The organism is Methanothermobacter thermautotrophicus (genome assembly GCF_014889545.1).
Classification (GTDB): domain Archaea; phylum Methanobacteriota; class Methanobacteria; order Methanobacteriales; family Methanothermobacteraceae; genus Methanothermobacter; species Methanothermobacter thermautotrophicus_A.
This window is the reverse complement of the sequence record NZ_QKOF01000006.1, coordinates 55,551-164,630: the sequence shown is the minus strand read 5'-3', so window position 1 is coordinate 164,630 and position 109,080 is coordinate 55,551. Positions and strand designations below refer to the sequence as shown.

135 protein-coding genes, 10 tRNA genes and 1 other RNA gene (2 of these 146 running past the window's edge) are annotated in these 109,080 nt (G+C 49.3%); 58 read left to right on the top strand and 88 right to left on the bottom strand.

The window, feature by feature from the left end; genetic code table 11:
• Positions 1–1,016: the 3' portion of a GTPBP1 family GTP-binding protein gene (locus DNK57_RS05280; RefSeq protein WP_192961991.1), read on the top strand. The gene continues 574 nt to the left of window position 1, outside the view; the window shows 1,016 of its 1,590 coding nt (coding positions 575–1,590); the start codon falls outside the window, past its left edge; its stop codon occupies positions 1,014–1,016.
• Between the two features lie 142 nt (positions 1,017–1,158).
• Here DNK57_RS05280 and DNK57_RS05275 read toward each other — a convergent pair whose 3' ends face one another.
• On the bottom strand, positions 1,159–1,995 hold the full coding sequence (locus DNK57_RS05275; protein ID WP_192961990.1) for a TIGR00269 family protein: 837 nt from the start codon (positions 1,993–1,995) through the stop codon (positions 1,159–1,161).
• A 38-nt stretch (positions 1,996–2,033) separates the two neighbouring features.
• On the opposite strand from DNK57_RS05275, the gene DNK57_RS05270 reads away from it, so the two are divergent.
• Complete coding sequence (locus DNK57_RS05270; protein WP_192961989.1) at positions 2,034–2,333, top strand: MTH1187 family thiamine-binding protein; 300 nt, start codon at positions 2,034–2,036, stop codon at positions 2,331–2,333.
• A 232-nt stretch (positions 2,334–2,565) separates the two neighbouring features.
• Here the strand turns inward: DNK57_RS05270 and DNK57_RS05265 are convergent, their stop codons facing one another.
• Positions 2,566–3,648, bottom strand: a complete 1,083-nt coding sequence (locus DNK57_RS05265) for a DegT/DnrJ/EryC1/StrS family aminotransferase (RefSeq protein WP_192961988.1) — start codon at positions 3,646–3,648, stop codon at positions 2,566–2,568.
• Positions 3,649–3,807: 159 nt separating this feature from the next.
• A complete protein-coding gene (locus tag DNK57_RS05260; protein WP_226891086.1) occupies positions 3,808–4,641 on the bottom strand; it encodes a CPBP family intramembrane glutamic endopeptidase in 834 nt (277 codons plus the stop codon).
• A gap of 172 nt (positions 4,642–4,813) precedes the next feature.
• Between DNK57_RS05260 and DNK57_RS05255 the strand changes: the two genes are divergently transcribed.
• On the top strand, positions 4,814–5,953 hold the full coding sequence (locus tag DNK57_RS05255) for a tRNA (guanine(10)-N(2))-dimethyltransferase (protein WP_192962305.1): 1,140 nt from the start codon (positions 4,814–4,816) through the stop codon (positions 5,951–5,953).
• Positions 5,954–5,999: 46 nt separating this feature from the next.
• Here DNK57_RS05255 and DNK57_RS05250 read toward each other — a convergent pair whose 3' ends face one another.
• Complete coding sequence (locus tag DNK57_RS05250) at positions 6,000–6,686, bottom strand: hypothetical protein (RefSeq protein ID WP_192961986.1); 687 nt, start codon at positions 6,684–6,686, stop codon at positions 6,000–6,002.
• Positions 6,687–6,813: 127 nt separating this feature from the next.
• On the opposite strand from DNK57_RS05250, the gene DNK57_RS05245 reads away from it, so the two are divergent.
• The 7 genes from DNK57_RS05245 (at position 6,814) to cofG (ending at position 12,527) form a co-directional block, all read left to right on the top strand.
• On the top strand, positions 6,814–7,491 hold the full coding sequence (locus DNK57_RS05245) for a DUF4013 domain-containing protein (RefSeq protein WP_192961985.1): 678 nt from the start codon (positions 6,814–6,816) through the stop codon (positions 7,489–7,491).
• A 152-nt stretch (positions 7,492–7,643) separates the two neighbouring features.
• On the top strand, positions 7,644–8,117 hold the full coding sequence (locus DNK57_RS05240) for an Lrp/AsnC family transcriptional regulator (protein WP_048060987.1): 474 nt from the start codon (positions 7,644–7,646) through the stop codon (positions 8,115–8,117).
• Between the two features lie 34 nt (positions 8,118–8,151).
• Positions 8,152–9,147, top strand: a complete 996-nt coding sequence (locus DNK57_RS05235) for a histone deacetylase family protein (RefSeq protein ID WP_192961984.1) — start codon at positions 8,152–8,154, stop codon at positions 9,145–9,147.
• Positions 9,148–9,160: 13 nt separating this feature from the next.
• Positions 9,161–9,829, top strand: coding sequence for a SepCysE family protein (locus tag DNK57_RS05230; protein ID WP_192961983.1), 669 nt, complete (start codon positions 9,161–9,163; stop codon positions 9,827–9,829).
• A gap of 200 nt (positions 9,830–10,029) precedes the next feature.
• On the top strand, positions 10,030–10,986 hold the full coding sequence (mptA, locus tag DNK57_RS05225) for a GTP cyclohydrolase MptA (RefSeq protein WP_192961982.1): 957 nt from the start codon (positions 10,030–10,032) through the stop codon (positions 10,984–10,986).
• Positions 10,987–10,994: 8 nt separating this feature from the next.
• Complete coding sequence (locus DNK57_RS05220; protein WP_192961981.1) at positions 10,995–11,432, top strand: DUF2120 family protein; 438 nt, start codon at positions 10,995–10,997, stop codon at positions 11,430–11,432.
• Positions 11,433–11,453: 21 nt separating this feature from the next.
• The gene (gene cofG, locus DNK57_RS05215; protein WP_192961980.1) at positions 11,454–12,527 is read left to right on the top strand and encodes a 7,8-didemethyl-8-hydroxy-5-deazariboflavin synthase subunit CofG; all 1,074 of its coding nucleotides are present in this window, start codon (positions 11,454–11,456) and stop codon (positions 12,525–12,527) included.
• Between the two features lie 25 nt (positions 12,528–12,552).
• Here cofG and DNK57_RS05210 read toward each other — a convergent pair whose 3' ends face one another.
• Together DNK57_RS05210 and DNK57_RS05205 are read right to left on the bottom strand one after the other, a co-directional pair.
• Complete coding sequence (locus tag DNK57_RS05210; RefSeq protein ID WP_192961979.1) at positions 12,553–13,101, bottom strand: DUF429 domain-containing protein; 549 nt, start codon at positions 13,099–13,101, stop codon at positions 12,553–12,555.
• A 183-nt stretch (positions 13,102–13,284) separates the two neighbouring features.
• Positions 13,285–14,010, bottom strand: coding sequence for a class I SAM-dependent methyltransferase (locus DNK57_RS05205; RefSeq protein WP_192961978.1), 726 nt, complete (start codon positions 14,008–14,010; stop codon positions 13,285–13,287).
• Between the two features lie 145 nt (positions 14,011–14,155).
• On the opposite strand from DNK57_RS05205, the gene DNK57_RS05200 reads away from it, so the two are divergent.
• The 7 genes from DNK57_RS05200 (at position 14,156) to comE (ending at position 21,244) form a co-directional block, all read left to right on the top strand.
• On the top strand, positions 14,156–15,247 hold the full coding sequence (locus DNK57_RS05200) for a formate--phosphoribosylaminoimidazolecarboxamide ligase (RefSeq protein ID WP_192961977.1): 1,092 nt from the start codon (positions 14,156–14,158) through the stop codon (positions 15,245–15,247).
• A 232-nt stretch (positions 15,248–15,479) separates the two neighbouring features.
• On the top strand, positions 15,480–16,112 hold the full coding sequence (gene psmB / locus DNK57_RS05195; protein WP_192961976.1) for an archaeal proteasome endopeptidase complex subunit beta: 633 nt from the start codon (positions 15,480–15,482) through the stop codon (positions 16,110–16,112).
• 69 nt (positions 16,113–16,181) lie between these two features.
• Positions 16,182–18,092, top strand: coding sequence for a beta-CASP ribonuclease aCPSF1 (locus DNK57_RS05190; RefSeq protein ID WP_192961975.1), 1,911 nt, complete (start codon positions 16,182–16,184; stop codon positions 18,090–18,092).
• A gap of 46 nt (positions 18,093–18,138) precedes the next feature.
• Complete coding sequence (gene purM / locus DNK57_RS05185; RefSeq protein WP_192961974.1) at positions 18,139–19,155, top strand: phosphoribosylformylglycinamidine cyclo-ligase; 1,017 nt, start codon at positions 18,139–18,141, stop codon at positions 19,153–19,155.
• A gap of 10 nt (positions 19,156–19,165) precedes the next feature.
• Positions 19,166–20,191, top strand: coding sequence for an L-sulfolactate dehydrogenase (gene comC, locus DNK57_RS05180; RefSeq protein ID WP_192961973.1), 1,026 nt, complete (start codon positions 19,166–19,168; stop codon positions 20,189–20,191).
• Positions 20,188–20,685, top strand: a complete 498-nt coding sequence (gene comD / locus DNK57_RS05175; RefSeq protein WP_192961972.1) for a sulfopyruvate decarboxylase subunit alpha — start codon at positions 20,188–20,190, stop codon at positions 20,683–20,685. Before comC ends, comD begins: the two co-directional genes overlap by 4 nt.
• Positions 20,686–20,689: 4 nt before the next feature.
• Positions 20,690–21,244 (top strand): sulfopyruvate decarboxylase subunit beta, encoded by a 555-nt coding sequence (gene comE / locus DNK57_RS05170; RefSeq protein ID WP_192961971.1) that lies wholly within the window; start codon positions 20,690–20,692, stop codon positions 21,242–21,244.
• A gap of 23 nt (positions 21,245–21,267) precedes the next feature.
• Here the strand turns inward: comE and polB1 are convergent, their stop codons facing one another.
• From polB1 to DNK57_RS05150, 4 genes are all read right to left on the bottom strand, one after another.
• Positions 21,268–23,028: a DNA polymerase PolB subunit 1 gene (gene polB1, locus DNK57_RS05165; RefSeq protein WP_192961970.1), complete on the bottom strand. Its 1,761-nt coding sequence runs from the start codon at positions 23,026–23,028 to the stop codon at positions 21,268–21,270.
• 111 nt (positions 23,029–23,139) lie between these two features.
• Positions 23,140–24,132 (bottom strand): AI-2E family transporter, encoded by a 993-nt coding sequence (locus tag DNK57_RS05160; RefSeq protein WP_192961969.1) that lies wholly within the window; start codon positions 24,130–24,132, stop codon positions 23,140–23,142.
• Between the two features lie 12 nt (positions 24,133–24,144).
• Entirely contained in the window at positions 24,145–24,945 is an 801-nt protein-coding gene (locus DNK57_RS05155; protein ID WP_394354493.1) for a dihydroorotate dehydrogenase electron transfer subunit, read from the bottom strand.
• A gap of 4 nt (positions 24,946–24,949) precedes the next feature.
• Positions 24,950–25,852 carry a dihydroorotate dehydrogenase gene (locus tag DNK57_RS05150; protein ID WP_192961968.1) on the bottom strand — a complete coding sequence of 301 codons (903 nt, stop codon included), beginning with the start codon at positions 25,850–25,852 and terminating at the stop codon, positions 24,950–24,952.
• Positions 25,853–25,906: 54 nt separating this feature from the next.
• On the opposite strand from DNK57_RS05150, the gene DNK57_RS05145 reads away from it, so the two are divergent.
• Both DNK57_RS05145 and DNK57_RS05140 read left to right on the top strand, forming a co-directional pair.
• Entirely contained in the window at positions 25,907–27,019 is a 1,113-nt protein-coding gene (locus tag DNK57_RS05145) for an NOP5/NOP56 family protein (RefSeq protein WP_192961967.1), read from the top strand.
• 10 nt (positions 27,020–27,029) lie between these two features.
• The gene (locus DNK57_RS05140) at positions 27,030–27,704 is read left to right on the top strand and encodes a fibrillarin-like rRNA/tRNA 2'-O-methyltransferase (RefSeq protein WP_192961966.1); all 675 of its coding nucleotides are present in this window, start codon (positions 27,030–27,032) and stop codon (positions 27,702–27,704) included.
• 325 nt (positions 27,705–28,029) lie between these two features.
• On the opposite strand, the gene coaBC is transcribed toward DNK57_RS05140, so the two are convergent.
• The 15 genes from coaBC to DNK57_RS05065 form a co-directional block, all read right to left on the bottom strand.
• Positions 28,030–29,190, bottom strand: a complete 1,161-nt coding sequence (coaBC, locus tag DNK57_RS05135; RefSeq protein ID WP_192961965.1) for a bifunctional phosphopantothenoylcysteine decarboxylase/phosphopantothenate--cysteine ligase CoaBC — start codon at positions 29,188–29,190, stop codon at positions 28,030–28,032.
• Positions 29,191–29,200: 10 nt separating this feature from the next.
• A complete protein-coding gene (locus DNK57_RS05130; protein WP_192961964.1) occupies positions 29,201–29,698 on the bottom strand; it encodes a transcription elongation factor NusA in 498 nt (165 codons plus the stop codon).
• Positions 29,699–29,932: 234 nt separating this feature from the next.
• Positions 29,933–30,460: a PsbP-related protein gene (locus DNK57_RS05125; RefSeq protein ID WP_226891085.1), complete on the bottom strand. Its 528-nt coding sequence runs from the start codon at positions 30,458–30,460 to the stop codon at positions 29,933–29,935.
• A 12-nt stretch (positions 30,461–30,472) separates the two neighbouring features.
• Positions 30,473–31,069 carry a hypothetical protein gene (locus DNK57_RS05120; protein WP_226891084.1) on the bottom strand — a complete coding sequence of 199 codons (597 nt, stop codon included), beginning with the start codon at positions 31,067–31,069 and terminating at the stop codon, positions 30,473–30,475.
• A gap of 149 nt (positions 31,070–31,218) precedes the next feature.
• On the bottom strand, positions 31,219–32,022 hold the full coding sequence (gene pheA, locus DNK57_RS05115; RefSeq protein ID WP_394354492.1) for a prephenate dehydratase: 804 nt from the start codon (positions 32,020–32,022) through the stop codon (positions 31,219–31,221).
• Positions 32,023–32,033: 11 nt separating this feature from the next.
• The gene (locus DNK57_RS05110) at positions 32,034–33,170 is read right to left on the bottom strand and encodes an RNA ligase (RefSeq protein WP_192961963.1); all 1,137 of its coding nucleotides are present in this window, start codon (positions 33,168–33,170) and stop codon (positions 32,034–32,036) included.
• A gap of 34 nt (positions 33,171–33,204) precedes the next feature.
• The gene (locus DNK57_RS05105; RefSeq protein WP_192961962.1) at positions 33,205–34,023 is read right to left on the bottom strand and encodes a CBS domain-containing protein; all 819 of its coding nucleotides are present in this window, start codon (positions 34,021–34,023) and stop codon (positions 33,205–33,207) included.
• Between the two features lie 9 nt (positions 34,024–34,032).
• Complete coding sequence (locus tag DNK57_RS05100) at positions 34,033–34,869, bottom strand: CBS domain-containing protein (RefSeq protein ID WP_192961961.1); 837 nt, start codon at positions 34,867–34,869, stop codon at positions 34,033–34,035.
• A 9-nt stretch (positions 34,870–34,878) separates the two neighbouring features.
• Complete coding sequence (locus tag DNK57_RS05095; protein WP_192961960.1) at positions 34,879–35,820, bottom strand: CBS domain-containing protein; 942 nt, start codon at positions 35,818–35,820, stop codon at positions 34,879–34,881.
• Positions 35,821–35,940: 120 nt separating this feature from the next.
• Positions 35,941–36,759 (bottom strand): CBS domain-containing protein, encoded by an 819-nt coding sequence (locus tag DNK57_RS05090; RefSeq protein ID WP_192961959.1) that lies wholly within the window; start codon positions 36,757–36,759, stop codon positions 35,941–35,943.
• Complete coding sequence (locus DNK57_RS05085) at positions 36,752–37,315, bottom strand: CBS domain-containing protein (protein ID WP_192961958.1); 564 nt, start codon at positions 37,313–37,315, stop codon at positions 36,752–36,754. The genes DNK57_RS05090 and DNK57_RS05085 overlap by 8 nt, the downstream gene beginning before the upstream one ends.
• An 11-nt stretch (positions 37,316–37,326) precedes the next feature.
• A complete protein-coding gene (locus tag DNK57_RS05080) occupies positions 37,327–38,061 on the bottom strand; it encodes a 7-carboxy-7-deazaguanine synthase QueE (protein ID WP_192961957.1) in 735 nt (244 codons plus the stop codon).
• Between the two features lie 5 nt (positions 38,062–38,066).
• Entirely contained in the window at positions 38,067–38,543 is a 477-nt protein-coding gene (locus tag DNK57_RS05075) for a 6-pyruvoyl tetrahydropterin synthase/6-carboxytetrahydropterin synthase family protein (RefSeq protein WP_192961956.1), read from the bottom strand.
• An 84-nt stretch (positions 38,544–38,627) separates the two neighbouring features.
• Positions 38,628–39,194: a DUF366 family protein gene (locus tag DNK57_RS05070; protein ID WP_192961955.1), complete on the bottom strand. Its 567-nt coding sequence runs from the start codon at positions 39,192–39,194 to the stop codon at positions 38,628–38,630.
• A gap of 226 nt (positions 39,195–39,420) precedes the next feature.
• A complete protein-coding gene (locus tag DNK57_RS05065) occupies positions 39,421–39,741 on the bottom strand; it encodes a PPC domain-containing DNA-binding protein (RefSeq protein WP_226891082.1) in 321 nt (106 codons plus the stop codon).
• An 83-nt stretch (positions 39,742–39,824) separates the two neighbouring features.
• Here DNK57_RS05065 and DNK57_RS05060 point away from each other — a divergent pair, with 83 nt between their 5' ends.
• From DNK57_RS05060 to DNK57_RS05045, 4 genes are all read left to right on the top strand, one after another.
• Positions 39,825–40,847, top strand: coding sequence for a DNA polymerase subunit beta (locus DNK57_RS05060; protein WP_192961954.1), 1,023 nt, complete (start codon positions 39,825–39,827; stop codon positions 40,845–40,847).
• Between the two features lie 22 nt (positions 40,848–40,869).
• A complete protein-coding gene (locus DNK57_RS05055) occupies positions 40,870–42,141 on the top strand; it encodes a homoserine dehydrogenase (protein WP_192961953.1) in 1,272 nt (423 codons plus the stop codon).
• Positions 42,142–42,210: 69 nt separating this feature from the next.
• On the top strand, positions 42,211–42,978 hold the full coding sequence (locus DNK57_RS05050) for a CRISPR-associated protein Cas4 (protein ID WP_192961952.1): 768 nt from the start codon (positions 42,211–42,213) through the stop codon (positions 42,976–42,978).
• Between the two features lie 160 nt (positions 42,979–43,138).
• Positions 43,139–43,408, top strand: coding sequence for a hypothetical protein (locus DNK57_RS05045; RefSeq protein WP_192961951.1), 270 nt, complete (start codon positions 43,139–43,141; stop codon positions 43,406–43,408).
• 10 nt (positions 43,409–43,418) lie between these two features.
• On the opposite strand, the gene DNK57_RS05040 is transcribed toward DNK57_RS05045, so the two are convergent.
• The 19 genes from DNK57_RS05040 to DNK57_RS04950 all read right to left on the bottom strand — a co-directional run bounded on the left by DNK57_RS05040 (position 43,419) and on the right by DNK57_RS04950 (position 54,851).
• A complete protein-coding gene (locus DNK57_RS05040; protein ID WP_192961950.1) occupies positions 43,419–44,075 on the bottom strand; it encodes a DUF5612 domain-containing protein in 657 nt (218 codons plus the stop codon).
• Positions 44,076–44,086: 11 nt separating this feature from the next.
• Positions 44,087–44,338 (bottom strand): energy-converting hydrogenase B subunit P, encoded by a 252-nt coding sequence (locus DNK57_RS05035; protein WP_192961949.1) that lies wholly within the window; start codon positions 44,336–44,338, stop codon positions 44,087–44,089.
• 10 nt (positions 44,339–44,348) lie between these two features.
• Complete coding sequence (locus tag DNK57_RS05030; protein WP_192961948.1) at positions 44,349–45,338, bottom strand: respiratory chain complex I subunit 1 family protein; 990 nt, start codon at positions 45,336–45,338, stop codon at positions 44,349–44,351.
• Positions 45,339–45,342: 4 nt separating this feature from the next.
• A complete protein-coding gene (locus DNK57_RS05025; RefSeq protein WP_192961947.1) occupies positions 45,343–46,479 on the bottom strand; it encodes a hydrogenase large subunit in 1,137 nt (378 codons plus the stop codon).
• Positions 46,480–46,498: 19 nt separating this feature from the next.
• Positions 46,499–46,945, bottom strand: a complete 447-nt coding sequence (locus tag DNK57_RS05020) for an NADH-quinone oxidoreductase subunit B family protein (protein ID WP_192961946.1) — start codon at positions 46,943–46,945, stop codon at positions 46,499–46,501.
• Positions 46,946–46,951: 6 nt separating this feature from the next.
• Positions 46,952–47,461, bottom strand: a complete 510-nt coding sequence (locus tag DNK57_RS05015; RefSeq protein ID WP_192961945.1) for a 4Fe-4S dicluster domain-containing protein — start codon at positions 47,459–47,461, stop codon at positions 46,952–46,954.
• A 15-nt stretch (positions 47,462–47,476) separates the two neighbouring features.
• A complete protein-coding gene (locus DNK57_RS05010) occupies positions 47,477–48,817 on the bottom strand; it encodes a 4Fe-4S binding protein (RefSeq protein ID WP_192961944.1) in 1,341 nt (446 codons plus the stop codon).
• Between the two features lie 21 nt (positions 48,818–48,838).
• On the bottom strand, positions 48,839–49,066 hold the full coding sequence (locus DNK57_RS05005) for an energy-converting hydrogenase B subunit J (protein ID WP_192961943.1): 228 nt from the start codon (positions 49,064–49,066) through the stop codon (positions 48,839–48,841).
• 14 nt (positions 49,067–49,080) lie between these two features.
• Positions 49,081–49,542 (bottom strand): MnhB domain-containing protein, encoded by a 462-nt coding sequence (locus DNK57_RS05000; RefSeq protein WP_192961942.1) that lies wholly within the window; start codon positions 49,540–49,542, stop codon positions 49,081–49,083.
• Complete coding sequence (locus DNK57_RS04995; protein ID WP_192961941.1) at positions 49,539–49,838, bottom strand: EhbH; 300 nt, start codon at positions 49,836–49,838, stop codon at positions 49,539–49,541. The genes DNK57_RS05000 and DNK57_RS04995 overlap by 4 nt, the downstream gene beginning before the upstream one ends.
• Positions 49,831–50,163, bottom strand: a complete 333-nt coding sequence (locus DNK57_RS04990; protein ID WP_192961940.1) for an energy-converting hydrogenase B subunit G, EhbG — start codon at positions 50,161–50,163, stop codon at positions 49,831–49,833. The genes DNK57_RS04995 and DNK57_RS04990 overlap by 8 nt, the downstream gene beginning before the upstream one ends.
• Before the next feature lie 11 nt (positions 50,164–50,174).
• Positions 50,175–51,671, bottom strand: coding sequence for an energy conserving hydrogenase EhbF (gene ehbF, locus DNK57_RS04985; protein WP_192961939.1), 1,497 nt, complete (start codon positions 51,669–51,671; stop codon positions 50,175–50,177).
• 30 nt (positions 51,672–51,701) lie between these two features.
• Positions 51,702–52,061, bottom strand: coding sequence for a cation:proton antiporter subunit C (locus tag DNK57_RS04980; RefSeq protein ID WP_192962300.1), 360 nt, complete (start codon positions 52,059–52,061; stop codon positions 51,702–51,704).
• On the bottom strand, positions 52,061–52,297 hold the full coding sequence (locus DNK57_RS04975; protein WP_192961938.1) for a DUF4040 domain-containing protein: 237 nt from the start codon (positions 52,295–52,297) through the stop codon (positions 52,061–52,063). Before DNK57_RS04975 ends, DNK57_RS04980 begins: the two co-directional genes overlap by 1 nt.
• Positions 52,298–52,561: an EhaC family protein gene (locus DNK57_RS04970; protein WP_192961937.1), complete on the bottom strand. Its 264-nt coding sequence runs from the start codon at positions 52,559–52,561 to the stop codon at positions 52,298–52,300.
• A 4-nt stretch (positions 52,562–52,565) separates the two neighbouring features.
• Complete coding sequence (locus tag DNK57_RS04965) at positions 52,566–52,826, bottom strand: monovalent cation/H+ antiporter complex subunit F (RefSeq protein WP_192961936.1); 261 nt, start codon at positions 52,824–52,826, stop codon at positions 52,566–52,568.
• An 8-nt stretch (positions 52,827–52,834) separates the two neighbouring features.
• A complete protein-coding gene (locus DNK57_RS04960; RefSeq protein ID WP_192961935.1) occupies positions 52,835–53,146 on the bottom strand; it encodes a monovalent cation/H+ antiporter subunit E in 312 nt (103 codons plus the stop codon).
• Positions 53,147–53,292: 146 nt separating this feature from the next.
• On the bottom strand, positions 53,293–53,961 hold the full coding sequence (locus DNK57_RS04955; RefSeq protein WP_192961934.1) for a metal-dependent hydrolase: 669 nt from the start codon (positions 53,959–53,961) through the stop codon (positions 53,293–53,295).
• A gap of 149 nt (positions 53,962–54,110) precedes the next feature.
• Entirely contained in the window at positions 54,111–54,851 is a 741-nt protein-coding gene (locus tag DNK57_RS04950; RefSeq protein WP_192961933.1) for a succinylglutamate desuccinylase/aspartoacylase domain-containing protein, read from the bottom strand.
• Between the two features lie 217 nt (positions 54,852–55,068).
• On the opposite strand from DNK57_RS04950, the gene DNK57_RS04945 reads away from it, so the two are divergent.
• Both DNK57_RS04945 and DNK57_RS04940 read left to right on the top strand, forming a co-directional pair.
• On the top strand, positions 55,069–56,253 hold the full coding sequence (locus tag DNK57_RS04945) for an argininosuccinate synthase (protein WP_192961932.1): 1,185 nt from the start codon (positions 55,069–55,071) through the stop codon (positions 56,251–56,253).
• A complete protein-coding gene (locus tag DNK57_RS04940) occupies positions 56,253–56,522 on the top strand; it encodes a pro-sigmaK processing inhibitor BofA family protein (RefSeq protein ID WP_192961931.1) in 270 nt (89 codons plus the stop codon). Before DNK57_RS04945 ends, DNK57_RS04940 begins: the two co-directional genes overlap by 1 nt.
• A gap of 54 nt (positions 56,523–56,576) precedes the next feature.
• On the opposite strand, the gene DNK57_RS04935 is transcribed toward DNK57_RS04940, so the two are convergent.
• Positions 56,577–58,079: an NAD(P)H-hydrate dehydratase gene (locus DNK57_RS04935; protein ID WP_192961930.1), complete on the bottom strand. Its 1,503-nt coding sequence runs from the start codon at positions 58,077–58,079 to the stop codon at positions 56,577–56,579.
• Between the two features lie 213 nt (positions 58,080–58,292).
• Between DNK57_RS04935 and DNK57_RS04930 the strand changes: the two genes are divergently transcribed.
• Complete coding sequence (locus DNK57_RS04930) at positions 58,293–60,221, top strand: 3H domain-containing protein (protein ID WP_192961929.1); 1,929 nt, start codon at positions 58,293–58,295, stop codon at positions 60,219–60,221.
• 52 nt (positions 60,222–60,273) lie between these two features.
• Here the strand turns inward: DNK57_RS04930 and fhcD are convergent, their stop codons facing one another.
• A complete protein-coding gene (gene fhcD, locus DNK57_RS04925; RefSeq protein WP_192961928.1) occupies positions 60,274–61,167 on the bottom strand; it encodes a formylmethanofuran--tetrahydromethanopterin N-formyltransferase in 894 nt (297 codons plus the stop codon).
• Positions 61,168–61,383: 216 nt separating this feature from the next.
• Here fhcD and DNK57_RS04920 point away from each other — a divergent pair, with 216 nt between their 5' ends.
• Positions 61,384–61,731 carry a hypothetical protein gene (locus DNK57_RS04920; RefSeq protein ID WP_226891076.1) on the top strand — a complete coding sequence of 116 codons (348 nt, stop codon included), beginning with the start codon at positions 61,384–61,386 and terminating at the stop codon, positions 61,729–61,731.
• Here the strand turns inward: DNK57_RS04920 and DNK57_RS04915 are convergent.
• From DNK57_RS04915 to DNK57_RS04905, 3 genes are all read right to left on the bottom strand, one after another.
• Positions 61,720–62,775, bottom strand: coding sequence for a sensor histidine kinase (locus tag DNK57_RS04915; RefSeq protein ID WP_226891075.1), 1,056 nt, complete (start codon positions 62,773–62,775; stop codon positions 61,720–61,722). The genes DNK57_RS04920 and DNK57_RS04915 overlap by 12 nt on opposite strands.
• Positions 62,776–62,939: 164 nt before the next feature.
• A complete protein-coding gene (locus DNK57_RS04910; RefSeq protein WP_192961926.1) occupies positions 62,940–63,956 on the bottom strand; it encodes a UPF0104 family protein in 1,017 nt (338 codons plus the stop codon).
• A gap of 67 nt (positions 63,957–64,023) precedes the next feature.
• Positions 64,024–64,515, bottom strand: coding sequence for a metallophosphoesterase (locus tag DNK57_RS04905; protein ID WP_192961925.1), 492 nt, complete (start codon positions 64,513–64,515; stop codon positions 64,024–64,026).
• Between the two features lie 154 nt (positions 64,516–64,669).
• On the opposite strand from DNK57_RS04905, the gene DNK57_RS04900 reads away from it, so the two are divergent.
• From DNK57_RS04900 to DNK57_RS04890, 3 genes are all read left to right on the top strand, one after another.
• Positions 64,670–64,891: a TRAM domain-containing protein gene (locus DNK57_RS04900; protein ID WP_013296439.1), complete on the top strand. Its 222-nt coding sequence runs from the start codon at positions 64,670–64,672 to the stop codon at positions 64,889–64,891.
• Between the two features lie 225 nt (positions 64,892–65,116).
• Entirely contained in the window at positions 65,117–66,547 is a 1,431-nt protein-coding gene (locus DNK57_RS04895; RefSeq protein WP_192961924.1) for a TrkH family potassium uptake protein, read from the top strand.
• A 132-nt stretch (positions 66,548–66,679) separates the two neighbouring features.
• A complete protein-coding gene (locus tag DNK57_RS04890; RefSeq protein ID WP_192961923.1) occupies positions 66,680–67,330 on the top strand; it encodes a potassium channel family protein in 651 nt (216 codons plus the stop codon).
• Positions 67,331–67,491: 161 nt separating this feature from the next.
• Here the strand turns inward: DNK57_RS04890 and DNK57_RS04885 are convergent, their stop codons facing one another.
• The 11 genes from DNK57_RS04885 to DNK57_RS04835 all read right to left on the bottom strand — a co-directional run bounded on the left by DNK57_RS04885 (position 67,492) and on the right by DNK57_RS04835 (position 70,243).
• Positions 67,492–68,109 (bottom strand): MBL fold metallo-hydrolase, encoded by a 618-nt coding sequence (locus DNK57_RS04885; RefSeq protein ID WP_192961922.1) that lies wholly within the window; start codon positions 68,107–68,109, stop codon positions 67,492–67,494.
• 28 nt (positions 68,110–68,137) lie between these two features.
• Positions 68,138–68,279, bottom strand: a tRNA-Trp gene (locus DNK57_RS04880).
• A 19-nt stretch (positions 68,280–68,298) separates the two neighbouring features.
• Positions 68,299–68,370 (bottom strand) — tRNA-Cys (locus tag DNK57_RS04875).
• 45 nt (positions 68,371–68,415) lie between these two features.
• Complete coding sequence (gene hjc / locus DNK57_RS04870) at positions 68,416–68,826, bottom strand: Holliday junction resolvase Hjc (RefSeq protein ID WP_192961921.1); 411 nt, start codon at positions 68,824–68,826, stop codon at positions 68,416–68,418.
• Positions 68,827–68,835: 9 nt separating this feature from the next.
• Positions 68,836–69,078 (bottom strand): hypothetical protein, encoded by a 243-nt coding sequence (locus DNK57_RS04865; RefSeq protein ID WP_226891073.1) that lies wholly within the window; start codon positions 69,076–69,078, stop codon positions 68,836–68,838.
• Positions 69,079–69,237: 159 nt separating this feature from the next.
• A tRNA-His gene (locus tag DNK57_RS04860) sits at positions 69,238–69,313 on the bottom strand.
• Positions 69,314–69,331: 18 nt separating this feature from the next.
• Positions 69,332–69,415 (bottom strand) — tRNA-Leu (locus DNK57_RS04855).
• Positions 69,416–69,461: 46 nt separating this feature from the next.
• A tRNA-Glu gene (locus DNK57_RS04850) sits at positions 69,462–69,536 on the bottom strand.
• A gap of 18 nt (positions 69,537–69,554) precedes the next feature.
• Positions 69,555–69,628 (bottom strand) — tRNA-Ile (locus DNK57_RS04845).
• A 4-nt stretch (positions 69,629–69,632) separates the two neighbouring features.
• Positions 69,633–69,705, bottom strand: a tRNA-Asn gene (locus DNK57_RS04840).
• Between the two features lie 148 nt (positions 69,706–69,853).
• Complete coding sequence (locus DNK57_RS04835; RefSeq protein WP_192961920.1) at positions 69,854–70,243, bottom strand: zinc ribbon domain-containing protein; 390 nt, start codon at positions 70,241–70,243, stop codon at positions 69,854–69,856.
• A gap of 143 nt (positions 70,244–70,386) precedes the next feature.
• Between DNK57_RS04835 and DNK57_RS04830 the strand changes: the two genes are divergently transcribed.
• The 5 genes from DNK57_RS04830 to hisE all read left to right on the top strand — a co-directional run bounded on the left by DNK57_RS04830 (position 70,387) and on the right by hisE (position 74,141).
• Entirely contained in the window at positions 70,387–71,388 is a 1,002-nt protein-coding gene (locus DNK57_RS04830) for a radical SAM protein (RefSeq protein WP_192961919.1), read from the top strand.
• Between the two features lie 67 nt (positions 71,389–71,455).
• Positions 71,456–72,805 (top strand): Asp-tRNA(Asn)/Glu-tRNA(Gln) amidotransferase subunit GatB, encoded by a 1,350-nt coding sequence (gene gatB / locus DNK57_RS04825; RefSeq protein WP_192961918.1) that lies wholly within the window; start codon positions 71,456–71,458, stop codon positions 72,803–72,805.
• Positions 72,806–72,810: 5 nt separating this feature from the next.
• On the top strand, positions 72,811–73,050 hold the full coding sequence (locus DNK57_RS04820) for a DUF504 domain-containing protein (RefSeq protein ID WP_192961917.1): 240 nt from the start codon (positions 72,811–72,813) through the stop codon (positions 73,048–73,050).
• A gap of 1 nt (position 73,051) precedes the next feature.
• Positions 73,052–73,861, top strand: a complete 810-nt coding sequence (locus tag DNK57_RS04815) for a CBS domain-containing ParB/RepB/Spo0J family partition protein (RefSeq protein WP_192961916.1) — start codon at positions 73,052–73,054, stop codon at positions 73,859–73,861.
• Positions 73,851–74,141, top strand: a complete 291-nt coding sequence (hisE, locus tag DNK57_RS04810) for a phosphoribosyl-ATP diphosphatase (protein ID WP_192961915.1) — start codon at positions 73,851–73,853, stop codon at positions 74,139–74,141. The genes DNK57_RS04815 and hisE overlap by 11 nt, the downstream gene beginning before the upstream one ends.
• Positions 74,142–74,198: 57 nt before the next feature.
• Here hisE and DNK57_RS09095 read toward each other — a convergent pair whose 3' ends face one another.
• Together DNK57_RS09095 and DNK57_RS09090 are read right to left on the bottom strand one after the other, a co-directional pair.
• On the bottom strand, positions 74,199–74,489 hold the full coding sequence (locus tag DNK57_RS09095; protein ID WP_226891071.1) for a GNAT family N-acetyltransferase: 291 nt from the start codon (positions 74,487–74,489) through the stop codon (positions 74,199–74,201).
• 38 nt (positions 74,490–74,527) lie between these two features.
• A complete protein-coding gene (locus DNK57_RS09090) occupies positions 74,528–74,767 on the bottom strand; it encodes a hypothetical protein (RefSeq protein WP_226891070.1) in 240 nt (79 codons plus the stop codon).
• Between the two features lie 369 nt (positions 74,768–75,136).
• On the opposite strand from DNK57_RS09090, the gene DNK57_RS04800 reads away from it, so the two are divergent.
• Positions 75,137–75,475: a winged helix-turn-helix transcriptional regulator gene (locus DNK57_RS04800; protein WP_192961914.1), complete on the top strand. Its 339-nt coding sequence runs from the start codon at positions 75,137–75,139 to the stop codon at positions 75,473–75,475.
• Positions 75,476–75,489: 14 nt separating this feature from the next.
• Here DNK57_RS04800 and larB read toward each other — a convergent pair whose 3' ends face one another.
• Positions 75,490–76,239, bottom strand: a complete 750-nt coding sequence (larB, locus tag DNK57_RS04795; RefSeq protein WP_192961913.1) for a nickel pincer cofactor biosynthesis protein LarB — start codon at positions 76,237–76,239, stop codon at positions 75,490–75,492.
• 74 nt (positions 76,240–76,313) lie between these two features.
• On the opposite strand from larB, the gene hypF reads away from it, so the two are divergent.
• Entirely contained in the window at positions 76,314–78,611 is a 2,298-nt protein-coding gene (gene hypF / locus DNK57_RS04790; RefSeq protein WP_192961912.1) for a carbamoyltransferase HypF, read from the top strand.
• An 82-nt stretch (positions 78,612–78,693) separates the two neighbouring features.
• On the opposite strand, the gene DNK57_RS04785 is transcribed toward hypF, so the two are convergent.
• A complete protein-coding gene (locus DNK57_RS04785) occupies positions 78,694–79,197 on the bottom strand; it encodes an ArsR/SmtB family transcription factor (protein WP_192961911.1) in 504 nt (167 codons plus the stop codon).
• 107 nt (positions 79,198–79,304) lie between these two features.
• Here DNK57_RS04785 and DNK57_RS04780 point away from each other — a divergent pair, with 107 nt between their 5' ends.
• From DNK57_RS04780 to dnaJ, 3 genes are all read left to right on the top strand, one after another.
• Positions 79,305–79,829 (top strand): nucleotide exchange factor GrpE, encoded by a 525-nt coding sequence (locus DNK57_RS04780; protein WP_192961910.1) that lies wholly within the window; start codon positions 79,305–79,307, stop codon positions 79,827–79,829.
• 14 nt (positions 79,830–79,843) lie between these two features.
• Positions 79,844–81,688, top strand: coding sequence for a molecular chaperone DnaK (gene dnaK / locus DNK57_RS04775; protein ID WP_192961909.1), 1,845 nt, complete (start codon positions 79,844–79,846; stop codon positions 81,686–81,688).
• Between the two features lie 81 nt (positions 81,689–81,769).
• Positions 81,770–82,900 (top strand): molecular chaperone DnaJ, encoded by a 1,131-nt coding sequence (gene dnaJ / locus DNK57_RS04770; RefSeq protein WP_192961908.1) that lies wholly within the window; start codon positions 81,770–81,772, stop codon positions 82,898–82,900.
• 155 nt (positions 82,901–83,055) lie between these two features.
• On the opposite strand, the gene rnpB is transcribed toward dnaJ, so the two are convergent.
• From rnpB to DNK57_RS04750, 4 genes are all read right to left on the bottom strand, one after another.
• Positions 83,056–83,354, bottom strand: an RNA gene (gene rnpB, locus DNK57_RS04765) — RNase P RNA component.
• Positions 83,355–83,377: 23 nt separating this feature from the next.
• Positions 83,378–83,452, bottom strand: a tRNA-Met gene (locus DNK57_RS04760).
• 39 nt (positions 83,453–83,491) lie between these two features.
• Positions 83,492–83,959: a hypothetical protein gene (locus DNK57_RS04755; protein WP_192961907.1), complete on the bottom strand. Its 468-nt coding sequence runs from the start codon at positions 83,957–83,959 to the stop codon at positions 83,492–83,494.
• Between the two features lie 14 nt (positions 83,960–83,973).
• Positions 83,974–84,387, bottom strand: coding sequence for a hypothetical protein (locus tag DNK57_RS04750; RefSeq protein ID WP_192961906.1), 414 nt, complete (start codon positions 84,385–84,387; stop codon positions 83,974–83,976).
• 82 nt (positions 84,388–84,469) lie between these two features.
• Between DNK57_RS04750 and map the strand changes: the two genes are divergently transcribed.
• A complete protein-coding gene (gene map / locus DNK57_RS04745) occupies positions 84,470–85,360 on the top strand; it encodes a type II methionyl aminopeptidase (RefSeq protein WP_192961905.1) in 891 nt (296 codons plus the stop codon).
• Between the two features lie 64 nt (positions 85,361–85,424).
• Here the strand turns inward: map and frhB are convergent, their stop codons facing one another.
• Genes frhB through frhA form a run of 4 tightly spaced genes read right to left on the bottom strand, consistent with a single transcriptional unit; the run spans position 85,425 to position 88,810 of the window.
• Complete coding sequence (gene frhB / locus DNK57_RS04740) at positions 85,425–86,270, bottom strand: coenzyme F420 hydrogenase subunit beta (protein WP_192961904.1); 846 nt, start codon at positions 86,268–86,270, stop codon at positions 85,425–85,427.
• A gap of 12 nt (positions 86,271–86,282) precedes the next feature.
• Positions 86,283–87,110: a coenzyme F420 hydrogenase subunit gamma gene (frhG, locus tag DNK57_RS04735; protein WP_192961903.1), complete on the bottom strand. Its 828-nt coding sequence runs from the start codon at positions 87,108–87,110 to the stop codon at positions 86,283–86,285.
• Positions 87,107–87,583: a coenzyme F420-reducing hydrogenase, FrhD protein gene (frhD, locus tag DNK57_RS04730; RefSeq protein ID WP_192961902.1), complete on the bottom strand. Its 477-nt coding sequence runs from the start codon at positions 87,581–87,583 to the stop codon at positions 87,107–87,109. Before frhD ends, frhG begins: the two co-directional genes overlap by 4 nt.
• 9 nt (positions 87,584–87,592) lie before the next feature.
• On the bottom strand, positions 87,593–88,810 hold the full coding sequence (gene frhA / locus DNK57_RS04725) for a coenzyme F420 hydrogenase subunit alpha (protein ID WP_192961901.1): 1,218 nt from the start codon (positions 88,808–88,810) through the stop codon (positions 87,593–87,595).
• Between the two features lie 233 nt (positions 88,811–89,043).
• Between frhA and DNK57_RS04720 the strand changes: the two genes are divergently transcribed.
• The 4 genes from DNK57_RS04720 to DNK57_RS04705 all read left to right on the top strand — a co-directional run bounded on the left by DNK57_RS04720 (position 89,044) and on the right by DNK57_RS04705 (position 90,412).
• A complete protein-coding gene (locus tag DNK57_RS04720) occupies positions 89,044–89,484 on the top strand; it encodes a PepSY domain-containing protein (RefSeq protein ID WP_192961900.1) in 441 nt (146 codons plus the stop codon).
• Entirely contained in the window at positions 89,481–90,194 is a 714-nt protein-coding gene (locus DNK57_RS04715) for a proteasome assembly chaperone family protein (RefSeq protein WP_192961899.1), read from the top strand. The genes DNK57_RS04720 and DNK57_RS04715 overlap by 4 nt, the downstream gene beginning before the upstream one ends.
• 45 nt (positions 90,195–90,239) lie before the next feature.
• A tRNA-Arg gene (locus DNK57_RS04710) sits at positions 90,240–90,314 on the top strand.
• 23 nt (positions 90,315–90,337) lie between these two features.
• A tRNA-Arg gene (locus DNK57_RS04705) sits at positions 90,338–90,412 on the top strand.
• Between the two features lie 178 nt (positions 90,413–90,590).
• Here the strand turns inward: DNK57_RS04705 and DNK57_RS04700 are convergent.
• The 16 genes from DNK57_RS04700 to hpt all read right to left on the bottom strand — a co-directional run bounded on the left by DNK57_RS04700 (position 90,591) and on the right by hpt (position 100,427).
• Positions 90,591–91,751 (bottom strand): TIGR00375 family protein, encoded by a 1,161-nt coding sequence (locus DNK57_RS04700; RefSeq protein WP_192961898.1) that lies wholly within the window; start codon positions 91,749–91,751, stop codon positions 90,591–90,593.
• A 30-nt stretch (positions 91,752–91,781) separates the two neighbouring features.
• On the bottom strand, positions 91,782–92,555 hold the full coding sequence (locus tag DNK57_RS04695; RefSeq protein ID WP_192961897.1) for a proteasome assembly chaperone family protein: 774 nt from the start codon (positions 92,553–92,555) through the stop codon (positions 91,782–91,784).
• Positions 92,552–92,731 (bottom strand): RNA-protein complex protein Nop10, encoded by a 180-nt coding sequence (locus tag DNK57_RS04690; protein WP_192961896.1) that lies wholly within the window; start codon positions 92,729–92,731, stop codon positions 92,552–92,554. The genes DNK57_RS04695 and DNK57_RS04690 overlap by 4 nt, the downstream gene beginning before the upstream one ends.
• Complete coding sequence (locus tag DNK57_RS04685) at positions 92,728–93,507, bottom strand: translation initiation factor IF-2 subunit alpha (RefSeq protein WP_192961895.1); 780 nt, start codon at positions 93,505–93,507, stop codon at positions 92,728–92,730. The genes DNK57_RS04690 and DNK57_RS04685 overlap by 4 nt, the downstream gene beginning before the upstream one ends.
• A gap of 14 nt (positions 93,508–93,521) precedes the next feature.
• The gene (locus DNK57_RS04680) at positions 93,522–93,713 is read right to left on the bottom strand and encodes a 30S ribosomal protein S27e (protein WP_192961894.1); all 192 of its coding nucleotides are present in this window, start codon (positions 93,711–93,713) and stop codon (positions 93,522–93,524) included.
• A 2-nt stretch (positions 93,714–93,715) separates the two neighbouring features.
• Entirely contained in the window at positions 93,716–93,994 is a 279-nt protein-coding gene (locus tag DNK57_RS04675; protein ID WP_192961893.1) for a 50S ribosomal protein L44e, read from the bottom strand.
• Between the two features lie 232 nt (positions 93,995–94,226).
• Entirely contained in the window at positions 94,227–94,913 is a 687-nt protein-coding gene (locus tag DNK57_RS04670) for a DNA replication complex GINS family protein (protein WP_192961892.1), read from the bottom strand.
• A gap of 20 nt (positions 94,914–94,933) precedes the next feature.
• Positions 94,934–95,668, bottom strand: coding sequence for a proliferating cell nuclear antigen (pcna) (gene pcn / locus DNK57_RS04665; RefSeq protein ID WP_192961891.1), 735 nt, complete (start codon positions 95,666–95,668; stop codon positions 94,934–94,936).
• A gap of 51 nt (positions 95,669–95,719) precedes the next feature.
• Positions 95,720–96,127: a hypothetical protein gene (locus DNK57_RS04660; RefSeq protein ID WP_192961890.1), complete on the bottom strand. Its 408-nt coding sequence runs from the start codon at positions 96,125–96,127 to the stop codon at positions 95,720–95,722.
• 14 nt (positions 96,128–96,141) lie between these two features.
• A complete protein-coding gene (locus DNK57_RS04655) occupies positions 96,142–96,456 on the bottom strand; it encodes a transcription factor S (RefSeq protein WP_192961889.1) in 315 nt (104 codons plus the stop codon).
• A 124-nt stretch (positions 96,457–96,580) separates the two neighbouring features.
• Positions 96,581–97,000 (bottom strand): NUDIX domain-containing protein, encoded by a 420-nt coding sequence (locus DNK57_RS04650; protein ID WP_192962299.1) that lies wholly within the window; start codon positions 96,998–97,000, stop codon positions 96,581–96,583.
• 41 nt (positions 97,001–97,041) lie between these two features.
• Positions 97,042–97,641: an endonuclease dU gene (locus tag DNK57_RS04645; protein WP_192961888.1), complete on the bottom strand. Its 600-nt coding sequence runs from the start codon at positions 97,639–97,641 to the stop codon at positions 97,042–97,044.
• 11 nt (positions 97,642–97,652) lie between these two features.
• Entirely contained in the window at positions 97,653–97,910 is a 258-nt protein-coding gene (locus DNK57_RS04640) for a DNA-directed RNA polymerase subunit L (RefSeq protein ID WP_192961887.1), read from the bottom strand.
• 14 nt (positions 97,911–97,924) lie between these two features.
• The gene (locus DNK57_RS04635; RefSeq protein ID WP_192961886.1) at positions 97,925–98,494 is read right to left on the bottom strand and encodes an exosome complex RNA-binding protein Csl4; all 570 of its coding nucleotides are present in this window, start codon (positions 98,492–98,494) and stop codon (positions 97,925–97,927) included.
• 357 nt (positions 98,495–98,851) lie between these two features.
• Entirely contained in the window at positions 98,852–99,844 is a 993-nt protein-coding gene (gene dph2 / locus DNK57_RS04630; protein ID WP_192961885.1) for a diphthamide biosynthesis enzyme Dph2, read from the bottom strand.
• A 4-nt stretch (positions 99,845–99,848) separates the two neighbouring features.
• Positions 99,849–100,427, bottom strand: coding sequence for a hypoxanthine/guanine phosphoribosyltransferase (hpt, locus tag DNK57_RS04625; RefSeq protein ID WP_192961884.1), 579 nt, complete (start codon positions 100,425–100,427; stop codon positions 99,849–99,851).
• Between the two features lie 163 nt (positions 100,428–100,590).
• Between hpt and DNK57_RS04620 the strand changes: the two genes are divergently transcribed.
• From DNK57_RS04620 to DNK57_RS04560, 13 genes are all read left to right on the top strand, one after another.
• Positions 100,591–101,919 (top strand): signal recognition particle protein Srp54, encoded by a 1,329-nt coding sequence (locus tag DNK57_RS04620; protein ID WP_192961883.1) that lies wholly within the window; start codon positions 100,591–100,593, stop codon positions 101,917–101,919.
• A gap of 29 nt (positions 101,920–101,948) precedes the next feature.
• Complete coding sequence (locus tag DNK57_RS04615) at positions 101,949–103,208, top strand: tRNA pseudouridine(54/55) synthase Pus10 (RefSeq protein WP_192961882.1); 1,260 nt, start codon at positions 101,949–101,951, stop codon at positions 103,206–103,208.
• Between the two features lie 121 nt (positions 103,209–103,329).
• Positions 103,330–103,620 carry a 50S ribosomal protein L21e gene (locus DNK57_RS04610; protein ID WP_192961881.1) on the top strand — a complete coding sequence of 97 codons (291 nt, stop codon included), beginning with the start codon at positions 103,330–103,332 and terminating at the stop codon, positions 103,618–103,620.
• A gap of 5 nt (positions 103,621–103,625) precedes the next feature.
• Positions 103,626–103,967, top strand: a complete 342-nt coding sequence (locus DNK57_RS04605; RefSeq protein WP_192961880.1) for an RNA polymerase Rpb4 family protein — start codon at positions 103,626–103,628, stop codon at positions 103,965–103,967.
• Between the two features lie 40 nt (positions 103,968–104,007).
• Positions 104,008–104,589 carry a DUF655 domain-containing protein gene (locus DNK57_RS04600; RefSeq protein WP_192961879.1) on the top strand — a complete coding sequence of 194 codons (582 nt, stop codon included), beginning with the start codon at positions 104,008–104,010 and terminating at the stop codon, positions 104,587–104,589.
• A gap of 31 nt (positions 104,590–104,620) precedes the next feature.
• Complete coding sequence (rsmA, locus tag DNK57_RS04595; protein WP_192961878.1) at positions 104,621–105,442, top strand: 16S rRNA (adenine(1518)-N(6)/adenine(1519)-N(6))-dimethyltransferase RsmA; 822 nt, start codon at positions 104,621–104,623, stop codon at positions 105,440–105,442.
• 64 nt (positions 105,443–105,506) lie between these two features.
• Positions 105,507–105,944 (top strand): hypothetical protein, encoded by a 438-nt coding sequence (locus DNK57_RS04590; RefSeq protein WP_192962298.1) that lies wholly within the window; start codon positions 105,507–105,509, stop codon positions 105,942–105,944.
• Positions 105,941–106,150 (top strand): helix-turn-helix transcriptional regulator, encoded by a 210-nt coding sequence (locus DNK57_RS04585; protein ID WP_192961877.1) that lies wholly within the window; start codon positions 105,941–105,943, stop codon positions 106,148–106,150. Before DNK57_RS04590 ends, DNK57_RS04585 begins: the two co-directional genes overlap by 4 nt.
• A 1-nt stretch (position 106,151) precedes the next feature.
• The gene (locus tag DNK57_RS04580) at positions 106,152–106,736 is read left to right on the top strand and encodes a HemK2/MTQ2 family protein methyltransferase (protein ID WP_192961876.1); all 585 of its coding nucleotides are present in this window, start codon (positions 106,152–106,154) and stop codon (positions 106,734–106,736) included.
• Between the two features lie 197 nt (positions 106,737–106,933).
• The gene (locus DNK57_RS04575; protein WP_226891068.1) at positions 106,934–107,884 is read left to right on the top strand and encodes a C39 family peptidase; all 951 of its coding nucleotides are present in this window, start codon (positions 106,934–106,936) and stop codon (positions 107,882–107,884) included.
• A gap of 80 nt (positions 107,885–107,964) precedes the next feature.
• Positions 107,965–108,378 carry a hypothetical protein gene (locus DNK57_RS04570; RefSeq protein ID WP_226891067.1) on the top strand — a complete coding sequence of 138 codons (414 nt, stop codon included), beginning with the start codon at positions 107,965–107,967 and terminating at the stop codon, positions 108,376–108,378.
• Between the two features lie 97 nt (positions 108,379–108,475).
• Complete coding sequence (locus DNK57_RS04565; RefSeq protein WP_192961874.1) at positions 108,476–108,772, top strand: hypothetical protein; 297 nt, start codon at positions 108,476–108,478, stop codon at positions 108,770–108,772.
• Positions 108,773–108,809: 37 nt separating this feature from the next.
• Positions 108,810–109,080, top strand: the 5' portion of a protein-coding gene (locus DNK57_RS04560) for a hypothetical protein (RefSeq protein WP_192961873.1). 74 nt of this gene lie beyond the right edge of the window; 271 of the gene's 345 nt are visible here — the first part of the coding sequence; its start codon is at positions 108,810–108,812; its stop codon lies off the right edge, out of view.

The window sequence follows — 109,080 nt, the reverse complement described above, 5'->3', positions numbered from 1 at the left end:
AGAAGTCACGCCTCATGGATGAAGCAGATAGAGTCATATCCTTCGTTGACACCGTCGGCCATGAACCCTGGCTTCGAACGACCATAAGGGGGATTGTGGGTCAGAAGCTCGACTACGGACTCCTCACGGTGGCAGCCGATGAGGGGCCCACCCACATAACAAGGGAGCACCTGGGTATAATGATCGCCATGGAGCTCCCGGTAATCGTGGCCCTCACAAAGTGCGATATGGCCACCGCTGAAAACCAGAGGAATGTGAGGAAGAAGATATCTGAACTGCTTAAACTGGTCGGAAGGATCCCCTTCCATGTGAAGAGCAGGGATGCTGCAGCCGGGATAGCCGGTAAGATGAACCAGCACATAGTCCCCATAATCGAGACCTCCTCAGTTACAGGGGAGGGCCTTGAAATCCTCGATGAACTCTTCCTGAACCTCAGGGTCAGGCGGGATGTTAAGGATGATGAGAAGCCATTCCTCATGTACATAGACAAGATATACTCCATCAGGGGTGTTGGTACCGTTGTCAGCGGGACAATCCAGCAGGGACTGGTGAAAAAGGGTGACACCCTCCTCCTGGGACCCCTTAAGACAGGGAAATTCAGGGAGGTCACCGTCAAATCAATAGAAATGCACCACTACCGGATAGGTTGTGCAGAGCCCGGCCACATCGTCGGCATATCCATATCCGGGGCCTCCCCTGATGAGATAGAGAGGGGTATGATACTCTCCCATCCAGACTATGAACCTGAAGCTGTGAGGGAATTTGAGGCAGAGGTCGCCATACTGGTGCATCCGACAACCATAAAGGCGGGCTATGAGAGTGTGACCCACATTGAAACCATAGCCGAGACAACCGTTCTTGAACCCCTTGACTCTGATTTCATGTCTGCAGGTGACAGGGGCAGGGTGAGGATGAGGTTCAAGTACAGGCCCCACCATGTGAGGGAAGGTCAGAAGATAATCTTCCGTGAGGGAAGGAGCAAGGGGATAGGTTCAGTGACAAGGATCATAAGATAAACCCCCTCCCCATAAATACATGTTGGCCGTGGCTCCATCAAGTAGTGACTAGGATAAGATAAACCCTCATGCGACACAACACAATACCACACTCTGATAAGAATAAACCAAAAAACACGCGGCACAATAACATGCGCTTTAATCAGTTTTTTATGAGTTCCAGGAACTCGCATGCCTTACATTTATCCCCTGATGAAGGTTCTCCACACTGTATACATTCACTGAGACCCCCGGTTTCGGCCAGGGGGAGGAAGGTCCCCCTGAATGATTCCATCACCCTTAACTTCACATCCTGATTTTCTGATTCAAGATGGTTGAGGAAGTCCCTTATCCTTGACCTCATGGAAAGGTCAGAGTAGGGACAGGAGTCAAGGTGGACCCTGACATCATTGAGAACAGCCCAGAGCGCCACATCCCTCTCAGGCGTGCTCCAGAGGGGTTTTATGCGCGGCACCATTGCAGGGTGTATCCTCTGAAGCTCTGGCCCGAATTTTGAGAATTTCCTCACATCACCCCTTGCGAGGCTCATGATGAAGGACTGGATCTCATCATCCATGTTGTGGCCCGTTGCAATCTTTGAGGCGCTTATCTCACGTGCCGTCCTGTTAAGTATCCATCGCCTGAAGACACCGCAGGGTATGCAGGGGCTGCTGAATCTATCAGTGATCCTGTCCAGTTCAAAATCGAATTCGTCCCTGAATGATCTCTCTATGAGTTCAACTCCAAGCAGTTCTGTGTTCTCCCTTGCCGCCTTCACCCCCTCACTGCGGTAGCCCCTTATCCCCTCGTCAACACTTACAGCTGTGAGCTCAAAATCAAGGTCGCTCCTGAGATCAGAGAGGGCGTGCAGTGTCAGCACACTGTCCTTTCCACCTGATAGTGCAACTGCAATATGTTCACCTGGTTTTATGAGTTCATGACCCTCTATGAGTCCCCTGATCCTTCCCATGATTCTCTGGTTGAATTTCTGGACATCCATGGAACCCTATATATAAACGATGGGACATATAATTAATCATGATTACCGCGGAGTTAACCGTAATACCCCTGGGTACCTGCAGCACCTCACTCAGCAGCTACGTGGCAGCTGCCGTCGAAGCCCTCAAGAGGCGGAATGTGAGGTATGAGATCTCAGGAATGGGGACACTGCTTGAGGCTGAAGACATTGATGAACTCATGGATGCCGTTAAGGCCGCCCATGAGGCAGTCCTCCAGGCAGGTTCAGAGAGGGTCTACACAACCCTCAAGATCGATGATAGAAGGGATGCCGACAGGGGTTTAAGGGATAAGGTTGAATCTGTGAAGGAAAAGATTTAGGGGCCCGGACATATCAGAGGTTGAGTTTTTGATTGTGCCAGCATTGATCCATCAACATGGTGCCCATTCAGAGGTATCTGGCGCTCCAATCTGAGAACTGGAATTTCCTGGAAGTAACAAATCTTAACCATTCCATGAGCTGATGCTGACTGGAATAAAAAATTAATTTTTCTGTTTTACTCAATCTAGCCAACATCAGCATGAAGGAATTAAAGCAGCTCAGGGTCACGGTTTACTCAAAGAATTCCCTGACCGTGCCTGCGACTGTCTCAAGCTCTTCAGTGGTTAGGGCCGGGTGCACCGGTATTGAGAGGACCTCCGCTGCAGCCGCCTCACTGACCGGGCATCTGGCATTAAAACCCAGTCTCTGGTACAGTTCCTGCCTGTAGATTGGTCTGGGATAGTGGATGCCTGTACCCACACCCCTCTCATTGAGGAAGCCCATGAGTTCATCCCTTGAGTCTGGAACACGAAGGGTGTACTGGTGGAAGACATGCCTGACCCCCTCTGAAATGTGGGGTGTTGATACTCCCTCAAGGTCCTCCAGCTGGGATGTGAGGTAAGTTGCATTTTCAATTCGCCTCCTGTTGAACTCTTCGAGTTTGCCGAGCTGGGCTATCCCTATGGCGGCTGAGATGTCGGTCATGCGGAAGTTGTATCCCAGGTATGTGTGCCTGTAGCGTTCTGTCTCCCCATGGGCCCTGAGTATGCGTGCCATCTCAGCTATCTCATCGTTATCAGTTGTTATGATTCCGCCCTCGCCTGTTGTGATGTTCTTTGTGGGGTAGAAGCTGAAACAGGCGGCATCGCCCATGGAACCGACTCTCCTCCCGTGGTAATCTGCGCCATGGGCCTGTGCAGCATCCTCAATGACCAGGATGTCGTGGTCAGCTGCAAGGTCCATTATGGGGTCCATGTCTGCAGGCTGGCCATAGAGGTGGACCGGTATTATCGCCCTTGTGCTGGGCGTTATGAGTTCCTCTATCCTCTCGGGATCTATATTATATGTCAGGGGGTCTATATCTGCGAATACTGGTGTGGCTCCGACGTAGAGAGCTGCGTTTGCCGTTGCAGCGAAACTGAAGGGAGTTGTTATTACCTCATCCCCTTTTCCGACTCCGGTGGCGAGAAGGGCCAGGTGAAGGGCTGTTGTGCCTGAGCTTGTTGCAACTGCATGATCTGTTCCTACATAGGCCGCAAATTTCTCCTCGAATTCAGCCACCCTGGGTCCCTGCGCTATAAAACCCGATTTAAGTACCTTTATGACTTCCTGAATTTCCTCTTCATCGATTATTGGAGTAGCAACCGGTATCATTTGAACACCCGAATGAAAGTTAACTGATTTAACTATATCGTGCTGGCACTTAAAAATTGATGTCCGGTCCCCCGTGCAGAAAAATCGATAAACTTAAGGTTGGAGGGATACCAGCCGCTAAATATTCCCTGAAAAGATGTTGTCGGTTTTAACCGTGAATCACCGGAATATCCTGCCTAAATCCTGATAGCGACCCCTGAAGAGTAGTAGGACAAGGAGTGCTGAAGCCAGGAGGAGTGTCAGGGGAGGCGTGTAGGGGTCTGATGGGCTCACCATGAGGGATGGGAGGTCCCCCAGACCGGCATCCGGGGAGCTGTGTATGACACTCACATAGAGATTGTTTGCAATGTGGACGCCCATGGCCATCTCCACACCATCATCTGCCAGCGTCACCAGTGCAAGCACAAGACCTATGATGAAGGTACTGACCGTTATTGAAAGGCTCATGCTAAGGGTTGCACCATTCCACCAGTGGAGAATCGAGAATATTGCTGAATTGATTATTATGAGTGGCACCGGCCTCTTTATAACAGCCCATAACCCCTGCATCAGGTACCCCCTGAAGAATATCTCCTCAAAGGATGCCTGGACCGGGAAGGCCAGTATGGCCAGGATTAGCAGCCACCAGAACCCCGCCCCAAAATTGAATCTGACTCCTGATGGGTCAGCAAGGACTGATAACAGATCAAGCACGCCAACTATGAGGAACCATGCACCCGCGCCCCTCAGGATCCTCCACCAGTCAAGATATCCCCTCGAATTAACTGCAGATATGAAATCCCTCCTGTGGATGAACTTCAGTCCAACATAGAGGAAGAACATTGACGCTGAAAACCCTATGGCCACCATCAGGAGGAGTGTGGGACCGCTGAAGGTTGAAATGTCCCCCAGCGCCCCTTCACCACCCTTAAGTAGCAGGATGGCTGCAATGATGACACCCACCATGAGACCAGCACCAACATTGGATGCAACAAAGCTCATAAATACTGTCATCAGATATCTCCATGCATCATTCCTTCCCAGGTATACGTTGTTCAGAAAATCCTCCATCCATCACCAGCTCCAATCCTTACATGATGACCATGAGTTTTTTTAATAAATTGATGACCATGTATCACACTAATCTTCCGGCACTAATAAATATTTTGAGGTGGTAGTCTTGAATATGATAACGGCGAATGAGGGTTCAGTCACCATAATGGTCCCTGATTTCACCAAGGTCTCGGCCAGGGCCCCTGTATTCTACAATCCTGCCATGGAGTTCAACAGGGATGTGTCAGTGGTAGCGCTCCAGGTTTTCCAGAGGCTCCTCGGTGGGGAGATCAGCGTTGCAGATACATTCTCAGGAAGTGGTATAAGGGCCATAAGGTACCTGGTTGAGGTTGAAGGAGTCTCTGAGGCCTTTGCAAATGACATAAACCCGCTTGCAGTTGAATGTATAAAAAATAACTCCCTGATGAACTCAGTATCCCCTGAGGTGAGCAGAGAGGATGCCAGCATCTTCCTCAGGACTAATCATGGACGATTTGATGTCATAGACATCGACCCCTTCGGAACCCCTGCACCCTTCCTGGACTCCGCTGCAGCCTCGGCAAGGAACAATTCACTCCTTGCCGTTACAGCCACCGACACCTCAAGCCTCTGCGGCACCTACATAAAGCCCTGTCTGAGGAAGTACTCCTCAAGGCCCCTTAAAACAGAGTACTGTCATGAGATCGGCTTGAGGATACTGGCAGGATTCACAGCCATGAACCTGGCAAGGTACCGTAAGTCAGCATCGGTCCTGCTCTCCCACAGCAGCCAGCACTACATGAGGCTATACATCCACGTGAGGAGGGGTGCCAGGAGGGCCGATGAGTCCCTCAGGAATATTGGATTCATTCTCCACTGCTTCAAGTGCCTTCACCATGAACACATGAAGGGATTTGTGCCCCTCAAACAGGAGTGCCCCCACTGCGGTGCTGAAATGGAGGCAGCAGGTCCTCTATGGGTCGGTGATATTCAGGACAGTCGATTCATCGGTGAGATGATAGGAGAGGTTGAGAACAAGAAACTTAACACTGCAACCGATGTCCTTAAACTTCTGAAGGCATGTCTTGGGGAAGCAGGGATGCCCCCTGGATTCTATGATATCCATGAGGTCTGCAGTAAGCTTGGAAGGAGTGCACCGCCCCTGAGGGATGTGATGGATGGCCTTGAGAAGGCCGGTTTCAGGGTTTCAAGGACCCATATAAGGCCAACCGGTATAAAGACCGATGCCACCATAAGGGATATTGAGGAAGTCCTTGAAGGATTCAGTGTATAACAACACTGAGAATAATTTTTTGGGTCACGAAAGACCCCAATCCATATTATTCATAGTTGAGCATGTTGTGGGTGTAGTAGTACTGCAGTGCCCTTGCATTCTTGATCTCAAAGTTCCTGTAGGGGTTGTTGAGGTAGGGAAAGATCATTCCCTTCAGGCAGTAGAAGTACGCCCCCACGGGACCATAATACTTCCTGGCGATCTTATAGTATAATGGGAATCCGCAGCCCTGGTTTATGAAGATATCCCCCTGCCTGACCGTACCATGGTATACAAGGGGTATGGGCCCCTCCTGGCCATGTTCAGCCGCTCTTTCCTTTATGTATGCAAGGGCCTCGTCCAGTGTTCTGAATTCCTTTCCATCCGAACGGTAGGTCCATTTATCGTCAGGTATGCCATATATTCCCTCCTGCCATACCTCTGTCCAGTTTATACCCGGCGTGTACTGCTTCTTTTCAACGTAGGCGAGCTCAAGGATGTAGACGTCGCCCTCCATGTAGCAGCGGTAATTGGAGCTTCCACCGTAATGGACCACCAGGATGCACTTTGATCCCCTTTCACGGGCATAGTCTGCCAGTAGTTTTGAGTGTATATGCCCGGGGTACATATCTGGATTTGCAATCTTAACGAATGCGAGCCTTCCCAGGGGTTCAAAGTCCCCCTGAGTTCCTGTAAAGTAAAGGTAACCCCCTGTGATTACCAGTAAAGCTATGATGAGTATCCCCTTCTTCATCAGTTCACCTGCTCGATGGATTATTAACTTTGCAGTGATTTATATCTTCCTCTAAACAGATTAGGCAGTTTTATATATAATCATTTATATAGTTTTACGTGCGGGAATCCGCGGAGGTGTGAAAGATATGGATATAGGTGAAATTGTAAACGATGCCATAAGGTATCCCTCCAGTGACTGGAAGAAGGTCATAATACTGGGTGTCCTTATGATAGCCAGTGCTCTAATTTTACCCGCCTTCCTGGTCATGGGGTATGGTTTCAGGGCGCTGAAGGCCTCAATAGCTGGCTTCGATGAACTCCCTGAATTCGATGAGTGGGGAGAGATGTTCGTAGATGGGCTTAAGGTATTCGTTGTTCAGATAGCATACATGATAGTTCCACTGATAATTATATTCGCAGGTGTTCTTGGTTCCTTTACAATGGTTTCACCGGAAACAGGTGTTATCACAAACCCCACAGCCTTCACAGGCCTGTTAAGTGGTACAGTTATAATAGGTATAATACTCGCAATTATCCTTGGACTCATAGAGACGATAGCCATCGCACACATGGCCTACAATGACAGCGAACTCGGTGCAGCCTTCAGGTTCAGTGAGATACTTGATGTGATATCCCAGATCGGATGGCTGGACTACATAATATGGTACATCGTTGTGGGTCTGATCGCAGTGGTAATCGCATTTGTCGCCAGTTTCCTGAATGTGATACCCATAATTGGTACCCTGATTGCGTTCCTTATAATATACCCCTACATCCAGCTCTTCTGGAACAGGGCCCTTGCACTGAGATACGCCTACGAATAAATCAACCTTTTATTTTTTTAATTTTCAGATAAACATTTATAAGGGAACATCCCCTATTTTATAAAGGTCGATGACTTCTTCTAAATTTATATGGACTTAAAAAACTTTATAATATAACTTCCATAGGTATACATTGTTTAGTGGTGATTTGTATGGATGATGATCTGGTCAAAATCGACGATATTGACAGAAAGATAATAGACCTCCTGAATGAGGACGGACGCATGTCCTACAGGAACATATCAAGGATACTCGACGTTTCAGTTGGTACCGTGCACAACCGTGTTGAGAAACTCGTTAAAAAGGGAGTTATAAAGAAATTTGTGCCCATAATCGACCACTCCAAGCTTGGATACAAGCTGACGGCCATCATAGGGGTTAAGGTCAAGGGTGGTGTGCTGAGGAACTGGGAGACAAGGACTGCATACCATAAGAATGTCCTGGCAGTATACGACGTTACAGGAGAATTCGACGCCATACTCATAGGTAAGTTCCGGGACACCGGTGAACTTGACAGCTTCATAAAGGGTCTTCTCAGTGAAGGTGATGTGCAGAGGACATACACACAGACTGTCCTCAACATCGTCAAGGAGGATATGACCTCCACCAAGATGATCGGAGATTAAATTATTTATTTCCTGGACCAGAAATAATAAACATATGGTTATCATTCACTCCCCATCCTATGACCTGCACAACAAGGAGGGGCACGTCGAGAATAGGAGCAGGACCAGGGCCATAATTGATGCCATAGAATCCTCAGACCTCTCCCTGAGGTTCGTGGAGCCTGAGATGGCTGGAATAGATGATATCCTAATGGTCCACAGCAGCGTGCATGTGGAGTACCTTGAGGTCTTCGCAGGTAGGGGTGGGGGATGGCTTGACTATGACACCTACATGACCCCGGAGAGCTTCAGTGTCGCGAGGCTCTCAGCAGGGGGAGCAATGCTGGCGGCTGAGGAGGCCCTCAGGGAGGGGTGGTCCTACTCAATTGGAAGACCCCCTGGCCACCATGCCACCTATGACCGCTCAATGGGTTTCTGTATATTCAACAACATCGCCATCGCCATTGAACATGCCCGCAGGAACCTGGGGGTATCAAGGCCCCTTGTGCTTGATTTCGATGTCCACCATGGGAACGGTACCTCCAGCATATTCTACAGGGAAGGGGATGTGATGTACATATCCATCCATCAGGACCCACGGACCCTCTTCCCTGGAACAGGATTCATTGATGAGGCCGGCTCAGGTGCAGGGGAGGGCTTCAACCTCAACATACCCATGCCCAGGGGTTCAGGTAACCCTGAATACATATGGATACTCCAGAGGATACTGCCAGGGGTCCTTGAGGGGTTCCAGCCAGACATGATCTTTGTATCAGCAGGCTTTGATGCCCACAGAAGGGACCCCCTTGCAGAGATCATGGTGGAGGAGGAGTTCTTCTCATGGATTGGCTGGTTCATACATCAGACAGGACTCCCCTGTGCAGCGGTTCTGGAGGGTGGCTATGACCCTGTGGCCCTTGGAAGATCAAACATCGCATTCCTGAGGGGCCTTGATGGTAAAGAATACGAACCTGAAACAGCTGCACCAGGGGCTGTCTCTGGTTTATTCAGCCAGCTGAGTGACAGGTTTTCACCATACTTCAACTTCTGAGAGGGTATTGAAAATGGAAAGGATCAGATTTGAACAGGCAGAGAAGCTTATAAGGAAGTCATGCATTAACCTCAAGAGGGAACAGGGATTCAGGGATGCCAGTGATGGTGTCATTGACACCGGGAAGCTTCAGGAGGCCATGATGGAACTCATCGAGGCCGAGGAGTACATTTACACAAGCCTCCCAACCCATGAACTTAGAGGTGAGGATGCTTCAGAGTTCTGCAGGAGGCTGATAGTCGCCAGGGAGGCCATTGACCATGTACTCGCAGACTTCGGTGTCCTTGAAAGGCAGGACCCTGCCGAGAGAATAAAGGAGGCTGTAAGGGGTAAACTCATAATTGTGAACAACTCCTCGGTCAAAAAACTCCTTGTGAAGGCAGGGGTGGAATCCCAGAACATCCTGGTTGCAGGAGCTCCCCTCTCAGTCGATGATATGAAGGAGATAAATCCAAAAATCCCTGAGGGTGCCCTGAGGGGTATAGAGAAAAAGATAGAGCACCTCCGCAACGACATTGAAAGGAAGCTTGACACCCTCGAGGATGTTCTGGTTGTGGGTGAATCCGATAAAAGTACTGAACTCCTTGCAGCGAGGGCAGAGGAACTCTATGGTGCCGATTCAAGGTTAAGGGAGAACATAAAGGATCTGACCGCCGAGGAGATCCTGGAGTTACTCTCCTGATTCCTGATTTTTCATGGACCTCATGTCTTTTCCTCAAATGCTGACGAAGAACAGAGAATCTGTCCCTCCACTGATTTTGCAGGTATTGCATGAAAAGACACATCTAATCAAATAGGTAATACTCCACCGGACAAGTATATAAGCAAAGTTTTCATAGTATACTTAAAACCGAGGTAACCATTACTCATGGGGTGTAAAATTTGGGTTTAGTTTGTTTTCCAGATACACAGGACAAGATTCCTAGCATCCCCGTCCACCTCACAAGGGTGGGTGTTACAGGTGTTAAGAAGCTTCTGAAGATAGATAGGGATGGTAGAAGGCCCATAATACTGCTTCCAACATTTGATGCCTTCGTGGATCTCCCGAGTAAACAGCGGGGGATCCACATGTCAAGGAACCCCGAGGCCATAGGTGACGTCCTCGAGGAGGTTGTTGAGAACAACGCACTTGAACTGGAATCCCTCTGCGCAGAGATAGTTAATGAACTCCTCAAGAAGCACAGGTATGCCCGTAGGGCTGAAGTCAGCATGAAGAGCGACTTCATGTTCATGAAAAGGTCCCCGGTGACCCGGAGGAGAAGCCAGGAGATGACAAAGATAATGGCAGACGCCATCGGATACCGGGACGATGAGGGTATAGTCATAAGGAAGATGATAGGGGCGGAGGTTGTGGGGATGACCGTGTGTCCCTGCGCACAGGAATCCGTCAGGGAAACCTCACGTCAGAAGCTCCTTGAATTCCTTGACGATGAAACCGTCGAGAGAGTCCTTGACTGTGTATCCTTCGCCTCCCACAACCAGAGGGGCCGTGGCATGATAATGATAGAGGTCCCGGAGGACCAGACCATAAGGGCTGAGAGACTAATAGACATCATAGAGAGCTCCATGAGTTCACCTGTCTATGAGCTGCTCAAGAGACCCGACGAGAACGCCGTGGTGATGCGTGCCCATGATAATCCCATGTTCGTGGAGGACTGTGTCCGTAACATGGTCCACAGGATAGTCAGTGAGTACCCCCACCTGCCGGATGACACCATCGTTACCGTAAGGCAGATAAACGAGGAGAGCATACACAGACACAACGCCTTCGCAGAGAAGGTTGCCACCATGGGAGAGCTCAGATACGAAATAGAAGAACTTAACGACACCGGGAGCTGATATGATTGATGAAACTGCACAGGATAGCCGGAGAAATCATGGGTTTCTTTGAAGCATTTGAGGGTTCAAGGCCCGCACTCGACTCCCGGGAAATTCTCATAGTGAGGGGGATGTCAAGGAAGAGGATGAATACAGATGACATGTCCCGGGAACTTGATAGTCTGATTGAACACCTTGGAGCCGAGGAACTGGATTTACTCTCAGAGGAGGGCGCCGCCCTCATAGGTGTGATGGATGAACAGATAAGGTCATGTGTGGAGGTTGGAACAGAAACCGATATAGGTGGAATACACCGTCTAAAGGAGTCCCTTGAGGATATGAACTTCAGTGTTGACTATCGCCTCTGCATGGCAGACGAGACAGGTCTCTTCGTGGTCCTCTACAGGGACCGGAGCGGAGTTGGACCCTGTTTTGTTGAGGTTGTTGTCTCTGATCTGTCTGAATAATCTAATTTTAACGGTGCCCCCATGCTCCACTCAAAGGATGAGATCCTCGAACTCCTCCTCCTGGAAGGCCCTGATATACTGGACCTCATGAGGAGGGCCTGTGAACCAGGAAGCGTGACCTACTCGAGGAACGTATTCATACCCCTCACAAGGGCCTGCCGGAACCGCTGCGGCTACTGCACCTTCAGGTCAGACACCCCTGAGCCCCCCCTGCTTGAACCCGAAGACGTGATGGGGGAGGTGAGCAGGGCCATATCCCTTGGATGTACCGAGGCCCTCTTCACCTTTGGTGAGGATGCCCATGAGTTCCCAGGGGTCCAGGAGAAACTGGAGTCCCTTGGCTTCAGGGATATGGTGGATTACACCTATCACCTATGTGAACTGACCCTCGATGCCGGGCTCCTTCCACACACCAATATGGGTGTGATAGGCTACAGGGACCTGAGGAGGCTGAGGGAGGTCAATGCATCCATGGGCCTCATGCTCGAATCGGCGAGTCCGAGGCTCATGGAGACAGATGCCCACCGTGAAAGCCCTGGTAAGGACCCTGAATTGAGGATAAGGATGATAGAGGACGCTGGAAGGCTCAGGATACCCTTCACCACAGGGATACTCATAGGTATAGGTGAGACCCTCCAGGAGAGGGCTGAGTCACTCCTTGAATTGAGGCGCATACAGGACAGGTACGGCCACATACAGGAGATAATAATCCAGAACTTCCGCTCAAAACCTGGAATCCCCATGGAGAATCACCAGGAACCCTCCCTCCTTGAAATGGTGAAGATGGTTGCGGCGGCGAAGATAATGTTCCCTGATGTGAGCATACAGGTCCCGCCGAACCTGAACAGGGAAACAGGTGAGGTCTTCCTCCTGGCGGGTGCAGATGACTGGGGTGGTGTATCACCAATCAGCAGGGACCATGTGAACCCCGAGGCGCCATGGCCTGAGATAGATGAACTCAGGAGGATCACAGAATCTGCTGGATTCGTTCTTGAGGAGAGGCTCCCGGTATACAGAAAGTTCATATCCAGGGAGTTTCTGAGCCCCCGTGTTATTGAAAGGATAGAGGAACTTTACCCCCAGTTCATCCGCTGAAAGTCTTAACGGTGCCCCTGCATGACTAAAGCTCTGCTCCAGGGGCTGGTAGAATTATCTTACCCTCCTGTGGATCCCCCAGTTCAATGAATTCTCCCCTGCAGTAGAGGATGGCGACAGCTCCTGCTATAAGGGCGTCCCTCTGGTGCACAGTCATCTTCACATTTTCAATGCCAAGTTTTCTGATAAGACGGCCAGATAGACCAGCCATGGAATCTGCGGTCCTTGGATGTGTTTCAATGACCTCCACTCCCATGGAGCCAAGTTTCCCTGCCATGCTGATACCCCTCATGGTGAGCTCCCTCATCCCCCTCCAGGTGAGGGGAAGAACACTGCCATACCTCCTAAGCTCCAGGTCAGCCCTTCTGAAGTGTCCATGTCTGCTGCAGCTGCAATCAGCTTCGAGGCAGCATCGTCCGGCAGGCAGGGATATTGGTGCGTCAACTGCCACCACCTCCACAGACTTAACTTCATCGATTATTTCCTGAAGGGAGAATGCGCTTAATATTTCATGCCTGTCGCCCTCCAGGATGAAAACTCCACTCTCCCTTCCATCAGCTGCGGCAGGATCCACACCCGCAACCTTAATGGTCAGAATACCACCTGCGGCTCTTTTAATATCCCTTCAACAGGAAGTTCTATCATCATCTGGAATGTATACTGTGAATGCCAGAAACGTGAAGTTTTATCCTGTATCAGGGGATGCATTCTTATGCTCCACCTTTATCCATGCATCAAGCATTCTCTATCCAGGCAACTAATGTACCCTGACATCAAGGACAACATGCCAGACCCCCGGGGAGTACTTCTTTATAACGCGCCTATCGAGGAGTGAGACCCTCCTTGGATGTGCTGCCCTTTCAATCCGTCTGAGGGGCCTTGAGAATCTTATGGCCTCAGGTGCTGTTTCATGGTAATGTATAACCCCTCCATCCCTGACACACTCCATTGCGGCGTCAAGGAAGTGGTGTGTCCTTCCAACGTAACCCATTATAACCCTGTCAGCATCGAGTTCAGGGGCTACCTCACGGCAGTCCCCCAGGATGGGTTCTATTATCCCTTCAACCCTGTTGAGGGCTATGTTGGATTTGAGGAGTTCAAAGGAGTCCGGGTTTAACTCCACAGAGTAAACCCTGCCGGGATCTGAATGGACTGCCACCGGGATGGAGAAGTACCCTATACCTGCGAACATGTCGACAACGGTCTCACCCTCCCTCACAAGTGATGGTATGCGGATCCTCTCGTTTATGTTACCCCGTGACCACATGACCCTTGAGAGGTCTATCCTGAAGAGGCAGCCGTTCTCCTTGTGGACAGTTTCTGTGCCGCTGCCTGCCATTACCCTCACCCTGGGTCTCCTGAGGGGGCCGTGTATACCCTCCACCCTGATTACACTCCTGGCCCCCTCCCTCTCAAGCAAACCCTCCGGGTCATCCACTTCCCTGTTAAGGACTATAATATCTCCTATCCTTGTCCATTTCATGATTTCACTGTTTAGGGGAGTGTTTAAAAAAATAAATCCATAAATGTTCTTTTTTCCTCCAAGTATTTAATGGCTTCGACGGAAGGCAAAAAAGATAATTATCAAGAAATTAAACCATTTATATATAAATCCAAGGGGTTTTTTTATGAGTAAGGTAAACCGTGACGAGATACTCAACATCCTTGAAGGATACAGCAGGGAAGATATAACAGTAGCAACCCTGGGCAGCCACACATCACTCCACATACTGAACGGTGCAAAGAGGGAGGGCTTCAGAACCGCAGTTGTCTGTGAGAAGGGTCGTGAAGTCCCATATCAGCGATTCAGAGTTGCAGATGAGTTCATAATGGTTGATAAATTCAGTGATATAGTGAATGATGATGTTCAGGACAAATTGAGGTCAATGAACAGCATAATAGTCCCTCACGGATCATTTGTTGCCTACGCAGGGCTTGATCATATTGAAAATGACTTCTATGTTCCAATGTTCGGTAACAGGGATATACTTAGATGGGAATCTGAACGTGACCTTGAGAGGAAGCTCATGAAGGAGGCGGGTATAAGGATACCCTTCAAGTACACTGACCCTGATGAAATAGACAGACCCGTCATGGTCAAGTTCCCAGGCGCCAGGGGTGGTCGTGGATACTTCGTGGCTTCAAGTACAGAGGAGTTCAATGATAAAATCGATTCAATGATGGAGAGGGGCTGGATAACAGAGGATGATGTTAAAGATGCCCACATAGAGGAGTACGTGGCAGGTACCAACTTCTGCATCCACTACTTCTACTCAATCATGAACGATGAGGTCGAACTCATGGGTATGGACAGCAGGTACGAGTCAAATATCGATGGACTCGTAAGGATACCTGCAAGGGACCAGCTTGATATAAACATGGACCCCTCCTACGTGATAACAGGTAACCATCCGGTTGCAATGAGGGAATCCCTCCTCCCCCAGGCCTTTGATATGGGGGACCGGATGGTGGAGGCTGCCAGCAGGATTGTTCCACCAGGTATGAACGGTCCCTTCTGTCTCCAGACCATGTGCACAGATAACCTTGAAATCGTGACATTTGAGATGAGCGCACGTTCAGATGGGGGTACAAACACCTTCATGCACGGTTCAACCTACAGTTACCTCCTCCACGGTGAGGGTATGAGCATGGGCCGCCGTGTTGCAAGGGAGATTAAGGTGGCTGCAGAGGAGGACCGCCTTCCAGAGATCATAACCTGATACTCCCACCCTTCATTTTTTTTATATCTGACTGTATTCAACCCTGGAATTCCATAGCCATTATAAAAAAATCGCAAACTTTAATAAGGACCTCCAGTTATATAACTGATACAGAACACTTTTATGTCCATAGGGACAGCCCTTTGCAGGGTTAAATGAAAACCCTATATATACCATAAAAACATAATAGGATCTAGGACTGTTTTTTATTATTTTTATTAGAGGTGTATCCATGAACGATAAAAACACGCTGAAAGGCACCACAACTGTTGGCATAACATGCAAGGATGGAGTTGTTTTTGCCACAGAGAGAAGGGCCAGTATGGGCAACCTCATAGCCCATAAGGCTACAGACAAGATTTTTAAAATAGATGAACACATAGCAGCAACCATAGCAGGTTCCGTGGCTGATGCCCAGAGCCTCATGAAGTACCTCAAGGCTGAGGCTGCACTTTACCGCATGAGGAACTCAGAGAAAATAAGCATAGAGGCCGCAGCTGCACTTGCAGCTAATATACTGCACTCATCACGTTTCTACCCATTCATAGTCCAGACACTCCTTGGAGGTGTTGACGAGAACGGTGCGAAGATCTACTCCCTTGATCCATCAGGAGGGATGATACCAGACAAGTTCGTCTCAACGGGTTCCGGTTCACCGGTTGCCTACGGTGTCCTTGAGGACAGATACAGCGATGATATATACGTGGACGAGGCTGTGGATGTGGCCATAAGGGCCATAAAATCCGCCATGGAGAGGGACACCTACTCAGGTAACGGAATCCTTGTGGCGACCGTTACAGAGGAGGAAGGCTTCAGGATGCTTGGTGAAGAGGAAATCCAGAGAAGGATTGAAAACCTCAACTGATTTTTTCCCTATTTTTAACCGCAGTAAACAACTGTTTACTGATACCCCCTGTTTTTTAGAAGTGATCTTATGGTTTCAGAGATGCTTGAAGAAATCAAAAGGACAATAATGCAGAGACTTCCCGATAGGGTCCAGGTTGCGAAGGTGGAATTCGAGGGACCCGAGGTGGTAATCTACACAAAGAACCCCGAGATAATAACCGAGAACGGCAACCTCATAAGGGACATTGCAAAGGATATCCGGAAGAGGATAATTATAAGATCCGACAGGTCAGTCCTCATGGACCCTGAGAAGGCCATAAGGAAGATACATGAAATAGTGCCCGAGGAGGCCAAGATAACCAACATATCCTTTGATGATGTCACCTGTGAGGTAATAATTGAGGCCAGAAAGCCCGGGCTGGTGATAGGCAAGTACGGGTCAACGTCAAGGGAAATAGTCAAAAACACTGGATGGGCTCCCAAGATACTGAGAACACCACCAATATCATCTGAGATAATAGAAAGAATACGCAGAACACTTAGGAAGAATAGCAAGGAAAGAAAGAAGATTCTGCAGCAGCTTGGGAACCGTATACATCAGAGGCCAAAGTATGATAATGACTGGGCCAGGCTCACCGCCATGGGTGGTTTCAGGGAGGTTGGAAGATCCTGCCTCTACCTTCAGACACCCAACAGCAGGGTCCTCCTGGACTGTGGTGTCAACGTTGCAGGTGGAGATGATAAGAACTCCTACCCCTACCTCAATGTCCCTGAATTCACCCTTGACAGTCTTGACGCAGTCATAATCACCCATGCACACCTGGACCACTCAGGCTTCCTCCCCTACCTCTACCACTACGGCTACGATGGACCAGTGTACTGCACGGCACCAACAAGGGACCTCATGACACTCCTGCAGCTGGACCACATCGACATCGCCCACAGGGAGGACGAACCCCTACCATTCAATGTGAAGCACGTTAAGAAGAGCGTGAAGCACACAATAACCCTGGACTATGGTGAGGTGACAGACATAGCCCCTGATATAAGGCTGACACTCCACAACGCGGGTCACATCCTGGGGTCTGCCATGGCACACCTCCACATAGGGGATGGGCAGCACAACATGGTCTACACAGGGGACTTCAAGTATGAGCAGAGCAGGCTCCTGGAGGCTGCGGCAAACAGGTTCCCCAGGATTGAAACCCTTGTGATGGAGAGCACCTACGGGGGCCATGAGGATGTCCAGCCATCAAGGAACCGTGCAGAGAAGGAACTTGTTAAGACCATCTATTCAACCCTCAAGAGGGGGGGTAAGATACTCATACCGGTCTTCGCTGTTGGAAGGGCCCAGGAACTCATGATAGTCCTTGAGGAGTACATAAGGACTGGTATAATCGACGAGGTACCTGTCTACATTGATGGTATGATCTGGGAGGCCAATGCAATCCACACTGCAAGGCCAGAGTACCTCAGCAAGGACCTCAGGGATCAGATATTCCACATGGGTCACAACCCCTTCATCTCAGACATCTTCCACAAGGTTAACGGTATGGATGAGCGAAAGGCCATAGTTGAGGGCGAACCATCCATAATCCTTTCAACTTCAGGTATGCTGACTGGAGGTAACTCCCTGGAGTACTTCAAGTGGCTCTGTGAGGACCCGGACAATTCCCTGGTATTTGTGGGTTACCAGGCCGAGGGGTCCCTTGGTAGAAGGATACAGAAGGGGTGGAAGGAGATCCCCCTCAAGGATGAGGATGACAAGATGAGGGTCTACAATGTCAGGATGAACATAAAGACAATTGAGGGTTTCAGCGGTCACTCAGACAGGAGGCAGCTAATGGAATACGTCAAGAGGATATCACCGAAACCAGAGAAGATACTTCTATGCCACGGAGACAACTACAAGACACTGGACCTGGCATCAAGTATCTACAGGACATACAGGATAGAGACCAAGACTCCCCTGAACCTGGAAACCGTCAGGATACAGTGAGGCTAACTATTTAGATAACCTTAAACTATTCTTTAGTGGTGATTTAATGGTAACCTATTCAGAATCTGGAGTGGACATAGACCTGGAGGAGCTCACTGTTTCCAGCTTAACCTCCAGGTTGAGTGACACCCTTAAGTACTGTGACGTTATCACCGGGGCAGGGCACTTCGCGGCCCTGGTAAGAATGGGTGATACGGCCATAGCCATGAGCACCGATGGTGTGGGGAGCAAGATCCTTGTGGCGGAGATGATGAACCGTTACGATACTGTGGGTATAGACTGTATTGCAATGGTCGTCAATGACATCCTCTGTGTGGGTGCAAGACCGGCTGCACTTGTTGATTACCTTGCAGTCGAACACCCGGACCCCGAAGTGGCCGGGGAGATAGGGAAGGGACTTGCAATGGGCGCTGAAATGGCGAAGGTCGCCATAATAGGTGGTGAGACAGCATCCCTCCCCGGTATAATCCGGAACCTTGACCTTGCAGCCACCGGGATAGGATTTGTTGATGTGGAAAGGGTCATAACCGGTGAGGATGTTTCCCCCGGCGACGTTGTCATAGGCCTGGAGAGCAACGGGATACACAGCAATGGCCTCAGCCTCGCACGCAGGGTATTCTTTGATGAGCTTGAACTTTCACCTGCAGACGAGATGCCAGGATCCAGCACCAGCGTCGGTGAAGAACTCCTGAGGCCCACAAGGATCTACGTGGAGCCCATCATGGGACTGATTGAATCAGATGTTGATGTCCATGGCCTGGCCCACATAACCGGGGGAGGTTTTGGCAACCTCAAAAGACTTAGAAAGGATGTTGGCTACCGCCTCGATTCCCTGCCAGAACCACAGCAGATATTCAGTGTTATCCGCGAGGCAGGGGTTGACATAGGGGAGATGTACCGGGTATTCAACATGGGCATAGGTTTCTGTGCAGTTGTAGCCCCTGATGACATGGATGAGGCCCTCAGTATCCTTGGAGATGGAGCCCACCCCATAGGAGAGGTCACAGATAGGGGCTCAGAGGTTGAACTTGAAGCCTACACCGGTGAAACCATAAAGCTTTAGGAGGACTTTTATGAGGATAAGCCCTGAAGAGGAAATTAAAATCATAAAGGAAATACTCACTGCCATGAATGTTCCTGAGGAGAGCTCAGACATAGTTGCAGATGTAACAGTTGACGCTGACCTCAAGGGATTCAGCTCACATGGAATCGGGAGGTTCCCCCAGTACGTTGAGGGATTGAGGCACGGGACGATAAGGGCTGATGGTGACATAACCATTGAGCGGGAAACCGAATCAACGGCCCTCATAAATGGTAACCACATATTCGGACACGTTGTTGCCTACAGGGCCATGGAGCTTGCCATTGAGAAGGCCAGAGCTACAGGTGTTGGCCTTGTAGGTGTCCACGACTCCAACCATTTCGGGGTCGCCGGATACTACTCAGATATGGCTGTCATGAATGACATGATAGGTGTTGTTATAGCAAACACCGAACCCGCCGTCGCACCCATTGGGGGCGGGAAACCCATCCTTGGAACCAACCCCCTGGCCATAGGCATCCCATCAAACAGGCACTATGTCTCTGTGGACATGGCAACATCGGCCTCGGCCCGGGGAAAACTCCTTGAGGCCGCCAGGAAGGGTGAGAGTATACCTGAAAATGTTGCCCTGGATGCTGAGGGTAACCCCACCACAGACCCTGAGATGGCCCTTAAGGGCTCCATCCTACCCTTCGGTGGACATAAGGGATACGCCCTCTCCTTCATGATAGAGATACTTGCAGGGCCCCTGGTTGGGGCCGCCTTCGGAACAGCTGTCAGGGGGACAGCAAATCCTGAGGAGATGTGCACCAAGGGGGACCTCATGATGGCCATCGACCCCTCAAAGATGGTTAACCCCGATGAGTTCAGGGCCCAGGTTGATGAACTCATCGATGAGGTTAAATCAACCGGCGACGTCCTCATACCAGGTGACATCGAGGCCATGAACATAAAGAGAAGGCGTGCTGAGGGTATTGAACTGGATGAAAAGCTCCTTGAGAGGATTCTTGGAATAGCAGAAGAGCTTGATCTAAATCTTGAAATTAAGGAGCTATGAAAGTGGATAGTAGCGAAGCTGTTTACGCGGGTATGATGGATGCAGGGATAGATTTCACCGTTAGCGTCCCCTGCGTGAACCTAAGGGCAGTCCTTGAGATGGTGGATGCTGACCCCGGGATCATGCACGTACCGGTTACCCGTGAGGAGGAGGGCTTCGGTGTCGCAGCCGGGGCCCACATGGCTGGAAGGACAACCGCCATACTAATGCAGAACTCCGGGCTAGGTAACTCTGTGAACGTCCTGGCATCCCTTTACAGCCTCTACCATATCCCCATAACCATGATTGTAAGTCACAGGGGCACCGAGGGGGAGTTCATGGAGGCCCAGGTTCCCATGGGGAGGGCCACTGAGGATATACTGAGGATCCTTGAAATACCCTTCATAACCCCCAGAAGTCCCGATGAGGCCAGGAAGTCCATAGTGGAATTTACAGAGACATCCATAAGGATGGGTAAGCCTGTGGCGGTCCTGCTGGATGTATCCTACTGGTGATATTATGCTTGAGAGAATTGAAGCCATAGAGAGAATCACTGGTGCCCTTAAGGATGAACTCGTGGTTTGCAACCTTGGGTTCCCATCAAGGGAGCTCTACAGTATCAGAGACTCACCTAGGCACTTCTACATGCTTGGATCCATGGGCATGGCATCCTCCATCGGACTTGGACTTGCGCTTTCACAGGAGCGCAGGGTGGTTGTGCTGGACGGTGATGGTTCAATCCTCATGAACCTCGGCGGACTTGTCACTGCAGCGGCACAGTCCCCTGAAAACCTCATCATAGTCCTCCTCGACAACAGGTGCTATGCAACCACCGGCTCACAGTGCACCTACGCCGATGTTATAGACCTGGGGGCCGTTGCAGAGTCCATGGGATTCAATGTGATCAGATTCACCGATGAACTGGACTTTGAAAGGGCGCTGAAAATGGATGGCCCTGTCTTCGCCCATGTCCCTGTGAAGCCAGGGAACGCTGATGTACCTGTCATCGATCTCGATGCAGAGGAGATAATAGAACGCTTCATTAAGGAGGTCCAGGGAGCCACTGAGGATTGAAACATGTACCTGATTTTAATTAGCTATCCCCTGTAGGTTGCATAGAAACCATCGGTATCAGCATAGACTGTGTGGAAACCAAATTCCTCTGCAGTTTTTATTGTTTTCTTGATATAGTCTCTGCCCCATGCGGTTATGGCCTCGGCGCACTCCATGGAGTACCAGCGGAACCTTGAGTACCCGTATACCCCGTACATGGTGTTTGCAAGTCTCTTGAGGGCCTCCTGCTGCACATTGAGTATCTTCCTCTCCATGGGATCATCTGATCCCTTCATCTCCTCCTTGATCCTCACCCTCTCTGAGAGTATTTCACCTATAACTGAGGGTACGAATCCCCTGGGACTTTTGCGGAATCTGTAACCGTATTCAGGGGCCACGTAGCATTCAGATTCATCCTCATCTGTCAGGGTGTCTGGTGAGATGTTCTTTGAGATTATTATGCTGGGGTAGAGGCTCCTGAAGTCAAACTGGACTATGTTCTCGTGGAGACCCTTCTCTGGTTCCTTGACGTATCCGCCGACCGCCCTGCGCCCCCTCCTCCTGGAGAAGTCTGACTGGGATGGCTTGTTTGGTACCAGTTCCCCGTACTGGTATGCCTTGCGGACAAGGAACCATTCCGCCTGCTGACCCGTTGCCATGCGGGAGATGTCGAATAGTGGCTGGCCCACCAGCCGGGTGAGCTCCAGGTTGAGGGGGAGTATCTTCTCTGCTATCCTGTGGGTTGCAACAACATCATCCAGGGAGTACCTGAAGAGTTCATCCCTCAGCTCATCCCGGTCCCAGTACTCCCAGAGCCTGTCACCGGGGAGGTCGATCTTCTCCTCGCCGAAAAGTTCCTGGTAGACCCTCTCCAGGGTGTACCTGTCAAGGTTCATGTACCTCCTCATGACCGGGTAGAGGTCCACGTGCACCGTTCCCTTTATGGCTGTGGCGTTTGCGAAACCCCTCCTCATGGTCCTGATCTTTGAACCATCCCAGCCGAGGTCGAGTTCCGCGCCCAGGAGAGCCGCCCTCCTTGTTATGTAGGGAAAGTCAAAGTTGTCTGAGTTGTATCCCACCAGTATGTCCGGTTTCTTATCAATTACGATCTCTGCGAATCTCTCAAGTAGTTCCCTTTCATCCTCAACCACCTCAACAAAGTCAAGGTGGTCGCCAGTTGTTGATATGACAGATTCGTAGCCCATGTTACCGGCGATGCCAATCATCACTATTTCGTCCTTTTCAGGGTCAGGCATGCCATGGGGGTTCCTCACCTCGATGTCAAAGCTCAGGATGTCGAGTTGAGTTGCCACTGAGCCTGTGCTCTGGACCCTGCCGGTTACCTCCACCGTCCTGACGTCTGTGGTGACTGATGGTGCTGAGTCCACCTCGACACCCTGGAACTCCAGCTCCTCCATGGGTACGATGGATTTATCTATGAGGTAGCGCCTGTAGAATGGGATGTCATGTTCCCTTATATCCCTGACAGATTCCAGGTTCCTTATCCTGTCCCTGATCTTCGGCACTTCCTGGGGGTGTTTGAATTCTATTCTGATGACCTCTGTGGACCTTCCAAGGTCCCTCATCTCTTTGACTTCCAGTTTCTCCAGTTCCAGTTCCTCGAGTTCCCTGAGGCATTCATCGAGGTTAGTGGGGATTGCGTAGATGTAGGGTCTGAATGAGCTGTCGTAGGCTATTATGGGCTCATTCCCGCCGCCTTTATCCTTACCGAAGAGTCTGATAACCGGTGCCTCGTCGACGATAACGTAGTCGATGTCGAGGAGGACCATCCTGTAATTTTCCATGTGAAATATTCTGTTATGTGAGACTAATAAAGTGTTCCCGGTGATGAACTTCGCTTTACTGTTCTATAACGAAGTTAAGTGTGCAGGTGCTCCTAAACATACTCCCCCCATTTATTCCTCACCCTCCATACGGTAGGCCTCAAGGGCTGCATATGCAAGACCAAGGACCAGTGGCCCCACAATGAAGCCAGCGACCCCCCAGACCACCGGTCCACCCAGAAATCCCACAAGGAATATCATGGGGTGGATATCCGCGTACTTACCTGATAGCTTGGGCCTCAGGTATATGTCAATGGTGCTGAGGAAGAGCCCGAATATCAGGACAAGGATTCCCCTCAGGATGTTTCCTGTGACAAAGTCATAGATGGAGAGGGGTGTGTAGGCGGCCCATGGCCCTATCACAGGTATCAGCTGAAAGAGGCCCGTCATTATACCCAGGAGTATGGCGTAGGGGTATCCGAGAAGATAAAAGCCAGTTGCAGCCATTAAACCTATTGCAAGGGCTGTCAGGAAGTGGCCATAGAATATGCTGAGGAGAACCCTCTCGGTCTCGGAGGCCATTCGCTCCATGAAGGGCCTTGTCTCCTCCGGTATCAGGGTCCTGATGTAACCCAGGAGTCTCCCACCATCCCTTGCAAAGTAGAAGGTTGATGAAAGGAATACGAAGAGCTGAAGGGATATCATTGGTACAGACTGGAGGATGGCCACAACATAGTTGAGTGAACCGCTTAGGATGTCCCTCAGAACCGTTCTCAGGCTTGCAAGTGTGTTCTCCGCCGAGGGCTGTAGATTTCCAGCCCCTGGTACGTGGATGCTCCCTGCGAGTGAAAGGAGAGATGGGGCTGAATTTATTATGGAATCAACTGTGAATACAAGGATTCCAACGAGGGGCATTATGACCACGATCATTGCAAGGATGATGGATACCGAGAGGTATGGTATCCTCCGGTTTATCCTCAGGGCTACGGGCCTTACAATGTAGGCGAATACGGCTCCAAGGAATAGCATGGTCCAGAGGGGGTATACCACAATTGCTGACAGAAGTAAAAGGGCCATCACAGGGAATGACGCCGATGTCAGTGCACCCCTCAGTCTCTCTATCATGTTACCACCAGCTCACCAGGGCACTCTCCTGCCAGCCGGGTCCCGCCTGTAACGGCCAAACTCCCTTATCCTAGATAGTTCCTGACTCCAGAATACAGGTCCCTCTGCACATACCCTGAAGCCGGTATCATCAAGGCAGCACTGGCCACAGATACCCACCGCACACTTCATGTATCTCTCAAGGGAGAGCTGGGTAGGGACAGCGTTCTCATCCAGTATCCTCATCACCTGGAACATCATGGGCTCCGGGCCGCAGACAGCAGCCATATCATGTTCTAACTCAAGTTCGAGGAGGCGCTCATGGGCGAAACCCTTAAATCCACAGGACCCATCGTCCGTGCACGTACTGATATTCACACCGGCAGCCTCAAGCCTGTCTAGGAAGAGGAGCTCATCTACTGTCCTTGCAGCCACAAGTGCATCCACACGCATACCCCTTGCGGTGGCCTCATCTGCCAGGGCTGCCAGGGGCGCCATCCCTATCCCGCCCCCCACCAGGAGCAGGTTTCTGCCCATGAGTTCAAATCCCCTGCCATAGGGTCCCCTGATACCCAAGAGGTCGCCCTCACTGAGTCCATGGACCCTCCCGGTGAATTCACCGACCCTCCTTATGGATATTCCTATCTCCGACCTCACATGGTCGATGAGGGAGACAGACATGGGTTTCTCGTCCCTGAAATCCCAGACCATGACGAACTGTCCCGGCCTAACCTCCCGTCTGAAGTCCCAGCTGAATATGAAGGTCTTCACGGTTTCAGATTCCTCAACTATCCTCTTAATCTCAAGAACCTCTGGAACATTCATGGAATCCATCTCCCTAATCATGTGCCAGCCCCACCATCTCATCCACCGATGAGAATCCTTCGGCCATCATGAAGGCCTCAAGGCCCCTGCATATCTTCATGAAAACCTCGGGGCCATCATACATTATGGCTGTTCCAATCTGAACGGCCCTTGCACCTGCAAAGAGGAACTCGACTGCATCCTGGAAGTCCCTGACACCTCCCACACCCATTATGGGGATATCAACGCTGCGGTAAACGTCATAGACGCATCTGACCGCGACGGGTTTTATTGCCGGACCTGACATGCCTCCGAAGGCATTGGAGAGTATGGGCCTTGCTGTCTTTATATCGATCTTCATCCCGGGTCCGAGGGAGTTTATTAGGGTAAGGGCGTCTGAACCGGCCTCCTCGGCACTCCGTGCTATCTCCACGATGTCTGTGACGTTTGGTGTGAGCTTGGTGGATACCGGGGCGTCCACTGCATCCTTAACAGCAGAAACAACCCTGAAGGTCAGTTCAGGGTCCTGTCCAATTGCTGCACCACACCCTGCCATGGCGTGGGGGCAGGAGACGTTCAGTTCAATCATGTCAGCGTATTCCTCCACTGAAGCCGCTGCTGAGGCAAATTCCTCGGGTGAGGCTCCATAGACTGATGCTATCAGAGGTACCTCCTCATCCACCAGCTTCAGCTCCTCCCTGAATGCCTCAACACCTGGGTTTGAGAGTCCAATTGCGTTTATGACCCCGCCTGTGACCTCCACGGTTGTGGGATTTCTGTATCCCGGGTTGGGCTTGAGTGAGAAGGACTTGGTCACAACAGCCCCTGCACCCCCACGGTAAATCCTGTTAAGGGACGATGCCATGCTACCCATGACCCCTGCAGCCAGTATGGTCGGGTTCCGGAGTTCAATATTACATATGCTGGTCTCAAGCATGAAAAACACCTTCTGCTAAATATATTTATATCCGTCACCTATAGATGTACCCCTATGAAGTGTTATCTTACAGGTTGCATTGCAGGTCCTCTTGCCTTCAGTGAAGATCTGGAGCTCATAGATTATGAACCTTTCCCGGTTGATGAGATCCCCGGAAGGCTTGCTGAGTCAGGGAGGGGTGGTGTTTCGCCAGAGGAGATGCGGATGCTCGAGAGGCTCACCCCGGAATACGATGAGGTTGTGGTTGAGGCCTCACCATCCAGGGAGTATGCAGGGTTCAGTAACCTCCGGTTCGAGGTCCCAAGCAGGGCAGGCATCCACCTCCGGGAGAACCTTGAGGATATCCTGGCAGAAATACTGGACATGCCCGCGGGGGACTTCATACATGACGCCCTCATCTCGGTTGCGCGTGAAAGGTTGAGGGAGTCCCTCCGGGAGACAGACAGGTCCATAATACAGGCCATAAATGCCCTCGATGAACTTGATGAGGAGACCGGGAAGCTCATAGAGAGGCTGAGGGAATGGTACTCCCTCCACTTCCCTGAACTCGATGGTATCAGGAGTCATGAACAGTACGTTGAGCTCATTGCGGAGTATGGTGACCGGGATCAGATACTGAAGAATTTCAGGATGGATGTTGATGAGAGCCTTGGCTCAGATATGACCGGGGAGGACCTACACGTCCTCCAGGGCCTTGCAGAGAGCATAAGGGGTCTTCAGAGGCTGAGGGCGGAGACAGAGAGGTACATTGACATAAAGATGGAGAAGCTTGCCCCCAACCTTAGGGCCCTCGCAGGGTCAAATGTTGGTGCGAGGCTCATAGCCCATGCCGGGGGTTTGAGGGAACTTGCCATGCTACCATCCTCCACAATACAGGTCCTTGGAGCTGAGAAGGCCCTTTTCAGACACCTCAAATCAGGGGCAAGGCCACCGAAGCATGGGGTCATATTCCAGCACCCAGCCATAAGGTCATCCCCCTGGTGGATCAGGGGAAAGGTTGCAAGGCTCCTGGCTGGTAAGATAGCCATTGCAGTAAGAAAGGACGTTTTTAGCAGAGAATTCGATCCAGGGATAGTTGAATCATTCAATGAGAGGTTTGAGGCCATTAAAAATAATAACCCGAAGCCTCCGGCAGGGAAGAAGGGTTTCAGAAGGAAGAGGAAATGATAGCTGGCAGGTGTATGCTGTGAAGAATGTTAAGGGTATTGATGGCGTCTTTATCATGAAGAACTCCCTCCTCACCATTAACCTCAACCCGGGTGTGAAGGTCTATGGTGAGAGGGTTCTTGAGTGGGGTGGCAGGGAGCACCGTGTATGGGACCCCCGGAGGTCAAAGCTTGCTGCAGCCATACTTAACGGTCTAAGGAGTTTTAGTCTGAGCTCATACTCCAGGGTTCTCTATCTGGGTGCATCAGCCGGGACAACCGCCTCACATATATCTGATATCGTCACGGATGGCAGGGTCTACTGCATCGAATTCTCACCCAGGATGATGAGGGAACTCCTGGGTGTATGTGAATCCAGGAAAAACATGGTCCCAATCCTCGAGGACGCCTCAAGGCCCCTAAGTTATCTGAGGATGGTTGAGGCTGCTGATCTTGTGTACTGTGATGTTGCACAGCCCGACCAGACCCGTTTATTCACTGAGAACATGGACTGCTTCCTGAAGAGGGATGGTTATGGACTAATAATGATAAAGGCCCGGAGCATAGATGTTACAAGGAGTCCCAGGAAGATCTTCCGGGAGGAAGTGGGGAAGCTTGAGTCTTCTGGTTTCAGGATAATTGATCAGGTGGGTCTCAATCCCTACGAAAAGGACCACATGGCGGTTCTGGTCAAAAGGGATGTTTAAGAGAGCATATGATTTTTTGATACATTTTTAGTAAAAAAGGTATATATTGGATTAATTACATAATTTCAATCCCAACTGCAGGCCATAATTTCACCTCCGGGTTATTGTTCACAATAACCTGGAGTTGAATTTTACTTTTGAACGGGCTAATAAGGCATTATTCAAGGATTATATGCCTTAATCCATTCATAAACGATTTTAAAGTATTAAACTCCTTTAATTGATAATGCTAAAGTATCTGCAATCAAATCAGCTAAGCTTAAAATGAATAAAAACTTGAAGTGCAGTTAATATTTCTAAAGAGTCAGGAAAGGTTTTTTTCAAGCTATAATAACTGGTCAAGGTTGTCTCCAACCTTCCTTATCACTTCATCAATTATGATGGAGGCAAGTTCATCCTTTTTCATAACAGGAAGCTCGGTGACCATGTCTGAAACAATGATTGCCCTGTTCCTGTCTGAGCCAAAACCCTCAACAGAGACGTCGTTGGCAACAACCATGTCAACACCGGATTCCCTGATCTGTTTCCTTGCAGATTCCACCAGTGCATCATCATCCACATCATACTCTGCCTTGAATCCAACGATGAAGGCTTCAGGGTTAATATCCCTTGCGATCCCTATTACCTTGGGGTTGGGCCTGAGTTCAACTGAAAACTCCTCTGAGGAGGATATTTTCCTCTCACTGTAGACCGGCTTGAAGTCTGCCACTGCAGCTGCAGATATGAATACGTCATGGTCAGCGACGAGTTCCCTGACCCTTTCAGCCATCTCTTCTGCCGTCTCTGCCCTGAAGGATCTTAACTGTGGAGGTACATCCACAGATACAGTGCCTGCCACCACAGTGACATCGGCGCCCTCGATGTAGGCCCTCCTTGCTATTGCGAGGCCCATCTTACCGGAACTCCTGTTTGTAATCCCCCTGACAGGGTCTATGGGTTCATAGGTCCCCCCTAGACTCACAAGGACCCTTTTACCCCTCAGTCTCTGTCTTGAGGTCTGTCTCATTACCTCAAGTACTATGGTGTCAATGTCCGGGAACTTGGCCTTTCCCTCATCCATGCGCGGCTCGATGAAGATAACACCCTCCTCCTTCAGCTTCCTGATGTTCTCTGATGCGGCTGCATACATGGCCTCATGCATCGATGGCACCATGACAATTGGGGTCCCCATGCCTGATGCTGTGAGGAGAAGGGAAGATATAGGGTTATCAACCAGCCTGTATGTCATCTTACCTATGATGTTGGCTGTTGCCGGCGCCACGAGGATCAGGTCGGCGCCTGCATATTTAACGTGCTCAATCTCCCCTGTGAGTTCGAGTACCGGTTTGCTTCCTGTTGCAAATTCCATTGCATAGGGGTGTATTATCCTGCAGGCATCTTCACTCATGAAGCACTTAACATCAGCTCCATGTCTCCGGAGCTCCCTTGCAAGCTTCACCGCTTCGATTGCTGCAACACTCCCTGTGACACACAGTATGATTTGCATGGAATCCCCATCAAGTATCATCTATAACTACAACCGTCCTCTCACCGGTCAGCATTTCTATTATATTATTGAGGGTTTCCAGTTTGCCAGGCACCCTCCTGGCATCCTCCCTCATGACCCTTATCTTGAAGCGTTCTTCACCATCCCTCCCGAATACAATGTTGATCCCTGATATCCTTGCAGGTGCTAGAACGTCCTCTGCAACTGATTTGAGGTCTGAGTTTTCTCCGACGACGCGGACCTTCTTTCCTATGGCTCTTGATATTGCCTTTACAATTTTACCGCCCTTTCCTATGAGTTTACCGACCTCATCAGCCTCTGTGATTATTATGACTATCCCGTCAAGGTCTATGGCCCTTTTAAATCCCAGTTTTCCTTCTCCAATCCTGTATAGAACCTTTGCAATCTCCAGTTCAGTTTGAGTTACCTCCCCTGTTTTAAGTTTATTTTCACAGCCCTGACATAAAATTCCGCTTTTAAGACAGACATCGCATATTGGCAATACCATTGCTTCTTCCTCCTTTTCTTTAGTGGTTACCGTGATTATCGTGAACAAGGTCACACTGTATAATCCTGGTTTAAAAAGCCATTAGCAGCCCTTAAACCCCTGGAGATAAAATAAAAAGAGCCCATCCATTTATCACTGCAGCGACCCTTATAGTTTAATAGTACTTTGATAAATATAAATTTATAGTTTTGGATGGCAAAAAAATAAGAAGGGATTCGGGGGCTGGTGTGAAAATCAGAGGAACCTCAGGGTCCTGACAATGAGGTCGAAGTTCCGGCTCTCGGCATCGAATTTATCTGCCGGAGCTGTGCAAAGTATCACATAGACCCTTCCATTGTTCTCTATCCATATTGCCCTCTGCTTTTTCTGTGTTCCGCTGGATGTGACTGTGTAGATGTTTTCGATGGCCTGATAACCTCCGATGGTTGTGTTGGTCTCCGAGACCCTCCTGTAACTTGAATTTGTGAAAAGGGCTTCATAATTCGCCCTGTACATGTCGTAAAGGTTCCCCTTGAGGTCCTTTGATTGGATAACCACAGAGACCTGGGCAAGACCTGAGGAATCAACGGATGATGGGTCTCCAACCGCTGCAACTGTGTCGTTGGCCAGCGAATTCGCTGTTACCCAGTCTGATGGATATTCAAATGAAATATTATTTGCTGTGAATGTTTTTGTCTGGTTTTCAGTTCCTGAATCCTCTGATGTGCAGCCGGATACAGCAACGACCATGACCATGAAAAGGATTAAGATGTACCTCTTCATATCATAACCTCACTAGGGTGATGATGGCGGGTTCTGGTTGCCGCCTGTGCCACCTGTCCCCTGGTTATCCTGTGGCGTTGATGGTGTGGATGGTGTGGATGGTTCCTGTGGTGTTGTGTTTGCCTTATTAAATGTCTTATTGGAGGTTACAGTTACATTTTTCACTGTGTTGTTGAAGGATGGGAATGCGCTCTCATTCACCGTGACTGTCCCCGTGGCCGGAGTTTCGGGCTGGATATTCATGAAGTAAAGGCCGAAACCGGTGCCGAAGAGGAATGCCACCACAAGGACTATGGCCCCTATCAGGGACAGGTTCGGCCTCTTACTCCTTCTGGTCTCATCTGTCCTGACATATTTTTCAATGAGCTCCTCTTTCTCTTTCCTGTCCTTCTTTATTCTTGACTCCTCCACCCAGTGGTCAAGGGGCTTTTCAGGAGTCTCCTGTCCCTGAAGCCTTCTTATGTTCTCCACTGCCTCCAGGGTTTCAAGTTCACGTGTGTACTGTTCCCTGAGTGATCGGTACTTCTTCTCTGAAATGCTTCCCTCTTCACGTTCCCTTTCAAGTTTCTTGAGCTGTCTCAGGAGCATTTTCTTATCCTGGCTAATCATCACCATCTCCTGAATTAAATCAGTGATAATAAACGGATCTATATTGTACTCACCAGTATATAAATTTACAGAGTGCCGCGCCACACCCTTAAAATGACCCACCCATTGCTCTTACTCACGTTTTAATCGCCTTTGAGGATCAGAATTAATCAATAATCAGTCATTTCAGGATATGAACCCAGAATCTTGAAGAAGGGGGTCCTTTCAGCTATGCTCCCTAGTATTTCCCTTACATGCTGGTCCTTCCGGTGTCCCTGGAAATCCACAAAGAATATGTACTTGCCAAGACCCCTCTTTGATGGGCGGGACTCTATCTTGGTGAGGTTGACTCCTGCGTCCGCGAAGAACCCCAGGATCTCATGGAGTCCCCCTGGTTTATCCTCTGATAGTGAGAAGACTATGGAGGTCTTATCCCTTCCTGTTGGTTCATGGTCACCCTCTGAAAGGACTATGAACCTTGTGAAGTTGGGGTCAAAGTCCTGGATGTTCTCTGCAATCGCCTCGAGGCCATATATATCCGCAGCCCTTCTCGTTCCTATGGCCGCGCATTCCCTCCTCCCCATTATGGTCCTTGCAGCTGCAGCCGTGCTTGGTGTTGAGTGTGTTGAGGCACCCAGTTCCTCCAGGAACCCTCTGCACTGTGCAAGGGACTGGGGATGGGAGTAGACCTCCCGGATCTCATCCATGGATACACCCGGGTTAACAAGGAGGTTGTGCCTTACGCGGAGTATTATCTCACCCTCTATGCAGAGATCATATTCCCAGGCAAGAAGGTCAAGGGTGACCCCCACCGGCCCCTCTATTGAGTTTTCGATGGGTACAACACCCCGTGATGCCCTTCCAGTGGCCACTGCACCCAGCACCTCGAGTATTGAATCAAAGGGAATGAGTTCCTCACCGACCCTCCGGGCTGCCTCCTCTGTGAATGTCCCCTCAGGGCCCAGGTAGGCTATTGGAAGAGAGGTCAGTAGAGGCCCCCCTTAAGGTAGTTGTTTATCCTGTCAGTTGTTGACTGGTAGAAGCGTCTTATGGTTGCCCTGCCGTCACGGTAATCTGCGAGGGTGGCTGAGACCCCCAGGCGGACGAGGTGACGTATAAATTCTTCTGCTGCCTCCCTGTCCTCAACGTCGATGACAGTGTCCTCATAGGCGGCCTCGCCAGCTGATATGCTCTTTATCCTCTCGAGCATGGGGTATATTATTGCCTCCCCGAGGCGGCGTGCCCTTTCAAGGGTTTCATCATCTGATTCATCGAGTTCATAGGCCTGGAAGCCCTCCCTTATGACTCTGCTGAAGAAGAATGGTCTACCAAAGTCGAAGGGGTAGCTGAAGGCGTATGCAAGTTCACGCGCATGGGCCTGTGATGATGTGTACTTCAGGGGGGGTAACTCCATGGAGGGGTCCTTCATAACCACGCCCTCCCTTCCCTCCCTTCCGAGGGCCCTGATTATATCTGCAACCTTCTGGGCTGCATCCTCAGTTGGGTAGACGCCGAATAGACGCACACTAGGAAGTCCATAGGAATCCAGGAGTTCCCTCCTCTCTTCAACAGGGAGAGGCCTGTTTGTGTTCTTCTCCCGCAGATCGAATACCCTGAACCCGAGGGATCCGACCTCCGGGTAGTCATGTGAAACATAGGGGTTATCCCTTCCAACCATCTCTCCACATACTACGAGGTCCGGGTGTTCCCTGAAGAATTCGTCGAGGTCGAGGAGTTCCTGAGCCTTCGTGGTGGTGAAGGGGCAGACATGACCCCCCCTTGTGAGTGCCACGGTTTCTCCTGATAACAGGCGTGCAATACGAACATTGTAGCCATTCATCTTTTCCTCTACAGCAACCCTGTCCCTGAAGTGTTCCCTGATGGTGGGTGAGAGTAGCAGTGTCCTCCTTATCTTTGGAAATCCCCTTATGACCTCAGTTTCATCTCCAAGGTAGATCACCGTCCCTGCCTCCAGGTCACCGAGGGGCTTCTTGAAGAGGATGGCCCGGAGACCCCTGGCTTCAAGGAGCCTCACACTTCCCCTGGCAAATGCAACCTTCAACCTTGAAGATGGTATACCTGTCCTCTCCTGGATCATGTCGAAGGGGATGTCACTGTTCATTGAATTCACTTGAGCTCTCCTTAAAAAAAGTAATTTAGAAGACACCCTCTATCTCAACCATGAGGTCAAGGATGTCTGTCTTTGTTACTATGCCCTCAACTTTCTGGTTGGTTACAGGGAATCCTCCGTAACCTGTCTCCAGCATGAGTGATGCCACTTCAGTTACCGGGGTATCCTCCGCAACTGTCCTCACGTTCTGCTTCATTATATCCTCCACCAGGAGGTTCCTTATCCTTGAGGGCTTGTGCCTGTCAGGGACGAGCTTCCTGAAGTTTATAACAGCCCTTGTCATGTCCCTGGCTGTGAGTATGCCTGCAAGTTCATCCTCCTCCATGACAAGCAGACGGCCTATGCCGGCTTCGATCATCATCCTCCTCGCATGGACAACCCTCTCTGCCGGGGACACAGTTATCATCTCTGTGCTCATGACATCGGCTGCAGTGTACCTCTCATAGGCCCTTCCCCTGCAGATGTCCAGGAGGTCTGACTTTGTAACTATACCCACGATTTCATCGTCCCTGAGAACAGGGAGGCTTCCGATGTTGTTCTCGAGCATCATGTTTGCCGCGTTTCCGGCATCCATATCAGGGTCTGCTGTTATGAGTTCCTGTGTCATGACCGTTGAGACGTGGAAGTGGGATGGTGCCATGTTGCCATACCTTGAGGATCCGAGTTTGAGTGCTATGTCCTTCTCGGTAACTATCCCAACGAGTTCCCTCTCATGGTCGCTGTTGGTGTTTATAACAAGGAGCCTTGAGACGTTCCTTTTACCCATGAGTCTCAGGGCGTCGCATATGTTCTGGTCCTTATCAATGCAGATGGGATCCTCTGACATGATGTTTTTGATTATCATACTCTCCACCTACTGGATTCCGCTTATTATATCTGTTTTGGTTATTATTCCCACCAGTTCACCATCTTCAACCACAGGGAGGCCGCTTATACTGTTTTCAAGCATGATGCTTGCTGCCTCAGATGCATCAACTGATGGTTCAACCGTTATCACGTTCTCGGTCATTATGTCCCCCGCGGTTAGCATTGCAATGGTCCGGACCCTCTTCTTATCCTCCGAGGTCCTGCTTATGAAGTAGATCCTCTCGACGGGTATGCCTCTCTCCGGGTCCTCAAAGGTTGCGAATGAGAGGTTCTCTGAGGTTATTATCCCCTCAACTGTGCCATTGTCTGTCACAACCACCCTTGAGATGTTGTTCTCCTCCATGACGCTTATTACATGGGAGAGTGTGTGGTTTGGTGTTACCGTTTTAACGTCCTCTGTCATGAGGTCCCTGACCTTCCATCTGCCGGCGCATCTGTCCTTGAAGAACCTGAGAAGGTCCTTCTTGGTCACTATGCCTGCAAGTTCCTCCCCATCCATTACAAGGAGGGACCCCACATCCTTCCTCAGCATGAGGTCAGCTGCATCCCGTGGGGTGTCGCCAATATTCACGGTTATGGGGTTCTCTGTCATCACCCTCCTTATGGAGATCTTATCTATTGGTCTCCTCTTCCAGTCGGGACCGTTAACACGGAGTTTCCTGGTTATATCTGTCTCAGTAACTATACCGACCGGTTTACCATCCGCGTCAACAACCACGACCCTGCTTATCCCGTGTCTCAGCATGAGGTTCCTTGCATAGGCAACCTGCTGTGTTTCATCCATGACGACGACTTCATCTGTCATTATGCTCCCTATATCCACTGTAACCACCTACCCGGCTATTGCCCTCAGTAAATCGCTTTCAGTTATTATTCCTGTCAGGTTTCCATAGTCCACCACGGGAAGTCCTCCTATTCCATGTTTCTCCATGAGCTCACATACCCTTCCCAGGGGTGTTGTTGATGTTACCGTGCAGACCCGTGTCTCCATGATCTCGTTTACAGGTGTTGAGAGGACCTCCTCGGCACTGTTGGTTTTCATTGCATTGAAGGCCTGGTTCCTTCCAAGGAACTCGAGTATGTCAGTGGATGTCACTATCCCGACGATTTTTTCCTCCTCCGGGTGTGGGGTTTTTCTCTCTTCACCAATAACAGGGATCCTCCTTAGCCTGTTCCTGACCATTATCTTTGAAGCGCCCTCTATGGGTGTGCCTGGTGTTGTGCTTATCACATCTGCTGTCATGTGCTCCTCTGTCACCTCATCATTGAACACCCCTGCCATGAGAAGTACGAAGTCCCTCTCAGATACTATTCCAGCTATCTTCTCGTCATCATCAACTACTGGTAGCGCACCGACACTGTTCTCAAGCATCATGCTCACTGCATCTGCAATTGAATCCCTGGTGGTTATGCTGATAACGTCACGTGTCATGATACTTTTAACTGATTCATTGACAGCTGCAAGGAAGTTATCATCATATTTCTTATCGATGATCTTGGATTTATCTCCCCCTCCTAAAAAGTCCAGGATATCCATGGCCGTAACTATCCCCTGGAGCTTACCTGTCCCTGGGTTTGTTATTGGAAGCCTCCTGAATTTGTTCTTAACCATTATCTCCGCTGCTTCCTTGATGGTGGCTGTCTGTGGTATGGAAATAACTTCCTTCCTGGCGATGGCCATCACATCGCCTTCATGGTCGAAGTTTCTGCTCTCGAATTCGACGGGACCACGGTCCCTAGACTTTACCAGGTTTATGGTGTCTTTTTTTCTCATTTACACACCTCTCTGGGAGATATACTTACATGAAGTAAGTATCGTTATTACTTAAAATAATTTTATTAATAAAAACTGGGTTCTGGATGATGGGTCCTTCCCTTATCATGGGCCACCATTTCACTTGATATATGCTTTGAGGACGTCCTCCCTGGACACTATGCCCAGAAGATCGGCTTCCTTCACCATGCTGGGGTCACTTTTTATGAACACCGGATTCTCAACAACAGGGATTCTACCGATGTCCCTATCCAGCATAAGAAAAGCAGCTTTTTCAGAAGGCGTATCGGGCGTTATGGCCACAGGTGGTGTCTTCATTATCTTCTCAACCGCCGCTGACCTCACATCACCGGACTCCCTGTGAATCCGGGCATGGCCGTACCTTATGAGGTCCTTCCTTGTTATGATACCTATCAGTTTGCCGTTCTTCATCACTGGCAGCCCTGAAAATCCTGATTCATCCATCTTATCCCATACTGCTGATACAGGATCGCTGTGCTGGCAGGTGACAGGTTCAGGTGTCATTATTTCGATCACTGGACTCTTGACGGGTTCATATCCGTTTTCAATGAACCCTGAGATGAAGTCTATGGTGCTGACTATCCCCACAAGTTTCATGCTCTCTGTGGACTCAACCACAGGGGCCTGTATTTCACCGGCCCTCACCAGGTCGGCTGCAGCCTTCATTGCATCCATTTCAGGGGTCAGGATCAGCCTTGGCCTTTCCATTATGCCCCTTGCCTCAAGGTTGGACTTTGTCGCTGTGATGTTAAGGACATCACCCCGGGTTATAATACCCCTCAGTTTTTCCCCGTCAACCACAGGGACGCATCTGAACTCTTCATCCCTTAAAATAGATCTTACTCTCGTGGCGGCGGTTTCAAGTGAGACTGAGACAGGATTTAATGTCATTACGTCTCTTACAAACAAATCATTCACCCTCTAGGTCCTCTTTACACTCCTCACATATGTATTTACCATCGTACTCCTCAAGGTACTCCTCAAAGTTGCCGCATATCTCACAGACACCCGGCACTGACCTCTCACCTTCAGGGATCTGCACCCTGTTCTCTTCGATCCTCGCATTCTCAACAAGGATCTCTGTGAGTTCCGGGGCCACCATCATGACGTCAGATGACGTCAGAATCCCGACAAGTGCCCCGTCCTTGACCACCGGAAGTCTCCTTATGCTGTTCTTGGCCATTAACCTGGCTGCTTCGCTGAGCTCCCTCTCGGGTTCTATGCTTATGAGGTTGCGGGTCATCACCTCCCCCACTGTAACCTTGCTGGCGTGCAGGTCCCTGGAAACAACCTTCCTTATGATGTCACTCTCTGTGATGAGTCCTTCTGGTTCGGAGTTGCTCTTGACGATGATGCTTCCAACCTTCTTCTCGGTCATTATTGATGCTGCTTCTGCAACGCTGATGCCAGGGTCGGCTGTTATAACATTCGATGTCATGGCATCATGGACTGTAACCTTTGTTTCCATTTCCATCTGAAAACCTCCTATCTAAGGCCAAGGGCCCTATGCATCTGTGGTATCACGTAAACATCCATATACTTTCCGGCTTCCTGGGACATTTCCAGCAGGCGAGGAGTGTATTGAGCCCACTGCTCAGGGGGACTGCATGGCTGTATAACCATTGAAAGTTTTTCCGGTTCATCAACGCCTTCAAGGACCCTCTTTGCCAGGGCCCCCATGTAGTCCGCCCCTGTTGTGGGCATCACAACCACCTTACAATATGTATCTACACCTCTTGATATTAATATGTTTATGACTTGAATCTCCCGTTCAATGACGTCTCCAGGACCGGATATATCGGATTCTGTAGTATTGGATCCTAAATTGTCTGAAAAATGTTCAGCCATTTTTATATCAACTGAGGCGTAGTCAAGGAGGTGGGATATCATCTCTGCGTTGCGTGGTAGGGAGCCGTTGGTCTCGAGAAGGGTCCTGTGAGGAATCTCCTCAAGGAATTCGCAGATAAAATCAGGGTACAGGAGGGGTTCGCCCCCTGTAATGCTTATTGAATGAAAATCTGGTGTTATGAGCCCTTCAACAATATCTTTAAGTTCAGGTACTGTTAAGAGCCTTCCGGCTGCAGGGTCCCTGCTCTCTGGCGTGTCACAGTAGCTGCAGTTGAGGTTACAGCCTGCGAACCTCACAAAGACCTGCCTCTTTCCCACAAGGAGGCCCTCGCCCTGTATGCTGCTGAAGACCTCCACGATGGGTGCCCTCATCGAGATCACCTGGATATTGTGTATACGGCCCCCTGTCCTATACCCTCATTCACACAGACCTCAACAGAGGATATATCATACCTGCTGCTCAGTTCCTTGAAGAGTGTTGATGCGAAGTACCTTGAAAGTTCCTCTGCAGAGCTGGATTCAAGGTCAAGGAGGCAGCAGTCCTCCTCGGGTATGGTGTACTTCTTACCTGCTATTTCAAATTTAACTGCTCTGCTGGTGGATGTGAAGTTTATCAGGGGGTTCCTGAGGGGTATCAGGAGTTTATGGTCAAATTCATTGCATATTCGTCTGACTATATCCTTAACATCCTTGAAATCAGCTACAAAGCCATGCTTCCCACTCCTCTTCCCCTCAACCTTAACGTCAACTATATAGGAGTGGCCGTGTATGCAGCCACACGATTCATGTTCAGGTATCATATGGGCAGCTGAAAACCTCAGGTTTGCGTGTATTCCATTTATAACTATCTTCATCATTACCACTTCAACGATTAGATGAGGCTGAATAAGATTCTGGCCATATCCTGAGACCTAATCCTTCTTTCCATCCCTATACGCCTAAAAGATCCTTGTCTTGGCTATATCTTCCTCAATGGAATCAATCTCATGTATATATGCCATTGCAACATTCTCAGCTATTGCCTTAATGTCATCATCCGAAAGTTTAGGCTTTTCATCCATGAGTCCGATGGTATCAACATCCTCGGGTGTCCCCCTCTCATGGATGTTGATGCCGAGGTGTATCTTCATGCTGGACACAGAGGCCGTTGCTATTGAAACCGTGAGCTTTGATGAACCTATGTAGAGATCATCCCCCTCTCTCCTTGTCCGCACACCAATTCTCATGAGTTCCTCCATGAGCAGCATCACAAGAATCCTCTGCCTGTGGTATGCAAGCCTCAGGCTGGATGGCTGCTCATCGAAGTGCTCAACAATGAAATGGAGGACCTCCTCAGACCTTATCTCAAGTTCAACATCCTCATAATCCACTATATTCTTCACATCCATGGGGCCTATCCACGTTATTATGCTTGAGCCCTTTATTCCCAGTTCACTGAGGGCCCATGCAGGTTCTATCTGACTCCCATCATAGAGGAGAGGATCTTCAAGGTGCTCATATATCATTACATCACCATCATTATATTCTGGAGCTGCCCCTATAAGTAGGATGCCCAGACTGTTAGCAGCGGGTGGTGATGGGAGCGGATGTTGAGGAGATAAGAAACTATGGTGGCTGGTGATGATGGAAACCTGTAGTTGACCCCGGGTACTGCTAGTAAAAACCCCAGTGTGATGATTCTGGAACCATGTATTGTGGAACCTCCAGGGAATCCGGAGTGAAACTCAGGGCTCAATCAATGACAATGAGTTCCCTGTACCCTGTCCTCCTGTCCATCACCCTCCGCAGCACCCCTTTATATGGGATCACTGCGACCTCTGCAGTTGTCCTCACCGGGCAGTCCCCCCTGAGGTGGCCCCCTGTAACCCTGCCCTCTGAATCGGCGACTGCAATGTGGAGGTGCACCCCATCACGTGAGATGGTTCCCTGCAGTGAAAGTATCTCAAGGGGACCCCTGACCATGAGGTCTGATTCATCAGCCGTCCGTATCCTGACCCTGTGGAGGCTCCCTATACCCGTCACCACAACCCCATCCTCTTCAGCTGCCCTCATCTCCCATTAGGTCCATGCCCGGTTCAAGTCTTATGATTATCATATGAAAAGGTTTATAGTCACATCAAGCATTTAATTTATCTATGAGAGCCAGAATCCGTGACTTCATACACACCACTGATGACCTTTTCTTTGCTGTGACCTCATACCTCCATCCTGCCGGGAGGATCATATCATTTTTACGTTACATACCCGACATGGATGGTGAAAGATCACTGGACTCTGCAAGATACTCGAAGGTCAGCTCGGAGGTGGCATACCGTTTCCTTGCGGATGCACACCCAGAGTACCTTCACCACTATGATGAGCTTGGGGTTAGGATGATGGGCGTGCCCCACAACAAGGTAGGGGAGATACTGAGGCCTGAAAAACGTCTGGAGAATATAATGGAGTCGCCATCAGATCCCCTTCTCCAGAAGTCTGTTAAAATAGCAGATGCACTCCACGATGCAACCGGAATCCCCTACAGGTACATGGGCGTATCTGGATCCATACTGCCAGGACTCTATGACCCTGAGAACTCCGACATTGACTTCGTTGTCTATGGACTGAAAAACCACCGGCTGGCCATGGATGCCTTCGGTGAACTGAAGGATGACCCATCATCACCCCTAATGGGCCTTGATGAAGAGCTACTCCGGAGGGTTTACAGTAAGAGGATCGTTGACGACACCCTATCCTTCAGGGAGTTCTGCTGGTATGAGATGCGCAAGAACAACCGGGGAATGATAGACGGAACCCTGTTCGACATCCTTGCAACCAGGGACTGGAGTGAAATAGAGGGTTCCTGGGGCGATACAACCTATGAGCCCCATGGGAGCATAACCATTGAGTGCACAGTCGTGGATGCCCTTGAGGCCTTTGACAACCCATCAAGGTACCTTGTGGATGATGTTAATGTGATTGAAGGCCCTGAGGTTGATATAGGGGAGGTGGTGTCCTTCACCCACACCTATGCTGGTCAGGCCAGGGAGGGGGAGCGCATAATTGCAAGGGGTAAACTTGAGAGGTTCATGGGAAAATCAGAGGGCTACAGGGTAGTTGTTGGGACAACCAGAGAGGCCATGAATGAATTCATAAAGCTGAAGGATCTCAAAATTGAGTAAAAAGAAGTATGGAGGTTTTTGTGTGAACATAGGACTCATAGGATTTGGAACCATAGGGGCAGGTGTGGTGGAAATATTCAACACCAACCATGATATCATAAGGAAAAAGACTGGAATGGACTTGAGGCTCAGGAGGGTCGTTGACCTTGACATTGAAAGCGACCGTGGCGTTGAAATAGACCCCGGAATCCTTTCAACCGACGCAGATGACATACTCGAGGACCCTGAAATAGACATCGTCATAGAACTCATAGGTGGCTATGAACCCGCCCTTAGCTTCATACTGAAGGCCATAGAGAATGGTAAGCACGTCGTAACAGCCAACAAGGCCCTCCTTGCAAGGCACTGGGATGAAATAATGGGTGCTGCCAGGGAGAAGGGTGTGAGGGTTGCATTTGAGGCCAGTGTTGGCGGTGGTATACCTGTCCTCCGGGCCCTCAACGAGTCCCTTGCAGCCAACAGGATAGAATCAATATATGGGATAATAAACGGTACTGCCAATTACATACTGACCAGGATGGCCTCAGAGGGCATGGAATTTGATGATGTTCTGAGGGAGGCCCAGAGGCTTGGATATGCTGAAAGGGATCCCACATTTGACATAGAGGGCCATGACACCGCACAGAAGCTAATAATACTCACACTCCTTGGTTTTGGTGTCCATGTACCAGAGAATGAACTCCACGTTGAGGGTATAAGCAGCATACGGAGGGATGACATTGAATATGCTGCTGAAGAGCTTGGATGCAGTGTGAAGCTCCTTGCAACAGCCAGGCTCAGTGATGGTGAACTGGAGCTGGGCGTTACACCCACGCTGGTACCCCACGACCACCTCCTCTCCTCGGTGAACGGTGTCTTCAACGGAATATACATCACAGGGGACTTCACAGGGCCAGTCATGTTCTATGGTAAGGGTGCTGGCAGGAGGGCGACTGCAAGTGCAGTTGTCGCGGATTGCATGGATATTGCAGTCAACCCTGAGGGATCAATGCCCACAGGCCCCGGTGTCAGGGTTGTTGAGTCAGTTCGGGACTTCTCCAGAACATCCTCAAGGTACTACATAAGGCTTGATGCCGTCGACAGGGCAGGAGTTCTCCATGAGATAGCCGGGGCCTTCAGCAGACACGGTATAAGCATAGAATCTGTGACCCAGAAGGGTGCCCATGAGGGCGAGACTGTGCCCATATACATCGTAACCCATGAGGCAGCAGAGGGGGATGTGCAGGAGGCGCTGTCTGAGATATCAGATATCCAGTGGGTGATGGGTGAACCCCTGCGCCTCAGGATGCTCTAAATCCCATATTTTTTAAGTGATAGTAATACTTTAATATTAATAAATATTATAAAGTGTCATGGTGGTTGGATGTCGGTTGCAGTATCCATGATATCAGAATTCATGTTCTGCCCCATCAAGCTGTACCTCAGGGAGGTCCTCGGGGTGAGGGAACCCATGAAACCTTATGCAGTAAACCTCAGGAAGGTCTACCTCGACTTCCGGGCGGCTGCAGAGAGCAGGACACGGAAACTGGAAGATGATGTTGGGGTGGAGGAACTGGAAGCAATGCTGATGGAGGATCTTGAGAGGATCCTGGGGGACCTTGATGAAGATGAACGGGATCCTATAGCTGAACCAATGCTCTTTGAGGTGAGGGCCATGGCACTGCGCATAGGAAGGTCCATGGCCCTCCTAAGGGGCCAGTGCGACAGGGCTGCCTCCCTCATCTTCCCTCCCCTCATCAGGGACTACCCCATATATGACCCATCAATTGAGCTGCATGGCCGTGTCAGCATGGAGATAAGTGGCGGATCATACTATCCCCTGAAGTTCAGGACATCACTGCCTCCTGCAAGTGGAGTATGGCCCTCTGACAGCCTTGAAATAACGGCCCATGCAATCCTGGTTGAGAGGGAATTTGAAACAGAGGTCATGGTAGCCTTCATAGACTACATGCTACCGGCAGAAAGGCGGCCGGTTGTGATAGACTACCGGAGGAGGGAGTACCTCTTTGATGTGCTTGACGAGATAAGGAGGATAACCGATGATGGAGAGGTACCATCAGTGGATGTGAATCCCTCAAGGTGTGCCGGTTGCAGCCTTGCAGAGGTCTGCGCAAGGGAGGGGCCATGCTGACTCAATGAAGTAGTGAAAGATATCAGCCACAGAATTAAACAATAAACGAATTACACCATAACAGGTATCAGCCACAGGATTATCCTACATATCATGAATTTTTTGAGATAATTTCCCAGAGTTTAAATAATTGTTTCAACATAATAGATATGGTGATGTTATGAAGGAGGAACTTCTTAAAAAGTGTGAAGACCTGGACAGTCCAGATATTATGAGCAGCTGCCGTGTTCTCCTGGAACTTGCTGAGAAGAAGAAGGAGGAGATACCCGAGGAGGACCAGACCTACCTTGAGATGGCAGAGAACCTGAAGCCATCAGACGTCTCAAAGGTTCTGGAACTTGCCCTCAAAATAAGGGAAAGCGGGGACATAAAGGACCCAGAACTTAAAAACGCTGCTAGCAAACTCATACGTGCAATTGAGATGAGTTGAACATCTTTTTCTAAAATTTTTTACCCCTTACCTTTTCAATGCTGAAAACAGCAGTATCAGCCACCGCCATGACACTCATCACCCCTGCCTGTATGGGGTCCGTTACAACGAGGTCAGCCACATCGGTGACGCTCCCTGGCATGTTGAGGCTTATAACCGTAATATCATGTTCCCTCTTAACCATCTCAACGGCCCTCGTGATTTCACCACCCATGAGGGACCCTGCAAGTACCAGCGCCGCCACCCTCGGGAGTCTCCCAACAGCCCTCACAGCCTCTGCAAGCTCCTCCTCCCCCACAAGGGGTATGGTGTCGATGCTTATGCGTTCACCCCTGATGTTGTGCCGGTCGGCCTCACTGATGGCACCCATTGCAACCTGGGACACCTGGGCTCCCCCACCAATTATAATTATCCTCTTACCATAGATCTCCTCAAGTGACCTGTGTATCTTCACATCCAGTACCGTGCTGGAGGATTTCAACTCATCAATGAGGGACTCCCGGTCATCTATATCCTCAAGTTCCATGTATATTGCGCCATGACCATCCCTTTCAACGTAGAGGTGGGCGTAGGTGATGTTTATATTCCTTGATGCTATCATGCCGGTTATCTCACTCAGAACCCCGGGCCTCTCAACTGTCTTTATACTAAGAGCCACTGAACTCATAAAATCACTGGTCAATCTGATGCCTCAAGGAGGGCTTTCTCCTTCCTCCAGAGGCTCAGGTAGTTATCATCATCCCCCACTGGCACTATTTTAAGTCCAAGCTTGCGGTGCTCCTCTATCCATTCCTCATTGAATACAGGGACCTCTATCTTTATGTGCTCATCGGTGGGGTTTACAACTATGAGGTTACGGTAGGGGAACTCAAGTTCAACTATGTACCCTCCGAGGCTTATCATGTGCCTTGGTCTTATAACCATCTTCATACTATCACCTTCAGACGAATGCTGTGACCAGTGCCAGGACCCCGAGCACTGAAGCCGCCACCGTTACAGGGTAGAACTGCTTGAATGTGAATACCGGTGCAAAGGCGCTGAATATGGCCATCAGAACAGGTAATATCGCTGCCACTGCAATGTTAACCAGTATGCCCCAGCTGAGTAGGTCAGGTGGCACTCCCAGGAAGAGGACCGAGAACAGGCATCCCAGGGTGAACATGAGGAATCCCCTGGTTATGTAGACAAAGGCCCGGTACCGTGCGGCGTACTCCATGTATGGCCCCTCTATCACATCAGCCTTTGTCTTTAGGATTGCGAAGGGGTACTCGTTGAGGAGTATCATGTATCCTATGAAGAAAACAACGGCCCCTATCACACCGGCCATGGTAAAGATGACGGGTCCATGGACCGCCTGATAGGCCACGATGTCCTTCAGGAAGATGCTCCCGGACAACACAGCCGGCACAAAGATTGCAAGGTAGATGGGGAATGAACCGGAGGCTATCAAACGGAAGGCCCTCATGGAGCTCAGATCCTCAAGGAAGTACCTATTAACGTCAGGGTGCTTCGCCCCCCTTGCAAGGTCAGGGAAGGGCATCCCCATTGACATTACGGACCTTGAGAGGGAACCCATGAATACATATATGACCTCCTCTATCTTCAGGAATCCGACGATGGCAACAAGGCTTGCCAGGGCCCCCAGAGAGTACATTGGTGGTATTAGGAATAGCAGTATGAGGAGGGCTGATATGAACCCCATAATTGGAAGTGAATTGTAGAGCCCTGGAAGGGGTGAGGATGGCCTGACTGTCTTCTTATAGAAGAACTTGAGGGCTGCCATCAGACCCGGGCTTGAGAGAGGTGGCCCTATCCTCTGCTGTATCCTTGCATGCACAAATTTCCTTTCAATACCAGGGAGCCAGAGGCTAACAAGCAATCCCAGGATTAGTGTTCCCAAAACCGTTACAGCTGAGTATGATGGATCCATTAAATCACCTGCGAGGATTATCAGACATATCTACAATCTCTATGGCCCTGTCTGTACATGTGAAGCAGGGGTCACACTGGACTATGCCCAGCTGGGCGTCTGTGATGTGGTGACCTATACATGCATACTGCATTGCCCCTATGTTTGACATGGATGGAGTCCTTATAATCGAACCCCTGACCCTTCCATCCTCTATTGCATAGGAGTGGTAGAGTCTGCCACGGGGCGCCTCCACGTAGCTCTTGACGATGCCTGTGTCCTGCATCTCCCAGCTCCTGTCAACGACCTTACCCTCTGGTAAATCCCTGAGGGCCTGTCTTATGATCTTCACTGATTCAAATATTTCAAGTACACGCATGAGGAGGTTTGCCCTTACATCACCACCATCCTGTGTTATAACCTCAAATTCGAAGGGGTCGTAGCATGGCATCTCACGCCTCACGTCAAGGTCCACACCGGTTGCCCTCAGAGTTGGTCCTGTGACATGTAACCTCAGTGCATCCTTTCTGCTTATGGGGCATACCCCTGTTATACGGGACATTATCATGGGGTCGGAGGTGAACCTCTCTGCGAAGGCCTCCAACTTCTCCTCGATGAGATCAATGCCCTCCCCTATCCTCTGTATCTTCATCTCATCAAGGTCTGCCCTGGGCCTTATCCCTCCTATTATCGGGACGCCGTACTGTACCCTGTTACCCCCTATGAGCCTTAGAAGCTCCATTACCGTCTCCCTTATGTAGAATAGTCTCATGGAGAAGGTTTCATGGCCCAGGACCTCGTTTCCATGGGCCAGGTATAGGAGGTGGCTGTGGATCCTTTCAAGTTCACCGACGATGATCCTTATGTAGGATGCCCTCTCAGGTATCTCCACGCCGAGGCCCTTCTCAGCGACCAAGACCGAGTTCCAGAGGTGGACGCCTGAACAGATACCGCAGACCTTCTCGGTGAGGCTGTTGGCCTTTTCAACCGGGAGACCCTCCATTATCCTCTCAATCCCCCTGTGGTTCACGCCAACAGTTATCTCAGCGTCCCTCACTATCTCGTCCTCAACGAAGAGCCTTACACGGTAGGGCTCTATGGCTGCTGAATGCACGGGCCCCATTGCTATTTCTGTCTCTATTATCTCCTGTTTTCCATCCATTGTAAGCACCTGAATCTGTTCAATCCGCCTCCAGCAGTTTTGGAAGTGCTGCGACTGCGGCTGCGAGGACGTCCTCTGGTCTCACCGCACAGCCCGGAACCCTGGCATCAACTGGTATGACCTGGTCAACAGGGCCGCAGATCTCCTCAGATGGTATGTCCCCGTGTATGTTCTTGTAGACGCCACCCATGAGTGCGCATGCCCCTGCAGCTATAACCGCCTTTGGTTCGGGTATTGCATTATATATGGCTTTCAGTGGTTCCTCGTTCTGCTTTGTCACGGGCCCCGTTACTATGAGGACATCGGCCTCCCTTGGGTTCCATGTGAGGAATATCTTGTACTGTTCAGCATCATATTTTGGTGAGAAGACTGCGTTTACTATCTCTATGTCGCAGCCATTGCATCCACCTGTGTATACGAGCATTGCATGTACTGCCCTTGCCCTTGAAAAAGATTTAAGACCCATTTTAAATCACCTGATCCTCCTTGCGGTCTCTGCAAGGGTTTCTGTCTTCATAACGCTCTTATCAGCCAGAAAATGGGATATGAATCTTAGTTTATCCTCTGATATCTTAACGGGTTTCTGGAGCACCCTTCCAGCATCGAAATCGACATCCCCCACATCGTTGGGGTGTATGGTCCCTGCTTCGCCGAAGAGTGCGTAGAGCGGGCAGAAGTCGTGGCAGTAGTAACAGTGCACACATTTTTCGCTGTTCAGTACCGGTACCTGCTTCTTCACGAGACCCTCGATTATCTCAACGGGTTCATCCAGGTCCCTCATCTCAATGGCACCTGTGGGGCAGGCATTGGAGCACCCGGCGCAGCCTATGCATGAGACCTCGGCGACCTTGGGTTCAGGTTCCACCCGCCCCTCAAGGATTCTCCTTCGCAGTTCCATATCCGTTACACGGTCCGCTGCAAGGAATATCCTCTTGAGGTTGGTGTAGGCTCCCTCCAGCATTATCCTTAGAAGATTCTTCACATGATCCACCATCCATTAATCTGATGCAAATTCCCTCTCAAATATCACTGCCCTTGCAGGGCATATGTTGGAGCATGCACCGCAGTGTATGCACCTATCATCATCAACAAACATCAATCCGCTTTCATCCCTTGATATGGCATCCTCGGGACACACATCCAGGCAGAGACCGCACCCTATGCACAGCCTCTGGTCTATGAGGGTGAATCCACCCTTTATACTCCTCTTCTTCATGGTCGTTCTTGGTATTGCATCGACAGGGCAGTGTATACCGCACTTCTCACACAGTATGCATCTGTCGGTATCCACCTCTATGGATCCCCTTTTCAGGGTTATGGCGTCCACTGGACATATCTCGGAGCAGATCCCGCAGGATATGCAGTCCTCTGAGACCGATCCGTCCCATCTGACAGTCTGGAAGCTCCTTGCCTCGCTAACATCACAGGCCTTAACGCACCGGCCGCATGAAACACAGTAGCCCCTGAGCTCCCCATCAACCATCCGTAGTGTGCCCACAGGGCATGCATCAATGCATGGTGTCTCATCACAGTCCCTGCAGAGTGTTGGGTCATGTCTTAATCTGCCATCAACCATCCTCAGGGCGCCCTTCTCGCAGGACTCCGCACAGAGGCCGCAGTTGAGACAGGACACTATGCTGCCCTCACCCCTCGCCTCTGACCTCCTTATTTTCACCTTGAAGTCGTCAATGTATATTGCATTGCTGGGGCATTCCCTCATGCATTTGAGGCAGAGGGTGCATTTTTCAGGGTCGATTTCGAGGTCCTCTATGGCACCAACCGGGCAGACATCCTCACAGACACGGCACTTGGTGCATACCCCCTCCTCAGTATCAGCAATAATGGCACCTGTGGGGCAGTAGTACTGACACCTCCTGCAGAGGGTGCATTTCTCTGTGTCGGTGACCACATTGACCCTGGTGGCCTCAGAACTCCTTGGAGTCCTCTTAACCGGCGGTTTAACTGCAAGATTCAGTGATTCAAGGAATCGAAGCTGTCTGTCCTCTATGAGGTCAAAGGCATCCACCCTTGCACCTAGTGGACATGCATCCACACAGAGGCCGCACCTTGCACATATGCCCTTAACAACACCATCCTCTATTTTTATACTGTTAACAGGGCAGGTCATCTCACATACACCACAGGCATTGCACTTGGCCCTGTCAACCACGTATCCACCGTACCTGTTCCTGCGTATTGCCTTGTTGGGGCAGGCCTCCATGCAGGCGCCACAGGTTATGCAGCTGAAGGCCCTCCCATCAATCATCCTTATGGCTTCCGTCGGGCATGCCTTAACACATTCCCCGAGTCCCTCACATTTTCCTGTTGATATGAACATGATCATAACCCCATGAGATTATCAGCGTCCAAGTAGGATCCTGCCCGCCATTATACCTGCTGCAGCAGCCACAAATCCCGTGGCTATTGGTAGGTCCGTGTAGTAAGGAAATGGACCGAGGTTCCAGGCCACGATGATGAGTGCAAGGATCACCACAAGGTAGGATGACGGCGGGAACATGTCATCCCTTATCCTGCTTCCGAGTATGAAACCCAGTATAAATCCAAAGATTATTGGTCCTGCAAACATTTCTCAACTCCCCTCTATTCAGTGACCTCTTCACCCCTGAACTCCATGAAGGTTATGACAATTGCACTGAGACCCACCATGACCTTCAGGCCAACCAGGATGTTAAGGTAGGGTATTATACCTGCATTTGTGGGGTCAGGATAGTTGAAGAATCCGCTGACGGCCTGAGATACTCCATAAAGGTCAACTCCCAGGTTGTAGAGGAAGAATCCTGAGAATAAGAGGCCGCAGAGTCCAAGACCAACGTATCCAAGGGCGCCTATGCTCTCCATTGCAGACATGAATTCATGGGAAAACTGGAAGGGGCTCCTTTCAATCCCATAGACCACTGCACAGAATATGAACCCTGCTGCAACCATGGCACCGCCCTGAAATCCTCCACCGGGCGTTATGTGTCCTCCAAGTACTGTGAGGATCCCGAGACACATTATGAATATGGCTGCAGGGAATGCGAATATTTTAAGTATGGTACTCATCTGTCCTTCCCTCCCTTATCTGAACTCCCCATCTGAACCTTACCCCTTCCAAAGACCAGAAGGGTTACCAGTACCGCTGTTACGAGTATAAGGGCCTCCCCGAGGGTATCGTAGGCCCTCCAGTCAAACACAACAACGGTAACCATGTTAGGGGCTATCTTGGTCCCCAGGTAGTTGTATATGATGCTTATACCAGGGTTTATCATGTTGCTGAGGTCTATTATGGCATCGAATAGTGTCACTCCGAATAGTCCAAGTGCCACTGTGGCCATGAGGCCCCTGAGTGATTCAGACACCGGCACCACCCCAGTAGAATATGGATACCAGTATCCCAAGTGTCAGGAGGACGTAGAATATCATTGTACTGAAACCGTCCCCCTGCTCTGTCCTGAGCCTCGCCGACAACGGAAAGGATGTCAGCAGAACCGCTGCAAGTAAGAGAACCGCGATGACCATGAGGATGAAGTTCAGCTTTCTGAGCATCACCGCGGCTATTAGGACCGCTGATATGAATGTTATCTCGGCTGTGAGGGCGGCTGAAACTGAGATGTTGCTCTCACCTTCCCCTCTCTCTCCTGTAACCTTCCTTATCCTGTTGATTATCTCATCATAGAAGTTCATTCCATCCCCTCTCATATTATAAGACCCTGTATGAGTGCCGTGAAGTGTGAGGTTGCAAGCCATGGTGCGATTCCAAGGACGGTGCAGATTATGATGAGCACCACCATTGAGAAGACCGTTGACCTGGGCACGGACCTGGATTCAAGTTCCATTCCCCTGGGCTCCGGTTTGAGGTAAACCGAATAGAAGGCCCTCATGAAGGTCATGAAGGTTACTATGCTGAGTAGTATCATGAGGATGCCAAGTTCAGGGACCCCTGCCTGAATCGCTGCCTGGATCAGGCGGAGTTTGCTCTGGAATACATTGAAGGGTGGCACCCCCGCCATTATGAACCCTGAAAGCATCACAAGGCCTGCGAGGCCAGGTTTGTATGCCATTAGGCCACCAATATCCTCGGGGTCTGTTTTACCAGTCATGTAGAATATGGTTCCAAAGCCCAGGAAGATGCATGCCGTTATCAGGGCCTCGTTAACTGCCTGGAATAGTCCAGCTGATATGCTGGCGGCTGTTCCAAGACCAAAGCCTATCCCTATGTACCCCAGTTCCCCGACTGCAAGGAACCCGATCATCCTCCTCAGATCAGTCTGCATGAGTGCCATGCTTATACCCAGGACCATCCCTGCCAGGGAGAAGAACACCATCACCCACCTGACGAGGGGGACATGGTAGAACATCCTGAGTATCACGATGGCCAGGGCCGTGAATGTGAATACAGAGAAGGCCTGGAGGAGTGCTGATCCATGGGGTAGGGCCTTGCTGTAGATGGCAGATTTTATTGTGTGGAATGGTGGCAATCCTGTCCCGTAGAGCCACCCGAAGATGAGCAGTGCTGATGCCAGGAGGAAGAGTGGACTTCCCGGGTTAACAAGGCCGCTCCTCATTGAGTACACGATATCAGATATGTTCACGTTACCTGTCAGAGCCAGGAGGATGGCCACGCCCAGAAGGAGCATGGGCGCCGCAACCCCTCCTATCATCATGTACTTGAGGGCTGTTTCATAATTACGCTCCACACCCGAACAGAGGACCACACCCACCTGTGCCAGGGCCGCTATCTCAAAGAAGACATAAAGGTTGAATATGTCATCCGTGAGGACTATTGCTGTGACAGCGGCGGTCCCCATGAACATGAGGAATGCATAGACACCTGATGGCCTTCTGACCTCATTGAGTGAAGTTAGAACCGCCAGGAATGTCACCACTGAGAGTATCACGAGAAATATCCTCTGGGCACTTCCAAATACGTAGGTTATCGCCGGGTGGAATGAGTATAGATAGGACGATTTTATTGAGCCCGGCAGACCGGCTGCGATTGTTGAATTCTCAGATAGGGGCGCGTATCCTCCAAAGTAGTGGACACCGTATCCTGCAAGTAGGGGTATTACTGGAAGAAGGACCGCGACAGCAACTGCCAGCGCCTTTACGGTCCTGTCCCTTCCATGCAGGAGGTTCAGGAGGAGTGCGCATAGAATCGGTAAAACCACCATGACCGGTATGAGTGGATTCATAGTTCCTCACCTGTTAGATTCCTCATTTTATCACTCTTCAAGCACCTTCGATGCACTGATGGTGCCGTGTTTATGGTAGAGTACAATTATTATTCCGAGCATGACAGCCAGGGTGCTGGCCCCTATGACGATGCTGGTGAGCACCAGCGCAAAGGGGAGGGGGTAGGCTGCGTTCTGGGCAAACCATGACCCCGACATCCCTGGAAGGTATATGTAGACTATACCCCCTGGTTTATATCCGAGGGTCACAAGGAAGAGGTTAACACCGTCGCCTATGAAGGAGAGGGCTATAACCTTCTTTATGAGGTTGTCTATGAAGATTACCGCAACGGCACCTATGACCATGAGGCTTCCTGCCGTCAGAAGTGATGCAAGCTGTAGGGATATCATCATTCTTCCTCCATTCTCATTGTCCTGTAGGCTGCAAGGGCAAAGAATACCGGTATTATCGCTGACCCGACTATGGCCTGTGTCAGGGCAACGTCTGGTGCAAGGAGTAACTGGTATAGGGCGGCTATTGCTGCCCCCGGGACCCCTGTAAGTATGGCTGCCTTGAGGAGGTCCCTCTGGACAAGGGCCACTACCGCTCCGAGTATTGCTATGATCATTATCACGTACTCAATCATCTAATCTCCCTCCCCATAGTGGTGGGCGTTGGCTATTGCATGGGACACGAAGGGCGCCAGTATGAAGTAAGTGGCTGCCAGGAGTGGCTCGCCAAGTGCAAGAAGGGCGAGTATGCATGCCACGTCAGCTATCCCCAAGATATGAATCCGGGCATACAGGACACGCTTGACGTCATCCCTGAACCTGAGTATCCCCAGGGCTGCGAGTATCACGAGTATGGATGATATGAAGAGGACCGCTGATCTCAGGATTACAAGATACATTCTATCAACCCCTCAGAACCCTTGCAAATGCTATTGTGCCGACAGGCCCAAGAAGTACCAGGGCGTAGGCTATGTCACGGCAGAAGCCGATGCCATACATCCTGTTTATGAGTATGAGTATGGTTGCAATGGCTATGCTCAACCCGGATATCCCCACAAGACCCATCCCTATGCTTCTGCGTGTTGCTATCCTCACAGCCGCAATGCTGAACACTGCCAGGGCTGCGAGAAGAGTGTACTCAGCGATTATCAGTATATCCATCATGACCCCCCCTATTCGAGCATCCCCTTTATGTAGGGCTCAAATGGTACTATGTCCTCCCTTTTCCTTGGATAGATGGTTGCAACCTTCAGGATTCTGTTTTCAGAATCCAGGTCGATTGAAAGGGTTCCAGGTGTAAGTGTTATGCTGTTTGCAAGTATTGTCTGGGACACCGGCCTTGTGAGCTCTGTCTCTATCTCAACTATTACAGGCTTTACGTTTCCATTCAGGGTTCTCGCTGCCACATCAACTGTTGCCTTGAGTATTTCATATATAAGGACCAGGAAGTAGGCGATGCCGTACAGAATCCTCGTGATAAACATTTTATAGCTCCCTTCTCTTTAGTGCCAATAATTAACATGATTATTTATGATAATATAAAGTTTTCTATATAAATCGTAATAAAATAGGTGAGCATATGATTAAAGACCTGAAGGATGAAGAAGGCAGTGCAATAACCCATGAACCTTCATAAAAGGCCTGAAAGAGAATAAACCGCCAGTATTGCCCATAGAACAAGGACCATGACCCCGAAGCCCCTGCGGAATGTCCTGCCGGATATGGGCCTCATGAAGCGAACCCCTGAAGGTGTGAAGGAGTCAAGTACATCATGACTTATGAAGCCGAGAAGCAGGGGCCCCATTATTGTATACAAGTTCATGAGAGGAAAATCCGTGAGGAAAACCCCCAGCAGTGTCACCAGCACAAAGGGCAGGACCAGGACCCTGTTTAGAATTATGAATCCAAGGCCCGTTAGGATAACCACAATGGATGCCCTCCCATCAAGACCAAGTGACCTCAAAAGGAAGAAGGATGACAGTACAAAAACCGTTAAACATGCTGAAAGTATAAAAGCACCGATAAGAGAATGCGTGAAGCCCCTGTGCCTGGAAAGGTAAAATATAAGGGCCAGGTCCATCAGGGCTATTCCAGCAAGGTATGGAAGCCCCATGATGTAGAACACGAGGAATATCACGAGTCCAAGGAGGAATATGGTCGAAACACTGCCAGAGTTAACCTCATGGTCCATATCAGGTATCATGGCCCCTATAAACGCCAGGGCAATCGGGAAAACCGCCGGGAATACTGGAATGGCCATTATGATTGAAAGAAGAGCATGCTTCCTATAAGAGGACAATCAAAAACCTCCAGACATCATTTAATCTCAACATGTCAGAATGCAGCTTCAAAACCCATAAATCCCAGAAATTCAGCCTAAAAGACATTGACAGCCCTCCTGATGACCAGAGCCGATGCAGCGACCCACAGAAATTAGCCTCAAAGACATTAAGGCGCCTCCAAAAGGATGCCCATGTACTCCAGGAATAGCCTCATCTGGAGGAGGGACCTCTCATAACTGCCCTTCCGGGCTGTTCCGTTCTCAGACACAACCTCACATGTGACAGAGGGTATGCCTGCAAGGTTGCATTCATCCTCCAGGGCGCCCATGTAACTGGAGGATGCCCTTCCATAGCACAGGACCCTGGATGATGTCCTTGAGGTTATGTAGCGTGCTATCTCAACACTTTCTGGTTCAGGTTCCTCTGAGCAGAAAACACCCTCAACACCTGGTTTGCTTCCCGGTGCAGTTGAATGAAAGTCCGCCAGGGCATCAACCCCCAGTTCAAGTGCCCTCCTGAATATGGCATTTGTAACTGACCCGGGTACACCGGCTGAACGGTTAAGGTCACGGCCCCTGCACCAGCGAATGTTCCTCATGGTGGCCCATGGGGCAGCGATGGGTATAACATGAACCGTTCCAGTGGGATCAGATGCTGCAAGGGACTCAACAAGGCACATGGCCGCTAACTGTGGGGGTATCTCGTTTCCATGGACACCCGCCACTACCATGACCGATGGTCTTCCAGAACCCAGGGAAAGCATCACAGTCCCCTTCAGGGAATATTCTGCAATGGCCAGAGGATACCCCTCACGTATGTATGGCTTCAGTGCAGGGTTCCTGGTAATATCCCCTCCCGAACCATCATGTATCAGTGAAACCTCAACTGAATCCTCACTTACAAACATCAGGGTCACCATGATTCATTGCTGGCTCACTTCTGGATAAATCCCCATAATCCAGCACCAGCACGGGACATTATGACTAGATCACCAGTGCCGCGTGGGCGGGTTATCAGTCAGCAATGGACATATACTTATAACTACCCGCATTTAATATCTATAATGTTGTAAATAAAAACATGAGTATCCGGATGATTCCATTTATTAGTTGAAGGTGATTGCTGTGGATAAAGTGGTTCTTGCTTTCAGTGGAGGCCTTGACACATCAGTATGTATCAAACTCCTCGAGGAAAGGTATAACATGGAAGTCATAACTGCCTGTGTGGATGTCGGTCAGCCACGGGATGAAATTGAAAGACCTGCGATGGTTGCCGAGAAACTCGGAAACTACAAACACTACACAGTAGATGCACGGCGTGAATTCGCAGAGGACTACATATTTCCAGCCATAAAGGCCAATGCAGTTTACGAGGGTTACCCCCTCAGCACAGCCCTTGCAAGGCCCCTTATAGCTAAAAAGATAGTTGAAGTGGCCGAGAAGGAGGGAGCATCTGCCATAGCCCATGGATGCACCGGTAAGGGTAACGACCAGTTCCGTTTCGAGGCTGTTATAAGGTCAACGACGGACCTGGATGTCATAGCCCCCATAAGGGACCTCAACCTCACAAGGACAGAGGAGATGGAGTATGCCAGGTCCTGTGGGATACCACTCCCCTCAGACAAGCTTTACAGTATAGATGAGAACCTCTGGGGACGTGCAATAGAGGGGGACATCCTGGAGGACCCCATGGTTGAGCCCCCTGAGGATGCCTTTGAATGGACAAAACCCATCCACGAGACCCCTGAGGATCCAGATGTCATTGAAATCGGTTTCCGTGGGGGGGTCCCTGTTTCATTGAATGGTGAGGAAATGGAGCCCCTTGAACTCATAGGCCTTGCAAATGAAGTGGCAGGGAAACACGGTATCGGTAGGGTTGACATAATGGAGGACCGTATAATAGGTATGAAGAGCAGGGAAGTCTATGAGACGCCCGCAGCCTTCCTGTTACTGGAGGCCCACAGGAGCCTGGAGCAGCTCACACTCACAAGGAGCGAGCTCAGGTTTGCTGACATGATAAGCAGCACCTATGCTGAACTTGTGTACAGTGGACTGTGGCATGACCCCCTGCGTGAGGACCTTGACATGGCAGTAAACCACATGCAGAGGCGTGTCACTGGAACAGTCAGGGTTAAGCTCCACAGGGGAAGCATGCGCGTCACTGGAAGGGAGTCACCCTACAGCCTGTACAGTGAGGAGATAGTCTCATTTGAGGATAAAACCCTCGATCAGAGGGAGATGACCGGGATGGTCAAAAACTATGCCCTCCAGGCTGCGATATACAGCAGGGTATGCAGGAAGGAGAACTGATGGAAGGTCTCCCATTCCTCATACTAATTGTAATCGCCACTTTCATAGTTGCGGGGGGCCTGGCATCCCTGCGGATACTCATGGGTCTTGGTAAGAGGATCCTCACGGTTGCAGGGAACATGGTGGCCGGCATCATCCTTCTGCTTGCCGTGAACATACTGCCCTTCATAAACATCCCCATAAATCTCCTTACGGTCCTTGTGGCGGGCTTCGGAGGTATAACCGGGGTCGGTATCCTTCTCATAGGCAGTATAATTGGACTGGTATAACCAGTCATAACCACTAATTTTTAGGTCATGGACCCGCACATCACGAGGGACGCTTCAGAACCCATAAAAACCAGGATCCATAACAGGGGGGATCATATCAACCATATCAGATGCGGTGAAGCCATTACCATACCTCTCCATCGCCAGTTCCCCGGCCATCCCGTTGATGAAGGCTGCCAGTGAAGCGGAATCAAAGGATGATAGGCCCAGCGCGCGCAAACCAGCTGTTAAACCAGCCAGAGCGTCTCCTGTACCCCCAACGGTCATTCCAGGGCACCCTGTTTTGTTAAGACGTAACCTCTCCCCCTGGAATATCATGTCAATCCTTCCCTTAAGCAGCACAGTCCCTGTTATCCTCGATGAGATTGACTGGAATGCAGATACACGTTCCCTGAAATCATTAAATATCATGGATTTCAGCTTAAAGAAGCTGCTGAACTCAGCCATGTGGGGTGTCACCGTCAGTTCCCTGTATTCACTGACATCCGAGTAATCAAGGAGCCTGAGTGCATCTGCATCGAGTACAAGGGGTTTTTCCATTTCATGGAGGTCCTCCATGATCCTCATGAATGTCCTGGCCGTTGACGTCTCCCTGCCCGCACCACAGCCCATAAGGACTGAATCAGAATTTTCTGCAAGTTCAAGGATTTCATCCAGGGACTCCATTCCAATGTATCCCCCATCAAGTTCCCTGACTATCAGGTCAGGTGAGAGTGACCTGATGGCCCTGGCGGCACTCCCTGGAGCTGCCACCATTACAATATCGGCTCCCGCCCTCAGGGCGGCCTTTGCTGCTATTGCCGGTGCTCCCGAGTACTGCCTGCTCCCTCCGATAATAAGAACCCTTCCATTTTCACCCTTATGACTTCCAGGACTCCTCGAGGGTATCCTCAGGAGATCACCAGGGCCCATGAATATCTCTGCAGCGGGGGGTATGCCTATATCCCTCACCACGATCTCCCCTGTAACTGCAGGGTCCGCAAGCTTAAGGCCATCCTTCATACTGTGAAAGGTCACTGTCAGGTCCGCTGATACGGCTATGTCATCAACTACACCGGTTTCAGGGCTCAAACCACTCGGTATATCCACGGATACCCTGAAGGCTTCTGAACTGTTTATTGCTTCAATGGCTGACCTTGAGGGTTCTCTTATGGAGCCCCGCACACCCGTGCCAAGTATGGCGTCAACCACCACATCAGCATCCGCTGGTTTTATTTCCAAGGAATCCCTTACAACATCCACACAAAATCCTCCGGGGTGGGGCTGCATTGCCCCGAGGACCCTCCAGTTTACACGGGCCTCCTCAGAACCTATCCTTTCGGGGTGGCTGAGTAGGTGGACCTCCACATCAAAGCCCATGTTAAGGAGGTGCCTTGCCGCCACGAATCCGTCCCCCCCGTTTCCTCCCGGACCACAGAATATGGCAACCCTTCCCCTATCCACTGCATTCCCTATCTCCTCTGCCACGGCTCTCCCGGCGTTCTCCATGAGGGATAATCTTGGAACACCCAGGTATTCCGCGTTAATGTCGACTGCAGCCATATCAATTGGTTTCATTTTAACATCATCCTCCCAGCTGTGGATCAAAGACCTGGGATCATCACCTCTCCCTGATAAGTCCTGCTTCGCCAGTGCAAAACCCTCACATCAGAAACCATGATCCTGCTGCACCAGTACAGATAGAGATGGATCCCAGCTGGACCAAATGCTCCTAATTTATATTGCTGTCTGCAGATTAATAATTATATTAATACCAGAGTGAGGTTTCCCATGCCACCCCAGAGGAGTCCCATGGAGAACATCCAGTACGTTCCCATCTCAATCATATACTACGCCCTTGCAGCCCTGACAGCCCTCATAGTATATGGCATACTGGGTTCAATCTACATAATGGGCCTTGACTTCTACAACGCAGTCTACTTCACCATTATAACCATTGCAACCGTTGGTTACGGGGATATAATCCCCGTTACCATACCCCAGAAGATATTCTCTGTTACACTGGCCCTGGGTGGTGTGGGGCTGATTGCATACGTTTTCAGCTTAACCGTTTCGGTGGTTACAATGACCCTGCAGGATACAATATCAGGCGCCCGGATACGCAGGTTGATGCAGTCAATGAACAACCACTTCATTCTCTGTGGTTTTGGCCGTGTCGGATCTGCTGTTTTTAAGGAGCTCCAGAAAAGGAAGCAGAAGATCATAATAATTGAGAAGGACCGTGAAATAGTTGAAAAGGAGCTATGGGAGGATCCCAATGTCCTCGCCATACCTGAAAGTGCCGCGGATGAGGAAACCCTCAGGGCGGCCGGGATAAAAAGGGCTAGGGGGGTTATAATAACAACAGGCGACGACGTCGACAACCTCTTCATAACACTGACCTGCAGGGAGCTTAACCCGGACATATGGATCGTGACTAGGGCCAGCAAGAGGGAGAACATCAAAAGGCTGTACCGTGCAGGGGCCGACCGTGTTATATCACCCGAAATCAGTGGCGGGGAGGACATCTATTTCGCAGCCATGGAACCCACCATGGTGAAGATAACCGTTAAACATGATGTTGAAGACATTGGAAGAGAGGCCGAGATCATACTGAAACATGGCTGCACACTGGAGGACATAGAGTACCATCTCCCTGAATTCAAGGAGCCACTGGTGAGGAAGATTGGTGTCTCTGAGGCTGAGGAACTTGAAAGGTTCCTGAAGATCCTTGAAGGGGACCCCTCCAGGAAGAGTTCCCTTAAAAGGATATATGAATCCGTCAGTGGCATACACTCCCACTGGATATCAGGGCCCGACAGGGAGAGCATAGACGCTGTTCTGGATGAACTCAAATCAGAGGGGATACTCCTTGGTGTGAACCTCAATGATGAGGAGATAAAGGAGGTTGCAAGGAAGCACGGCCGCCTCGTTGAAATAATAATAAAGCCTGAGATGAGCATCGTTGAGAACCATATGGTCGATGACATAAGAAGAGAAGCCGAGATCATAATAAGTCATGGCTGCACCATTGAGGATATAGAGTACTATCTCCCTGGATTCTCAGAGCCCCTCAGAAGGAACGTTGGGGTTAGCTCCATGAAAGAAATAGACAGTTTCATGGGGACCCTCGAGAGTGAACCCCGCAAACTTGAGTCCCTTGACAGGCTCTACACACTTTCAGGTGGTGGTATACACTCCCACAGGATTTCGGGGCCTGACTCGAAGAGCCTTGAACTGGTTGAGAGGGAACTCCGGAGGGAGGGTTTTCTGATAGGAGTCAACCTGGAGCTCAGTGAAATCAAGTCAATAATACAGGAGTCAGGCAGGGTCGTGGAGATGCTGCTTAGGCATGACCTTGGAAACATGGATGACAAGGAGATAATAATCAGGAGGGGTGGCCGTATCCTTGACTCAAAGCACTACCTTCCAGGGGTTAAGCAGGTCGTAACAAGGAACCTCAACATTAGAAACATGGATGATCTGAAAAGGTGCATGGAGGAACTGGAAAACCCTGACGCTCGAAGGTCCCTTAAGGCACTCTACAGCATATCCCGGAATATACACTCCCACACGGTTGCTGCAGCCGACGTTAAGATCATAAGGAAAATTGAAGATGACCTCCGGAAAAGGGGTGTGCTGCTCGGTGTCAACCTATCAGAGGATGAAGTATGGGAGATAGTTGAAAGTGAAATGATGGAAAAATTCTGCATAGAATAAAAAAGGTCAACCCTGATAATTCAGGGTTATGAATAAAAGGATGTTAAAAACATCAGAAGAGGTCATGGAGTTTTATCTTGTAGGCTCCCAGGTTACCACCGTAGTTTCCTGCGCTTATCTTTATTATGCCTGGAACTGTGCAGGCAGCCTTTATACCTTCCTTCATGGCTTCCCTTACGGCCTCTTCATCAACACCGTCTATGACTATCTCATAGACACCATTGACGTTCTCAGGTATCTGGGTGTCCTCGACCTCGTTCTTGAGGGTGACGCACATCTTCTCATTGGTTGATGCGTTGAGGAACTTGTACTTGTTTGAGCCGACCTTGGATCCTGAAGCAACCACTCCACCAGGGAATGGTGTTACAGTACCTTCAACTGCTGCTATGGCATCAACAGCTGCCTGTGCAGCCAGTAGGGCTGATGCCTGACTGTCACCCATTATGAAGAAGTTTCCACCGGCTACCCCATCCTTTATTCCAAACTCACTTTCAATCAGGAAGTCCCCTGACATTATGGGGATTGAATGGATCTTCCTTCCGTCAATCTCAAGTTCCTTCTCGTAGCCGTCACCAAAGAATTTGAGTTTGAATCCTATGTTGAGCTTCTCATCCTCATCATCCAGTGCATCGAAGACTGCTGTGGTTGGTGCTGTAAGTATACCCATCCCTATCCTCTCAAGGAGCTCATGGTCAAGGCTCTTCTTGGATGGGTTGCATATCATTATAATGTATCCGGGCCTTCCGTCAGGTGTTTCCTCAGGTGGAACATAGCAGTCAATACCTGCCTCTGCAGGGCATCCTATAACTGAGGTACCGTAACCTGTTGCCTCAGTTGCTGCTATCCTGGCAAGCTTTTTTGTTGCTGCGGTTACAAGGACCCTTGAAACCTTTATGCCAAAGGCCTCTGCAAATGTGTCTTCTATTTCAACACCATTTATCTCCATAACTATCACCTAGTTGATTTACTGGGAGAATGTTTAATATATTTTTCTACTTTCAATTCAGCTTAGAAATAACTGTAAAATCATGAATGAGGCTCCTATGGATCAAGGGGTGGGTTATAGACCATATAGATGTAAATACTCAGGTTCAGAAATCATCACAGATTTATAGACAGAATTGTCAGGGTTAATGCTCCAATAATCAAGGCTTCAGAACTGATGATACTATATGACGACTGGAACAATAGCATGAAGGTTAATGCTCCAATAATCAAGGCTTCAGAACTGATGATACTATATGACGACTGGAACAATAGCATGAAGGTTAATGCTCCAATAATCAAGGCTTCAGAACTGATGATACTATATGACGACTGGAACAATAGCATGAAGGTTAATGCTCCAATAATCAAGGCTTCAGAACTGATGATACTATATGACGACTGGAACAATAGCATGAAGGTTAATGCTCCAATAATCAAGGCTTCAGAACTGATGATACTATATGACGACTGGAACAATAGCATGAAGGTTAATGCTCCAATAATCAAGGCTTCAGAACCCTAACCCTGAAGCAGGTCCCCGGGGTAACGTATAATCAATTTTTGCCTCTATCTGGTTGATGAGGTTTCTCACGAGCTGCAGGCCAAGTGAATCTGCTCCCTCAAAGTCCAGACCCTCAGGGAAGCCCCTTCCATTGTCCCTTACCTCAAGCATGTAATGATCCCCCTTATCCCTGAAAACTGCCCTTATCTTGCCGTCCTGCCCCTCGCTGAAGGCGTGCCTGAAGCTGTTGGATAGGAGCTCTGAGAGTATCATGCCCAGTGGTACTGCAAGTTCCAGAACCATATCAACATCCTCAAAGTACATCTCAAGCCGTACCCTTCCGGGTTCCGGGGAGTATGTGCTCAGTATACCCGACACAATGCTCCTGGCGTAGGCCCCGAAGTTTATGGTATCAGATGATCCCTCATATATCAATTTCTCATAGGCCTTCCTTATGGACTTCAAACGGTTCTGGGTGTCCCTAAGAAGCTCGTAGTCATCCTCGTCCTTTATGTATGGGAACTGGAGGTTAACTATGCTGGTGATCAGCTGGAGGTTTCTGTCTATCTGCCTGTAGAGACTGTTTATAGTGTTTTTGAGTTCGCATATTCTCTCTTCAAGTTCTCCCATCTCCCTGATCCTATCTGATGCGTCCACTGCGGTTACAAGCACGAATACCTGTCCTGAAATCTCAAGGGGTCTGAGATTGAGTTCAAGTGGGACCGTACCACCCTCCGAATCAATGAACTCGAAGAGGCCCCTGCACTCACGTGGCTCCTCAGACATCCTGTCGAGCAGGATCCTCAGCCTTGATTTCTGGATGAGCGGAACTGCCCGCAGGGTTGGAAGATACTTCCCCCTCAAATTTTCAGGGTCATAGCCAAGGATATCTGCGAAGGACTGGCTCAGGTCAAGTATGAATCCATTTATGTCCTGCAGGATCCATGGACTGGAAGACTCCAGTATAAGGTTGAGGTAGTCTGGTGATGAACGTATCTCATCCACCAGTTTTTCATACAATTTTTCATCATGAACCTTATCGGTCAAAAAAACCTTTTCAAGCATTTTATCCCCCTAACCTAAGGCTACATATACAACTTTCACGATCAAACAATAAATCATTTTCCATATTTCATGTGAATGTCCCTAAATATTCCGACCGGATCCAGAGCATAAAGCATGTTATCCTTCACAGGAATCCCTTGAACTAACTCAACCGAACTCGATGTTTAAAGTTTATCCATAAGCTTCTCTGAAACAGATGATCCAAAGTAGGGTATGACCGCCACGCCCATGGCGGAGATCAACCAGAAGGATATGAGCCTCTCGACAACCGTTGCAGCTGCACTTACAGATGGCGAGACACCTGCATAGGAGTAGAAAACTATCATTATACCGTCAACAGCGCCAAGACCACCAGGAAGCAGGGGTATCATCCCTATCAGGGTGGCTAGTATGAAAACCTCAGCGATTACAAGCAGTGATATGTCTGCCCCAAAGGCTGCAAATACCAGGTAAACCCTTATGATCTCAAGGATCCATAGCAGGAACGATACTGGTATGCCATAAAGGAGGACCCTCCTGTCGGCCAGCATTATCCTCATTGTACTCTGGAATTCATGGAGAGCACTCCTCACTCTCATTTCAAGCCTTTCATGGTTCTTCCTGTAGAACCTCTTTAAAATTCCAAGGATCCATCCAGTTATTCTTTCACCTGCATCCCTGTCGATGGATACGTAGAGTGCCAGGAAGAATGCCGCCACGATGATGGCAACAGAGGCTACCAGGGCAGTCAATATCCACTGGGATAGATCAAAGTAGAGCACCATGCCTATTATGGTGATTATCGCCAGGAATATGAATGGGAATGTGTCAAGGCCCCTGTCAGCGATGACAGTTGCAAAGGCTGACTCCATGGAGGCCCTGGAATACCTTCCAAGTATGTAGGCCCTCACGGGTTCTCCCCCGCCCCTCGCACTGGGTGTGAGGTTATTTATGGCCATGCCCACAAGTAGCATCGGGAAGAGGTGCCTCTTTTCAACATCTATTGAGACCGCCCCAGTTGTTATTGACCACCTTATGGTGAAAAGGGCGAGTATGATGAACTCCAGGGCCACAGCCATGGCCACATAGATGGGGTCCGCCTTCCTTAGGGCTTCCTCAATCTCGCCGGGCCCGATTATAAGTATCATCGCCGCGAGGGCCGCGACTCCTATGACTATTAAGAGTGATCCCTTATGCTTCATTTAAACCAACATACCTATCCATTAGGATTCTCCTTAAAGGGTATTTTACTGCCCTAAATCTGCTCCATCATAGACTCACAAACTCACATTCCATGCTGTCGGTGTCAAGGAGGGCCGCCGTCCTCTCACCTGAGAGATAGCCGCACAGTTCCCCCGGGTTTATGGTCAGAGTACCTGAATCTGAGAACCTCCTCTCATGGGTGTGCCCTGTCACAACAAGGTCATATCTACCGGACTCAATCACACATTCAAGTAGCTCCACCTCGTGGCCATGGATAACTGCTATGCGGAGGCCGTCAAATCTGAGGACCTTGAAGTCTGAGAGTTCTGTTAGACCACTGTAGGCCTTCCTGAGACCATCCCTCTCCCCGTCGTTGTTTCCGAACACCGCCTCAAATTTCATTTCAAGTCTCGCGAATTCGGGTGCCGTGAAGGGGGATATGAGGTCCCCTGCATGTATAACAAGGTCTACTGATTCCCTGTTGAGGTAATCAACAGCCCTCCCTATTGCTTCAAGGTTATCATGCGAATCAGCTATCAGTCCGATCAAATAAACCACCCTGTGATAGTACTTAATGACTCCACATACATTTATATACTATGATGCTTAAGTGTATGTATGGGATGCATGATGGTCATTGATTATTTCTTACTGTTTCTGGTTTGAATTAATTAATTGATTCTTGTGTGTCCCTACCTAAGGATGTGATGAATTGTTTGGAGATAGCTACTATAGGAAGGAAACATACTCCACACCGGTGAATGTGGGTGAGGAGTACGAAGTTAAGATTGAAGACCTTGGCAGAGATGGCGATGGAATAGCCCGTGTTGAAGGTTTTGTTGTTTTTGTACCTGGTGCAGGTGTAGGCGACGAGGTCAAGATAAGGATAAGTGCAACCAGGCGCAAGTTTGCTTTCGCTGAAGTTGTGGAATAGATTTAAGTATACATTTCTGGAGTAGATTTCTACTCATCGAAATTTATTTTTTAGTTCAGTTCAGGGAAAGGACACAGGTCCACTTTTAAGTTATTTGTCCACATCATATACTGATTTTAAGCCCTGATCTGGTATCAGTCAGTACATTAAATAGATATCTGCTGCATATTCAGGCATCGTCTCTAAAAATTTATATTGTAATGGTCCCATTCTTATATTGGTATTATGAGATACATTGGAAAGAGGGACCTTTTTACAGTTGGCAAGTATCTTGGCACAATAATGCAGGGCGTGGGTTTTGTTGTTGCGCTACCCATCCTCATAGCCATCATCTACGGTGAGGGTAACTTGCAAAGTTTTATTATACCTGCAGCCATCTCTCTGGGCGCAGGAACCGTTCTCAAGAGATACATGCCAGAGGAATGTTCAGTGCGCCTCAAGCATGGAATGATGGTCGCATGCCTGGCATGGCTGTGGGCAGGGATCATCGGGAGCCTTATAATGATGTCTGCCCTCGGCATTGACCTCACAAACGCATTCTTTGAGAACATGTCCGCCTGGACAGGAAGCGGGTTCACCATATTCTCCGATGTAGAATCCCTCCCGAGATCAATACTTTTTTTAAGAAGTCTTGAGCAGTGGATCGGCGGTCTTGGTGTGGTTATAGTTGTTATAGGCATACTCATAAGGCCAGGTACCGCTGCATCACGTCTCTACAAGTCCGAAGCTAGAGATGAAAGAATAAAACCAAGCATAGCAAATACCGTCAAAACCATCTGGTGGATCTACATAACCTATACCCTCATTGGTATTGTCCTCTACGGCATCACAGGGATGCCGCTCTTTGACGCAGTCAACAATACCCTGACAAATCTGTCCACCGGTGGGATGTCAATTAAGAATATGAACATAGGATACTACCATAGCACCGCCGTTTACCTTGTAACCATGCTCCTCATGATACTGGGGGGTACGAGTTTCCTTGTTCACTATCAGCTCCTGAAGGGTAACTTTTTCAGGGTGATCCATGATATACAGCTGCAGGCCACCGTGGTCTTTATAAGCATCTTCACCATCCTTGCAGTCTACGTGGGGGGTGTTGCCCCCCTGGAGTCCATCTACCATGTTATATCTGCACTTAGCTGTACAGGTTCAAGCATAAGTTCACCATCCCAGATGGTAGCATGGCCGGCATACTTCAAGCTTGTTCTCATAATATGTATGCTCACAGGAATGGCCGCCGGTTCAACCACGGGGGCAGTCAAGATAATACGGGTGATAACCGTCCTCAAGGGGATTTACTGGGAGATCCTGAGAATACTCGCCCCTGAGGGATCAGTTATCCCAAGGAAACTATCAGGAAAGTCAGTGAGCGACACCGAGATAAGGGAGGCGGGTTCCTATATAAGCCTATACTTCGTCCTCCTCTTCTTCACATGGTCCGTACTTGTTGTCTATGGCTATGACCCCCTAAATTCACTCTTTGAGGCCGCATCTGCCCAGGGAAATGTTGGACTCAGCATGGGTATAACCAGTTTCACGCTGCCAGCTGTGCCCAAGATAGCCCTCATACTGAGCATGTGGCTTGGAAGGCTTGAGATAATCCCCGTACTTGTGCTTATACGTGGATTTGTTGAGGCCTTCAAGGCAAGCTGATGTTCAGCCCTTAAAAAATTGATCTAGGGTTTTTATGCCCTTATCCTGACTGGAAAAACCTTATTAATGATGAGGTTTAACACAAGTAAACACAAGTTAACTTGATTTTGCCCTGACTTAGAAGGTGTGGATATGTATGTTGTTATAATGGGTGGAGGAAGAGTCGGATTAACACTTGCAAACCTCCTCATATCAGACGGACATGATGTTACTCTCATAGAAAACGATGAAACACTCTGTGCAAACGCTGCGGTTGAGCTGGACGCCCTTGTAATCTGCGGGAACGGTACAGACATAAAGACCCTTGAGGAGGCCAACATAGCCAATGCAGATGTCTTTGTGGCTGCAACAGGAAATGATGAGGCCAACCTCCTCAGCTGCATACTGGTGAGGGAGTACAGTATCCCCAAGATAATTGCAAGGGTCAGCAACCCTGACTATGAAGATGCCTTCAAGAAGATTGGCATAGACCACGTTATAAGTCCTGAACGGACCGCTGCAGGTTACCTTGAGAAGTTAATAACAAGGCCAAAGGTTGCTGACCTGATAGTCCTCGGGCACGGGGATGCTGAGATCCTGGACATGGAGATCAGGAGCAGCAAGGTTGTCGGCAAAAGGGTTGGTGACGTCTCCCCCACCGATAAATACATAATAGTGGCCATCTACAATAACGGTGACCTCATAATACCCCAGCCAGATATGATCCTTGAAAGGGGTACCAAGGTATCCGTGCTGGTCAAGACCGATGCTGTGAACGAGGTCACCAGAAAATTCACAGGATAAAAGAGATCACCACCTCAGAGCCAGAGAAAAGCTAACCTCTTCTTTTTATGTGACGGGCTATGGTCCTTTATCTGATGAAAAAATATCTGCTGCTCTGAATTGGAGGGAATTGCACTGAGAAGGTTGCTGGATATAAACAAGCAATCTACAAGCATGTGATGCTAAACTCCGAGAAAAGATGCTGCCAGTTCAAGGTGCCTTGACCCGTTATCAACCCATGGCCCATGGCCCGGGAAGAGATACTCAATGTCGAGTTTTCTGAGTCTCCTTATGGAATCTGAAAGCTCAGCAATGTCACCACCAATATCAACCCTTCCGAAACCGCCATCAGCAAATACCGTGTCCCCTGAGATGAGGGATTCGCCGTCATAGAGGCATATGCATCCAGGTGTGTGACCAGGTGTGTGTATGACCTCAAAGTCACCCACAAAATCTCCTTCACCCAGTTCAACGGCCACTTCCATGGCCTCCATGGATGACGAGAACATGTAGGCCACAGTCCTAGTATCATCACCCTCCCTGAGGGCATCTGCATCCAGGCTGTGTATGGATATATCAGCATCAAAGAGCCTGTTACCGCCTGTGTGGTCAAAGTGGCAGTGGGTGTTCACTATGTGTTTTATGTCGGAGGGGTCCACCCCCGCACCTCTAATTCTAGCCAGAAGTGCTTCGGGGTTCATGCCGGTGCCGGTGTCAACTATGGTATCCCCCAGAATGTACATGTTAGAATCAAAGAGTGTTCCTTCAACTGCAATGATATCTCCAAATCTCTGGATCATAAAAATTCCTCAGAAAAAGGGGGGTTGATGGGGTCACTGGGATTTGAACCCAGATCCTAGGATTTCTCTTGTCTCAGTACTCCAATTGGTCATCATACTGTAGTCAGAGCGCGCATTTTCTTCAAAGACAACTGGAGTCCCAGATGATAGCCTGGTTACACCATGACCCCATGCATATAAAATATTTGAAGCCAAGGGTGAGATTTGAACTCACGTGTAATGGATCTGCAGTCCACCGCTTCGCCACTAAGCTACCTTGGCATAAAGTAACTAATATTAGAATTAGTATTTAAACTTTGCGGTCAGTCATCTGAGGCGGGTCTGTCTGTCGTTGCCGGTTACTTCATCCAGGTCCCTTCCCCTCTCCAGGGCGATACCAAGGTCAAGCCTGTAGTTGGAGGACGGTGTCAGTTCAAGGTCGCCTGGTGAGAGAAAGATCCAGTCCCTGTACCTGAATTTTATCCCGATGTAGGGCCTTGCACCGAAGATCTCTGAGAACCTCACAAGGGCCCCAATCTTATCTGAATCAATATATATCCTTTCTCTGGATGTGGTTTTAACTTCAATTGCAAGGTATATCTCCCCGTTGCCTGCAATTATATCAGGGAGAGGTTTCTTTGTTGCCCCCCCTGATGCCGGTGCCCTCATAGCCGCAAATCCCTTTTCCCAGAGGAGCTTTACAAGGTCCCTCTCACCACGTGTTCCGTTCTTGACCATGGAAACACCCTAAATGTGGCTCTCAATCCTCCGGGCCCTGAAGGTTCCCCTCCCTGTTTCATTGAGCCAGTCAATGAGGGCATCCTTAAGGATGAGATTCTGATCATGGAGTAGAATATCCACGGTTATGCCTGAGCGGTTGAATCTCTCATCATATGGTATGAAACGTATGAATGTCCCTGTGAAGTGGTACCTGTTTTTCAGGAACCTGGGTGAGGTATACCCCCTCCATGGCACCGATTTCAGTGCCATCAATAATTACAGATGCTCTGAAGGACGCGCAGGTTCTCTCAATACGTATCATATGATCATCCAGGGATTTTTGAGATACTCTTAAGGGGGGAGATAATAAATAGTTTTCCTTTATGAAATAATCAGCCACTGTTTAGATGAGAGAATGAGTGATGAGAATGGGGCCGGGGCCGAGATTTGAACCCGAGTCGCGGGATCCACAGTCCCGAAGGATAACCACCTACCCCACCCCGGCAGTTGAATCATATCACAGTGCGGGGGCAGGGATTCGAACCCTGGTAGGCCTACGCCAACAGGTCCTAAGCCTGTCCCCTTTGGCCAGCTCGGGCACCCCCGCAGCGATGATGATGAATATGAAGAATAATCCAGTAAAAGGTAAAGAATGCTCCGGCCGGGATTTGAACCCGAGTCTTCGGCTCGAAAGGCCGAAATGATTGGCCGGACTACACTACCGGAGCCTCTGATTACCGATTAAGTGGGCCCAATGGGATTCGAACCCATGGCCGCCCGGTTATGAGCCGGGCGCTCTACCTGGCTAAGCTATGGGCCCATGACGCCGCCGACAGGGCTCGAACCTGTGACCAATCGGTTAACAGCCGAACGCTCTACCTACTGAGCTACGGCGGCACCTGCCAAGTACAAGTCCCTTGCTTGCAACAAACCAGTGGTTTGTGGTGCACATCCCAAGGCGTACAATTAGATTTATACCCATCATATATAAAGTTTTCGGTTCATGGTCCCCTTCTGCAGACATCACTACATGATGAGGGTGTGCTCAGATACCGAAGAGGGCCGATGCCGCGGCGGCAGTTACGATTGCCATGATGATCAGGAGCGGTGCAGAGGACTTTCTCCTCGCAGCCGAGGATACATAGATGAGGAGTATGATCATGGCTGCGAGAACTCCCAGCAGACCCATTAATCTGCCAAGAATGACCGTCAGGATCACAAGGATGACCGCGCCCATTATCACAGTATCCCACTCAAATCCGCCCCTGGAAGTTTCCCTGGGCTTCGCCCGCAGGTCTTCCCTCACCGGGGTCTCCCTGAATTCTCCTGAAATGAACCTGGATTTGAGGGGTTTTTCCTCAAGGAGGGTTCCACAGTTTCTGCAGAACCTCGAACCCTCACGATTTCGCTCACCACATCTTGGGCAGTAGACCATTTCAACCTCCTCGTTAGCATCAAAGTTTATCTCAATGAAACTTTATAAAGTATTCTGCAGTAGATGTGGTATCATAGAGTTGACCGGTAGACAAAGTTCCACAACCAAAGGACTTCACTTATCATCTTATTCAAGTGTTACATATGAATGTTATAGAATCGTTGAAGGAAAGAAACATCCTCGAACTCATAGAGAAGGCTGGAAAGATAACCCTGAAAAAACATGGTGACATGATAAGCCTCGAGAGGGCTGTTTTTCTATCCTGGTGGTGTGAAAGGGGTGACTGTGCCTTCTGCTACATGAGCACCCAGAAGCCCAGGATAAAGGATCCTTCAATGGCCAGGAGAAACGTAAACGCCATACTGGCAGAGGCAGAGATCTGTAGAAGGATCGGATGGAACATAGAGTTCCTTTCAGGGGGTTATGGCTCCTTCTCTGGAATGGAAATAAAGAGTATCGCTGAGAGGATAAGGGACATAACAGACGCCCCTGTATGGCTCAACACAGGCATAACATCTGAACTGGAGATCTACGGGTCAGAGGTTGCCGGTATAACAGGGGCCCTTGAGGTTGCAAGGCCCGAGCTTCAGAGAAGGCTATGCCCAAGCAAGCCACGGGAAGACATAATCTCAATGCTGGAAAAAGCAGATGAACTCGGGTTCAGGAAGGGTATAACCATAATCCTTGGACTCGGGGAAACACCCGAAGACCTCACACACCTCTTTGGATTCATAAGGGACCTGAAAATAGATCGCGTCACCTTCTATGCCCTTAACCCCCATGAGGGCACCCCCTTTGAAAACCAGCCCCAGCCATCCACCCTCTACTATGCAGGGACGGTGGCGGCTACACGCATAGAGTTTCCGGAGCTTGAAATCATAACAGGTACCTGGATAGATAACCTTGGCAGTATAGGGCCCCTGGTCCTCGGCGGAGCCAACGGGATAACCAAGTTCCCCCTCTTCAAGATGTTCGGCACAGCTTATGGTAGGCGTGTTGAGGATGAGGTCCACTGGGCTGGAAGAAGACTCAGCGGTACATTCACAGACCTTGAGAGACTCATGAATGGGAGGTCCTACCCTGAACTTGACCCCTTCATAGAAAGATACGTTGAGGGGTGTCTGAAAAATCTTAAATTGCTTTAAGTAAATGATGATAATAATATAACTCTGAAGTTCACCGGATCATGAAAAGGGAGGAATAAACATTAAGATGAAATGTGGTCTTGAAATTCATGTTCAGCTTGACACCAGATCAAAGCTCTTCTGCAGGTGCCCCACAGACTACCAGGACGCCCCACCAAACACCAACATATGCCCGGTCTGCCTCAACCAGCCCGGAGCCAAACCATACCCTCCAAACAGGAGCGCCCTTGAAGGTGCGATTAAAATTGCCCTCATGCTCGATTGCAGGATAAACCCTGAGATCACCTACTTCATGCGTAAGCACTACAACTACCCTGACCTCCCCTCGGGTTATCAGAGGACATCCGTACCCGTGGGCCTTGAGGGTGAGCTAAACGGTGTCAGGATAAGGGAGGTCCACATCGAGGAGGATCCTGGCCAGTACAGGCCCGATCAGGGGACAGTGGACTTCAACAGGTCAGGGATACCCCTCATTGAGATAGTCACAGAACCCGACATGAACTCCCCTGAGGAGGCCAGGAACTTCCTCAGGGAACTCATAAGGGTCCTCGAGTACAGTGGCTGTGCCCGTGGTGAGGGTACCATGAGGGCAGACGTCAACATATCCCTTGAGGGTGGGAAGAGGGTTGAAATAAAGAACATAAACTCAATTAAGGGCGCCTATAAGGCCCTGAAATTTGAGATGGTAAGACAGAAGAACCTCCTGAAGAGGGGTGTTGAGGTTAAACAGGAAACAAGGGCCTTTCTTGAGTCACAGATGATAACGGTTTCAATGAGGCTCAAGGAGGAGGCAGAGGACTACAGGTACATACCTGACCCTGACCTTCCACCAATGCAGTTCACTGATGATGCTGTTGAGGGCATAAGGGAGATTATACCTGAAGCACCCCACCTGAAGGTGAAGCGTTTCATGGAGGAGTACGGCCTGAGGGAGGAGGATGCCCGGGTCCTCACATCAGAGCTGGAGCTTGCAGACGCATTCGAAGAGGTTGCAGCGTCAATAGACCCAGAATTTGCCGCCCTATGGATGAGGGATGAGCTGAAGAGGGTGCTCTACTACAACAAAATAAGCTTTGCAGAAAGCATGATAACACCCCAGGATATCATCGAGCTCCTTACAATGATCAGGAAGAAGGAGATAACGAGCAAGGCCGCCAAGAAGATCATAGAGAAAATGCCATTGAATACAAAGGGCCCCCGCGATATAGCAACTGAAATGGGACTTATAGGCATCATAGATGAATCTGAAGTTATAAAGGCCGTTGAACAGGCCATAAGAGAGAATCCAGGGGCTGTTGAGGATTACCATGCCGGTAAGGAGGCAGCCATAAACTTCCTGGTTGGTCAGGTCATGAGGATGACCCGCGGCAAGGCTGAACCCGAACGCACCGTTGAACTGATAAAGGAACGGATCTGAGGTGTATGGCCAAGAACGTCCTGGATCTTCTGATGTGGCATCCAAAGTGGGATATTGAACTTTGCCGAATAAGCTACATCCACAGGGGTGCCCACAGGAACCTCAGGACAATCAGGGGCTCCGAAATCGAAAGGCTTGATAGGGGCTTCCTGATACTGAGGGATGGTACATCCATACCCTACCACCGTGTGGTGAAGATAGTCTGCGATAACAGTTTCATCTGGAAAAAACAGAAGAAGGGATAGGATGAGTAACAAGGCACTTGTAAGGGACTACATGACCCGGGACGTTATAACGGTCTCATCAGATACTTCAACTGCTGAGATAATCAAACTCATGAAGGAAACGGGACATGACGGGTTTCCTGTTAAGGATAACGGTACGGTAATCGGGATGGTGACGGCCTTTGACCTTCTTATAAAGCCCTGGGTTAAGACTGTCTCAGAGATCATGTCAAGGGACGTTGTTGTGGCTGACCAGGACATGTCACTCAATGACGCTGCAAGGGTAATGTTCAGGATGGGTATCTCCAGGCTGCCGGTTATAAACAAGGAGGGTAAGCTTGTTGGGATCATAACGAACACAGATATAGTGAGGTCCCACATCGAGCGTTCAACACCCATGAAGGTCAACTACTTCAAGAAGACCCTGGAACAGCTTTACGGTGTTAAACCGGAGGTTAAAAGGATGAAGGTCCCCATTGAAAAATTGAGGCCAACCCAGAACAGGGTCTATGCCGATGAACTCCAGGGGAGAACCTATGAAATTAAGAGGGGCCTTGCAGAGCCCACAATCGTTGTTAAGACAGGTGACAGGTACGTCCTCATTGATGGTCACCACAGGACCCTTGCATCCTACAGGCTCGGGTGCAAGGAGATAGACGCCTATGTTATAGACATAAAGAAGGATATGAAGCTGGGTATGGAGAAGACTGCTGACCTCAATGGTGTCCACACACTGGATGATATAGAGGTCATCGATGACGCCCAGCACCCTCTGATTGCAATAACTACAAGCATGAGAAAGGCAATGGCGGGTAAGAAGAATGGTAGATGAGGGAATTTTAAGGGAAGTTTACGGTGTTCTTGAGGATAGGAGGGACAATCCAATTGATTCATACACTTCACACCTCATGAGGGATGATGATAAGAGGGCTGAGGATAAGATCCTCGAGAAGATAGGTGAGGAGGCCGCGGAGGTCATAATAGCCTCAAAGAATGATGAGAACCTCGTGGAGGAGGCAGCGGACCTCATATTCCACACGATCCTCCTACTGGTATACAAGGGCGTGCCCCTTGACAGCCTTCTGGAGGAGTTTGCTGCAAGAAGAAAATAGGGAAAGACAGCTCCAACGGTAGAAGCAGGACAGGAAATGGAATAGGCTGGTTGAAACTCAGATAAGAGGTAATTCCATGCGGTAGAACATTCTGTTTAAGATTTTTATTCCGCTTTCGTCTTTGATTCTGAAACCGAATTTCCTGTAAAGGTTGAGGGCCGGTTTGTTGCCCTGTGCAACGTCAAGGGTGAGCCTTTCAAGGCCCGAGCCCTCTGCTATTTTTCGTGCCTCCTCAAGGAGTCTGAATCCAACACCCGTCCCCCTTGATCGGGGTGAAACTGCAAGGGATGAGATGTAAAGATCACCCTCACCTATTTCCAGTGTGCTGAGTGAGTCAATTAAATCCATGGCAGAGAACCTCAGGAAATCCCAGGGTCCTAGATATCTTAGTAAATCCAGCCTTCTGCGCCCTCAAGTTCATAGGCCAGTGCACCAATAACCTGCGGCCCCCTGGATGCCAGTATTATCCTGTCAGGACCCGGGTACAGTCCGTAGTCTATAAGCTTTTCTATTATCAGATCGGGCTCAGTGAAGAACCAGTCAAATAGCTGCCTGTCTGACTCATATATGAGGTGGCTCACAGCCTTTCTGGATGATGGTGTGGGTCTGAATTGATGTACTCTCATGCTATCGTCTTCTATCTTTGAATCTGTAAGGAACCAAGCTGCTATCTATTATTGGGAATCAGTGCGATTTCCATTTTTAAGATACTGGCTGTATAAAAATTTGTTAAAATAAAGGGATATGAAAAGTAAGTCACTAAAAAAGGAGAATTTACTGTTCTGCGTCGAGCATTTCGCCGTATTCTATCTCTATCTGGCATCCCTTCGGACCGCAGCAGAAGTGCTGTAGATCAAAGTTTACAAGCATGTTTTTCACCTCTCAACCTTCTTTACTATAGTAAAGTAACTTAATGTATTTAAATTATGTAGTTACACAAACCGCATATACTTACAATCAGTATACCATGTTACAGTTAGTATACAGGTGATGTTATGGAAGATGATGAATACCTCTGCTCAGTCGAGGTCGCAATCAACGAGATAGGTGGCAAATGGAAATCGCTGGTCCTGTGCGCCCTGAAGGATGGTAAACTCCGCTTCAGTGAAATAAACAGGAGAATCCCAAAAATAACACAGCGGATGCTAACAAGGACACTCCGTGAACTTGAATCCAGTGCACTGATAAAGAGGAAGGTCTACCCTGAAGTGCCCCCAAGGGTGGAGTACTGCCTCACAGAGAAGGGAAAATCCGTCATACCCATACTGGATGCCCTCTGTGAGTGGGGTAAACAGTACGGGTCTCAGGAATATTCCAGAGACGACCCCAATTAAAAGGGCCCAGGGAGCTACAGGCTGCAGGTCCTCAATATCTTAACTGCAAGAACAGCTGCCCCGAATCCATTGTCTATGTTAACAACCCCTATGCCAGGCGAACATGACTGGAGCATTGAGTTAAGTGCCACTGAACCCCCCTCACCCACACCGTAGCCAACAGAGGTTGGAACCCCTATGACGGGTACATCAACAAGTCCTGCAACCACGGAGGGAAGAGCACCCTCCATACCTGCAACCACAATGATTGCCTTAACCTCTGATTCATGCATCCTCCTCAATGGATCCATGAGCCTGTGGAGGCCTGCAACACCAACATCATAGGCAGTGATGACCTCACAACCTGATTCCTCTGCAACCACCCTTGCCTCCTCTGCAACAGGGATGTCTGATGTGCCTGCAGATAGCAGGCCTATCATCCCAATAAACTCAGGGTCTTTTGATCTTACAGCAAGAACCCTGGCGGTCTCATGGTACTCAATTCTTCTATCAATATCCCCCAGTTCTTTCAGTATCCCTTCAGCCCTATCAGGTGGGAGTCTGGTTACAAGCACATCCCCCACAGCCTTCACAATATTAACTATATCCTCATCACTCTTTCCTGGGGCGAATACTGCCTCGGGAAATCCTGTTCTCTTCTCCCGAAATATGTCAAACCTCACTCTATCCCCCAGGCTCAGCTGGGCTGATTCAATGGCCCTCTCAGCTTCCTCCAGGGATATCCTTCCCCTTAGTAGTTCCTCAAGAATTGATCTTACCGGCATCACTACCTAATTTATAAGTACATCAATATAATCTTAGCATAGGAGAACTCATGCAAAACTCAAGGTAGATAGAAATGTACCGTGCCCATCTCACAGTGGAGGGAATAGTCCAGGGTGTTGGCTTCAGACCAGCAGTCTACAGACTTGCAAAGGAACTCGGCCTCACGGGATACGTGAGGAACATGGGGAACATGGTGGAAATAGCCCTCGAGGGTAGCCACGAAGGCATTGAAGAATTCATTGAGAGGCTTAAGAAAGATAAGCCCCCTATTTCAAGGATAAACAGTATAAAAAAGGACATTTTTGAGGTTAATGAGGCATCATTCGCTGAATTCAGCATAAAGGAGAGTTCATCCAGTTCCTCAGGGACATCTGTAATACCCGCAGATGTCGCCACCTGCAGCAGCTGTCTTGAAGAGATGATGGATGAGAATAACCGGAGATACCTCTATCCCTTCACCGCCTGCACAGACTGTGGTCCCAGATTCACCGTTATAGAATCCATTCCCTATGACCGTGAAAGGACCAGCATGCGTGAGTTCCCCCTCTGCAGTTCCTGCATGGAGGAATACCTCAACCCCCTCGACAGGAGGTACCATGCAGAGGCCACCTGCTGCCCCATCTGCGGTCCAAAGCCCTTCCTGTACAGGGATGGAATCCTGAAGACCCCTGACCCCATTAAAATGGCGGCAGAACTCCTTGATGATGGCAACATACTTGCAGTTAAGGGGATCGGCGGGACGCACCTCGTCTGCCGTGCCGATGAGGATGATGTAGTTAAAAGGCTCCGTTCAGGGCTCGGAAGACCAAATCAGCCCTTCGCATGCATGTCCCCTGACCTTGAATCCATAGAGTCCTATGCGTCCATATCAGACGTGGAGGAGGAGGCCCTCACCTCAAGGAGGAGGCCCATCGTGGTTCTGAAAAAAAGCCGTGACTACTGCCTGGCCCCCTCTGTTGCACCGGGCCTCCATAACATAGGGGCCATGTTACCCTACTCTGGTCTTCACCATGTCCTCCTAAGGTACACAGAGGCGCCTGCCTATGTGATGACATCTGCAAACAGGCCAGGGGACCCCATGTTCATAGAGAACACTGAGATCATAGGGGGGCTTCAGGGGATAGCAGATTATTTCCTGCTCCATGACCGGAGGATTGTGAACCGCTGCGATGACTCTGTTGTCCGTTTCAGGGGTGGTGAGATGGCATTCATAAGGAGGTCCCGCGGATACGCCCCTGAACCCTACGATATCTCCCATATCACAGGTGATGTCTCGGCAATCTGCCTGGGACCAGAACTTGACGTTACATTCTCGGTGCTGAAGGGTGGTCAGTGCTATGTCTCCCAGCACATAGGTAACACCTCAAGGTACGACACCCTCCTATTCCTGAAGGACGCTGTGGATTATCTCATGGACATAACCGGGACAGATGCTGTTGATGTTATAGCCTGTGACCTGCACCCCCAGTTCCTCACGACATCCTATGCTGAGGAACTCGCCAGCAGGTTTTCTGCAGAGGTCCTGAGGGTCCAGCACCACCACGCCCATGCCCTTGCCCTGATGCTTGATGGTGGTGTTGATGAGTTCATATGCATAGCTGCAGATGGTGTTGGTTACGGTAATGACGGCACATCATGGGGTGGTGAGATACTCCACTGCCATGGTCCAGATTATGAGAGACTGGGGAGTCTGATGCCCCAGAGAATGCCGGGCGGTGACCTTGCGACAAGGTACCCGGCGCGGATGCTCCTCTCCATGTTGAGGGGGCGCTATGATGGAGATCTGAGGGAGCTATTCAGGGAGAGGTACTCTGACTACTTCCCCCACGGGGAGAGGGAGATCGATGTGGTGATGAGGCAGCTGGAGTCCGGGCTGAATACAGGTATAAGTACAGGCACCGGCCGTGTGCTTGATGCCATCTCAGCAGCCCTCAGGATCTGCGGTGAAAGGACCTATGAGGGTGAGTGTGCAATGAAACTTGAATCCGAGGCCTTCAGAGCCTCTGGAAGGCTGAGTATACCCTTTGAGGTTAAAGAAAAAGGTGGGATGTACATCCTGGACACATCAGCCATCCTGCTGGATGTCATGGAACTTATTGATAGGGGTGAGGATAGATCAGAGATAGCCCATGCCGCCCAGAAAGCTGTTGCAGAGGGCCTTGCAGAGATGGCGGTACTTGCAGCAGATGATGCTGGAGTGAAGTGTATCGGTGGAACCGGTGGCGTGTTCTATAATGAGGCCATAAGTCTCGCTGTGAGGGATTACGTCACAGAGAGGGGTTACAGGTTCATCCAGCACAGGAATTCCTGTGCAGGTGATGGCTCAGTTTCCCTGGGACAGGCCGTGGCCGTAGCTCTCAGATACCGTTAGGGGTTGAGACACTGTCAGAGCAGAGACTAGGAGATAATAAGCTTCAACATTATAAAACAGGGCCCCTGTGGGAATAACAACGTCACTCCATTTTCCTTCGAATCTCTGCTTCCATCAGCAGGTCCTCGGCCCTCCTCTTAAGGTGATCATAGAGCCTTATGAGGTTCTTTAACTCCTCAACTGCCTCCCATTGACCCCTCTTTATCTTATTTTCAATGTTGAGTAGTCGTGACCATTCATCTCCGGGAGGTAGCTGCTTCCTGTTTAGGAGGTCATCCATGACGTCAACCCTGAAGGTGTTCCTGTTTATTGTTATGCTGACGTGGATGTCCCTTGAGATGTCATAGTACTTGCGGGGCCTTCCCCTCTCTATTTTTTTGAAGAAGGAACTCAGTATCCCTGCCTCCTCCATGGCCCTGAGGTGCTCTATTATGGCCTTCTGGCCTATATCCAGCTCCCGGGATATCTCACTGACAAATCTTGGCTCCTCACGCAGGAGGTTTATGATATCCCTTCGGGTCTTGCAGCCCATAACGTCGAGTATAACTTCCATGTTCTGGTTTTCAGTGGATTTTCCGCTCATCATGTAGATTATGTCGAAAGGTTTATATAACCTTTTGTAAGTATAATAGCTATAAGGTTATAGGTAACCTCCGGTAACTTTAATTTCTGTAAAAAATCAAAGGTGAACTGATGTGCAAAGATAAAAAAACTGATTCTAAATCTCCAGAGAAATGCCAGAAGGAAGTTGAGAAACTCACGGAGCGTCTGGAAGAACTCGAAAACGAAATCCAAAAGAAGGAAGAGGAAATCAAGGAGTACACCTCTCACCTACAGAGACTCCAGGCAGATTTCGACAACTACAAGAAACAGATGGAGAAACAGGAAATCGAACTAATAAAAAACGCCAACGAAAAACTCATACTCAAGCTCCTTGACGTCTACGAGGACCTTGAGAGGGCCATTGAAAATCAGGACAGCAGCGTGGACGGCCTTGAGGTCATCTACCGGAAGTTCAGGGACACCCTCACAAAGGAGGGACTCAGTGAGATACCCGCAGAGGGGGAAAAATTCGACCCATTCCTCCACGAGGCAGTTATGGTTGAGGACCATGACGGATACGAGGATGGTGTCATCATCGAGGAGTTATCACGTGGTTACAAACTGAACGACCGCATAATAAAGCACTCAATTGTTAAGGTATGTAAGAAAAGCTGATTTGAGGTGATCACATGACAAAGAAAGAAAAAATTCTCGGTATTGACCTTGGAACAAGTAACTCTGCAGCCGCAGTTCTCATAGGCGGTAAACCAACCATCATACCCAGTGCAGAGGGTGCATCACAGTACGGTAAATCATTCCCAAGCTGCGTGGCATTCACAGAGGACGGACAGATGCTGGTGGGTGAACCTGCAAGGCGCCAGGCAGTCACAAACCCTGAGAACACCATAACAGCAATAAAAAGGAGTATGGGTACAGACAGGAAGGTTAAGGTTCAGGGCAAGGAGTACACACCACAGGAGATCTCAGCATTCATCCTCCAGAAGATCAAAAAGGATGCCGAGGCCTTCCTGGGAGAGGAGATAAACAAGGCAGTGATTACTGTGCCGGCGTACTTTGACGACAACCAGAGGACAGCCACAAAGGACGCCGGGACCATCGCCGGCCTTGACGTTGTGAGGCTCGTCAACGAGCCAACAGCCGCAAGCCTGGCCTACGGGCTTGACAAGGAAGACGAGGACATGGTCATAATGGTCTTTGACCTCGGTGGAGGTACACTGGACGTTACGATAATGGAATTCGGTGGAGGAGTCTTTGAGGTTAGATCAACCAGTGGTGACACCCAGCTCGGTGGAACCGACATGGACAATGCAATAATGAATTACCTTGCCGATGAATTCAAAAAGGAGACAGGCATAGACCTCATGGAGGACGACCAGGCAGTCCAGAGGTTGAGGGAGGCCGCCGAGAAGGCAAAGATAGAACTATCAACAACCCTGACAACCGAAGTGAACCTCCCATACATAACAGTGGCACAGGACGGACCAAAACACCTCATAAAGACAATAACAAGGGCCAAGCTGGAGGAACTCGTTGACCCTATAGTTCAGAGATGTGCAGGGCCCATGGAACAGGCACTTAAGGACGCCAAGATGACCAGGGAGGACGTCGACAAGATAATACTTGTCGGTGGACCTACAAGGATGCCCATCGTCCAGAAATTTGTTGAGGACTTCATAGGAAAACCCGTCGAGAGGGGAATAGACCCCATGGAGTGCGTTGCCATGGGTGCAGCCATACAGGGAGGTGTCCTTGCAGGTGAGATAAAGGACCTGGTACTTCTCGATGTAACACCACTGTCCCTCGGTATAGAGACCCTCGGCGGAGTCTTCACCAAGCTGATAGAAAGGAACACCACAATACCCACCAAGAAGAGCCAGATATTCTCAACCGCAGCAGACAACCAGACATCAGTGGACATCCACGTCCTCCAGGGTGAGAGGCCGATGGCCGCAGACAACACAAGCCTTGGAAGATTCCAGCTCGTTGGCATACCACCGGCACCCCGTGGAGTACCCCAGATTGAGGTGACCTTTGACATCGATGCAAACGGTATACTGAACGTTTCAGCAAAGGACCTTGGAACAGGTAAGGAACAGGCCATAACAATAACAGCCCCAAACAAGCTTTCCGAGGAGGAGATAAAACAGAAGATAGAGGAGGCCAAGAAACACGCGGAGGAGGACAGACGAAAACAGGAGGAAATCGAAATAAGGAACAATGCAGACTCCATGATTTACACTGCAGAAAAGACCCTGGATGAACTCGGAGACAAGGTGCCAGCCGAGAAGAAGGAAGAGGTTGAGAAACAGGTCAGTGAACTCAGGGAACTCATAGCAGGAGACGACATCCAGGCGATAAAATCAAAGACAGAGGAGCTCACAAAGACGGTCCAGGAGATCGGAGCAGTTATATATCAGCAGGCAGCACAGCAGCAGACAGACAGCACCGCATCCACCGGTGAAAACCAGGGCGGCGATGACACAATAGATGCAGACTTTGAGGTTAAAAATTAGCCCTCCCAACCCCACCTTTTTTATTGTTGATAAACAACTAATTCCTAGGATACTGTTTCTAGAGTATACAGGTGAAAATCGATGGCTAAACGTGACTACTATGAGATCCTCGGTGTGGATAGGGGCGCCGATAAGAGGGAGATAAAGAAGGCCTACAGGAGGCTCGCCAGAAAGTACCACCCTGACGTCAGTGATGACCCTGATGCAGCCGAAAAGTTCAAGGAGATAAGTGAAGCCTACGCAGTCCTGTCTGATGATGAGAAGAGGAAGAGGTATGACCGCTTCGGCCATGCTGGAATGGAGGGCTTCAGTCAGGAGGATATATTCAACAACATCAACTTTGAGGATATATTCAGCGGCCTGGGATTTGACATTGGAAGCATATTTGACATGTTCGGATTTGGTGGGGGAAGAAGGCACGGGCCCCAGAGAGGCGCGGATATAACCTACACCCTGGATATAAGCCTTGAGGATGCCTACAGTGGTCTTGAAACCGATATAAAGGTTCCCCACACAAAGAAGTGTCCGGTGTGCCATGGTAGCAGAGCCGAACCAGGAACCGGTACGAGGACCTGTCAGACCTGCGGTGGTAGTGGACAGGTGCGGCAGGTTAGGAACACCATCCTCGGCCAGATGATGAACATAACAACCTGCCCTGACTGTCATGGTGAGGGTACAATGGTTGAGAAACCCTGCAGTAACTGTAACGGTAGGGGTACCGTCAGGAAGACCAGCACCATCCATGTGAAGGTCCCTCCAGGTGTTGAGACAGGATCCCGGCTCAGGATCCCCGGTGAGGGGGAGATGGGTCTTCGTGGTGGAGAACCAGGTGACCTCTACGTGGTTATCAAGGTGAAGCCCCACAGTATTTTCCAGAGGGATGGTGCCAACCTGTACACCGAGAAGCCCATAAGCTTCGTCCAGGCAGCCCTGGGTGACACTGTTGAGGTTCCAACCCTTGACAGACCAGTGAAACTCCGGATACCTGCAGGGACCCAGAGCGGTACAACCTTCCGTGTTAAGGGCCACGGGATGCCCCACCTAAAGTGGAATGGCTACGGGAACCTGTACGTTAAGGTCAAGGTTGTGACACCAAGAAAACTGAGCCCCAGACAGAAGGAGCTCCTCAAGGAATTTGCAAGTATCAGTGGTGATGAGATCCATGAGGATAAGGGCTTCTTCGATAAGGTGAAGGATGCCATAATCCACTGAATCCCTATTTTTAATTTTAGTAACCTGAAACAGTCTAATTAGTTCTGAAACACATAAACATTAAAATCCTGCAAATCCTGAAATCATGTTCTGAAGAAGACACTTGCGGTATTAAAACAGGTTATCATAGTAGGCCAGATAAGATTTGAAGCCGGGCATGCCGAGAGTAACCCACCTTCTGTTTCGGCAGCATTCATCTGGGCGGACTACCTCTGCCTCCTACAGTAATCACAGGCAGCATTTGTCCTTGCATCCCGTGGAATGGCCGTTTCACCGGTCCTCCTGATGTCAGTCTGCTCCTTGAGGGTGAAGCTTCATTATCATCCACCAGGAGACGTGTCGTTTCTGCTCCAGGGTCCAGCCTCTCAGCTGATGCCTCACGGCACCACGGTTCTGTATGATGGGTGGAGTTTCCTCAGCCCCCAGAGGGACCGTCAGCTGCCCTTCGGCTTGCCCGGTAAATAATCATAGAACTAATAGCGGGGCCTAGATTTGAACTAGGGATCTCGGGGTTATGAGCCCCGCGGGATCACCAGACTACCCCACCCCGCTAAACATTAGATTTGTTATTTTAATATATAAAGGTTGTGGTCAGTCCTGTTCCTCCTTTTCCTCAAGCCTCCTGAGCCTCCTGTCAAGGGACTCAAGTTTCTTATTGGTGTAACCCCTGTACTCGTTGAATCTCTGCTCCAGTTCATCTATGTTCCTTGATACAAGGTCGAGTCTCTTCTCAAGTTTGGATATGTCATCCATGGTTGCAAGTGACCAGTCCTCTATGAGCTCATCGCTCTTCTCATTGAGGAAGGCGTCTATCTTGTTTGAGATGACATCCGTGCTTATGGGTACCTCCCTGACCTTGCCCATTATCCTGTCACTCACATCTGACATCTTCTCTCCAACACCTGCCATGTAACCTTCCCTCCCTTCAGCTGTGGCTTCACCAGCACCATATACTCTTGTTACGGATCCTATGTTTCCTGATTCCATCAGGTAGTAGTAGATCAGGACTACTATGGCTCCTGCAAGTATCAGGATTGCAAGAAGCTCCACCGGTCCCATCTTTAAACCTCCCATTACATTTTAAGTCTGGAATTGATCTCTGCTTCCTTCTTCTCAAGTTCCTTAAGCATCTTTTCGAGTTTCTTGAACTCTGTCTTGGCCTCGAGAAGGGCCAGTCTCTCACTTATTTCGCTCTGGAGATAACCCACCTCATGCATTATCTCTGATGTTTTCTTCCTTATTGATGCCAGTTTATCCTGTTTATCCTTGGGGAGGGGTATCGTTGTCTCCATCAGACGCTTTGCATGAAGGTCATTCTCAACAAGGGTTATCTTCTTGAGTTCAATCTGTTTTTCAAGAAGCATGATGTCGTTCTGAGATTCCCTCACCCTTCTCCACTGTACAGCCACGATTATCACCGTTATAAAACCTAGTATAGAGATTATGAGCCACAAAACATTCTGAGGTATCGTTGCCGTGCTCGCCATTTATCGTCCCCCTGCATCATATTGTTTAGTGTATATATAAGTTCTCATTTAAATAAATAGCAGAACAGGATCAGTGATAAAGATGATCGAGTCATACTTGAAGGCAGGTAAAATTGTATCAAAGGTCAGAAGGGAAGCTTCAAGGATAATAAGGGACGGTTTACCCATAATAGAACTCGTAGATTATGTTGAGAGCCGTATAATGGAGGAGGGTGGCAGGCCAGCCTTTCCATGCAATGTTTCGGTGAATGAAGTTACGGCACACTACACATCTCCACCAGGAGATGATAGTATGATAAGGGATGGCGACCTTGTTAAGCTGGACCTAGGCGCCCATGTGGATGGATTCATAGCTGACACCGCCATCACGGTTCCTGTTGGGGATGTTGATGATAAGTGCCACGAGATGATGGACGCTGCAAGGGAGGCCCTTGAGAATGCCATTTCAACCATAAGGGACGGTGTTGAGGTTGGAGAACTTGGGCGGGTAATCGAGGAGACCATTCAATCCCATGGCATGAATCCTGTTTCCAACCTGACCGGGCACAGTATGGATCGCTGGATACTGCACTCAGGACTATCAATACCAAATATAAATGAAAGGAACACTCATCAGCTGGAGGAGGGGGACGTCCTGGCGATTGAACCCTTTGCCACAGATGGTGTGGGCCTTGTGACGGATATGCCACAGACCTACATATTCAGGTTCCTCAGGGAGAGGCCCCTCCGGCTTGTCCATGCCAGGAGGGTCCTGGGTAAAATAAAGGAGGAGTATCATGCCCTGCCCTTTGCACAGCGGTGGCTTGAGGAGTACTTCGATGCAAAGAGACTGAATGCCTCCATGAGGATGCTGATACAGTCAAGGGCAATATATCCCTACCATGTCCTCAGGGAAAAAAGCGGTGCAATGGTCGCCCAGTGGGAACATACAGTCATCGTTGAGGAGGACGGCTGCACGGTCATAACAGAATAGTTAACTTGAGGATGCAGTTGAATGGATTGAATGTTCTGAAAAATAGAAAAATTCAGGGATGGGATCAGTATGGTGTTGGTAATCCCATCTCCTTCCTTGCAGCGATGTTCTTCTCTGCCTTTTCCTTCTTCTGTGCAGCGAGTTTCTCAAGAAGTCCCAGGCCAGGTTTGACTTCCTCTATTGGTTTGGTCTCGAATAGACCTGCCTCAACTGCCTGCTTGAATATTGAGTCCCCTGAATCGGTCCTTGTTATGACTGTTGACCAGCCATCGGGTGATCCCACTGAACCTGTTGATACGTCTGCCAGTTCAGCCACATAGTCCTTGCATATCTTGCATCCTGCCTGTTCGTAGCCATGGGTCTCCTTGAGGGGGAGTGTGTAGACATCGTCCTGGGTGTAGACCCAGAATTTTCCTTTACCTATGTCCATCTTCTCAACGAGCTCCATGTTTAATCCGAGTTTCTCACAGATGAAGGTCTGCAGTGATGTGTATGGGAAGTTCTCCATGCAGTAGATACCGACCAGAAGTTTTATCTTATCTGCAACAAACCTGACACCGAAGGGGTAGGTCTGGGCCTTCCTTATACCCATGGTCTGGCAGGGTATTGCAACTGTACCCAGTTTCTCTATACCGTACTGCCTCACTGCCTTCTTGAGCATCAGGACGTTTGGTGAGAATGTGTACTTGGTACCTGCAGCCGCCTTGAGTTCATCTGAGGTCATGGCGACCATTGGTTCTGGCTTCCAGAACTCCTTTCCAGGTCCTGCAACAACTGCGCCTTCGATTATGCCCTCATCAAGGGCGTATGCTAGAAGACCTGTAACTATTCCTCCGTCCTGGGCTAACTTCTGAATCTCTCTGTCAGTTGATCTGGCGGAAACTATTTCCTTGTAAGTACCTAAAACCATTTTTCCAGCCTCCTATAGCCCTAACTCCTTTTTGATCTGTTCTTCTGGCCACCAGCTTCTTGGGCACTGCACATAGCAGATTCCACATTTTATACAGCGGTCGCTGTTGAGTTCGGGTCTTCCGTTGGTCATGTCAAGGGCCCTTGTCTGGCATGCCATTGCGCATGTTCCACATCCAGTGCATAGACCCTGGTTCACGATCTTTGTCTGGAGGTCGCATCCGCATGCCTCTGTGTAGCCTGCAAGGTCCAGCATTGGCTGGAGGTATTCCATGTCATTGTTGATGAGTGCAACGACCGTCTTTGCTATTATTTCAGGTGATGGTGGGCACCCTGGAATGGCGAGGTCCACATCTATGAGGTCTGCTATTGGTACAAAGGACTCGTGTGATGGCTGTGCCTGCTGTCCACCCCTTGAGTACCTTGTGAAGCAGCCTGTTGCTGCGCATGAACCGAAGGCACAGACGAGTTTTGCCTTCTCCCTGAGTTCCTTGAGTTCGTGCAGGCTGTGTTCGTCCTGCAGACAGACAGATCCCTCAACAAGGGCCAGATCCATCTCTGGCATCTCCCAGAGATCCACCAGGGTCTGTCCGTATACTATGTCCACCATGTTGGTGAGTAATTCTGCTAGAATGTCGTAATTTTCAGTTAACGACATGGCATCTCCGGTACATCCACTCAGGTGGATGTAACCTATTCTTGGTTTTGCATTTTCTTCAGCCACTTTTTCAACCTCCTCTTTTGAAGCTCCAACAGGTTCCGATTTTTCTTTTTCGGGTTCTTCCCTCTTAGCTTCAGCCTCCAATCCTAAAAATCTTTTGATTCGGGCAATTAAGCTCATTTAGAAACCCCAATCTCATCTAAGATCATCTGAATGGCCCTGGGAATAGCCTTTTTTACTGGGGGTGTGAGGCCCATTTCCACATTGGGAGCTGATATCTCCTTGGGTTTACACCCTATTACCACAACATCAATCCTTTCACTGAGTTCATGGAGGGGCTGGCTCACTGGCCATGTGTGCAGATTTTCATAGGATCCCTTTGGAATCTCAGTGACATCGAATTTCCTGAGTGTTCCGGGTTCTGCATTGAATTCAACAACATCCACGACTATCATCTTCTTCCACTCCTCATGAGGGAGGGAGAAGACAAAGTGTGGACCGCCAGTCCCAGCATCAATGAACATGACATTATCTGGTTTTTCCCTATCCTTGAAGTACTCTTCAAGGGCCTTGATAACCTCTGGGCCGAATCCATCGTCCTTGAACAGGATGTTTCCACAGCCCACCACTAGAATCTCAGCGTCGTATGGCATGTTATTCCCTTAGAGTCTGACCATTTCATCCCTGATTACTGATCTGTCCTCGTCATCAACAACCATTACGTGTGTTGCACATGAGAGACATGGGTCATATGCACGTATAACGTGTGGTCCGTATTCATGGTGGAATCCCTCAGTTGCAGGGCCCATTGTTGGGATGTTCCAGGTTGTTGGGACTAGTGCGTTGTAGAACTGTATCTTACCATTCTCTACCTGGGCCATGTGGACGTCCAGTCCCCTTGGAGCTTCAATGGCACCTACACCCAGTTTACCTGTGCCTCTCTCATCAAAGTCTGCCCTTACAGGTGCGGATGTGTCGAGTTCATCAAGGATTTCAATTGCCCTTGCGAGTGCAGTTTTCATCTCAAGTGCCCTTGCAACGTGCTGTGCAACAACACCCCTCTCTTTGAATCCCTGGAATTCAACCATCCTTGCCCTTGGACCGACCTCCACGTTTCTTCCATCGTAGAGTGGTATTGTTGAGCAGGCCCTCTTGGCTATTTCAGGGTCATCGTACCAGCTCTCAGGCATGACCTCGGTGAACCTGTCCAGGTCGAATTTTGTCCTGTCACCGTAGATCTGGTGACTTGCAAGTGTTGGCTGGTTGTGGACTCCGAGGCCCTTTGGAAGGCCCTTATCCTCGATTAATCCTATCATGAGCTCAACGTGTTCGTCAAGTTTTGGTTTGAGCTGTTTTAACCTTGCATAGAGCCTTTTTCTTGCAAGTTCTGTTATGTTGTCGGCCATTCCACCTATCCTCACATCGGATGGGTGTATACCTTCACCTGCAACCATGTCAACTACGTACTGTGCGTTCTTCCTTATCTCAGAGACTGAGTTTATTGCGTCTGCCATGAGGTTTTCAGGTACGAAGTCTGGTGCTATGAGGAACTGATGTATTGCGTGGCTGTTTACGTGGTGTGCTGCAAGTGTAAGTTCACGGAGAAGTCTTCCGGCCTTTGGAACCTCAATGTCAAGGGAGTCGTCTATTGCCTCAACGGAAGCCAGGGTGTGTGGTATGGGGCATACTCCACATATCCTCTGGACCATGACAGGTGCTGTTTCAGGTGCTTTGCCTGTCACTATTTTCTCAAGGCCCCTGACAGGAGTAATACTGAAGTATCGCCCCTTTGTCACGATTCCCTCATCATCGACTTCCATGACAAGTTCTGCATGTCCTTCTTGTCGTGATGTCGGCGATATAACAATCCTTTCGCTCAAATGTATCACCTCTTGTTTTTAAAGTTCAAAAAACCTTCAATATTATAACTATTTTTAAATGTTATAAGTTTTTCAATTATAAAAAAAGTGAAAACTATTTATATCATTTTGGGGATGATTTATTATTAGTAGAAAACCGGGTTTATAATATTAATTTTTTATCAAGTAATACTGAATGTTATATATCCGTATCCACATATATTATGTGTTGTTAACACCAGGAAGGTGAGTTGATGATAAACTCAAAGGTTCTAGCATCGGTGGCAATAGTCCTGATAATTGGAGCTGTTGCTGCAGGTTATCAGGTGAGTCAGAATTCCGAGGCACTGTGGAAATTCACAAGTCCCCAGAGCAGTCAGGATCAGGGGCCGCAGCAGGGGGAGTCAAGCGTCCACAGTGAATCGCCCTCAACCGCATCATCACAGGGTGGCAGTGGTTCAACCTCAGGTGGGGGTTCAGGAGTGAATGTGAAGATATCCTATTCAGAGGCCAAGAGTATTGCCCAGACATATATAAAGCAGGAGGGTGCCACTGCAGGGACACCAAGGCTCCTTAAAATGAACGGCAAACTAGTCTATGTTGTTCCAGTTGAGATGGGTGGAAAAACCGTCGGAGAGATATACATTGACCCCATGACCGGTAAAAACCTTGGAGGGGCTGGTGGTGCTCCATGATGATTAAAACAGAAACAGAGTGCTGTACAATATATTCAGAGGATGTTGAGGACGCTGTAGTCCTTGAGGGCTCTCCAGGAGTTGGCCTCATAGGTAACATAATTGGGTGGCTTCTGGTTGAGGATCTCAAGATGAGGGAGATAGGCTACATTGACTCAAAGTACTTCCCTCCCCTGGCTGTCCTCTATAAGGGTGTTGCAATACACCCCTTCAGGATATATGAGGGTGATGGGATAGTCCTCTTCCTCTCAGACTTTATCCTCCCACCTGCAGTGGTCTATGACATGACAAACGCCATCGTGGAGTGGATGGTCCGCAATAAGAGCAGGGAGCTGATAACCTTTAACAGCATGGTTGTCCGTGAGAAGTCAGAGCCAGTGGCAGGTGCAGGTAACAGACAGGACGTAATCAAGAGGCTTGCAGACCTCGGCATACCAATAGTCCCCTTCGGCAATCTCAATGGTATTTCAGGGACCCTCCTTACAAGGTGTGCTGTTAATGATATACCTGCATCATGCCTCTTTGCAGAGATCCTTAACCCCTACCCGGACCCAAGGGCTGCTGCGAATGTCGTTGAGATCCTGAATGAAATGCTCGGTACAAGTGTTGACCCTGAACCTCTACTCCAGGAGGCGCAGGCCATAGAGTCACGCCTCAAGAAGCTCGCAGAGACCGTGCAGGGAGAGGCCGAGACACCCATCTACATGTAAAAGTTTATATATTAGAAAATCAAATATTTCTTTACTCTTTTGTCAGGGCCCGTAGCCTAGCCAGGATAGGGCGTCGGACTTCTAATCCGAAGGTCCCGGGTTCAAATCCCGGCGGGTCCGCTAAAAAAGGTGCGAAGGAAACGGGGCCCGTAGCCTAGCCAGGATAGGGCATCAGACTCCTAATCTGAAGGTCCCGGGTTCAAATCCCGGCGGGTCCGTCCAACTTAATTTTAATTTTAAGAGACTCCAGAGAATTGGAAGAGTCTGCAGTGATACCTTTTCAGACCCTGCAGTGTCGCCAGAAATAAATAAGGAAATCCATCAAAGCATGCCCGATGATCCTGTTATAATGAGTAAAGAGAGGCGAGAGGTTTACCGACTGCATGTCCCTCATGACTATCGGAAGTAGGCGTCAAGGGTCTCTGCAGGGAACCTTATCTCACCATACTTCCCCCCGCCACCGGGTATCACAGTCAGTGAACCATTGCGAAATGCCTCGACCGCAACAGCAACACCAGCATCAAGAGCTGCAATATCCTCAAGTGGAGCATCCAGGAGCACACTGATCTCTGTTCCAAATTCCCCCACAAGTTTATCCCAGATTCCCTGGACAAATTTTGTGGTTACACCCTTACCATACTTCATGCCTATGATCTCTGCAAGGGGCATCAGGTGTACGTAGGGTGGCCTGTGTGGTGGGTGGTGGGGTTCATCCCATGTTGAAAGCTCGTATATCCTGTAATCCACACCCTTCTTGATTTTACCCCCACATGGACACCTCATATCCATCTCGAGAGCCTTCTCTGGACTGTAGATGCGGTAGCATCTGGTACATGCAGTCATGTGGTACTTTCCGAGGCGCGGGTCAAGTCCATAGTTCGCCCTTATCCTGCACTTGCCTATGGCCCTCTTAAGGGATGTGAAGGATACATCCTCCATCTCAAACTGATTGAACTCCCTGCCCAGCCTGTGGGGCCATGGTGAATGGGCATCAGAGTTGGTGAGGAAGGGTATGTCTGCAAGTTCAGATATCTTATCAGCCATGTCAGTATCTGCTGAGAGGCCCAGTTCAAGAAAGTCTGGTCTTGCGCCGTAGCAGTCCATGTAGCTGTCATGTGACTTGTACATGCTGGTCCATGGTGTGAAGGCGTGGGCTGGCCCTGCCATGCCATCGTATTCATGTACAAGTTCCAGGATCTGGGCCCCGTCCATCCTCACCCTGGGCCTTCCATCCGTGGTGCTGGCTGAGGGCATTCTCTCAGAGATCTCCTCTGCGGCCTCAAGTGATGGGATTATGAGGAGGTGATGGACCCTCCTTGAATCCTCGACCTCTGCAGTTATCACGAAGCTGCACTCCTCGCGCCCGTAGATCCCGTCCCCCTCATATTCCGTAGATTCCTCTATGATCTTCCGCCATCCAGGGTGAAGTGCGTCGCCTGTCCCTACAATCTGAAGGCCCTTGAGGCGTGCCTGGGGTGCTATGTTGTCAATAACCATGTTACGGGACGTTGCCCTTGAAAAGCAGCTGTGGATATGAAGGTCAGCGTTTATGATCATCTGATCATCCAGAAAAATAGGTGGTGGGGTTCAGCCTATGTAACGTAGGTCCTCTTCCCCTGGTTTGAGGTTCATCCTCTCAATCATTTCCTGCTCCATCTGCTGGGCCTTGGAGATCATCTTCTTTGTCTCCTCTGCCCGCTCCTCAAGTTTTTCAAGGTCCACTTCAAGTTTTGTCATCTCAAGTAGCACCTCAAGGAGCGCACGGGCGGCCTCGGCGTCTATGAAGTACCCTGGTGTTTCACCCATGAGACATACACCCTCCATGCCCCTCAGCCTCCCCATTCCAAGGAGAAGTCCTGATGCGCCTATTATGCCTCCATCAGCAGATCTCATGATGACACCGTGTTCCTTGAGATCCTCAACGAGTTCCATGCTGGTTGCTGCCCCATAGACCCTTGCCTTCTCAACGGGCTGGCCCGTTGCGAGGCCTCCGAGGGTGAATATCCTCCTGGCGCCGTATCCCTCAACAAAGTCTAGTATCATGCCGCAGATCTCATACTGTCCCTCAGGTGAGAGTCCCTGGGTGTTGCCCACAAGTATTATGTAATCTCTCTCATCCTCGCCTGCATCCCTGAGGTAATAGAACTCATTCCTCATGGGTTCAACTATACCGTCCTCATCAACCAGTACCTGTGGTGGGAATGATGGGGAGTAGAGCTCAGCGAATTTGACAGCCTCCAGTTCATCTATTATGTGATCGGCTGCCAGTTTACCCACATGCCCTATTCCTGGAAGTGCCTCGATGAATATGGGGCTGGAGAGTTCAACGTCTTCCAGAACGTTTATGATTGTTTCCCTCATTTTAATTCACCACTACCCTTAGAGTAAATCTCCCTTTTGAGTTTTCTCCTGTATACTCCATACTTGTCCTCTGGGGAAAACTTTGGAGGATAAATGACCCCTGTCCTACCCCCGCAGTGTGGGCAGGCCTCCTTCAGGGTGTATTCTCCGCATGAACGGCATCTTTTCATCTTCATGTGAGCTCACGGAGGAATTCTCCCTCTCCACCCTCTTTCTCAACGATTTCTATGCATTTCTGGGCTGCTTCCTTGAGCTGCTTCTCTGCCTTCAGATAATCAGTTGATTTCACGATAAGACGGTACCTGGGGGCTCCTACCGCCTGAACTGTTATGCCCTCATCCTGGGCTGATTTAAGTGCCTTCCTAATTATTTCAACACCGTTGGGTGCGTAGGACTTGATGTCAACGTATCCTGTTATCTGGACCTCTGGTGGTGTTATGTTGCGCTTGGCAACCTCGGTGATAACGGCTGCCCAGTCCTCAGGGACTCCCTCATCGATGAGGGACTTTTCCCCTTCCTCTGCAGCGGTTTCAAAGGCGCCGTAGAGGTCCCCGAATATGTCCATCAGTTCGTATCCAACCTCTTCATAGGCGGTGTCAAGGTCCTTTCCAAGGTCCCTTGCTGCGAGTTCAAGGAATTTCTCAGCCTTCTGTTCAATCTTCCATGCCTGGATCTTCTTTGTGCGCTGGTCCTCCCTTATCCTTTTCATTGAAACATCTACGTGTCCCTTCCTGGGATTCACACGGAGGACCCTTGCAACTATCTTCTGGTTCTCCCTTACGAAGTCCCTTATGTTCTTAACCCATCCAGAGGACACCTCTGAGATGTGAATGAAAGCCTCCTTCCCCGGGTACTCCTCCAGGGTGGCGAAGGCGCCGTAGTTGAGGACCTTGTGAACGGTCCCAACCACCAGTTCACCCTCTTCAGGCCATTCATTTTTTCTTCTTACCATGAAAAACACCTAGATTAATCCAGGACCTCTAGAATCTGGGCTTTGATCTTTGATTTTCCTCCTGTTGGCTCAACAAGCGTTTTACCACAGATTATGCACTGTACATATGATGCTGCCCTGTCAAAGACAACCTGCTGGTTTCCGCAGTCAAGACATTTAACACGGAGAAAGTTACCCTTGGTATTGTAGAATATCACACAAATCACCTCTAGGATACGTATTCAACCCTTCCAGCCCTGAAGGATTTCTTCTTGATGTGTGACTTTCCACATTCCTTGCATTTGAGCCTGAGGTCAAGTTTCTTAACAGGCTTGTTACCGGATGGGAGTGGACGTGGGTAACCCCTGTAACCGGCAGTGACACGTCTGAACTGCCTCTGACCCCACTTAAGTTCACTGGCCTTTCTTCTCTTGGACTCCAGTACCTCGTGAACGGTGTGTTTTCTACAGTTTGGACAGTAAGTTCTTCTTTCCTTAGGAATCTTCATATCTAATCACCTCTTAAGTGAAAAAGTAAGCCTTTAAAATAACTGGAACTTTTTTTATACTGGGTTAGTATATCTCAAATCTCTATTTATACCTTTGTATGTGCACACTGGTGTTTCACCGAACATTCAAAATGGCCCTCCAGTTGATCCACCAGGCGCAGGGACTTCTCTGCTTCTCATTGAAGGGTGCTGGATCTTCAGAGATTGGGAGAGCCTCCTGAAAATTAAAGCCCTACGAATACCTTATCCTCCGACCCTTCTTTGCATTTATGAATACATTTGCATTCAGTGATGGGAGCGTGACTATGTCCTGTGGCTGGAATGGGCCATAGATCTTTTCATCCACACCCATTATTCTGGCGGGTACCTCCTCGAATATCAGCACGGTCTCAATATCCCCGTCTCCACTTCCCCCGGGATCTGTTTTTAAGGACCTTGTGGGGTCATTTCGAGGTTCAGAATCATCCAGAACACCCTTCCAGGATGGCTCATGTTTTACTTCCGACTTCCCATCGTCTGATTCAACCTCTATGGAGGGAATTATCCTCGCCCTGAATTCCCTCAGGGTTTCTACCAGTGAAAAGTAGAGTTCCTCCTCCTCTGGTGTCATGTTGAGGGGGGTTGTATCCTGGAGGTCAAACTGTGGCTTGCCATTGAAGAGGTGGTATGACCTCTGGACGTTCATGACCGCACTATCGGTTATCTTGTGCTCCCTTCTCTCACAGATCTCAGTGGCTATTCTCTGGGTGTCCCTTATGAGGTAGTGCTCCTTGGCGAAGGGGTCATTGCCAACGGCCTCAAGGAGGTCCTCTATGTAACTGTGAACCCTCTCATAGAAGTCATCCCCAACCCTTGCAAGGCCGCTTTCAGATCTCTCCTTTTTCTGAATCCTCCTTAGTTTCTGAAAGAATTCGTCCAACCCCATTCCTCACCTTTAAGTTATTCCTCTGCCTCTATTCTTGGAGCAAGGAGGAAGCTGAGTTCACCCTCTTTACTCGCCATCTTCAGGGTCAGTTTGAGGGGCATGTCATCTCCCAGGTTGATTATTGCGGTTTCACTGAATTTATCTGCCTTTAGCATCTCCTTGATCTTATCAAGGGAATATATGCTCCTTGCAGGTTTACCTATCTTTTCACCGTGGAGGTATTCCATCTGGGCGTCTCCAAATTCTCCCTCAGCTGAGGCTATGAAACGGTCCTCGTCCACACGGAATGTTATCTTATCTGAGAATATGTCTATGTCAGCTATTGAGTCCTTGAGGAGCTGGAATGGCACCTCAAATTCGTTCTCATACTCAATCTCAGGAGGACTTGGGGTTTCGTATTCTATGTCGATCAGCCTTATCTTGAATGTCCTTACTGCTTCGCCCTCGAACTGGATTATCAGGTTACCCTCATCGGTTGAGAGTATGACCCTGTCATTTGCCTTGGCCCTCTTGAGGACCTTCATGAGTTCCTCTGTGTCCACGTTTATCTTCTCTGGTTCATCACAGACGTACTCATCGAAGAGTTCTGCCTTCAGTTCGAGGTGTACGTATGTGATATGGGACCTGTCAAGGGCGTCCAGACGCATGCCCTCGGCGCTTAGCTGTATCTGAACCTCGTCAACGATGGATGATATGGCATCGAAACTCGTCCTTAAAATGTTAGGGTCATTCAATTCTGCCTTGAACATTTTCGTCCTCCTTATCCTATATAGCTAAATATTGGGGTCATGATTTATATACTATTCATCTTCTTCTTTCTCTTCCCCTCTTTCAGCCTTCTTAACCTGTTTATAGAACCCCCCAAGGGGTGTGCCCCCTATGATGCTCTGGATCATGAAGGCCCCTACCAGCAGCAGCCCGGTGAGGATGAGGAATGCTGCGATGACGGTGTTCTCTCCTGAGACCACATTGTCAACAACCCTGTCTGATGATCCGAGGATCGTGATTACGCCTGTCAGCACAAGGATGACACCAACTACCATTGCAGTGTACTTAAGTATATCGTCACGGTGTTCCATGATCAGGGTCACCGGGAATCCATGCTCTGATTCATCCTCATGTAACTCCTCCCAGGCCCTTTTAAGGAGCACCCTTAGGCCCCCCAAATACCTGCCTTTCTTACCATTATCAGAGCCTTCATCAGCCATCTGCTCACCATTTTTCAATCATATTCTCTCCAGGTGTGCTTGCAGCGTGTGCATCTGAAGAATCGCGTCTCTGATTCATCAGCCCTTCTCGTCTGCTGCAGCCACCAGAAGGCCTCCATGTTACCACATTTCGGGCATTCAACCCTTGTGGTTGGGAGAGTGTTTACATCTTCGCCCGTGAATATTATTGTCTCCTTCGCCTCAACTTCCTCTGAGACACTGTACTTTTCTTTTAGCTTATCGGTGATATCCTTTTCATAGCCACACTGACACTTAAATTTACCCTTCTCTGGAAACATTACAGCTCCGCAGTTAGGACAAAACTCCATCTTCTTCCTCCTGGTCAGAGAACCTGAAACCTTTTTGATTTCTAGAGTTTTTCTCCAAGGACATTTATAACAATTTTGATTGTGCATGGACATGATATCAGAATGATGTCTGTGACAGATGCCCTCAGCAGGACCTATTCTCCACCACATGTCTCCTGAAATCATCCAGGATCTTTTTGTGGTCAAATGCGAGTTCAAGATCATTTATATCATCAATTTGGAATATTCCGACATCGGCAGCATCTGAACCAGCCTCCGCTTCACCTGACACTGGCCTGGCGGTGAAGCACACGCTGACAGTGTGTCCGCGGGGGTCCCTCCCGGGGTCAGAGTAGACCCCCAGGAGGTCCTCGATTTCAACCTCGAGGCCTGTCTCCTCCAGGGCCTCCCTCGCTGCTGCATCCTCAACAGTTTCACCGTATTCCACAAACCCCCCTGGTATGGCCCATGAACCCCTGTAGGGTGGTCTGCCCCTCCTTATGAGGATTATTCTATCACCTGATAACCTTATGATTACATCCACGGTGAGCATGGGTGCCTTCAAATCAAGCTCCTCCTGCATCATTTATCATTTTCTAGACTTTTCTAGGCGCTGCCCCTGGACTCACCTAACCTGACTCCAGAGGCAATTATGTGGGCCACCCTAATTGGTTCTGGAATTGAGCTACGGGTTGTTGATAGCCTGACAATCTCTGCGGCATCATCAGGTTCAATGCCCGAGGTCTGGATGTAGATGGGGTCCTCAGATTCCACCCTGTGGATTCTGCCGGCCCTCTCTATGATCCGCCACCTGGCCTTCCAGTCGGGAAATCTGTGCTTCAGGGCCCTCCTTATTCTCTCCATGTCTGGATGTTTCCTCACAACCACTATCACAGGCAGACCAGTCCTCTCTGATAGTTCAACTATGTCAACAACATTGAAGCCCCCGAAGGTCAGCCCATCAAGCATTATTACACGAAGCTGGTTTAGGTGCCTTGAACCATTCACCATTTCGATGATCTTCCAGGTGGCATCGTCACCATCCACCCTCACCGTGGTTGTGAGGACGCCGTCGAGCCACTGCCCTCCCCTGAATACTGTGCCGACCAGTAGCACGTCCTCATCACTTCTAGGAGTGAAGGGAGCATCATCTATGCCAAGAATCCTTATCTCAGATTTAATCTGCCTGAAATTATGGTTCTCCATGGAAAAATAGTTTATAGGGACTCTATGAGGCCCCTGAATTCATCACATCTGTCCCTCAGGGTTTCGGCTGCTGCCCTGAGTGATTTTTTCGGGCTTCCTGCCCTGATATATAGCTGTGGTTCCCCCACTATTGGGTGATCTATTGAGTATGCTGCTGCCTTAACCTTTTCATCCTCCATGAGGATGCTCCTTAATACATTGCAGAGGGTGTGTGTTTCTCCCTCGAATACTATTTCCATCTCATATCTCTTGTTTAGAATGACTTCCATTAGAATTACCTCTATTAACCTTCATAATTCACGGATAGCTTCCTTTTTTCCCGGTTTTCACAGTTCGGGCACCTGACCTCGTCCCTGCCGTCCACTTCCATGAAGTGCCTGCAGCGGGTGCACATTGCCTTTATAACACCGAGGTCACGCCCTGATGTCTGGAGGTCTATGCCATCGAGGCCCATGATCCTTGTGACCCTTGCCTCCACGATGTCCCCTATCCTGAAGGCGTCTGTTAGCTTTGAGAGGTAGCCCTTCCTTGCCTGTGAAACGTGGACTCCTCCAACAAAGTATGTGGCAAGGGCCCTCCGGTTGCCCTTGATGCTGTGTATCCTCACAAGGGCCCGCTGACCCCTTACATCAATGACCTCTCCAATGACCCTTGAACCTCTTTTAAGTGTTGGGGGTGTGTTCAGCTTTGATATTACCTTTATGCTCTTATTCCGGTCATCCCTTGAAACTTCTCCAACGACAAGGGATTTTATTTTACCATCATCCTCGTAGGTTCCCTCAGATGGAAGGGCCTCTTCGCTTACAGCCAAAAAATCTCCGGGAAAAACCATATCCCCAGATTTAACTTTCATCCATTCACCTCTTCAAGGTAAAAACAATAATTACCTTACAGTGATTTATGGTTAGATCTGATTATATATATGCTTTTGCATGGGGCCTCCAGGGTCAAGGACATTTCACTCCAAGTCAGTTAGATATTCATTAATACCCTATAACCCCTCAGGGAGGTTCTACCCCTTAGATACTTAAATTCAACAAATGCCTCCATCAGAGAATTTAATCAGTGTGGAGCCATCATGGTATATGAGTTTTTCCCCATTAAATGGATGTCCCAGATCAACATCCTACAGAAGGGTGCCGAGCTATCCATTGTATTATCTCATCTGAAAGTTTCCGGGAAAAGAAAAAAACGGGAAAAAAATGCCGAGCTATCCATGTATTATCTCATCCAGTGTGTAGTCGTCCCAGCTTCGCTCTCCAAGAACTATCTCCAGTTCTGATGGGTTCAGGAGTGGCCTGTCGTAGAGCTGTGAATCATCTATGGCTATCCTTGGACAGGCCGTTACCACGAAGGCTTCAAGTTCCCTGAAGGGGAGGAGTGCAGCTGGTGAGATGTTCTCCATGAGGAGTATGATGGCCTCCCTGCCTGCATCCTCAAGTTTTTTCTTAACCATGAGGGCCAGTTCAAACCTCATCTGCCCGCCCTTTGATGAGACCACCACCCCCCACCTGCTGGCATCAGCTGCCCTGCTTATCCTCGCAAACCTCACCCTCAGTACCCGGTCTGCGAATTCCTCGATGTCCCTCACCTCACCGTGATAGGGGTCAGCCACTACAACCTCCCGGCCGGTGAAGAGTTTTATTCCAAGGGGGTGGAAGTTCCCGCTTCCAAGGAAGAGATATGCGTCTGCATCAGTACCCCTGATGGCCGAGAAGTTGCATCCCAGGACCTGTCCACCTGCTGTGTTCACACCCTCACCTGTGACCACCTCAAAACCCCTCTCTTCAAGGAATGACCTTACCTGGTCAAGGAGGTGGAGGTGCTGTGCTGTTGTTGCGATTCCAATCCTCCTGTGACCTGAAAGTCTTTCAGCGGCCTCCCTGAGGACATGGTCGATCTCAACGGAGGATGCGGCCTCTATGAATATCACCGGGACCTCATAGTCAAGGGGGAGTGGTGTGTGCCCATAGTGGACTATAAGGTCAACCATGCCCCTCATTTTCTTATCTGAAACATCGCATGCCCCGAAGCATGGGTCAGCAGATATGACGGCAGTTGCACCTGTCTCCGATTCTATTCTCTCTGCAAGTTCAACTGCCCTCATTTTAAGCCCCTCAGGGAACTGGAGGCCCACGACCCGGGCACTGCGTTTCCTTATCTCCCCGATGACCCTTTCAGTTTCAAGTCTGTAGAGTGACATCTAATCAATCCTGCCCCCCGGCAGGGATATCCTCAACCTTAACCCTGCCATCGATAACATCAACCTTCACAAGGCTCTTCACACTGAAACCTGTCCTTTCCCTCACAACCCGGGATCCCTCACCCTTATCTATGACTGTTATAACATCCCTGACATCAACATCAATCTCCCTGAGGGCTTCCAGGACCGCCAGCAGGGTTCCCCCGGTGCTCACAACATCGTCAATGACAACGACTCTATCACCTTCCTCAACACCGTTTATGTAGAGTTCCCCCTCACTGTATCCTGTCATCTGATGGACGGCGACCTCACCTGGAAGACCGTACCTTCTCTTCCTTACAACCACGAAGGGTATTCCTGTCTTCAGTGATAGCACCGTGGCATGGTGTATGCCCATGGCCTCTATGCAGATTATTTTATCGGCTTCGGGCCTGAATCTCCTCACGATCTCCTCAGCAACCTCCTCCAGGAGTTCAGGTTCAGTGAGGGGTATGCCATCGGTTACAGGGTTTACAAAGTAGTCGTACTCTCCCTTCTTAATCACAGGTGAATTTCTGAGGCTTTCCTTGAGTTTATCAAGCATTTCGATCACGCATCAGGATTGTTGAAAATTGAATTCAATATCTAGTATGGTGAATGGCCTTAATATAGATCCAAAAACTGACGCCCATCACCCACTCTATGATCTTAATATATAAGTTGATCCCAACAATAGTTAATGATTATCCATCACTGCAGGTGAAACCATGCTTGGGAATCTGGGCAGAAGTCTCAGTAAAACTATGAAAAAGCTGGCAGGGATGACCATTGTTGATGAGGAGGTCGTCAGGGAGGTCATAAAGGATATACAGAGGGCCCTGATCCAGTCCGATGTCAACATAAAACTTGTATTCAACCTGTCAAAGTCGATTGAGGAGCGGGCACTCAAAGAGGAACCCCCCAGGGGGATAACCCCCAAGGAGCACATCATAAGCATAGTCTACGAGGAAATGGTCAAACTCCTGGGTGAGAAGAGCCATGAACTTGTCATAGATGATAAACCATACCGCATACTCTTCCTCGGACTTCAGGGCAGCGGTAAAACAACAACCATTGGTAAACTTGCAAGGTACCTCCGCAAGAAGGGTTTCACCGTTGGAGTGGTCTGTACAGACACCTGGCGACCTGCTGCCCTTGAGCAGCTGAAACAGTACACCGAGGGGCAGGATATAAGCATATACGGCGACCCAGAGACCAGGGACGCCCTTGATCTTGCAGAGAAGGGACTGGCCAGTTTCCAGAAAAAGGACGTCATAATCTTCGATACAGCTGGAAGGCACAAGGAGGAAAAGGACCTCCTCAGGGAGATGGAGGAACTTTCAGCCATTGTGAAGCCCCATGAGGCCATACTTGTAATCGACGGAACTATAGGTCAGCAGGCAAGGGAACAGGCCCTTGCATTCAAAGGGGCAACGGATGTAGGTTCAATAATTGTGACAAAACTTGATGGTTCAGCCAAGGGTGGTGGGGCCCTCTCGGCCGTTGCAGAGATAGGTGCCCCCATAAAGTTCATAGGGACCGGTGAGAGGATAGACGACCTTGAGGTCTTTGATCCCGAAAGGTTCATCTCACGTCTCCTGGGTATGGGGGACCTCAGAACTCTCCTCGAGAAGGTGGAGGAGGTTTCAGAGGAGGACATTGCAGAGGAATCCCTTGACGCAATACTCTCAGGTAAGTTCACCCTAAAGGATATGAGGGTGCAGTTTGAGATGATGGGTAAGATGGGGCCCCTGCAGCAGGTTATGAATATGCTGCCAGGTATTGGGAAGCTCCCAAAGGACGCCAGCAGGATGACAGAGGAGACCATAAAGAAGTACCTCATAATAATGGACTCCATGACAGAGGAGGAACTTGAAAAACCAGAAATCATAAAACACTCCAGGATAAAGAGGATAGCCCGTGGTTCCGGCATGCGAAACGAGGACGTTAAGGAGCTCCTGAAGTACTACAGGGTCACCAAAAAGGCCATGAAGGGGCTTGGAAGGAGAAATATGGGCGGACCCATGGGCCAGCTCATGAGGCAGTTCATGAGATAATGAAAAGCAGAGACCATCAGGGGATCAGTATGGATGTTCAGAAGAGACTGGAAGCACTGCTTGAAATCACAGAGACCAGAATATGTCTGCACTGCCTGGGGAGGCACTTTGTTGATGTTGTTGAAGGTCCAGGGAACCTTCTCAGGGGTGATAGACTCAAGAAGGAATTCTCGCTGGAACTCTCAGGGCCATGCATGATCTGTGGCGACGTCTTTGATAGGATCGATGATGCCGCAGGGATGATTAAGGAGAGGGTGGATGAACTTGGCCTCGAATACTCATCGGTACTGGTGGGTACAAGGCTGCCCCCTGAAATGGTGGAACTTGATGATGAGATCAGAAAGCGCCTCGGAATCCAGGGTGAGGGCCTTAAAAGGGACCTCAACCGTGAACTTGGTAAGAGGGTCCTCAAACTGCTGGGCTGCAGCGCAGAATTTGAGGAGCCCGACCTGGTAGCCATGGTGGACTTCAGAGGGGATATCCGGGTCTGGATCCAGATAAACCCCATCTTCCTTGAGGGAAGGTACCGCAAGCTGGTGAGGGGCATCCCCCAGACCCGCTGGCCCTGCAGGAAGTGCAGGGGGAGGGGCTGTGAGAGGTGCAATTACACCGGTAAGATGTACCCGACCTCTGTGGAGGAGCTCATATCCGGGCCCATCCTGGAGGCCGCCCGGGGCCGTGATGCCAGGTTCCATGGCTCAGGCAGGGAGGATGTGGATGTCAGGATGCTCGGGACAGGGAGGCCCTTTGTCCTGGAGATAAGGGAGCCAAGGATAAGGAGTCTGGACCCTGAATCCCTTGAGGATGAGGTTAACCGCAGGGCAGAGGGTATGGTTGAGGTGGAGGGCCTCAGGTTCTCCACAAGAAACAGGAAGGTTGAACTGAAGGACTCATCGCAGAGTAGATACAAGGTCTACCGGGCCCTGGTTGAACTGGATGGGAATGTCACCGATGATGACCTGAAGAAACTCGGATCACTTGACACCATAAGACAGCGAACCCCTGTGAGGGTCTCCCACCGGAGGGCTGACATGGTCAGGGAGAGGAGGGTCCTGGACATCTCCTGGAAGAGGCTGGATGGCTGCCTTGAGTTAATAATAAAGGGTGAGGGGGGTCTATATATAAAGGAGCTTATATCAGGGGATTCTGGGCGTACAGATCCAAGTGTGAGCAGCGTTCTGGGTGTTCCTGCGAGGTGCGTGGCCCTTGATGTCCTTGAGGTCGGTGATGAAGATCAGGAAGCGATTGATCAAAAAAAGGTAAACCCCGGTGCCATACAGAACCCGTGATAAGGAAAAATATATATTAATGGAGATATTAAATAGAGAACTTATAAGTTTAGATATCTGATTCTTGTAAAGTTTTAGTGACTGTTACAAGCCATAGAAGGCTTTTTATGGAGGTTAAAGAATGAGAAGATCAAGAGGTTTCAGAAGTAAAACAAGATACAAGCTTCAGAAGGTTAAAAGGCCAGGCAGGTCCAATCCCATAACAAGGAAGATACAGAGCTTCAATGAGGGTGACCTAGTACACATCATCATTGACCCGAGCATTCACAGGGGCCAGCCACACCCGCGATTCCATGGTAAAACAGGTCGTGTTGTGGGTATGATGGGCAAATCCTATGTTGTTGCCCTGAAGGATGGTAACAAGGATAAACAGCTTGTTGTGAGGCCAGAGCACCTTCAGATGCAAGAGTGATTCCCATGATCGGGAAAAAGGTTCTGGAAAGTGAACCTGTATCTATGGCAGAGGTTAAGGAGATCCTTGAAAAATTTGGGGAGGACCATGAACTCACATATGAGCAGAACCTTGTCCTTGACCATGTAACCCGCTTTTCAAGGCTTGACCCCGAAAGGAGCAGGGAGCTGGTTGAGGAACTCATGGATATCCCCAACATCAAAAGGAGGCATGCAGTTAAAATTGCGGATATAATGCCCGTGGACATATCCGACCTTCGTTTAATCTTTGCCAAGGAGAGGGTTCCCATAAAGGCTAATGACCTTCCAGGCATACTCGAGGTAATAGATAAATACCGGGTCGAATAAAAATAATATCTGACCTGAAAAAATTAGAGTATGTGATTTCATGGAAGAATACGCTATCATACTGGATTACCTTCCACTTGGTTACATGAGCGAAGGGTTCGGTACATTCAAGAAGAGGCCTGTTGCCCAGGCACTGGGTAAGGATGAGTTCACCCTCCTTGAGTTAACACCAAGGCCGGACGTGGACCTTGAAATCCACGAGGAGGTCTACATCGGCAAGGGTAAAAGGGACAAGATCGCCCGTATAAACAGGAGGCTCCGTCACAATGAACTCACAGCCACTGCCAGGGTTGAGCTGCCCTACGTCGTTGAGGAGATAATAAAGTCAAATGAGGACAGGTTTGTAAAGTTCTTCAATGAGGCGGGGTCCATAAGTACCAGGCTTCACCAGCTTGAACTTCTTCCAGGAATCGGTAAAAAGCACATGTGGGACATTCTCAAGGCCCGTGAGGAGAAGCCCTTTGAAAGTTTCGAGGACATAAAGAACAGGGTCCCCATGCTATCAGACCCTGTTAAACTCATCGTCAGGAGGGTCCTCATGGAACTGGATGTTGAGGGCGCCAAACGGGGAAAACGTAAGTACAACATATTCACGAGACCGCCCCAGCAGAGGAGGGGCTGATCCTTCAATTTAAAAATTAGAATCTATTTTTATGTCAGGGCTCTACACCGAGACAAGGAACGTGCTGAGGAAGTATGGTGTGAGGCTTCGAAGGAGCCTCGGCCAGAACTACCTCATAGATGAGGTGAAAAGGCAGCGCATACTTGAATACGCTTCCCTCAGGGAGGATGACAGGGTCCTGGAGATAGGAGCGGGCATAGGGACCCTCACGCTTCCAATGGCAGAACTTGCAGGTCATGTGACCGCAATTGAGAGTGATCCCTTCATTGCAGGGATCCTGAAGGACCGGGTTCAGACGGATAACGTTGATGTGGTGGTCGGTGATGCCCTTAGAGTTGATTTCCCAGAATTCAACAAGGTAGTATCCAACCTCCCCTACCAGATATCCTCCCCCATAACCTTCAGGCTTCTGGAACATGACTTTGAACTCGCTGTTCTCATGTACCAGAAGGAATTTGCAAGGAGGATGGTTGCAGAGCCCGGTACACGGGATTATTCAAGGCTTTCTGTCATGGTGCACTTCCTTGCAGAGGTTGAAATAGTTGACTACCTGAAACCGGGCTGTTTCTTCCCCCGTCCCAAAGTTGAATCTGCAGTTGTAACCCTTAAACCTACGGGTTTCAGGCCACCGGCATTCCTCGAGGATGTATGCCGTGCACTCTTTCAGCACAGGAAGAAGAAAGCCTCAAAATCCCTTAGAGAATCATTCCATGAAATAAAGACTGATCTGAGCTTCCATGAAGTTCTGCAGAGTATTCCAGCTGAAATACTGGAGAAGAGGGTCTTTCAGCTGAGACCCGAGGAGATACTTGAAATAGCAGAGCACATAGAGGATCTTTCAGGGTCTTCCTGAACCTGGCCTTTATCAGCACATTCAGTAGAAAACTATAAATATTATGTAAACTATTTTTTACATGGTGATTGTTTTGATAATAGCAAGACCCCAATGGTTCGGTAGAAGAAAGTATGGTGGCTGGGGGGTCTCAATAAAAACCTGGCAGGGTGCAGTATACCTTGCATGCGTACTCATCCTCCTTGTTGGGATCCAGCTGCTCCCCCTCAACACCACCACAAGGATGTATGTGACAGGTGCCTGGCTTGCATTCCTCTTCCTGGACATGTTTGATGTTATGTGGAAGGTGAAAAGGGATGAGAGGGAATACCTCCATGAGGCCATAGCAGAAAGAAACGCCGCATGGGCCATGATGCCAGTGCTTGTAATTGGAGTATTCATAGAACTCATCTCAAGCTCCCTGCAGGGAAAGCCCCACGTAGACCCCTTCATTGTACTTGCACTCATTGCAGGTGTACTTGCAAAATCCGTGACAAACTACCGGCTGGAGAGGGAGAATTGAGGACACTCATAAGGGAACACAGGAAGGAACTCGGATTAACCCAGGAGGAACTCGCAGAGAGGGTTGGGGTGACAAGGCAGACCATAATAGCCCTTGAGAGGGGACGCTACAGCCCCTCCCTGATCCTTGCCCACAGAATCACAAGGGCCCTTGGAAGGGAGTATATCGAGGATGTCTTCATCCTTGATGAGGACGGTGAAGAATGAAATGATAAGATACGGTGAGATTAAAATAAGAACATGCAGAAACGTCTATGAGCCGGCAGAGGACACCTTCCTCCTTGCAGATAACCTGGATGTCATGGAAGGGGATAGTGTCCTTGAGATAGGTACCGGGACAGGACTTGTTGCCATAAAAGCATCAGAGAAGGGGGATGTGACTGCAACCGATGTGAATCCCGCCGCAGTTAAGTGCGCACAGGAGAATGCCATTATCAATGGAGTTAAAATCAGAATCCTCCATGGAGACCTCTTTGAGCCGGTTGAGGGTGAAAAATTTGACGTCATCCTCTTTAACACACCCTACCTTCCAGCCACAGAGGAGGATGCCACAGGGGATGTCCTGGACCTTGCCTGGAACGGGGGCCCCGACGGCAGGATGGTTATAGACAGGTTCCTTGACGAAGTTCCAGCACACCTGAAACCCAGAGGGAGGGTCCAGCTGGTGCAGTCTTCCCTCTCTGATACAGAGAAGACCCTCCAGAAACTGGCAGGTATGGGTTTTGATGCGTCCGTTACTGCAAGTGAGAGGTACTTCTTTGAGGAGATAGTCCTGATAACAGCCAGGATTTAAAGAATTTTATAACCACCATGAGCTGGTGTGTCATGTTTTTCCAGTTTTTTTAATCTCCCATCGATTTATGGCGAGTCCCCCATTTATATGCCTACTATGAAATTTTACTGTCGCTTCAAGTAATATGCTGTAGCTGATCCGTAATATATATATATGAGTTTTTTGTATAGAATTATTATCAGTTAATGGAGGTGTCCATGGTGAGAGGTTTTTATGTCCTGTTGCTGGTCGTGCTCCTCCTCGCGGTGTCTGTTAACTCTTCAGCCGCTGCAGACGACCCTGGAGTGGATGCTGAGGTCTGCGCAGACAACTCCACATGCTTTGATGTCCAGGATAACTCGGAGGTCCCTGATAATGTCACAGTGGATTTTGAGGGTGTGGTCCTCCAGACAAGGAACTACACCTGCGGACCCGCAGCACTCGCCACCCTCCTCCAGAGACTCGGAGTGAACACCACAGAGGATGAACTCGCAAGCCTTGCCGGAACAACCGAAGACGGGACCACCATGCAGGGCCTCCTGGAAGCCAGCAGGGCCAAGGGAGTGAACGCAACCGGCATGAAACTAAACATATCTGAACTCAGAGAAAACATGATCGCCTATACCATCAATGACGGCACGGGACACTACACCGTAATAAACGGAATCACCAATGACACGATCAAACTCGCAGATCCAAGCCTCGGGAACATCGAAATGAATATAGAAGAGTTTGCTGAGATTTATAGCGGATATGCACTGGTTATAAATGATCCTAATGATCCACAGGTCAACGAAACTACAGATCAAAGCAACAAGAATACAAACTCATCAGACTCCATAAATAACCTGACAGATACCGCCTCTGATGTGAAGGCAGACAATAGAACTCTGACTGATGAGGAAATGAAGAACATTAAAGGTAAAAAATGGAGGCATAAACATTGGCATCCATGGAAGTGGCGGTGTTCTTATCATTGGTGTGGTTGGTACCCTGTGCGTGTCCGTGCCTATTATGGATTCCATCTGGCCTCTTATACAGCCCAAATGGTGCGCTGTATTTTTACGCTGGATGCTGATGGCTTTGACTATTATTATGCTCGCTGTAAGACTTATAGTGATCGCTATATGGATTGGTATCGGCGCGTGGGATATAGGTATGCGGCATGAAGAGATTAAGTATGAAGAATATTATTAGTTATCACCTTCTTATTTTTTGTGAAGGCAAGAAGAAATAAGGTGTGAAGAATATGGATATCATTCGAGGGCATGTGAAAATGCAACGGGTATATGTCTTGTTAATTGGTTCGGCAGTACTTCTCATCCCCCTGATATTGGACGTGGCATTCCCTCTAGGATTGTCCCTTGTTATCCTGGCAGGGTTCTTTATTGCACATTTCAGTAAGAAGGAAGAAGAAGCAGTTAACATGATTATAACAGTGATTATAGCAGCCACAGTATCTTTACTCATAGGATTAATCAGACTCATACCAGAAATAGGATCAATAAGAATACCAGAATCAATGATCCACAATAGCCCTTGGATACTACTACTTCTAGTAGGATCCTTTTTCACCACCCTCATACTTATGACCATAGGAGCCATGATAAACGCCATGATAAACAAGATCATATCCTCCAGAACCAAACCAAAAGAAGCATAAAATGAATTCCAAGAAATCTACAGCGGCTACGCCCCCATATTCAACAATAAGACAACCATAGATACAAAGAATTAAACCATTGACTCAGTGACAACCAATGTACAAGCAGAAAACAGTAAAAACTTTAACCACTGAAGAAATGCAGAACATTAAAGGTAAAAACTGGAAGTACAGGCTAAATCAAAGGTTAAAGAGAGAAGGGAGATGGAACAGGAATACATGGTACAACCGAAGCTTTAACTGGTGGAGAGTCTACTATGGAGGTGCCTGGGTCTGTGTAGCACTAGGTTACACAAATCATCCCGTGGGTAAGCTGTTTGGTTTCTTAGGGACAGCTTATCTAGGCACCGTGGGAACAGCGCATCTTAAAGAGGGTTGGTGGACATATACCTGATATCTAATTTTATTTTTATGAAATAGGAGGAGTATTTATGGATATAAATGAAAAACAAGAAAAAAGAATAATGTTACTCCTGTCTGCAGTCTTTTTTGGGATTTTTTTATACATAGAATTTAATTTTTTCCAATACTCAGAGTTAAGATTGTTAATGTTCATGTTAATTGTACTAACTCTTTATGGATATGCCAGACTTCAAAGTATCTATGATACCCCCGGAAGAAGATTAAAACTTTTGTTTTACACAATAGCTCTGGCTTTATTATTTTATATAGTAATACTAACCCGGCAGCCACCGTTACTAA

What these genes read in the sequence shown, in the direction of transcription:
- DNK57_RS04930 (WP_192961929.1), top strand. Translation starts at nt 58,293, where the DNA reads ATGCCACCCCAGAGGAGTCCCATGGAGAACATCCAGTACGTTCCCATC.
- DNK57_RS05085 (WP_192961958.1), bottom strand. Translation starts at nt 37,315, where the DNA reads ATGGAAATGGAAACAAAGGTTACAGTCCATGATGCCATGACATCGAAT.
- DNK57_RS05065 (WP_226891082.1), bottom strand. Translation starts at nt 39,741, where the DNA reads ATGAGGGCAGCTGAAGAGGATGGGGTTGTGGTGACGGGTATAGGGAGC.
- cofG (WP_192961980.1), top strand. Translation starts at nt 11,454, where the DNA reads ATGCTCCACTCAAAGGATGAGATCCTCGAACTCCTCCTCCTGGAAGGC.
- DNK57_RS04610 (WP_192961881.1), top strand. Translation starts at nt 103,330, where the DNA reads ATGAGAAGATCAAGAGGTTTCAGAAGTAAAACAAGATACAAGCTTCAG.
- DNK57_RS05155 (WP_394354493.1), bottom strand. Translation starts at nt 24,945, where the DNA reads ATGGATTCCATGAATGTTCCAGAGGTTCTTGAGATTAAGAGGATAGTT.
- DNK57_RS04940 (WP_192961931.1), top strand. Translation starts at nt 56,253, where the DNA reads ATGGAAGGTCTCCCATTCCTCATACTAATTGTAATCGCCACTTTCATA.
- DNK57_RS05150 (WP_192961968.1), bottom strand. Translation starts at nt 25,852, where the DNA reads ATGCTTGAGACCAGCATATGTAATATTGAACTCCGGAACCCGACCATA.
- DNK57_RS05265 (WP_192961988.1), bottom strand. Translation starts at nt 3,648, where the DNA reads ATGATACCGGTTGCTACTCCAATAATCGATGAAGAGGAAATTCAGGAA.
- DNK57_RS05220 (WP_192961981.1), top strand. Translation starts at nt 10,995, where the DNA reads ATGAAACTGCACAGGATAGCCGGAGAAATCATGGGTTTCTTTGAAGCA.
- DNK57_RS04645 (WP_192961888.1), bottom strand. Translation starts at nt 97,641, where the DNA reads ATGGAGAACCATAATTTCAGGCAGATTAAATCTGAGATAAGGATTCTT.
- DNK57_RS05070 (WP_192961955.1), bottom strand. Translation starts at nt 39,194, where the DNA reads ATGATATATGAGCACCTTGAAGATCCTCTCCTCTATGATGGGAGTCAG.
- dnaJ (WP_192961908.1), top strand. Translation starts at nt 81,770, where the DNA reads ATGGCTAAACGTGACTACTATGAGATCCTCGGTGTGGATAGGGGCGCC.
- hypF (WP_192961912.1), top strand. Translation starts at nt 76,314, where the DNA reads ATGTACCGTGCCCATCTCACAGTGGAGGGAATAGTCCAGGGTGTTGGC.
- DNK57_RS04655 (WP_192961889.1), bottom strand. Translation starts at nt 96,456, where the DNA reads ATGGAGTTTTGTCCTAACTGCGGAGCTGTAATGTTTCCAGAGAAGGGT.
- DNK57_RS04605 (WP_192961880.1), top strand. Translation starts at nt 103,626, where the DNA reads ATGATCGGGAAAAAGGTTCTGGAAAGTGAACCTGTATCTATGGCAGAG.
- DNK57_RS04990 (WP_192961940.1), bottom strand. Translation starts at nt 50,163, where the DNA reads ATGAACTTCTATGATGAGATAATCAACAGGATAAGGAAGGTTACAGGA.
- DNK57_RS05010 (WP_192961944.1), bottom strand. Translation starts at nt 48,817, where the DNA reads ATGTTCATATCAACAGGAAAATGTGAGGGACTCGGGGAATGTGTTAAG.
- DNK57_RS04975 (WP_192961938.1), bottom strand. Translation starts at nt 52,297, where the DNA reads ATGATTGAGTACGTGATAATGATCATAGCAATACTCGGAGCGGTAGTG.
- DNK57_RS05105 (WP_192961962.1), bottom strand. Translation starts at nt 34,023, where the DNA reads ATGATAATCAAAAACATCATGTCAGAGGATCCCATCTGCATTGATAAG.
- DNK57_RS04565 (WP_192961874.1), top strand. Translation starts at nt 108,476, where the DNA reads ATGTACAAGCAGAAAACAGTAAAAACTTTAACCACTGAAGAAATGCAG.
- DNK57_RS04910 (WP_192961926.1), bottom strand. Translation starts at nt 63,956, where the DNA reads ATGAAGCATAAGGGATCACTCTTAATAGTCATAGGAGTCGCGGCCCTC.
- DNK57_RS04620 (WP_192961883.1), top strand. Translation starts at nt 100,591, where the DNA reads ATGCTTGGGAATCTGGGCAGAAGTCTCAGTAAAACTATGAAAAAGCTG.
- hisE (WP_192961915.1), top strand. Translation starts at nt 73,851, where the DNA reads ATGGTAGATGAGGGAATTTTAAGGGAAGTTTACGGTGTTCTTGAGGAT.
- DNK57_RS04615 (WP_192961882.1), top strand. Translation starts at nt 101,949, where the DNA reads ATGGATGTTCAGAAGAGACTGGAAGCACTGCTTGAAATCACAGAGACC.
- DNK57_RS04580 (WP_192961876.1), top strand. Translation starts at nt 106,152, where the DNA reads ATGATAAGATACGGTGAGATTAAAATAAGAACATGCAGAAACGTCTAT.
- DNK57_RS04570 (WP_226891067.1), top strand. Translation starts at nt 107,965, where the DNA reads ATGGATATCATTCGAGGGCATGTGAAAATGCAACGGGTATATGTCTTG.
- DNK57_RS05035 (WP_192961949.1), bottom strand. Translation starts at nt 44,338, where the DNA reads ATGAAGATGGTTATAAGACCAAGGCACATGATAAGCCTCGGAGGGTAC.
- DNK57_RS04885 (WP_192961922.1), bottom strand. Translation starts at nt 68,109, where the DNA reads ATGATCCAGAGATTTGGAGATATCATTGCAGTTGAAGGAACACTCTTT.
- dph2 (WP_192961885.1), bottom strand. Translation starts at nt 99,844, where the DNA reads ATGTCACTCTACAGACTTGAAACTGAAAGGGTCATCGGGGAGATAAGG.
- DNK57_RS04640 (WP_192961887.1), bottom strand. Translation starts at nt 97,910, where the DNA reads ATGGAAGTCATTCTAAACAAGAGATATGAGATGGAAATAGTATTCGAG.
- DNK57_RS04815 (WP_192961916.1), top strand. Translation starts at nt 73,052, where the DNA reads ATGAGTAACAAGGCACTTGTAAGGGACTACATGACCCGGGACGTTATA.
- DNK57_RS04935 (WP_192961930.1), bottom strand. Translation starts at nt 58,079, where the DNA reads ATGAAACCAATTGATATGGCTGCAGTCGACATTAACGCGGAATACCTG.
- polB1 (WP_192961970.1), bottom strand. Translation starts at nt 23,028, where the DNA reads ATGGAAAATTACAGGATGGTCCTCCTCGACATCGACTACGTTATCGTC.
- frhD (WP_192961902.1), bottom strand. Translation starts at nt 87,583, where the DNA reads ATGCCATACGACGCTGAGATTCTAGTGGTGGGCTGTGGAAACATCCTG.
- DNK57_RS05200 (WP_192961977.1), top strand. Translation starts at nt 14,156, where the DNA reads ATGAGTAAGGTAAACCGTGACGAGATACTCAACATCCTTGAAGGATAC.
- comC (WP_192961973.1), top strand. Translation starts at nt 19,166, where the DNA reads ATGAGGATAAGCCCTGAAGAGGAAATTAAAATCATAAAGGAAATACTC.
- gatB (WP_192961918.1), top strand. Translation starts at nt 71,456, where the DNA reads ATGAAATGTGGTCTTGAAATTCATGTTCAGCTTGACACCAGATCAAAG.
- DNK57_RS04715 (WP_192961899.1), top strand. Translation starts at nt 89,481, where the DNA reads ATGATGATTAAAACAGAAACAGAGTGCTGTACAATATATTCAGAGGAT.
- DNK57_RS04600 (WP_192961879.1), top strand. Translation starts at nt 104,008, where the DNA reads ATGGAAGAATACGCTATCATACTGGATTACCTTCCACTTGGTTACATG.
- map (WP_192961905.1), top strand. Translation starts at nt 84,470, where the DNA reads ATGATCGAGTCATACTTGAAGGCAGGTAAAATTGTATCAAAGGTCAGA.
- DNK57_RS05000 (WP_192961942.1), bottom strand. Translation starts at nt 49,542, where the DNA reads ATGAGTACCATACTTAAAATATTCGCATTCCCTGCAGCCATATTCATA.
- DNK57_RS05030 (WP_192961948.1), bottom strand. Translation starts at nt 45,338, where the DNA reads ATGGATCCATCATACTCAGCTGTAACGGTTTTGGGAACACTAATCCTG.
- DNK57_RS04780 (WP_192961910.1), top strand. Translation starts at nt 79,305, where the DNA reads ATGTGCAAAGATAAAAAAACTGATTCTAAATCTCCAGAGAAATGCCAG.
- DNK57_RS09095 (WP_226891071.1), bottom strand. Translation starts at nt 74,489, where the DNA reads ATGGATTTAATTGACTCACTCAGCACACTGGAAATAGGTGAGGGTGAT.
- DNK57_RS04835 (WP_192961920.1), bottom strand. Translation starts at nt 70,243, where the DNA reads ATGGTCTACTGCCCAAGATGTGGTGAGCGAAATCGTGAGGGTTCGAGG.
- DNK57_RS04695 (WP_192961897.1), bottom strand. Translation starts at nt 92,555, where the DNA reads ATGAGGGAAACAATCATAAACGTTCTGGAAGACGTTGAACTCTCCAGC.
- DNK57_RS04865 (WP_226891073.1), bottom strand. Translation starts at nt 69,078, where the DNA reads ATGGCACTGAAATCGGTGCCATGGAGGGGGTATACCTCACCCAGGTTC.
- DNK57_RS05110 (WP_192961963.1), bottom strand. Translation starts at nt 33,170, where the DNA reads ATGAACAGTGACATCCCCTTCGACATGATCCAGGAGAGGACAGGTATA.
- DNK57_RS04960 (WP_192961935.1), bottom strand. Translation starts at nt 53,146, where the DNA reads ATGTTTATCACGAGGATTCTGTACGGCATCGCCTACTTCCTGGTCCTT.
- DNK57_RS05275 (WP_192961990.1), bottom strand. Translation starts at nt 1,995, where the DNA reads ATGGATGTCCAGAAATTCAACCAGAGAATCATGGGAAGGATCAGGGGA.
- DNK57_RS04750 (WP_192961906.1), bottom strand. Translation starts at nt 84,387, where the DNA reads ATGGCGAGCACGGCAACGATACCTCAGAATGTTTTGTGGCTCATAATC.
- fhcD (WP_192961928.1), bottom strand. Translation starts at nt 61,167, where the DNA reads ATGGAGATAAATGGTGTTGAAATAGAAGACACATTTGCAGAGGCCTTT.
- larB (WP_192961913.1), bottom strand. Translation starts at nt 76,239, where the DNA reads ATGCCGGTAAGATCAATTCTTGAGGAACTACTAAGGGGAAGGATATCC.
- DNK57_RS04920 (WP_226891076.1), top strand. Translation starts at nt 61,384, where the DNA reads ATGATACTATATGACGACTGGAACAATAGCATGAAGGTTAATGCTCCA.
- DNK57_RS04720 (WP_192961900.1), top strand. Translation starts at nt 89,044, where the DNA reads ATGATAAACTCAAAGGTTCTAGCATCGGTGGCAATAGTCCTGATAATT.
- DNK57_RS04635 (WP_192961886.1), bottom strand. Translation starts at nt 98,494, where the DNA reads ATGAAAGTTAAATCTGGGGATATGGTTTTTCCCGGAGATTTTTTGGCT.
- DNK57_RS04820 (WP_192961917.1), top strand. Translation starts at nt 72,811, where the DNA reads ATGGCCAAGAACGTCCTGGATCTTCTGATGTGGCATCCAAAGTGGGAT.
- DNK57_RS05025 (WP_192961947.1), bottom strand. Translation starts at nt 46,479, where the DNA reads ATGGATGGAAAACAGGAGATAATAGAGACAGAAATAGCAATGGGGCCC.
- comD (WP_192961972.1), top strand. Translation starts at nt 20,188, where the DNA reads ATGAAAGTGGATAGTAGCGAAGCTGTTTACGCGGGTATGATGGATGCA.
- DNK57_RS04800 (WP_192961914.1), top strand. Translation starts at nt 75,137, where the DNA reads ATGGAAGATGATGAATACCTCTGCTCAGTCGAGGTCGCAATCAACGAG.
- DNK57_RS05230 (WP_192961983.1), top strand. Translation starts at nt 9,161, where the DNA reads ATGGAAAGGATCAGATTTGAACAGGCAGAGAAGCTTATAAGGAAGTCA.
- dnaK (WP_192961909.1), top strand. Translation starts at nt 79,844, where the DNA reads ATGACAAAGAAAGAAAAAATTCTCGGTATTGACCTTGGAACAAGTAAC.
- DNK57_RS05020 (WP_192961946.1), bottom strand. Translation starts at nt 46,945, where the DNA reads ATGGGTCTTAAATCTTTTTCAAGGGCAAGGGCAGTACATGCAATGCTC.
- coaBC (WP_192961965.1), bottom strand. Translation starts at nt 29,190, where the DNA reads ATGCAAATCATACTGTGTGTCACAGGGAGTGTTGCAGCAATCGAAGCG.
- DNK57_RS04890 (WP_192961923.1), top strand. Translation starts at nt 66,680, where the DNA reads ATGTATGTTGTTATAATGGGTGGAGGAAGAGTCGGATTAACACTTGCA.
- DNK57_RS04685 (WP_192961895.1), bottom strand. Translation starts at nt 93,507, where the DNA reads ATGGTAAGAAGAAAAAATGAATGGCCTGAAGAGGGTGAACTGGTGGTT.
- comE (WP_192961971.1), top strand. Translation starts at nt 20,690, where the DNA reads ATGCTTGAGAGAATTGAAGCCATAGAGAGAATCACTGGTGCCCTTAAG.
- DNK57_RS05245 (WP_192961985.1), top strand. Translation starts at nt 6,814, where the DNA reads ATGGATATAGGTGAAATTGTAAACGATGCCATAAGGTATCCCTCCAGT.
- DNK57_RS04950 (WP_192961933.1), bottom strand. Translation starts at nt 54,851, where the DNA reads ATGTTTGTAAGTGAGGATTCAGTTGAGGTTTCACTGATACATGATGGT.
- pcn (WP_192961891.1), bottom strand. Translation starts at nt 95,668, where the DNA reads ATGTTCAAGGCAGAATTGAATGACCCTAACATTTTAAGGACGAGTTTC.
- frhB (WP_192961904.1), bottom strand. Translation starts at nt 86,270, where the DNA reads ATGGTTTTAGGTACTTACAAGGAAATAGTTTCCGCCAGATCAACTGAC.
- DNK57_RS05005 (WP_192961943.1), bottom strand. Translation starts at nt 49,066, where the DNA reads ATGTTTGCAGGACCAATAATCTTTGGATTTATACTGGGTTTCATACTC.
- DNK57_RS04785 (WP_192961911.1), bottom strand. Translation starts at nt 79,197, where the DNA reads ATGATGAGCGGAAAATCCACTGAAAACCAGAACATGGAAGTTATACTC.
- DNK57_RS05075 (WP_192961956.1), bottom strand. Translation starts at nt 38,543, where the DNA reads ATGAAGATAGTTATAAATGGAATACACGCAAACCTGAGGTTTTCAGCT.
- DNK57_RS04575 (WP_226891068.1), top strand. Translation starts at nt 106,934, where the DNA reads ATGGTGAGAGGTTTTTATGTCCTGTTGCTGGTCGTGCTCCTCCTCGCG.
- frhG (WP_192961903.1), bottom strand. Translation starts at nt 87,110, where the DNA reads ATGAGCTTAATTGCCCGAATCAAAAGATTTTTAGGATTGGAGGCTGAA.
- DNK57_RS05060 (WP_192961954.1), top strand. Translation starts at nt 39,825, where the DNA reads ATGAGAGCCAGAATCCGTGACTTCATACACACCACTGATGACCTTTTC.
- DNK57_RS04700 (WP_192961898.1), bottom strand. Translation starts at nt 91,751, where the DNA reads ATGATCATAAACGCTGACCTTCATATCCACAGCTGCTTTTCAAGGGCA.
- DNK57_RS04755 (WP_192961907.1), bottom strand. Translation starts at nt 83,959, where the DNA reads ATGGGACCGGTGGAGCTTCTTGCAATCCTGATACTTGCAGGAGCCATA.
- DNK57_RS04970 (WP_192961937.1), bottom strand. Translation starts at nt 52,561, where the DNA reads ATGTATCTTGTAATCCTGAGATCAGCGGTCCTCTTCATATCATCCATA.
- DNK57_RS05270 (WP_192961989.1), top strand. Translation starts at nt 2,034, where the DNA reads ATGATTACCGCGGAGTTAACCGTAATACCCCTGGGTACCTGCAGCACC.
- DNK57_RS09090 (WP_226891070.1), bottom strand. Translation starts at nt 74,767, where the DNA reads ATGAGAGTACATCAATTCAGACCCACACCATCATCCAGAAAGGCTGTG.
- DNK57_RS05250 (WP_192961986.1), bottom strand. Translation starts at nt 6,686, where the DNA reads ATGAAGAAGGGGATACTCATCATAGCTTTACTGGTAATCACAGGGGGT.
- purM (WP_192961974.1), top strand. Translation starts at nt 18,139, where the DNA reads ATGGTAACCTATTCAGAATCTGGAGTGGACATAGACCTGGAGGAGCTC.
- DNK57_RS05260 (WP_226891086.1), bottom strand. Translation starts at nt 4,641, where the DNA reads ATGACAGTATTTATGAGCTTTGTTGCATCCAATGTTGGTGCTGGTCTC.
- DNK57_RS05050 (WP_192961952.1), top strand. Translation starts at nt 42,211, where the DNA reads ATGTCGGTTGCAGTATCCATGATATCAGAATTCATGTTCTGCCCCATC.
- ehbF (WP_192961939.1), bottom strand. Translation starts at nt 51,671, where the DNA reads ATGAATCCACTCATACCGGTCATGGTGGTTTTACCGATTCTATGCGCA.
- DNK57_RS05255 (WP_192962305.1), top strand. Translation starts at nt 4,814, where the DNA reads ATGATAACGGCGAATGAGGGTTCAGTCACCATAATGGTCCCTGATTTC.
- rsmA (WP_192961878.1), top strand. Translation starts at nt 104,621, where the DNA reads ATGTCAGGGCTCTACACCGAGACAAGGAACGTGCTGAGGAAGTATGGT.
- DNK57_RS05120 (WP_226891084.1), bottom strand. Translation starts at nt 31,069, where the DNA reads ATGATTAGCCAGGATAAGAAAATGCTCCTGAGACAGCTCAAGAAACTT.
- DNK57_RS05235 (WP_192961984.1), top strand. Translation starts at nt 8,152, where the DNA reads ATGGTTATCATTCACTCCCCATCCTATGACCTGCACAACAAGGAGGGG.
- hjc (WP_192961921.1), bottom strand. Translation starts at nt 68,826, where the DNA reads ATGGTCAAGAACGGAACACGTGGTGAGAGGGACCTTGTAAAGCTCCTC.
- DNK57_RS05205 (WP_192961978.1), bottom strand. Translation starts at nt 14,010, where the DNA reads ATGAAATGGACAAGGATAGGAGATATTATAGTCCTTAACAGGGAAGTG.
- DNK57_RS05240 (WP_048060987.1), top strand. Translation starts at nt 7,644, where the DNA reads ATGGATGATGATCTGGTCAAAATCGACGATATTGACAGAAAGATAATA.
- DNK57_RS04690 (WP_192961896.1), bottom strand. Translation starts at nt 92,731, where the DNA reads ATGAAGATGAAAAGATGCCGTTCATGCGGAGAATACACCCTGAAGGAG.
- DNK57_RS04660 (WP_192961890.1), bottom strand. Translation starts at nt 96,127, where the DNA reads ATGGCTGATGAAGGCTCTGATAATGGTAAGAAAGGCAGGTATTTGGGG.
- DNK57_RS04830 (WP_192961919.1), top strand. Translation starts at nt 70,387, where the DNA reads ATGAATGTTATAGAATCGTTGAAGGAAAGAAACATCCTCGAACTCATA.
- DNK57_RS05080 (WP_192961957.1), bottom strand. Translation starts at nt 38,061, where the DNA reads ATGAGGGCACCCATCGTGGAGGTCTTCAGCAGCATACAGGGCGAGGGC.
- psmB (WP_192961976.1), top strand. Translation starts at nt 15,480, where the DNA reads ATGAACGATAAAAACACGCTGAAAGGCACCACAACTGTTGGCATAACA.
- DNK57_RS04965 (WP_192961936.1), bottom strand. Translation starts at nt 52,826, where the DNA reads ATGATGGATATACTGATAATCGCTGAGTACACTCTTCTCGCAGCCCTG.
- DNK57_RS04915 (WP_226891075.1), bottom strand. Translation starts at nt 62,775, where the DNA reads ATGCTTGAAAAGGTTTTTTTGACCGATAAGGTTCATGATGAAAAATTG.
- DNK57_RS05045 (WP_192961951.1), top strand. Translation starts at nt 43,139, where the DNA reads ATGAAGGAGGAACTTCTTAAAAAGTGTGAAGACCTGGACAGTCCAGAT.
- hpt (WP_192961884.1), bottom strand. Translation starts at nt 100,427, where the DNA reads ATGCTTGATAAACTCAAGGAAAGCCTCAGAAATTCACCTGTGATTAAG.
- DNK57_RS05145 (WP_192961967.1), top strand. Translation starts at nt 25,907, where the DNA reads ATGAAGTGTTATCTTACAGGTTGCATTGCAGGTCCTCTTGCCTTCAGT.
- DNK57_RS05130 (WP_192961964.1), bottom strand. Translation starts at nt 29,698, where the DNA reads ATGGTATTGCCAATATGCGATGTCTGTCTTAAAAGCGGAATTTTATGT.
- DNK57_RS05125 (WP_226891085.1), bottom strand. Translation starts at nt 30,460, where the DNA reads ATGAAGAGGTACATCTTAATCCTTTTCATGGTCATGGTCGTTGCTGTA.
- DNK57_RS05040 (WP_192961950.1), bottom strand. Translation starts at nt 44,075, where the DNA reads ATGAGTTCAGTGGCTCTTAGTATAAAGACAGTTGAGAGGCCCGGGGTT.
- DNK57_RS04675 (WP_192961893.1), bottom strand. Translation starts at nt 93,994, where the DNA reads ATGAAGATTCCTAAGGAAAGAAGAACTTACTGTCCAAACTGTAGAAAA.
- DNK57_RS05160 (WP_192961969.1), bottom strand. Translation starts at nt 24,132, where the DNA reads ATGATAGAGAGACTGAGGGGTGCACTGACATCGGCGTCATTCCCTGTG.
- DNK57_RS04980 (WP_192962300.1), bottom strand. Translation starts at nt 52,061, where the DNA reads ATGATATCCCTACAGCTTGCATCACTTCTGACGGCAGGAAGCCTCATG.
- DNK57_RS04895 (WP_192961924.1), top strand. Translation starts at nt 65,117, where the DNA reads ATGAGATACATTGGAAAGAGGGACCTTTTTACAGTTGGCAAGTATCTT.
- DNK57_RS05190 (WP_192961975.1), top strand. Translation starts at nt 16,182, where the DNA reads ATGGTTTCAGAGATGCTTGAAGAAATCAAAAGGACAATAATGCAGAGA.
- DNK57_RS05095 (WP_192961960.1), bottom strand. Translation starts at nt 35,820, where the DNA reads ATGAGAAAAAAAGACACCATAAACCTGGTAAAGTCTAGGGACCGTGGT.